Origin of the sequence: Rhizobium sp. AG855 (assembly GCF_003610655.1) — a bacterium.
In the GTDB taxonomy this organism is placed as follows: Bacteria; Pseudomonadota; Alphaproteobacteria; order Rhizobiales; family Rhizobiaceae; genus Allorhizobium; species Allorhizobium wuzhouense.
On sequence record NZ_RAQG01000003.1, the window covers coordinates 3142599 to 3255437 of the forward strand.

Annotated in this window: 107 protein-coding genes, 3 tRNA genes, 1 riboswitch and 1 other annotated feature (2 of these 112 running past the window's edge); of the genes, 53 read left to right on the forward strand and 57 right to left on the reverse strand. The window is 62.7% G+C overall.

The features are described 5' to 3' along the window. The 5 genes in view from DFO46_RS15460 to DFO46_RS15480 are tightly spaced (at most 48 nt apart) and all read right to left on the reverse strand, a layout consistent with a single transcriptional unit that may run on beyond the window. Positions 1–362, reverse strand: the 5' end (the start) of a protein-coding gene (locus tag DFO46_RS15460) for an FAD-dependent oxidoreductase (protein ID WP_120277892.1). Its footprint begins 1852 nt before the window's first position; 362 of the gene's 2214 nt are visible here — the first part of the coding sequence; the start codon lies at positions 360–362; its stop codon lies beyond the left edge, outside the window. A 16-nt stretch (positions 363–378) separates the two neighbouring features. After that, complete coding sequence (locus DFO46_RS15465) at positions 379–762, reverse strand: cupin domain-containing protein (protein WP_120277893.1); 384 nt, start codon at positions 760–762, stop codon at positions 379–381. A gap of 2 nt (positions 763–764) precedes the next feature. Beyond that, positions 765–1973, reverse strand: coding sequence for an acetyl-CoA C-acetyltransferase (locus DFO46_RS15470; RefSeq protein ID WP_113377099.1), 1209 nt, complete (start codon positions 1971–1973; stop codon positions 765–767). A 38-nt stretch (positions 1974–2011) separates the two neighbouring features. Then, a complete protein-coding gene (locus DFO46_RS15475) occupies positions 2012–2251 on the reverse strand; it encodes a hypothetical protein (RefSeq protein ID WP_120277894.1) in 240 nt (79 codons plus the stop codon). 48 nt (positions 2252–2299) lie between these two features. Beyond that, positions 2300–4093 carry an acyl-CoA dehydrogenase C-terminal domain-containing protein gene (locus DFO46_RS15480; RefSeq protein WP_120277895.1) on the reverse strand — a complete coding sequence of 598 codons (1794 nt, stop codon included), beginning with the start codon at positions 4091–4093 and terminating at the stop codon, positions 2300–2302. A 394-nt stretch (positions 4094–4487) separates the two neighbouring features. Between DFO46_RS15480 and DFO46_RS15485 the strand changes: the two genes are divergently transcribed. The 3 genes from DFO46_RS15485 (at position 4488) to DFO46_RS15495 (ending at position 10275) form a co-directional block, all read left to right on the forward strand. Further along, positions 4488–8342: a peptidoglycan-binding protein gene (locus DFO46_RS15485; RefSeq protein WP_120277896.1), complete on the forward strand. Its 3855-nt coding sequence runs from the start codon at positions 4488–4490 to the stop codon at positions 8340–8342. Between the two features lie 204 nt (positions 8343–8546). Beyond that, positions 8547–9464, forward strand: coding sequence for a sulfite exporter TauE/SafE family protein (locus DFO46_RS15490; protein ID WP_110790053.1), 918 nt, complete (start codon positions 8547–8549; stop codon positions 9462–9464). 7 nt (positions 9465–9471) lie between these two features. Continuing rightward, complete coding sequence (locus tag DFO46_RS15495; protein WP_120278280.1) at positions 9472–10275, forward strand: TIGR02186 family protein; 804 nt, start codon at positions 9472–9474, stop codon at positions 10273–10275. On the opposite strand, the gene DFO46_RS15500 is transcribed toward DFO46_RS15495, so the two are convergent. Then, positions 10235–10783: a helix-turn-helix domain-containing protein gene (locus DFO46_RS15500; protein ID WP_120277897.1), complete on the reverse strand. Its 549-nt coding sequence runs from the start codon at positions 10781–10783 to the stop codon at positions 10235–10237. The genes DFO46_RS15495 and DFO46_RS15500 overlap by 41 nt on opposite strands. Positions 10784–10872: 89 nt before the next feature. Between DFO46_RS15500 and DFO46_RS15505 the strand changes: the two genes are divergently transcribed. After that, the gene (locus DFO46_RS15505) at positions 10873–11427 is read left to right on the forward strand and encodes a dihydrofolate reductase family protein (RefSeq protein ID WP_120277898.1); all 555 of its coding nucleotides are present in this window, start codon (positions 10873–10875) and stop codon (positions 11425–11427) included. A gap of 10 nt (positions 11428–11437) precedes the next feature. Here the strand turns inward: DFO46_RS15505 and pdeM are convergent, their stop codons facing one another. The 5 genes from pdeM to DFO46_RS15530 form a co-directional block, all read right to left on the reverse strand. After that, entirely contained in the window at positions 11438–12124 is a 687-nt protein-coding gene (gene pdeM, locus DFO46_RS15510; RefSeq protein ID WP_245422619.1) for a ligase-associated DNA damage response endonuclease PdeM, read from the reverse strand. 89 nt (positions 12125–12213) lie between these two features. Further along, positions 12214–14721 (reverse strand): ligase-associated DNA damage response DEXH box helicase, encoded by a 2508-nt coding sequence (locus DFO46_RS15515; RefSeq protein WP_120278281.1) that lies wholly within the window; start codon positions 14719–14721, stop codon positions 12214–12216. Positions 14722–14779: 58 nt separating this feature from the next. Next, the gene (locus DFO46_RS15520; RefSeq protein ID WP_120277900.1) at positions 14780–15256 is read right to left on the reverse strand and encodes a hypothetical protein; all 477 of its coding nucleotides are present in this window, start codon (positions 15254–15256) and stop codon (positions 14780–14782) included. A 69-nt stretch (positions 15257–15325) separates the two neighbouring features. Further along, the gene (locus DFO46_RS15525; protein ID WP_110790059.1) at positions 15326–15964 is read right to left on the reverse strand and encodes a YitT family protein; all 639 of its coding nucleotides are present in this window, start codon (positions 15962–15964) and stop codon (positions 15326–15328) included. Positions 15965–16082: 118 nt separating this feature from the next. Beyond that, positions 16083–17021, reverse strand: coding sequence for a methyltransferase domain-containing protein (locus DFO46_RS15530; protein WP_120277901.1), 939 nt, complete (start codon positions 17019–17021; stop codon positions 16083–16085). Positions 17022–17177: 156 nt separating this feature from the next. Here DFO46_RS15530 and DFO46_RS15535 point away from each other — a divergent pair, with 156 nt between their 5' ends. The 3 genes from DFO46_RS15535 to DFO46_RS15545 are packed head-to-tail and all read left to right on the forward strand — an operon-like array spanning position 17178 to position 19327. Further along, complete coding sequence (locus DFO46_RS15535; protein WP_120277902.1) at positions 17178–17444, forward strand: DUF6460 domain-containing protein; 267 nt, start codon at positions 17178–17180, stop codon at positions 17442–17444. Positions 17445–17450: 6 nt separating this feature from the next. Then, positions 17451–17948, forward strand: a complete 498-nt coding sequence (locus DFO46_RS15540) for a CAP domain-containing protein (RefSeq protein ID WP_120277903.1) — start codon at positions 17451–17453, stop codon at positions 17946–17948. A 35-nt stretch (positions 17949–17983) separates the two neighbouring features. Then, positions 17984–19327: an MATE family efflux transporter gene (locus tag DFO46_RS15545; RefSeq protein ID WP_120277904.1), complete on the forward strand. Its 1344-nt coding sequence runs from the start codon at positions 17984–17986 to the stop codon at positions 19325–19327. On the opposite strand, the gene DFO46_RS15550 is transcribed toward DFO46_RS15545, so the two are convergent. Both DFO46_RS15550 and DFO46_RS15555 read right to left on the reverse strand, forming a co-directional pair. After that, the gene (locus DFO46_RS15550) at positions 19303–20391 is read right to left on the reverse strand and encodes a quinone-dependent dihydroorotate dehydrogenase (RefSeq protein ID WP_120277905.1); all 1089 of its coding nucleotides are present in this window, start codon (positions 20389–20391) and stop codon (positions 19303–19305) included. The two genes, DFO46_RS15545 and DFO46_RS15550, sit on opposite strands and share 25 nt — an antisense overlap. Continuing rightward, a complete protein-coding gene (locus DFO46_RS15555) occupies positions 20391–20747 on the reverse strand; it encodes a DUF952 domain-containing protein (protein WP_110790065.1) in 357 nt (118 codons plus the stop codon). The genes DFO46_RS15550 and DFO46_RS15555 overlap by 1 nt, the downstream gene beginning before the upstream one ends. Positions 20748–20847: 100 nt before the next feature. Between DFO46_RS15555 and DFO46_RS15560 the strand changes: the two genes are divergently transcribed. The 5 genes from DFO46_RS15560 to DFO46_RS15580 all read left to right on the forward strand — a co-directional run bounded on the left by DFO46_RS15560 (position 20848) and on the right by DFO46_RS15580 (position 24115). Then, positions 20848–21282, forward strand: coding sequence for a hypothetical protein (locus tag DFO46_RS15560; RefSeq protein WP_120278282.1), 435 nt, complete (start codon positions 20848–20850; stop codon positions 21280–21282). Between the two features lie 121 nt (positions 21283–21403). Further along, entirely contained in the window at positions 21404–22051 is a 648-nt protein-coding gene (locus tag DFO46_RS15565; RefSeq protein ID WP_110790067.1) for a response regulator transcription factor, read from the forward strand. A gap of 122 nt (positions 22052–22173) precedes the next feature. Next, a complete protein-coding gene (locus tag DFO46_RS15570) occupies positions 22174–22842 on the forward strand; it encodes a helix-turn-helix transcriptional regulator (RefSeq protein ID WP_110790068.1) in 669 nt (222 codons plus the stop codon). 12 nt (positions 22843–22854) lie between these two features. Beyond that, positions 22855–23577, forward strand: coding sequence for a hypothetical protein (locus tag DFO46_RS15575; RefSeq protein ID WP_120277906.1), 723 nt, complete (start codon positions 22855–22857; stop codon positions 23575–23577). A gap of 124 nt (positions 23578–23701) precedes the next feature. After that, the gene (locus tag DFO46_RS15580; protein ID WP_110790070.1) at positions 23702–24115 is read left to right on the forward strand and encodes a tellurite resistance TerB family protein; all 414 of its coding nucleotides are present in this window, start codon (positions 23702–23704) and stop codon (positions 24113–24115) included. Positions 24116–24139: 24 nt separating this feature from the next. Here the strand turns inward: DFO46_RS15580 and DFO46_RS15585 are convergent, their stop codons facing one another. Then, positions 24140–25033, reverse strand: a complete 894-nt coding sequence (locus DFO46_RS15585) for a transporter substrate-binding domain-containing protein (protein WP_120277907.1) — start codon at positions 25031–25033, stop codon at positions 24140–24142. Between the two features lie 99 nt (positions 25034–25132). Here DFO46_RS15585 and DFO46_RS15590 point away from each other — a divergent pair, with 99 nt between their 5' ends. Then, on the forward strand, positions 25133–27076 hold the full coding sequence (locus tag DFO46_RS15590; protein ID WP_120277908.1) for a glycosyltransferase family 2 protein: 1944 nt from the start codon (positions 25133–25135) through the stop codon (positions 27074–27076). Here the strand turns inward: DFO46_RS15590 and DFO46_RS15595 are convergent. Beyond that, positions 27025–28572: a VOC family protein gene (locus DFO46_RS15595; protein ID WP_120277909.1), complete on the reverse strand. Its 1548-nt coding sequence runs from the start codon at positions 28570–28572 to the stop codon at positions 27025–27027. The two genes, DFO46_RS15590 and DFO46_RS15595, sit on opposite strands and share 52 nt — an antisense overlap. A gap of 53 nt (positions 28573–28625) precedes the next feature. On the opposite strand from DFO46_RS15595, the gene DFO46_RS15600 reads away from it, so the two are divergent. Next, on the forward strand, positions 28626–29174 hold the full coding sequence (locus DFO46_RS15600) for an NADPH-dependent FMN reductase (RefSeq protein ID WP_120277910.1): 549 nt from the start codon (positions 28626–28628) through the stop codon (positions 29172–29174). Positions 29175–29406: 232 nt separating this feature from the next. Next, positions 29407–29676, forward strand: coding sequence for a hypothetical protein (locus DFO46_RS15605; RefSeq protein ID WP_120277911.1), 270 nt, complete (start codon positions 29407–29409; stop codon positions 29674–29676). 36 nt (positions 29677–29712) lie between these two features. Here DFO46_RS15605 and DFO46_RS15610 read toward each other — a convergent pair. Both DFO46_RS15610 and DFO46_RS15615 read right to left on the reverse strand, forming a co-directional pair. Continuing rightward, a tRNA-Gly gene (locus DFO46_RS15610) sits at positions 29713–29786 on the reverse strand. A gap of 71 nt (positions 29787–29857) precedes the next feature. Next, the gene (locus DFO46_RS15615) at positions 29858–30958 is read right to left on the reverse strand and encodes a 2'-deoxycytidine 5'-triphosphate deaminase (RefSeq protein ID WP_120277912.1); all 1101 of its coding nucleotides are present in this window, start codon (positions 30956–30958) and stop codon (positions 29858–29860) included. Between the two features lie 73 nt (positions 30959–31031). Then, a riboswitch (SAM riboswitch) is annotated at positions 31032–31110 on the forward strand. Between the two features lie 49 nt (positions 31111–31159). Between DFO46_RS15615 and DFO46_RS15620 the strand changes: the two genes are divergently transcribed. The 3 genes from DFO46_RS15620 (at position 31160) to DFO46_RS15630 (ending at position 33941) form a co-directional block, all read left to right on the forward strand. Next, positions 31160–32338, forward strand: coding sequence for an O-succinylhomoserine sulfhydrylase (locus tag DFO46_RS15620; protein WP_120277913.1), 1179 nt, complete (start codon positions 31160–31162; stop codon positions 32336–32338). Between the two features lie 190 nt (positions 32339–32528). Next, entirely contained in the window at positions 32529–32921 is a 393-nt protein-coding gene (gene apaG / locus DFO46_RS15625; protein WP_110790078.1) for a Co2+/Mg2+ efflux protein ApaG, read from the forward strand. A gap of 75 nt (positions 32922–32996) precedes the next feature. After that, positions 32997–33941 (forward strand): MYG1 family protein, encoded by a 945-nt coding sequence (locus DFO46_RS15630; RefSeq protein WP_120277914.1) that lies wholly within the window; start codon positions 32997–32999, stop codon positions 33939–33941. 83 nt (positions 33942–34024) lie between these two features. Here DFO46_RS15630 and DFO46_RS15635 read toward each other — a convergent pair whose 3' ends face one another. From DFO46_RS15635 to DFO46_RS15655, 5 genes are all read right to left on the reverse strand, one after another. Continuing rightward, positions 34025–35494, reverse strand: coding sequence for a SulP family inorganic anion transporter (locus DFO46_RS15635; RefSeq protein ID WP_120277915.1), 1470 nt, complete (start codon positions 35492–35494; stop codon positions 34025–34027). A 63-nt stretch (positions 35495–35557) separates the two neighbouring features. After that, positions 35558–35613: a sequence feature (sul1 is cis-regulatory element that is thought to sense ions involved in sulfur or methionine metabolism; They are found in Alphaproteobacteria), on the reverse strand. A gap of 58 nt (positions 35614–35671) precedes the next feature. Continuing rightward, entirely contained in the window at positions 35672–37603 is a 1932-nt protein-coding gene (locus tag DFO46_RS15640) for an EAL domain-containing protein (protein WP_245422578.1), read from the reverse strand. A gap of 187 nt (positions 37604–37790) precedes the next feature. Beyond that, positions 37791–38783 (reverse strand): Hsp33 family molecular chaperone, encoded by a 993-nt coding sequence (locus tag DFO46_RS15645; RefSeq protein WP_120277916.1) that lies wholly within the window; start codon positions 38781–38783, stop codon positions 37791–37793. Between the two features lie 120 nt (positions 38784–38903). Continuing rightward, positions 38904–39821 carry an ornithine carbamoyltransferase gene (argF, locus tag DFO46_RS15650; RefSeq protein WP_120277917.1) on the reverse strand — a complete coding sequence of 306 codons (918 nt, stop codon included), beginning with the start codon at positions 39819–39821 and terminating at the stop codon, positions 38904–38906. A gap of 20 nt (positions 39822–39841) precedes the next feature. Next, positions 39842–41038: an aspartate aminotransferase family protein gene (locus DFO46_RS15655; RefSeq protein ID WP_120277918.1), complete on the reverse strand. Its 1197-nt coding sequence runs from the start codon at positions 41036–41038 to the stop codon at positions 39842–39844. A 437-nt stretch (positions 41039–41475) separates the two neighbouring features. Between DFO46_RS15655 and DFO46_RS15660 the strand changes: the two genes are divergently transcribed. After that, complete coding sequence (locus DFO46_RS15660; RefSeq protein ID WP_110790084.1) at positions 41476–42009, forward strand: GcrA family cell cycle regulator; 534 nt, start codon at positions 41476–41478, stop codon at positions 42007–42009. Between the two features lie 158 nt (positions 42010–42167). Here the strand turns inward: DFO46_RS15660 and DFO46_RS15665 are convergent, their stop codons facing one another. Next, positions 42168–43343, reverse strand: coding sequence for a DJ-1/PfpI family protein (locus DFO46_RS15665; RefSeq protein WP_245422579.1), 1176 nt, complete (start codon positions 43341–43343; stop codon positions 42168–42170). Between DFO46_RS15665 and DFO46_RS15670 the strand changes: the two genes are divergently transcribed. Then, positions 43316–44338, forward strand: a complete 1023-nt coding sequence (locus DFO46_RS15670) for a helix-turn-helix domain-containing protein (RefSeq protein ID WP_245422580.1) — start codon at positions 43316–43318, stop codon at positions 44336–44338. The genes DFO46_RS15665 and DFO46_RS15670 overlap by 28 nt on opposite strands. 77 nt (positions 44339–44415) lie before the next feature. On the opposite strand, the gene phoB is transcribed toward DFO46_RS15670, so the two are convergent. The 7 genes from phoB to phoR all read right to left on the reverse strand — a co-directional run bounded on the left by phoB (position 44416) and on the right by phoR (position 52026). Then, a complete protein-coding gene (phoB, locus tag DFO46_RS15675; protein ID WP_062276616.1) occupies positions 44416–45099 on the reverse strand; it encodes a phosphate regulon transcriptional regulator PhoB in 684 nt (227 codons plus the stop codon). Between the two features lie 28 nt (positions 45100–45127). Then, positions 45128–45841 carry a phosphate signaling complex protein PhoU gene (phoU, locus tag DFO46_RS15680; protein ID WP_110790087.1) on the reverse strand — a complete coding sequence of 238 codons (714 nt, stop codon included), beginning with the start codon at positions 45839–45841 and terminating at the stop codon, positions 45128–45130. A 46-nt stretch (positions 45842–45887) separates the two neighbouring features. Further along, positions 45888–46649, reverse strand: a complete 762-nt coding sequence (gene pstB / locus DFO46_RS15685) for a phosphate ABC transporter ATP-binding protein PstB (protein ID WP_245408819.1) — start codon at positions 46647–46649, stop codon at positions 45888–45890. Positions 46650–46708: 59 nt separating this feature from the next. Then, complete coding sequence (gene pstA, locus DFO46_RS15690) at positions 46709–48064, reverse strand: phosphate ABC transporter permease PstA (RefSeq protein WP_110790089.1); 1356 nt, start codon at positions 48062–48064, stop codon at positions 46709–46711. Further along, positions 48061–49521: a phosphate ABC transporter permease subunit PstC gene (gene pstC, locus DFO46_RS15695; protein ID WP_120277921.1), complete on the reverse strand. Its 1461-nt coding sequence runs from the start codon at positions 49519–49521 to the stop codon at positions 48061–48063. Before pstC ends, pstA begins: the two co-directional genes overlap by 4 nt. Before the next feature lie 68 nt (positions 49522–49589). After that, a complete protein-coding gene (locus DFO46_RS15700; RefSeq protein WP_110790091.1) occupies positions 49590–50630 on the reverse strand; it encodes a substrate-binding domain-containing protein in 1041 nt (346 codons plus the stop codon). A 187-nt stretch (positions 50631–50817) separates the two neighbouring features. Next, the gene (gene phoR, locus DFO46_RS15705; RefSeq protein WP_120278284.1) at positions 50818–52026 is read right to left on the reverse strand and encodes a phosphate regulon sensor histidine kinase PhoR; all 1209 of its coding nucleotides are present in this window, start codon (positions 52024–52026) and stop codon (positions 50818–50820) included. A gap of 246 nt (positions 52027–52272) precedes the next feature. Here phoR and ppk2 point away from each other — a divergent pair, with 246 nt between their 5' ends. Beyond that, entirely contained in the window at positions 52273–53148 is an 876-nt protein-coding gene (gene ppk2, locus DFO46_RS15710) for a polyphosphate kinase 2 (protein ID WP_120277922.1), read from the forward strand. A gap of 49 nt (positions 53149–53197) precedes the next feature. On the opposite strand, the gene DFO46_RS15715 is transcribed toward ppk2, so the two are convergent. After that, on the reverse strand, positions 53198–54373 hold the full coding sequence (locus DFO46_RS15715) for a hypothetical protein (RefSeq protein ID WP_120277923.1): 1176 nt from the start codon (positions 54371–54373) through the stop codon (positions 53198–53200). Positions 54374–54622: 249 nt separating this feature from the next. Here DFO46_RS15715 and DFO46_RS15720 point away from each other — a divergent pair, with 249 nt between their 5' ends. The 4 genes from DFO46_RS15720 (at position 54623) to DFO46_RS15735 (ending at position 57583) form a co-directional block, all read left to right on the forward strand. Next, a complete protein-coding gene (locus tag DFO46_RS15720; protein WP_120277924.1) occupies positions 54623–55582 on the forward strand; it encodes a nitronate monooxygenase family protein in 960 nt (319 codons plus the stop codon). A 47-nt stretch (positions 55583–55629) separates the two neighbouring features. Next, the gene (locus tag DFO46_RS15725) at positions 55630–56691 is read left to right on the forward strand and encodes a DUF1176 domain-containing protein (protein WP_120277925.1); all 1062 of its coding nucleotides are present in this window, start codon (positions 55630–55632) and stop codon (positions 56689–56691) included. A gap of 147 nt (positions 56692–56838) precedes the next feature. Further along, positions 56839–56914, forward strand: a tRNA-Thr gene (locus tag DFO46_RS15730). 261 nt (positions 56915–57175) lie between these two features. Next, positions 57176–57583 (forward strand): type II toxin-antitoxin system PemK/MazF family toxin, encoded by a 408-nt coding sequence (locus DFO46_RS15735; RefSeq protein ID WP_120277926.1) that lies wholly within the window; start codon positions 57176–57178, stop codon positions 57581–57583. A 233-nt stretch (positions 57584–57816) separates the two neighbouring features. Here DFO46_RS15735 and DFO46_RS15740 read toward each other — a convergent pair whose 3' ends face one another. Next, complete coding sequence (locus DFO46_RS15740) at positions 57817–58809, reverse strand: GlxA family transcriptional regulator (protein ID WP_120277927.1); 993 nt, start codon at positions 58807–58809, stop codon at positions 57817–57819. A gap of 110 nt (positions 58810–58919) precedes the next feature. Between DFO46_RS15740 and DFO46_RS15745 the strand changes: the two genes are divergently transcribed. The 11 genes from DFO46_RS15745 (at position 58920) to DFO46_RS15795 (ending at position 73065) form a co-directional block, all read left to right on the forward strand. Next, entirely contained in the window at positions 58920–59822 is a 903-nt protein-coding gene (locus DFO46_RS15745) for a 3-keto-5-aminohexanoate cleavage protein (protein ID WP_120277928.1), read from the forward strand. A 68-nt stretch (positions 59823–59890) separates the two neighbouring features. Further along, the gene (locus DFO46_RS15750) at positions 59891–61378 is read left to right on the forward strand and encodes a carnitine 3-dehydrogenase (RefSeq protein WP_120277929.1); all 1488 of its coding nucleotides are present in this window, start codon (positions 59891–59893) and stop codon (positions 61376–61378) included. Between the two features lie 32 nt (positions 61379–61410). Then, entirely contained in the window at positions 61411–62571 is a 1161-nt protein-coding gene (locus DFO46_RS15755) for an acyl-CoA dehydrogenase family protein (RefSeq protein WP_120277930.1), read from the forward strand. Between the two features lie 2 nt (positions 62572–62573). Then, entirely contained in the window at positions 62574–62783 is a 210-nt protein-coding gene (locus DFO46_RS24045) for a hypothetical protein (RefSeq protein ID WP_120277931.1), read from the forward strand. Further along, positions 62780–64846, forward strand: a complete 2067-nt coding sequence (locus tag DFO46_RS15765) for an acetate--CoA ligase family protein (protein ID WP_120277932.1) — start codon at positions 62780–62782, stop codon at positions 64844–64846. Before DFO46_RS24045 ends, DFO46_RS15765 begins: the two co-directional genes overlap by 4 nt. Positions 64847–64850: 4 nt before the next feature. Further along, positions 64851–65633, forward strand: coding sequence for a carnitinyl-CoA dehydratase (locus DFO46_RS15770; protein ID WP_120277933.1), 783 nt, complete (start codon positions 64851–64853; stop codon positions 65631–65633). Between the two features lie 115 nt (positions 65634–65748). Beyond that, the gene (locus tag DFO46_RS15775) at positions 65749–67332 is read left to right on the forward strand and encodes an ABC transporter substrate-binding protein (protein ID WP_110790116.1); all 1584 of its coding nucleotides are present in this window, start codon (positions 65749–65751) and stop codon (positions 67330–67332) included. Positions 67333–67435: 103 nt separating this feature from the next. Next, entirely contained in the window at positions 67436–68443 is a 1008-nt protein-coding gene (locus DFO46_RS15780; protein ID WP_120277934.1) for an ABC transporter permease, read from the forward strand. Then, the gene (locus DFO46_RS15785; RefSeq protein WP_120277935.1) at positions 68440–69267 is read left to right on the forward strand and encodes an ABC transporter permease; all 828 of its coding nucleotides are present in this window, start codon (positions 68440–68442) and stop codon (positions 69265–69267) included. Before DFO46_RS15780 ends, DFO46_RS15785 begins: the two co-directional genes overlap by 4 nt. Beyond that, on the forward strand, positions 69260–70891 hold the full coding sequence (locus DFO46_RS15790; RefSeq protein WP_120277936.1) for an ABC transporter ATP-binding protein: 1632 nt from the start codon (positions 69260–69262) through the stop codon (positions 70889–70891). Before DFO46_RS15785 ends, DFO46_RS15790 begins: the two co-directional genes overlap by 8 nt. A 170-nt stretch (positions 70892–71061) precedes the next feature. After that, positions 71062–73065 carry a CocE/NonD family hydrolase gene (locus tag DFO46_RS15795; protein ID WP_120277937.1) on the forward strand — a complete coding sequence of 668 codons (2004 nt, stop codon included), beginning with the start codon at positions 71062–71064 and terminating at the stop codon, positions 73063–73065. Positions 73066–73075: 10 nt separating this feature from the next. Here the strand turns inward: DFO46_RS15795 and DFO46_RS15800 are convergent, their stop codons facing one another. Further along, a complete protein-coding gene (locus DFO46_RS15800) occupies positions 73076–73993 on the reverse strand; it encodes an alpha/beta hydrolase (protein WP_120277938.1) in 918 nt (305 codons plus the stop codon). Positions 73994–74336: 343 nt separating this feature from the next. Then, positions 74337–74729, reverse strand: coding sequence for a PRC-barrel domain-containing protein (locus DFO46_RS15805; RefSeq protein ID WP_110790122.1), 393 nt, complete (start codon positions 74727–74729; stop codon positions 74337–74339). A 282-nt stretch (positions 74730–75011) separates the two neighbouring features. On the opposite strand from DFO46_RS15805, the gene DFO46_RS15810 reads away from it, so the two are divergent. Next, complete coding sequence (locus DFO46_RS15810; RefSeq protein ID WP_120277939.1) at positions 75012–76718, forward strand: long-chain fatty acid--CoA ligase; 1707 nt, start codon at positions 75012–75014, stop codon at positions 76716–76718. Positions 76719–76817: 99 nt separating this feature from the next. After that, a complete protein-coding gene (gene pgi / locus DFO46_RS15815; RefSeq protein ID WP_120277940.1) occupies positions 76818–78446 on the forward strand; it encodes a glucose-6-phosphate isomerase in 1629 nt (542 codons plus the stop codon). 66 nt (positions 78447–78512) lie between these two features. On the opposite strand, the gene DFO46_RS24150 is transcribed toward pgi, so the two are convergent. After that, positions 78513–78737 (reverse strand): hypothetical protein, encoded by a 225-nt coding sequence (locus DFO46_RS24150; protein WP_245422627.1) that lies wholly within the window; start codon positions 78735–78737, stop codon positions 78513–78515. Here DFO46_RS24150 and DFO46_RS15820 point away from each other — a divergent pair. The 6 genes from DFO46_RS15820 (at position 78636) to DFO46_RS15845 (ending at position 83225) form a co-directional block, all read left to right on the forward strand. Next, positions 78636–79397: a phosphotransferase gene (locus tag DFO46_RS15820; protein ID WP_245422620.1), complete on the forward strand. Its 762-nt coding sequence runs from the start codon at positions 78636–78638 to the stop codon at positions 79395–79397. The genes DFO46_RS24150 and DFO46_RS15820 overlap by 102 nt on opposite strands. A gap of 175 nt (positions 79398–79572) precedes the next feature. Further along, complete coding sequence (locus tag DFO46_RS15825) at positions 79573–79803, forward strand: AbrB/MazE/SpoVT family DNA-binding domain-containing protein (protein ID WP_120277942.1); 231 nt, start codon at positions 79573–79575, stop codon at positions 79801–79803. Beyond that, the gene (locus tag DFO46_RS15830) at positions 79793–80197 is read left to right on the forward strand and encodes a PIN domain-containing protein (protein ID WP_120277943.1); all 405 of its coding nucleotides are present in this window, start codon (positions 79793–79795) and stop codon (positions 80195–80197) included. Before DFO46_RS15825 ends, DFO46_RS15830 begins: the two co-directional genes overlap by 11 nt. A 419-nt stretch (positions 80198–80616) precedes the next feature. Continuing rightward, a complete protein-coding gene (locus tag DFO46_RS15835) occupies positions 80617–82011 on the forward strand; it encodes an MATE family efflux transporter (RefSeq protein ID WP_120277944.1) in 1395 nt (464 codons plus the stop codon). Beyond that, the gene (locus DFO46_RS15840) at positions 82008–82430 is read left to right on the forward strand and encodes a glyoxalase superfamily protein (RefSeq protein ID WP_120277945.1); all 423 of its coding nucleotides are present in this window, start codon (positions 82008–82010) and stop codon (positions 82428–82430) included. The genes DFO46_RS15835 and DFO46_RS15840 overlap by 4 nt, the downstream gene beginning before the upstream one ends. A gap of 234 nt (positions 82431–82664) precedes the next feature. Further along, positions 82665–83225: a hypothetical protein gene (locus DFO46_RS15845; RefSeq protein ID WP_120277946.1), complete on the forward strand. Its 561-nt coding sequence runs from the start codon at positions 82665–82667 to the stop codon at positions 83223–83225. 71 nt (positions 83226–83296) lie between these two features. Here DFO46_RS15845 and DFO46_RS23930 read toward each other — a convergent pair whose 3' ends face one another. The 4 genes from DFO46_RS23930 to DFO46_RS15865 all read right to left on the reverse strand — a co-directional run bounded on the left by DFO46_RS23930 (position 83297) and on the right by DFO46_RS15865 (position 86412). Further along, positions 83297–83722 (reverse strand): hypothetical protein, encoded by a 426-nt coding sequence (locus tag DFO46_RS23930; RefSeq protein WP_183041910.1) that lies wholly within the window; start codon positions 83720–83722, stop codon positions 83297–83299. Between the two features lie 150 nt (positions 83723–83872). Then, positions 83873–84667 (reverse strand): glycosyltransferase family 25 protein, encoded by a 795-nt coding sequence (locus tag DFO46_RS15855; RefSeq protein ID WP_120277947.1) that lies wholly within the window; start codon positions 84665–84667, stop codon positions 83873–83875. Positions 84668–84715: 48 nt separating this feature from the next. Further along, on the reverse strand, positions 84716–85642 hold the full coding sequence (locus DFO46_RS15860) for a carbohydrate kinase (RefSeq protein WP_120277948.1): 927 nt from the start codon (positions 85640–85642) through the stop codon (positions 84716–84718). 77 nt (positions 85643–85719) lie between these two features. Continuing rightward, complete coding sequence (locus DFO46_RS15865; RefSeq protein WP_120277949.1) at positions 85720–86412, reverse strand: orotate phosphoribosyltransferase; 693 nt, start codon at positions 86410–86412, stop codon at positions 85720–85722. Positions 86413–86542: 130 nt separating this feature from the next. On the opposite strand from DFO46_RS15865, the gene DFO46_RS15870 reads away from it, so the two are divergent. Then, the gene (locus DFO46_RS15870) at positions 86543–86698 is read left to right on the forward strand and encodes a DUF3096 domain-containing protein (protein WP_110790384.1); all 156 of its coding nucleotides are present in this window, start codon (positions 86543–86545) and stop codon (positions 86696–86698) included. Positions 86699–86760: 62 nt separating this feature from the next. Here the strand turns inward: DFO46_RS15870 and pyrC are convergent, their stop codons facing one another. The 9 genes from pyrC to DFO46_RS15915 all read right to left on the reverse strand — a co-directional run bounded on the left by pyrC (position 86761) and on the right by DFO46_RS15915 (position 95981). Beyond that, entirely contained in the window at positions 86761–87798 is a 1038-nt protein-coding gene (pyrC, locus tag DFO46_RS15875) for a dihydroorotase (protein ID WP_120277950.1), read from the reverse strand. A 70-nt stretch (positions 87799–87868) separates the two neighbouring features. Continuing rightward, entirely contained in the window at positions 87869–88969 is a 1101-nt protein-coding gene (locus DFO46_RS15880; protein WP_120277951.1) for an HD domain-containing phosphohydrolase, read from the reverse strand. 16 nt (positions 88970–88985) lie between these two features. Then, positions 88986–91259, reverse strand: coding sequence for an ATP-binding protein (locus DFO46_RS15885; RefSeq protein ID WP_120277952.1), 2274 nt, complete (start codon positions 91257–91259; stop codon positions 88986–88988). After that, positions 91256–91750 carry a molybdopterin-dependent oxidoreductase gene (locus DFO46_RS15890; RefSeq protein WP_120277953.1) on the reverse strand — a complete coding sequence of 165 codons (495 nt, stop codon included), beginning with the start codon at positions 91748–91750 and terminating at the stop codon, positions 91256–91258. Before DFO46_RS15890 ends, DFO46_RS15885 begins: the two co-directional genes overlap by 4 nt. Positions 91751–91773: 23 nt before the next feature. Next, positions 91774–92172: a response regulator gene (locus tag DFO46_RS15895; RefSeq protein ID WP_110790137.1), complete on the reverse strand. Its 399-nt coding sequence runs from the start codon at positions 92170–92172 to the stop codon at positions 91774–91776. A 211-nt stretch (positions 92173–92383) separates the two neighbouring features. After that, entirely contained in the window at positions 92384–93007 is a 624-nt protein-coding gene (locus DFO46_RS15900) for a nucleoside triphosphate hydrolase (RefSeq protein ID WP_120277954.1), read from the reverse strand. Then, positions 93004–93786, reverse strand: a complete 783-nt coding sequence (locus DFO46_RS15905) for an ATP-binding cassette domain-containing protein (protein ID WP_110790139.1) — start codon at positions 93784–93786, stop codon at positions 93004–93006. Before DFO46_RS15905 ends, DFO46_RS15900 begins: the two co-directional genes overlap by 4 nt. Then, a complete protein-coding gene (locus DFO46_RS15910) occupies positions 93786–94844 on the reverse strand; it encodes an ABC transporter permease (protein WP_120277955.1) in 1059 nt (352 codons plus the stop codon). The genes DFO46_RS15905 and DFO46_RS15910 overlap by 1 nt, the downstream gene beginning before the upstream one ends. A 111-nt stretch (positions 94845–94955) precedes the next feature. Next, positions 94956–95981: a sugar ABC transporter substrate-binding protein gene (locus tag DFO46_RS15915; protein ID WP_120277956.1), complete on the reverse strand. Its 1026-nt coding sequence runs from the start codon at positions 95979–95981 to the stop codon at positions 94956–94958. Positions 95982–96228: 247 nt separating this feature from the next. Between DFO46_RS15915 and DFO46_RS15920 the strand changes: the two genes are divergently transcribed. Both DFO46_RS15920 and DFO46_RS15925 read left to right on the forward strand, forming a co-directional pair. Further along, positions 96229–97455, forward strand: coding sequence for an ROK family transcriptional regulator (locus tag DFO46_RS15920; RefSeq protein WP_120278285.1), 1227 nt, complete (start codon positions 96229–96231; stop codon positions 97453–97455). Continuing rightward, positions 97439–97867 (forward strand): RbsD/FucU family protein, encoded by a 429-nt coding sequence (locus DFO46_RS15925; RefSeq protein WP_120278286.1) that lies wholly within the window; start codon positions 97439–97441, stop codon positions 97865–97867. The genes DFO46_RS15920 and DFO46_RS15925 overlap by 17 nt, the downstream gene beginning before the upstream one ends. Before the next feature lie 18 nt (positions 97868–97885). Here the strand turns inward: DFO46_RS15925 and DFO46_RS15930 are convergent, their stop codons facing one another. The 5 genes from DFO46_RS15930 to DFO46_RS15950 form a co-directional block, all read right to left on the reverse strand. Continuing rightward, positions 97886–98593: a Crp/Fnr family transcriptional regulator gene (locus DFO46_RS15930; protein ID WP_245408820.1), complete on the reverse strand. Its 708-nt coding sequence runs from the start codon at positions 98591–98593 to the stop codon at positions 97886–97888. Between the two features lie 202 nt (positions 98594–98795). Further along, positions 98796–99836, reverse strand: coding sequence for a 4-hydroxyproline epimerase (locus tag DFO46_RS15935; protein WP_120277957.1), 1041 nt, complete (start codon positions 99834–99836; stop codon positions 98796–98798). 344 nt (positions 99837–100180) lie between these two features. Next, positions 100181–100257: transfer RNA gene (locus tag DFO46_RS15940), tRNA-Arg, on the reverse strand. 126 nt (positions 100258–100383) lie between these two features. Continuing rightward, positions 100384–101847 carry a HAMP domain-containing sensor histidine kinase gene (locus tag DFO46_RS15945; protein WP_245422621.1) on the reverse strand — a complete coding sequence of 488 codons (1464 nt, stop codon included), beginning with the start codon at positions 101845–101847 and terminating at the stop codon, positions 100384–100386. Between the two features lie 205 nt (positions 101848–102052). Next, positions 102053–104074: a HAMP domain-containing methyl-accepting chemotaxis protein gene (locus DFO46_RS15950; RefSeq protein ID WP_120278287.1), complete on the reverse strand. Its 2022-nt coding sequence runs from the start codon at positions 104072–104074 to the stop codon at positions 102053–102055. A gap of 327 nt (positions 104075–104401) precedes the next feature. Here DFO46_RS15950 and rpmH point away from each other — a divergent pair, with 327 nt between their 5' ends. Genes rpmH through yihA form a run of 5 tightly spaced genes read left to right on the forward strand, consistent with a single transcriptional unit; the run spans position 104402 to position 108452 of the window. Then, the gene (gene rpmH / locus DFO46_RS15955) at positions 104402–104539 is read left to right on the forward strand and encodes a 50S ribosomal protein L34 (RefSeq protein WP_062611277.1); all 138 of its coding nucleotides are present in this window, start codon (positions 104402–104404) and stop codon (positions 104537–104539) included. Positions 104540–104559: 20 nt separating this feature from the next. Then, the gene (gene rnpA / locus DFO46_RS15960; protein WP_165826160.1) at positions 104560–104961 is read left to right on the forward strand and encodes a ribonuclease P protein component; all 402 of its coding nucleotides are present in this window, start codon (positions 104560–104562) and stop codon (positions 104959–104961) included. Then, a complete protein-coding gene (yidC, locus tag DFO46_RS15965) occupies positions 104961–106772 on the forward strand; it encodes a membrane protein insertase YidC (protein WP_110790147.1) in 1812 nt (603 codons plus the stop codon). Before rnpA ends, yidC begins: the two co-directional genes overlap by 1 nt. A 58-nt stretch (positions 106773–106830) precedes the next feature. After that, positions 106831–107769: a DMT family transporter gene (locus tag DFO46_RS15970; protein WP_120277959.1), complete on the forward strand. Its 939-nt coding sequence runs from the start codon at positions 106831–106833 to the stop codon at positions 107767–107769. A gap of 23 nt (positions 107770–107792) precedes the next feature. Continuing rightward, positions 107793–108452 carry a ribosome biogenesis GTP-binding protein YihA/YsxC gene (gene yihA, locus DFO46_RS15975; RefSeq protein WP_120277960.1) on the forward strand — a complete coding sequence of 220 codons (660 nt, stop codon included), beginning with the start codon at positions 107793–107795 and terminating at the stop codon, positions 108450–108452. 54 nt (positions 108453–108506) lie between these two features. Here the strand turns inward: yihA and DFO46_RS15980 are convergent, their stop codons facing one another. From DFO46_RS15980 to DFO46_RS15990, 3 genes are all read right to left on the reverse strand, one after another. Beyond that, positions 108507–109064 carry a fasciclin domain-containing protein gene (locus DFO46_RS15980; RefSeq protein ID WP_120277961.1) on the reverse strand — a complete coding sequence of 186 codons (558 nt, stop codon included), beginning with the start codon at positions 109062–109064 and terminating at the stop codon, positions 108507–108509. Positions 109065–109251: 187 nt separating this feature from the next. Then, positions 109252–109968, reverse strand: a complete 717-nt coding sequence (locus tag DFO46_RS15985; RefSeq protein WP_120277962.1) for an anti-sigma factor — start codon at positions 109966–109968, stop codon at positions 109252–109254. Then, positions 109940–110500, reverse strand: a complete 561-nt coding sequence (locus tag DFO46_RS15990) for a sigma-70 family RNA polymerase sigma factor (RefSeq protein ID WP_110790152.1) — start codon at positions 110498–110500, stop codon at positions 109940–109942. Before DFO46_RS15990 ends, DFO46_RS15985 begins: the two co-directional genes overlap by 29 nt. A gap of 160 nt (positions 110501–110660) precedes the next feature. On the opposite strand from DFO46_RS15990, the gene argB reads away from it, so the two are divergent. Next, positions 110661–111548 carry an acetylglutamate kinase gene (argB, locus tag DFO46_RS15995; RefSeq protein ID WP_120277963.1) on the forward strand — a complete coding sequence of 296 codons (888 nt, stop codon included), beginning with the start codon at positions 110661–110663 and terminating at the stop codon, positions 111546–111548. Between the two features lie 21 nt (positions 111549–111569). On the opposite strand, the gene DFO46_RS16000 is transcribed toward argB, so the two are convergent. Next, positions 111570–112839, reverse strand: partial view of a DHA2 family efflux MFS transporter permease subunit gene (locus DFO46_RS16000; protein WP_120277964.1) — the 3' portion only. Its footprint extends 215 nt past the window's final position; the window shows 1270 of its 1485 coding nt (coding positions 216–1485); its start codon lies off the right edge, out of view; the stop codon is at positions 111570–111572.

Below are 112839 nucleotides of genomic sequence, written 5' to 3' on the forward strand. Positions count from 1 at the left end.
CCGTTGATCGCGGACACCCAAGGCTTGCCGTTGGTCTCGATCTTGCGCCACAGCCAGGTCATGCGACCGGCGGCGTCAAAGAGCTTCTGGACGGCGCCTGCCGGGTTTTTCGCCTTTTCCTCTTCGAGCATGGAGAACATGCCCTTGATCATGGTGAGATCGGCGCCGCCGGAGAAGGACGACTTGCCTGATGTGAAGACCACGCCCTTGATGCCGTCATCGGCAACGGTCTGCTCAAGGATCTTCTCGATCTCGTCCATGACTTCGACGGTGAAGACGTTCATCGACTTGTCGGGCATGTCCCAGGTGACGAGGGCAATACCGTCTGCATCGGTCTCGATGGTGAAATTCTTGTAGGTCATTGGGTTTCCTCCCCGATCAGGCCGACAGGTGGCTGCGCTGCGCATCCAGCGTCTTGGTCTTTTCAACCACGACATCGCCGGTATGCTTGGTCTCGGATGGCTCGAACAGCATGATCCAGCATTCCTCTGCGGCGACTGGATTGTGCTCGACACCTCGCGGCACAACATGAAAATCGCCGGCTTTCAGATGAACCGACGGACGGTCGCGATATTCGATGGTCAGTTCGCCCTTCCAGATGAGGAACAGCTCGTCCTCGTCCCTGTGCGAATGCCAGGTCAAGTGGTCCTTGACCTTGGCGACCTTGACACTCTGGCCGTTGAGATCTGCGATCACCCTGGGAGACCAGTGGTCAGTGACGTGCGCGTACTCGTCTTCGAGCGTGCCGGTGTTGAAACTCATCTTCAAACCCTTTCGATCACCGTCGCCGTGCCCATGCCGGCGCCGATGCAGAGCGTGACCAGCGCGGTATTGAGATCGCGGCGTTCCAGCTCGTCGAGCACGGTGCCGAGGATCATCGCACCGGTGGCACCGAGCGGATGGCCCATGGCGATTGCGCCGCCGGCGACGTTCATCTTCGAATGGTCGACGTTGAAATGCTGCATGAAGCGCAGGACGACCGCGGCGAAGGCCTCGTTCAGTTCGAACAGGTCGAAGTCGGAGATCTTCATGCCGGTGCGCTTCAGGAGCTTTTCCGTCACATCGACCGGGCCGGTCAGCATGAGGGCCGGATCCGAGCCGATATTGGTGAAGGCGCGGATACGGGCGCGGGGCTTCAGGCCCATGGCCTCACCGCCAGCCTTGGAGCCGACGAGAACGGCGGCAGCGCCATCGACGATGCCGGACGAATTGCCAGCATGGTGGATGTAGTTGATGCGCTCGATTTCCGGATGCGCCTGGATGGCGACAGCTTCAAAGCCGCCCATTTCGCCGGGCATCTGGAAGGAGGGGTTGAGGCTTGCCAGCGACTGCATGTCGGTGCCGGGGCGCATGTGTTCGTCGCGGTCGAGAATGACGAGGCCGTTGCCATCCTTCACCGGGATGACGGACTTGGCAAAATTGCCGGCAGCCCAGGAGGCGGCGGAGCGCTTCTGGCTCTCGACGGCATAGGCATCGACGTCGTCACGGGTGAAGCCATACTTGGTGGCGATCAGGTCGGCGGACACGCCCTGCGGCATGAAATAGCCTGGGAAGTTGACCGAGGGGTCCATGTACCAGGCGCCGCCCGACATGCCCATGCCGACGCGGGACATCGATTCTACACCGCCGGCGATGACGATGTCGTCCGAGCCAGCCACGACCTTGCCGGCTGCGAGGTTGATCGCGTCGAGGCCGGAGGCGCAGAAGCGCGAGATCTGGATGCCGGGAGCGGCGAAGTCATAACCGGCCTCGAAGGCGGCGGCCTTCGGGATCACGGCGCCGGCTTCCATGACCGGATCGACGCAGCCGAAAATGATGTCGTCAACGGTGGATGTGTCGAGGCCATTGCGGTCGCGCAGCGCTTCCAGCGTCTTGGCGGCCAGACGGGGGGTCGGCACTTCGTGCAGCGATCCGTCCTTCTTGCCGCGCCCGCGGGGCGTGCGCACGTGGTCGTAAATGAAGACTTCAGTCATCGTCTCTCTCCCTTGGAGTAATCTAGCCCCGCTAGGTATTATTTTAGTGTCCACTTACCGCGACGATCATCATCCGCCGCCACAAGGAGGCCCCTCTTTCGCAACTCACTAGCAGCCCATCGCATGTCGTACTGCCACGAATAGAAAAGATCTGAGCCTTCAAGATCTTTCTGATGATGCTCCCAGATGTAGCGGGCGACATACAGGATTGAACCTTCTCCGTTGTTGCTGCGGAGCGCATCAACTACCCAATCCGTCAAATCAGACTTCGTCGCCATTTCCCCTCCCCAACCCTCCCCACAAGGGGGAGGGAGCAGGTCGCACAATCAAAACGCTTCGGCTGCCATTTCCATCAGGCTGTCGGCGCCGGTTTCGATGCGGGCCTTGCGCAGGGCCGTCTCCGGCATGACCTTCTCCATGTAGAAGCGGCCGGTCAACAGCTTGTTCTTGTAGTATTCCGCATCGCCCGAACCTGCGGCCAGGTTATCGTTCGCCGCCTTGGCCATCTTCGCCCACATGTAGCCGAGCACGACGAGACCGAAGAGGTGCATGTAATCGGTCGAACCGGCACCGGCATTGTCAGGCTTGGCCATGGCGTTCTGCATGAACCACATGGTCGAAGCCTGCAGGTCGTTCAAGCCCTTCTTCAGGCTCTTGGTATAGGGGGAGAGGTTCTCGTCCGAACGGTTCTCCTCGCAGAAATCACCGATTTCCTTGAACAGCGCCATCACGGCGCGGCCGCCATTGAGGCCGAGCTTGCGGCCGACGAGGTCGAGCGCCTGGATGCCGTTGGCACCTTCGTAGATCATCGCGATGCGGGCATCGCGGACATACTGCGACATGCCCCATTCTTCGATGTAGCCATGACCGCCATAGACCTGCTGGGCCATGACAGCATGGTCGAAGCCCTTGTCGGTCAGCACGCCCTTGAGGATCGGCGTCATCAGGCCCAGCACATCGTCTGCGAGTTGCTTGTCGGCAGCGTCGCCCGAGCGATGTGCGATGTCGGACTTCAGTGCCGTCCAGAGCGTAAAGGCGCGGCCGGCTTCGTTGAAGGCCTTGATGGTGAGCAAGACACGACGAATGTCCGGGTGCACGATAATCGGGTCAGCCTTCTTTTCCGGCGCCTTGACGCCCGACAATGACCGGCCCTGGATGCGCTCGCGGGCATAGTTGGCGGCGTTCTGATAGGCGATTTCGGAGATCGAGAGGCCCTGCAGACCGACGCCGAGGCGGGCCTCGTTCATCATGACGAACATGGCAGCTAAGCCCTTGTTCTCGGCACCGATCAGATAGCCGGTTGCCTCGTCATAGTTCATCACGCAGGTCGCGTTGCCGTGGATGCCCATCTTGTGCTCGATGGCGCCGCAGGTGACCGTGTTGCGGGCACCGACGGAGCCGTCATCACCGACCATGAACTTCGGCACAATGAAGAGCGAGATGCCCTTGGTGCCCTCAGGTGCGCCTTCGATGCGGGCCAGCACCAGGTGGATGATGTTGTCCGACATGTCGTGTTCGCCGGCGGAGATGAAAATCTTCTGGCCGGAGATCTTGTAGGAACCGTCACCGTTCGGAACAGCCTTGGTGCGCAGCAAACCGAGGTCCGTGCCGCAATGGGGCTCGGTGAGGTTCATCGTGCCGGTCCAGACACCCTCGACCATCTTCGGCAGATATTTCTGCTTCTGCTCGTCGGAGCCGTGTTCCAGGATCGCGGCGATCGCACCCTGGGTCAGGCCCGGATACATCATCAGCGCCATGTTGGCGGACGACATGTATTCGCCAACCGCGGAATGCAGCGTATAGGGCAGGCCCTGACCACCATATTCCGCCGGCACAGCGAGACCAAGCCAGCCGCCCTGACAATAGGCGTCATAAGCCTGCTTGAAGCCCTTCGGCGTCTTGACCGAACCGTCATCCGAGCGAACGCAGCCTTCCTGGTCGCCGGAGAGGTTGAGCGGGAAAAGCTGCTCTTCCGCGAGCTTGGCCGCCTCGCCCACGATCGCCTCGATCATATCGGGGGTCGCGTCTTCAAAGCCCGGCAGGTTGTTGTACCGCTCGAGACCAAGGACGTCGTTGAGAATGAAAAGCGTGTCGTTTACGGGGGCCTTGTAGACAGGCATCGGTCATCTTCCTCCAAAGACTTCGGTTCCGACGGGATCGGACTGTTCCGGCTTATACAAATAATTGACGTGCGCGTAAACGTCAAAATTTACGGGTCGCTTGTTTTTCGGTTCTCGTCCCGCAGCCCTCCTCCGCCACAACAGACTGCCTGAACCGGCTTGCGCCGGGCATATCGAACGGAACCCAACGCACCGTTTTCCAATTTTTAAGCATGACTTAACGGCTTGTTTACCATGTTTCATGAAAGGTTGCGTTTGAAAGCCGATGATCCGGCCGCGATTCCCACCAAGCCCGGCAAAGCCGGGCGCTCCGGCGGGAGACGGAGGACGAATTCAGCGGCACCGGACGCATCGGGGGGCGCATCCCTCCCCGCATCATGAAGCGAGCAGAACCATGAACGGATCTCGATCCTCCTCTCCGCGCCCCGGCAGCCCATCCTCGCTGGATGCGTTGAGCCGTACCATCGAAGGGCTCGAGGCACGGATCGAGGGCCTGATGAACCAGTCGGGCGCCCGGGCCGCAGTCCCGGAAGCTCAGCCCCGCCCGCTGCCTCGCACTCGCGTGGAGGAACCCGCGCGCCGCGTCGATCCGCTCGCCGAAATCCGCCAGCGTCAGAAGGCGCTGGAGGAAAGCCGTGCGCTCAGCGCCGATCGCGGCAGCCTGTACAATCGCGGCGACGAACAGCCGCCCCGCATGGCCGTGCGCACGCCGCCGCTCTCTGAGCCGCGCCCCGGGTTCAGCACCCGCAGCGATGGTCGTGCCACCGCCCCGATCGCGCCCAGCCCGGCGCCCCTTCACGATGTCAACGATGCCATCGCGACCCTTCGCAAGGAATTGCGCCAGGACGTGACAGAAACCCTCACACGCGAGATCGCAGGTTTGCGCAACGAGATGCGCGCCATCCGGGCGATTGCCGAAGAACACCGGCCGCAGGACGACATGCGTGCCGACATCGCACGGCTGGCGGACAGCATCCAGCAGCTCGACACCTCCCGGATGCCGGGCACGGATGGGCTGAAGCAGGACTTCAACGCGTTGCGCTCCCTGATGGACGGGCTTGCCCGTGAGGAGAGCGTTCAGCGCATGGAGCAGCGCTGGAGCGATGTCGAAGTGCGCTTCGACGAAGACACCGGCGCCATGCGCCACGAGATCATCCGGCTGGCCGACCGCCTCGATGAGATCAAGACCCAGATCGGCACCATGGGTGACAGCCGAACCATCCGGGCGCTCGAAGACAAGCTGATGACCGTGGCCAGCGCGCTGGAACACATCGGCGCACATATCGACCCGAACGAACGCATGGTGATGGAACAGTTCGCCGGCCTCGATCTGCGCCTCGACGAGATCACCCGCGCGATCGCCGCCAATAGCCGCACGAGCGGCACGGCCAACGACCCGGCCACATTCCACCGGCTCGAAGAGCGACTGGTCGGGCTTGCCCGCCAGATTGAATCCCTCTCTGAGCGACGCATGCCCGAGGCGGATTCCTCGCAGGAACTGGCCGAGCGGCTGGAAATCCTGACGATGCGGATCGAACAGCTCTCGGCCGAACAAGGCGCCGTGCGTCTGGAGGAACGGCTGGACCAGCTGTCCTACATGCTGGAACGCGGCCAGGCACCGGCTGCGGCGCCGGAATTGACCGGCTACCTCGCCGACATCTCGCGCAAGATCGATGCGCTGGACAGCGGCGCCGGGAATGACCGTCTGGCAGATCGGCTGGAGATCCTTGCACGCCGGATCGAAGATCTCGATGCGCCGCATGCGTCTGCCGTCATCGATGACAGCGCCCTGCGCAATCTTGAGGACCGGCTGAATGCCGTCGTCGACCGGCTGGAGGAAACCAGCGCCACGGTGCCGGGTAGCGAAAGCGCCAGCCTGCGCGGCCTTGAAGAACAGATCGCACATCTTTCCGCTTTGATCAGCCAGCCTTCGGCCGATCCGGAAGTGGCTGGCCGGATCTCCGCGCTGGAAGACTACGTCGCGACCAGCGACGAATACATCATCGAGGCCGCGCGCCAGGCCGCCGAAACGGTGATGGCGAATTTCACCCAGCGCAACATTCTGAACGGCGCGGCACAGCCCGCCGATCTCTCGGCACTGACGGCGCTCTCGGATCACCTGAAGCAGCTTGAGGACTATTCCCGCAATTCCGAGGAGCGGACTCACCGTACCTTCGAAGCGCTGCACGACACGCTGGTACAGATCGCCGGACGCCTCGACGAATTGCACGAATCCTCGCAGCGGCAGGATTCGGCTGTCATGTTCGCCCAGGCACCGATTGCAACCGCGCAGCCGGCACGCCGCACCGATGCACAGGCCCCGGCTGCCAGCGTCAAGCCGCCGGAAATGCCGGAGCCTGCCGCTGCTCCTGCCCATCCGATCGACCAGGAGCTACTGGCCGCTGCCGACGATTTCGCTCAGACGATGACGGCAATGCCCGTCATCGATGCCGCGCGCGAGAAAAAGGCTTCCAAGCCAAGCCTGCTGGCCGGGCTCGGCAAGAAGCTGATGCCGGGGAAGAAGGCAAAGGCGGCTCCGGTTGCGAAGGCAGAAACCCGCCAGGTCGTCGATCCGGCGCCCTCGCTCGATGCCGCCGACGTGCTGCCACCCGACGAGGCGAACGAACTGCTGGAACCCGGTTCGGGCGCACCCGATGTGCGCAAGATCCTGGAGCGCGTACGCGCCAGCCAACAGGCTTCGAAATCCTCCGGTTCCGAGCCGGAAAGCGGCGACCGTACCGACTACATTGCCGCCGCACGCCGTGCCGCCCAGGCCGCCGCGATGGAAATGAACAAGACGCAGAAGGCCAGCCCCTCGGCCAAGGCGTCTGCAAAATCCGCCGGCCAGGCCAACGGCAAGGTCAAAGCAGCGACCGAACACGGTCAGTCATCGCTGTTTGCCCGCTATCGCCGGCCGATCCTGATGGCCGTCGGCGCGATCCTGCTGGCGGCCATGGCGATGCCGCTGGTCAACACGCTGACCAGAAGCGATGCACCCGCCACTGTCGAAGACGTCGCGCCGGACGAAAATGCCCTGGTGACGCCGCCTGCCGAGCCGACCGCATCCGACAATGCCAGCGAGATGGCACCGGCAGCCGATGCGACCGAACCGAATGCCCGCGAGGCCACGGCCGCTGAAGCCACGGAACCGCCAGCCGAGGCAACAGAGCCGTCTGGCACCGCCGTCGCTTCGCCGTCCACCGCCCCGGTCACGATCACCGCTGCCGCGCCGACCAACCCACCGGTCAACGCGTTGATGGCTCCCGCCGCGACCGCGCCTGCCCAGACACTGGACAATGCGTCCGCGCCGGCAATGGCATCGACCGCACCCTCGGCACTTCCGCAACCGGACGCCGTCTCCGTCTCCGTCGCCGCTGCCGCGCCGGCAGCGGAAATTGTCGTGCCGGCCGAGATCACCCCGCCGTCCCTTTCGATCGCGGCCAAGAATGGCGATCCGCAGGCGCTGTTTGAAATCGGCGCCCGCTATACGGAGGGACGCGGCGTCGCCAGCAATTTTGCCGAGGCCGCCAAATGGTACAAACTCTCGGCTGACAAGGGCTTTGCGCTGGCACAATATCGCCTGGCCAACTTCCTGGAGAAAGGAACCGGCCTCGCGCCTGACATCAAGGAAGCCAAGCGCTATTACGAACTGGCGGCAGCCGCCGGCAATGCCAGCGCTATGCACAATCTCGCGGTCATCTACGCCTCCGGCAAGGATGGCGCGCAGGACTATGCCAAGGCGGTCGAATGGTTCGGCAAGGCTGCCGAGCGCGGCGTTTCCGACAGCCAGTTCAACCTTGCGATCCTTTATGCGCGCGGCAATGGCGCGGCGCCGGACCTCGTCCAGTCCTACAAATGGTTCGCAATCGCGGCAAAGGGAGGCGACAAGGACGCCGCCCAGAAGCGAGACGAAGTGGCCAATGCCATGAAGCCGGACCAGCTGGAGCGTGCCCGCGCCGAGGTCGATCTGTGGAAGGCGACGCCCCTCGACCCGGATGCGAATTCCGCGAATATCCCGGATGAATGGGCCGGCAAGGGCCTGAAGACCGCCAGCATCGATATGAAGAAGGCGATCCGCAACATCCAGGCGATCCTGAACAAGAACGGTTTCGACGCCGGCAATCCTGATGGCGTGATGGGTGCCAAGACCGTGACGGCAATCAAGGCCTTCCAGAGCTCGATCGGCGCGGAGCCGACAGGCCAGGTCAGCGACAAGCTGGTCAAGGAATTGCTGGCCCGCAACAAGTGATCGCGCCGTCACAAAAGACGTAAAATCCTTGCCTATGCAGGGATGCTGAATTGACTCGCGGGATATGCGGGCGCAAGAAGGAAATGCCGAGGGATCAAGTGCGATCAAGGACTTGATCCCTTCGAACTGATCCAAAAACGGGGCCGCTCAGGTCCGAACGAGATCCGCGCCGAAAGCGCGGATAATCGCATTTGAGGTCCGAAGGTGACGATCTATCTGCCGATCGCCGAGTTGTCGGTCAATATCTTCATCATCCTCGGCATGGGCGCGGCTGTCGGCTTCCTCTCGGGCATGTTCGGCGTCGGCGGCGGCTTCCTGATCACGCCGCTCCTGATCTTCTACAACATCCCGCCCGTCGTCGCGGTCGCCACCGGTGCAAATCAGGTCGTCGCTTCGTCGGTGTCTGGGGCCATCACCCATTTCCGTCGCGGTTCGCTCGACATGAAGCTCGGGACCGTGCTGCTGATCGGCGGTCTTGCAGGGGCGAGTATCGGTGTGGGAATCTTCTCCTGGCTCAGACGCCTTGGCCAGCTGGATCTGATCATCTCGCTGCTCTATGTCGTCTTTCTCGGCACGGTCGGCGGGCTGATGCTGGCGGAAAGCCTGCGGGCATTGCGCCGCGCGGCGCGCAACGAGACGGCACCGCTGAAGCGACCCGGCCAGCACAACTGGGTGCACCGTCTGCCCTTCAAGATGCGGTTCAAGAAGTCGAAGATCTATCTGAGTGTCATTCCGATCCTGGCGCTGGGTTTTGCGATCGGCATCCTCACCTCGATCATGGGTGTCGGCGGCGGCTTCATCATGGTGCCGGCGATGATCTACCTCCTGCGCATCCCGACCAACGTCGTCGTCGGGACGTCGCTGTTCCAGATCATCTTCACCACGGCCTATACGACCATCGTGCAGGCGGCGACGAACTATTCGGTCGACATCGTGCTTGCCTTCATCCTGATGGTGGCGGGCGTGATCGGGGCGCAATACGGCGTGCGTGTCGGGCAAAAACTGCGTGGCGAACAGCTGCGGGCGCTGCTCGGCCTGCTGGTTCTCGCAGTCGGCGTGCGTCTTGCGATCGAACTCGTCGTGCCGCCGGAAGACATCTACTCGATTGCGATCGGGGGCTGAGCAGATGATGCGCCTCCCCATCCTTGCTTCCGCGTTTCTGCTGTCGCTGCTCTTCGCCCTTCCGGCCTCAGCGCAAGACCCGCTGGCGCTCGATTTCACCGGCAAGGAAAGCCTCGACATCGGCACCTCGACCAGTGAAATCGCGATCACGTCGGATTTCTCCGGCGCCGATCTCACCATTTTCGGGGCTCTTGCCAATACCGACCAGTTGTTGCTCGCCATCGGCCAATACGACGTGGTGGTGACCCTCGAAGGCCCCAGCGACTGGACGACGGTGCGGCGCAAGGAGCGACTGTTCGGGATCTGGGTCAACCGCAGTTCGATGACCTTCGAGCAGATGCCGATCTCGTATTCACTGGCCAGCACGCGGCCAGTCGAGCAAATTTCTGCGGCACGCGAGCTGACTTCGCGCAACATCGGCATCGATCATCTGGCATTGACGCCGACCGGCTACATCACCACCGCCGCCAATCTCGCGGAATTCCGCGACGCATTCCGGCGACTGAAACAGAGCCAGGGTCTTTACCAGCGCGACACGAATGGCGTGCGCTTCGTCTCGTCGAGCCTGTTCAAGGCAACGCTGCGCCTGCCCGCGAACATTCCGGACGGTGTGCACATGGTGCATGCCTATCTGTTCAAATCTGGCGAATTCATTGCGGAGAAGGAATTGCCGCTGCGCGTGATCAAGACCGGTCTCGAAGAGGCGATCACGGAAGCCGCCCATGAACAGCCACTCCTCTACGGCCTGTTCGCCGTTCTGACAGCGCTGATCACGGGTTGGCTGGCGAGCTTGGTGTTCCGGAAGGATTGAGGATCGCGGCGTCCTCCGCCATGCGCGCCTTCACAGCCAGATAGGCGGCCGTCAGGTCGGCAAGAACATCTCGGGCATTCGGCTCTCGCGCGGCCCCGAGATGGATGACCCGAAGCTCGGCCATGAAGTCTTCCCAGAGCGGCGGGCCACCCTTTTCCAGCAGTTCCGCGCGGATGGACAGATCCTCGCTGACAGGCCGGTGGCGCCGCCCCCATGCGCCCATCATCGCCAACAGGGGAACCAGCTGGATCGACGCTTCCGTCAGCGAATAGACGCCCTTCTGCTTGTGCGTCGGATCGTCCCTGCGTGACAGAAGATCACAAGCGACCAGACGCTTCAGACGATCGGCGAGGATGTTGGAAGCAATGCCTTCCTCCGACTGCTGCAACAATTCGCGGAAATGCCTGCGATTGCCGAACATCACGTCCCGGATGACGATCAAGCTCCAACGATCGCCGATCACCTCCAGGGTGAGAGTGATGGGACAGCCCGAGCGCTGCATCGTCATTGAGTGGCCTCCGAAACCGATTGCGTAATGCCACCAGTTGGGGTAGCAATCAACCAGTTGCAATACGCAACCGGAGCGAGGGGAAAATCATGCGGAAACTGGTGGGCTGGAACCTGATGTCGCTGGACGGGTATTTCGAGGGCGACACCCCTTGGGACCTGGCATTTCATCTTCTCGCCTGGGGCGCGGATCTGCGGAATTATGCCCTGTCTCTCGGCGAGGAGACTGACTTCATCGTCTTCGGCCACAAGACCTATGAGGGCATGGCAGCTCACTGGCCGGACGCGACGGACGAGCTTGAGATCAAGGCCTATATGAATGCCAAGCCCAAGGGCGTCGCCACACGGACCTTGAGCGACGCATCGTGGAACAACACGCGCATCATCAAGGATGCCGTGACGGACCTGAGGCAGATGAAGGCCGAGCCAGGCAAGACCATCTTCGTGTTCGGAAGTGCCGCGCTGCAACACGATCTCCTGGAGGCGGGGCTGGTCGACGAATTGCGGGTCTGCGTGGTGCCCGTCCTGCTCGGCAAGGGGACGCCCCTGCTCAAGCCCGGTCAGGAACGGCGGCTGGCGCTGATCGCGGCAAACCCCGTCGACACCGGCGCGGTGATCCTGCGTTATTCCGTCGGTGCAGGCTGAACCCGCTGTTTCAGCCGAGCAGATTGCCGAAACGTACGGAGTAGATCCGGTCGCGGCCGAGCAGGTGGGCGATCAGGTCGGTGCGGGCGAACAGGCCGGTAAAGGCCTTGTGGCGCAGATCGAGGCCGCCTGTCGTCACGCCGAAGGACGGCATGATCAGGCGATTGCCATCGGTCGCAAAACACGGGCGGCGCACGGATTTTTCGCGCCGACGCACGGTGGCCGAGGGATGCAGATGTCCGGCAACTTCGCCCTTGCCATGGGCCAGTGACGGTTCGTGCCGGAAGGTGAGGCCGGAAAGCGCAATCTCATCGGCGCAGATACCGGGCAGGCCCGTCGTTCCGTCAGGATCGTGGTTGCCGTTGATCCAGATGAGATCGCGGCCGCGGGCGATCGCCAGAATCATCTCGCGGAAGGGCAAGGGCATCAGAGCCGAACCGACCCGATCATGGAAATTGTCCCCCAGACTGATCACCGTCTTCGGATGGTAACGCGTCACGACAGCGTCGAGGAGCCTCAGTGTTGCCTGCGTGTCGTAAGGCGGCAGAAGCTGGCCGCGGCGGGCAAAGGCGGCGCCTTTCTCGAGGTGCAGGTCCGAGACGACAAGCGTGTCCAAGTCCGGCAGATAAAGCGCGCCGGTCAGATCGCAGACCGCTGCAACGCCGCAGAGTGCGATCTCGGTTGCCATTTCGGCCATGTCAGGCGGCGCCAGGCGCCGTGCGGTCAAGCTCGTCATACGTCGGTCCTGCCGTTCCCGGCGTTTCGTCATGCCGGTCGCTTCCGGCGTCAGGCCATGGCCTCGGCGATCAGGTCGTCGGCCGCCATGGAGAGCACATGCTCCTGGGCATCGCCGGCCACCGGCTCCTTGCCGATTTCCAGCATCACCGGCACGGCGAGCGGCGAGATATGGTCCAGCCTCTTGTGCAGGATATGGCCCTTGATTCGCTCCAGCATATCGGCAAGTCGGGCGATGTCCAAAAGTCCTGCGGCGGCATCCTGTCGCGTCGCCTGCATCAGGATGTGGTCAGGCTCGTGGCTGCGCAGCACGTCATAGATCAGATCGGCCGAGACCGTCACCTGGCGGCCGGACTTTTCCTTGCCCGGATGACGTTTTTCGATCAGGCCGGCGATGACGGCGCAGGTGCGGAAGGTGCGTTTCAGCATCCAGCTCTCGTCGAGCCAGGCTTCGAGGTCGTCGCCCAACATGTCCTGATCGAAGAGGTCGGACAGGCTGAGCGCGCCCCTTGCGATCCGCGACCCCATATCCTCCAGGCCCCAGACGGCGAGTGCATAGTCCGTGGCGACAAAGCCGAGGGGCTTTGCGCCCATCCTCTCCAGGCGGCGAGTCAGCAACATGCCCAGCGTCTGGTGGGCGAGCCTGCCTTCGAAGGCATAGACGACCATGTAGAAACGCTCGCCGCGCGGAAAGGTCTCGATCAACAGGTCGCCGCGCTTCGGCAGCACCGATTTTTCCGCCTGCAGTGACAGCCAGTCGCGTACCTGATCGGGCAGGCTGGTGCGGCGGGCGGAATCATCGAGCATGGCGCGGACCTGGTCGGCGAGATAGGTCGAGAGCGGGAACTTGCCGCCGGCATAGGCGGGGATTTTTGGATCCTGGGAGAAGGCGTTGGACACCAGGCATTCATTGTCGCGGATGCCTTCAAAGCGAAGCACCTTGCCGGCGAAAAGGAATGTGTCGCCCTGGGTCAGTTGCTCGAAGAAATATTCCTCGACCTTGCCCAGCGTCATGCCGCCCCGGCCGATCGAGCCCAGATGGTTGCGCTTCACCAGCCGGACATTCAGCATCGGCATCTCGACGATGGTGCCGAGGTTCAGGCGATACTGCTGGGCGACCTGCGGGTTCGACACACGCCAGAGGCCCTCCTTGGTCTTGCGGATACGGGCATAACGCTCATAAGTCCGAAGGGCATAACCGCCGGTCGCGACAAAATCGACGATGCGGGCAAAGGTTTCGCGCGGAAGTGCGGCATAGGGCAGTGCACTCACCACTTCGCCGTAGAGATCCTCCTCATCGAAGGGGGCCGCGCAGGCCATGCCGAGCACATGCTGGGCGAGCACATCGAGCGAGCCCTCCCCCACCGGCGGCGTGTCCTGGGCACCAAGATAGTTGGCATCAAGCGCCGCCTGACACTCCATGACCTCGAAGCGGTTGGCCGGCACCAGAATGGCGCGCGACGGCTCATCCATCCGGTGGTTGGCGCGGCCGATACGCTGGGCCAACCGCGAGGCGCCCTTCGGCGCACCGACATGGACGACCAGATCGACATCGCCCCAGTCGATGCCGAGATCCAGCGTCGACGTCGCAACCACGGCGCGCAGCCGGTTTTCGGCCATGGCCGCCTCGACCTTGCGGCGCTGCGAGACATCGAGCGAGCCGTGATGGAGCGCGATCGGCAGGTTGTCGTCGTTCACGGTCCAGAGTTCCTGGAAGAGCATTTCAGCCTGGGAACGGGTGTTGACGAAAAGCAGCGTCGTCTGGAAGTCCTTCAGCACCTTGTAGACGTCAGGGATGGCATAACGCGCGGAATGGCCCGACCAGGGAATGCGCTCTTCGGTTTCCAGGATGGTGATGTTCGGTCGCGCCCCACCGTCCACGGTAATAAGGCCGGCGGCGGCCTCTGCGTCCGTCCGCTGGCCAACCAGCCAGCGCCGCAGATCGATCGGCTGGGCGACGGTGGCGGAGAGGCCGATGGTCTTGAGGTCCGGTGCCAGGCGACGCAAGCGTGCCAATCCCAGTGACAGAAGGTGGCCGCGTTTGGACGTGACCAGCGAATGCAGTTCGTCGAAGATGACATAGCGCAGATCCTTGAAGAACCTGACGGCATCGGAATGGGAGATGAGCAGCGCCAGCTGCTCCGGGGTCGTCAGCAGGATATCTGGCGGATTGGTCTTCTGGCGCTGACGCTTGGAGGCTGGGGTGTCGCCGGTGCGGTTCTCGATGGTGATCGAAAGCCCCATTTCGGTGACCGGCTTCATCAGGTTGCGCTCAATGTCGACGGCGAGCGCCTTCAAGGGCGAAATGTAGAGCGTATGGATGCCGGTAAAGGCTTCTCCCGGCTTCTTAGGCCCGCGCTCGGTGAGTTCGGTCAGCGATGGCAGGAACCCAGCCAAGGTCTTGCCGGCGCCGGTGGGCGCGATCAGAAGCAGGCTTTCGCCGCCTTTGGCGCGGGACAGAAGTTCCAGCTGGTGCGCACGCGGCCGCCAACCCTTTTCGCCGAACCAGCGAAGGAAGGGGGCAGGCAATTGCGAGAGATCGGAATCAGAGGTGCTCACGGCCCCAAGGTAGTGGACGCAGGCGGAAAGAGAAGGGGATAAGGGCGCGACGGTATCGTCAGACGCCGAAACGCCGTTCCAGGGCTTCAAGCCGTTCGTTCAGATCCTCGATCGCGCGACGGTTTTGCAGATTGCCCTGCAAGGCGTTCAGGATCTCGTTGTATTGACTGCGCGCCTCGATTGCGAGCTCCCGGAGCTGTGTGACGCAGCCTTCCACGATGCCCTCAAGTTCTCCGACCCGTTGGAAAAGTGCGTCCAGGCGTGAGTTGACCTCGGTTCGGAACTTCACCATCTCATTTCTGAACGCCGCCATCTCGGAGCGGACGTCGCGAATATCCCCGCGCGCTTCAGAATGAAACTCGATCATCTGGTCGCGCAGCTGCATGTTTTGACGTGAGAGCTTGATGAACTCCGCATCGAAACGATGCGTCGTCTGAAGGTTGTTCGCGACGCTCTGATTGAGCATCTTCATCCCGTCAATCAAAGACGAGAGATGATTGACGAGGCTATTCTGAAACTCTCTGTCCTCTGCCATGGGCGACCTTTCGCAACCTGAAGACGAGACAAATATACGAATATTCCCGTCTCTTCGCAATCCGGGTCTTTACCTCAGCGCGATATAGCGGTCCGAACGATGGTTGATGGCGAGGAACAGGTTCAGCACCACGGCGCCGATGACCGAATAGAGCACCACGCCTGGGCTGACGACGGCAAAAGCGAGGGCCATGACGCAGAGGTCGAAGGCGAGCTGCACCAGGCCGGCGCGGATGCCGAAGCGATCCTGGATGTAGACAGCGAGGATGCCGAGACCGCCGAGGCTGGCGCGGTGGCGATAGAGCGCCAAGAGACCAAAGCCGAGCAGCAGTCCGCCGAGGACTGCGGCCCAAAGCGGCGCGATACTTTCGATCAAAAGGAAACGGCTTTCGATTTCGACGAGGAAAGAGGTCAGACCGACGGCGATGAAGGTCTTGATGGTAAAATCGAGCCCGACGCGGCGCAAGGACAGGATGTAGAAGGGCAGATTCAGCAGGAAGAAGAGCAGACCGAAGCTCCAGCCGCTCCAGTAGTGCAAAACGAAGGCAAGTCCGGCCATGCCGCCCGTCAGAAGGCCAACCTTGGCAAGGAAATAGAGGCCAAGGGCGGCAATCAGGCTGCCAGCCACAAGGCCCTGCAGATCCTCCGCCGGGGTGTGGCGGGTGGGATTGGAATTCCAGATGCCCAGCATGCTCGTCATTTGTGCCATCACATCTCTCCGGAAAAGGTGGCCTCCCAAGCCGAAATGCTACGCGAGAATCACCGGATCGCAAGAGCGATGGGTCAGGAAAGCTGACCTATCGGAGAAATCGCAAGAAAGCTGCTTTTCAAGGCCTTCTCGACGCAAGAAACAGGATGCCCAAGACCGGTTTGCCGCCATCCATGCGAATGGTCGTGCGGCGCAGGGTGATCAGTTCGAAGTCGTTTTCGGTGAGGCGCGCACGAACATGGGCTTCGCTATGGGCATAACGCAGACTGGGCGCGAGCTGGAACCCGTCGCCCTCGCCGGCATCCTCCACCGAAAAGGCAAAAAGCGCGCCCGGTGCGGCAAGCGCCGAGGCTAGCGAAAAGGCGTTGCCGAGATCCCCCAAATACATCAACACGTCCGCCGCGGAGACGAGATCGGCGCGCGCCTGGGGCAAGTCATCGGCAAAGAGGCCGGACGCCGTGCTATCGAGCGACAAGTCCGCCTTGGCCAGAAGATCATAGAGCTGTTTTTCCTCCGCCTTGGTCAGCATGTTGACCGAGAGGTCGAAGCCTTCGAGACGGGCGGTCCGCTCACGGATTTCCGCGCCGAAGAGACCCGTGCCACAGCCGAGATCGACTGTCGTGTGAAACCGCTCGGGATGATGCTCGGCGACCAGCGCGGCGAGCTTGCCTGGCACGGTATAGTCGAGCCGCTCGACCAGCGCCTTGTCGAAGCGATCGGCGTAATCATCGAACAGCGCCTCGACATAGGCGCTCGGCGGCGCGTCCGGCACCTCCTCGGCGCCGAGCAAGGCGAGCTTGAGGCGGGCGCCGAAGAGATCCTCGGCATCGCGTTCCAGCACCTTGCGCAATGCGGCCACGGCCTTGTCCGGAACACCCGCCTTCTCGGCATAATCGGCGAGGCGCACGAGACCCGCCGGCCAGTCGGGCGCCAGTTCCAGCGCCTGCTCCATCAGTTCGACGGCGGCCTCATGTTCGCCATTGTCGGCGAGCATGCGGGCATAATCGGCGCGACGATCGGCGATCACGTCGCCGGACGAGAATTGCGTGGGGTGCATCGGCCCGTTCCTCAAGACCTTTTCCAACGCGGGCAAGGCGCGCGGTCTTGACCGATCGGCAGAAAAAACTCAAGTCCTATCGGCAGGACCTGCCCCTATCCGCTTGCATGGACTGGACGGGTCGCCCATATCTCTGGCCAACAACAGGAGACAGGCATGGCTGACGGCATCAATCGGTTTCTCGGCGACACACCCGGCAGGACGCTGGTCAAGCTGGTCGTCGTCTCGCTGATCGTCGGCTTCGTCATGGCCGTCTTCGGGCTCGAGCCGATGGACCTCATCAACGGCGTCCGTTACTTCATCATCGATCTCTGGCATACCGGCTTCGATGCGCTGGGCAGAGTGGGCCAGTATTTCCTCATCGGCGCAACTGTGGTGATCCCGGCCTTCATCATTTTGCGCCTCTTCGCATCCCGGAACTGATCGCTGATGGCCATGCCCTCCCTGCCGCGCCGGCAGCTTCTTCTCCTGTCGGCCGGCGGCTTCGCCGCTGCGATGGCCGGCTGCCGCACGACCGATGTCTTGTCTCCCTCCGACGGACAGTCGCGCGTGGAGACGACGGCGGCACTCACCATGGTCAATACGCTGCGACAGTCGCGCGGTCTCTCCGCCCTCAGCCGCAATGCGCAAGCCGAGATCGCGGCGGTCGCGCAGGCGAAACGCATGGCGCGCGCCGGCAAGATGTCCCATCTGATCGGCTTCAACGACAGTTTTGCGGCGCGCATGAAGGGCCATGGCGTACCCCTGCCGGCCGCCGAGAACATCGCCGCCGGCCAGGATACGGTGCAGCGCGCCGTGCAGGCCTGGATCGATTCGAAGCGCCATCTCGACAACATGCTCGGCAACTTCAACGGCCTCGGGGTCGCCGTCGCCTGGGATTCCTCTTCCGGTAACCGCCCCTATTGGGCCATGGTACTCTCGGCCTGAGCGATTCTCCGCTCCGGTCCCTGCCGGAGCATGCGATGACCAGTCCGTCCACGCCCTTTCGAGATATCGAGGTCTCCCACCGCACCGTGCTTGCGATCGCGGTGCCGATGACACTCGGCTTCGTCACGACGCCGCTGCTCGGGCTGACCGATACGGCCGTGGTCGGACGCTCGGGATCGGCCGAAGCCCTGGCAGGTCTCGCGATCGCAGCAGCCCTCTTCGACCTGCTCTTTGCCAGCCTCAATTTTCTGCGCGCCTCGACGACAGCGCTGGTGGCGCAGGCGCAGGGGCGCGGTGAAGCAGATGAACTCTTTGCCGTCTTCTGGCGGTCGATCGTGCTTTCGGTCGGCTTCGGCCTGCTGATACTGCTCGTGGCGCCGATCATCATCACCGGCGGCCCGGCGCTGATGGGGGCTGCCGGGGACGTGCAGATGGCAGCGGCCACCTATATCGGCATCCGCATCCTCGCCGCCCCGATCACGCTTGCCAATTTCACCCTGCTTGGCTTCGTGCTCGGGCGGGGACTTGGCAAGGTCGGGCTCGCCCTCCAGATCGTGCTCAACGGCGTCAACATCGCCATGTCGATCCTGCTCGGGCTCACCTTCGGCTATGGCATTGCCGGGGTCGCCTGGGGCACGGTGCTCGGGGAAACGGTGGCGATGCTGGCCGGTTTCGGCTTCGTCTTCTGGCGTTACGGTACGGCGGCCATGCCCCGGATGTCGATGCTGACCGATGGTGCCAAACTCATGGCGCTCTTCCGGCTCAACCGCGACATCCTCATCCGTACCTTCTCGCTGATCACAGCCTTTACCGTGATGACCCGCATCGGTTCCGGTTTCGGTGCCGTGACGCTCGCCGCCAATGCCGTCCTGATGAATTTCTTCATGATCGCAAGCTTCTATCTCGACGGCATGGCGACAGCCGCCGAACAGATCGTCGGCGAAGCGGTCGGCGCCCGCCACCGCCCGGCCTTCGTCAAGGCGGTGCAACTGACCGGTCTCTGGTCCTTCGGTCTTGCGATCGCCAGCCTCGGCTTCTTCCTTGCCCTCGGCGACGCCATTGTCGGCTTCATCACCACCGCCGGCGATGTGCGGGCGGTGGCGCAAACCTATCTGCTCTATGCCGCTCTGACGGCGCTCACCGGGGCGCTGGCCTTCCAGATGGATGGCGTCTTCATCGGCGCGACCTGGTCGTCCGAGATGCGCAACATGATGATCCTGGCGCTTCTTGGCTATCTCGCAAGCGTGGCCGTGCTCGTGCCGCTCCTTGGCAATCACGGGTTATGGATCGCGCTCAACATGTTCCTGGCGCTGCGCGGCCTGCTGCTTCTGTCGCGCCTGAAGGCGAAGACCGATCAGACCTTTGCCGACAACCAGTGATCGAGCCGCGTGTCGCGCAGGTCGCGGATGTTTGACACACCCTCGCGGTCCAGGAGGGCAGAAAGGCCCTTGACGATGCGGCCGGGCAAAGCCGGGCCCTCATAGACCATGCAGGAATAGAGCTGCACCAGGTCTGCACCGGCGCGGATCTTTTCGAGCGCCGTCTCAGCTGACGACACGCCACCGACGCCGATGATCGGCAGGGTCGCACCGACCCGCTTGCGCATGCGTGCCAGCACCGCCGTCGACTTGTCGAAGAGCGGCACGCCGGACAGGCCCCCCGCCTCGTCGGCATGGGTGCGGTCGGACAGGCCATCACGCGACAGCGTGGTGTTGGAGACGATCAGGCCGTCGAGATCATGGGCGAGCGCCACTTCCGCGATATCGTCCAAACCTTCCTCTGTGAGATCAGGCGCGATCTTCAGGAAGACCTGCAGGCGTTTGCCGGCCCGGATCGCCTCCTCCTTGCGGGCGGCCAGCACGGCGGAGAGGAGCGCATCCAGGCTTTCCTTCGCCTGCAGGTCACGCAGGCCCGGCGTGTTGGGCGAGGAGATGTTTGCGGTGAAATAGCTCGCCACGGAATAGAAGCGGCGGATGCCGGCGACATAATCCGCAATCCTGTCCGGCGCATCCTTGTTGGCACCGATATTGACGCCGACGACGCCGGGGCGGTTACCACGGGCCAACAGGCGGTTGAGCGCCGCCTCATGGCCCTCATTGTTGAAGCCGAGGCGGTTGATCACCGCGCGGTCGCGTTCCAGCCGGAAGATGCGCGGCTTCGGATTGCCCGACTGCGCCTTCGGGGTCAGCGTTCCCACTTCGGCAAAACCGAAGCCGAGCCCGAGCAGCGCATCCGGCACCTCGGCATTCTTGTCGTAACCGGCGGCCATGCCGAGCGGGTTTTCAAACCGGAGACCTGCCACGGTCTGGGCAAGGCGTGGATCGGCGGGGGCTCTGCAGGCGGGCACGAGGCCCGTCTTGAGGGCCGCGACCGAAAGTCCGTGCGCGGTTTCGGCATCAAAGAGGAACAGGCCCCGTCGGCCGAGCGAAAACAGATCGAGCATCAGGGCACCTCATCAAAATCAGCAGGGAACACATGGGTGCCATCCGGCCCCAGCGGCAGCGGCTTTTCCCAGATCACGGCATCGAGCGGCAGGTCGGCAAAGAGATGCGGGAAGAGATCGCCGCCGCGCGACGGCTCCCATTTCAAGGCCTCGCCGAAGACAGCCGCATCCACTGCCACCAACAGGAGATCCGTCTCGCCGGAAAAGTGCAGCCGCGCGGTCTCAACGGCCTGGGCGGCGGTGGAAAAATGGATATAGCCATCCTTGCGGTCGATCGGCGCCCCCTGGAAAACACCCTGCTTGCGGGCCTCCTGCCATAATTCTTGCGGCACGATCTTGTATATGGTCTTCACCACGGTCCGGCTCCTCGCAGATGATCAGGCGTCGGGCTGCGGTTTGCCGCAAACCGCGCCAAATGTCCACGCCACAGGACTGTCGGATCAAGAGGAGGTGACGATGTGTGACTTGAAACCAGCGGGACTGCTGATCGCGCTCGCATGCCTCATTGCCCCGGCATTGCCGCGGATCGCCGCCGCGCAAGACGGCGCGAACGATCGCTACACACTGGAAAAATCGGAAAGCGGCTTCGTCCGGCTCGACCGTCAGACCGGCGCCGTGACACTCTGCACCGAGGCTGAGGGCACCTTGACCTGCCGCATGGGCGCCGACGAGCGCGCGGCCTATGACGCGGATCTCGCCCGGCTTGAAAAACGCGTTGAGACCCTGGAACGGCAGCTGGCTTCCGGGCGTCCGGCGGCGGCAGCCCCGCTTCCGAGCGATGCCGAGATCGACCGCTCCATCGGCATCATGGAGCGTTTCATGCGCGCCTTTTTCAACCTCGTGCAGGAATTCCGCGATGACGAGGCCAAACCCACACCCGACCGGACATGAAACTTCTGCGCGTCCAAAGGGGCAATCTGTGCACAACCATTGTCTAGTGGGCCTGCAAGCGCTAAAAGATGAAGACGCGATCACGCGCACTTTGACATCGCTCTTGGGAGGGGGCTTTGACATGGCTGCATCGACCTTCATCATCGCCGACGATCATCCGCTCTTTCGTGGCGCTCTGCGTCAGGCCGTGACCGGCATCGACGGACCCCAGACCATTATCGAGGCCGGCGATTTCGAAGCCGCGCGCAAGGCAGCGGCCAGCCATCCGGATGCCGACCTGATGTTGCTCGACCTCGCCATGCCGGGTGTCTCCGGCTTTTCCGGTCTGATGTCGCTCAGGGCCGAATTCGCAAGCCTGCCGCTGGTCATCGTGTCCGCCACCGACGATCCGGTCACCATTCGCCGGGCGCTCGAACTCGGGGCCTCCGGCTTCATCTCGAAGTCGGCCGGCATCGAGGATATCCGCGCCGGCATCCAGTCGGTCCTGGAAGGCGATATCGCCACACCCGCCAGCTATACCGGTGGCCAGGAAACAGACCCAGATGTCGCCGACCTGATCAACCGATTGCGCACGCTCACTCCGCAGCAGAGCCGCGTTCTCGGCATGCTGGGTGAAGGCCTGCTGAACAAGCAGATCGCCTATGAACTCGGCGTCTCGGAAGCGACGATCAAGGCGCATGTCTCGGCCATCCTGCTGAAGCTCAAGGTGGACAGCCGCACCCAGGCGGTGATCCAGCTCGGCAAGATCAATATGGCGATGGTCGCCTGAGCGGAGACAGGATTAGAGGATTTTATTCCTTTTCGCTTTACTCGACGGGCGTGCTCCATTATGGTTCTGCCGACTGCCGGACGGGATCATCCGATCCTCTCGGCGCCGGGTGGGGCGCGAAAATGCTTTCGCATGACAGCATATGGGCCGCGATTGACAGGCTGGCGGAGCAGCACGCGCTGACGCCTTCCGGTCTCGCACGCCGTGCCGGCCTCGATCCCACCTCCTTCAACAAGTCCAAGCGCGTCGGCGCGGATGGCCGCATGCGCTGGCCGTCAACCGAATCCATCTCCAAAGTGCTGGAGGCGACCGGCGCCAGCCTCGACCAGTTCATGCGCTATGTGTCGCCGGATGGCCTGCGCGGAAACCAGTTGCCGGAGGGGTCCTTCCCGCCGCAGGCAAGCTCGATCCCGCTGCTCGGCATGGCGCAAGCGGGCGCAGGCGGCTTTTTCGACGATGGCGGCTTTCCGGCCGGTCAGGGCTGGGATCTCGTCGAGTTTCCGGCAGCACCCGGCCGCAACAACGGGGTCTACGCGCTCGAAGTCCAGGGCGAGAGCATGAAACCGCTCTACCGGGACGGCGACATCCTGATCGTCGAGCCGGGCGCGCAGGTCAGGCGTGGTGACCGCGTCGTGGTGAAGACCCGCGAAGGCGAGGTCATGGCCAAGATCCTCGCCCGCCAGAGCGCCAAGACCATCGAGTTGCAATCCCTCAATCCGGAACACCCGCCGCGCAGCCTCGAGATGAGCGATGTGGAATGGGTGGCGCGGATCATCTGGGCGAGCCAGTAGGAATTCGAACCTATGCGACGGACCGTCACCTTCATCGCGGGCGTGATCGGGCTCCTTGTCTGGGGCTTTCTCGTCGTGACTGCCGGCCAGAGTTTCCGCGAAGATCCCGTTGATTACGACATGCAGGATCTCGACGTGCCGGACCCTGCCGAACTCGACCTGCCGGATGTGAGCGCGGCGCCTGAGGCTGTTACGGACCCTGCCGCCACGGCTGCAGCGCTCCAGACCCCGCGTCGGGTGCGCGCCATAGAGCCACAGCAATTCGCGTCGCCGGCCTATTCCGACACCGGCGACCTCCAGCGGGTTGCGGCCCGGGCGCCGCTGGCCGATCCGCCGAAGCGGGCGAAGGCCAAGGTGGTTCTGCTGCACCGTCCGACGAGCCTGCAGGCCGGCGTCATCGGCTTCGGCCAGACACAGACCGTGCGGCTGGTCGACATCTCGGCAACCGAGCTGGAGCGAACCTGCCCGGATGCCAGCGATGGCCGCTGGGCCTGCGGGGTGATGGCCCGAACGCAGCAGCGCCTCTTCATCCGCAACCGCTCTCTTGCCTGCGAGACGGCCAGCGCCGCCTGGCAGGGCGAAATCCGCACACGCTGCTGGATCGGCCTGCAGGACGTCTCCGCCTGGCTCGCCAAGCAGGGCTGGGCCGAAGCCGAGCCGAAATCCTCGCTCTTTCCACTGACGGAACTTGCGCGCGCGGAAAGACGCGGGCTCTTTGGTGATGCCGTGCGCTAGACGTGAGTGTATGATTGCCGCGTCACCTCGCCACCCACCCGGATCGCCATGAAAGAACCGTCCTTCGCTTGAAACGCGGGACCGCACTTCCTACTCTTTCGCGAGCAACAGGAACAAGACACCCATGACCAACCACGTTTCGCCGCAGGAAGCCCTGATCTTCGTCATGGTGATGGCCTCTGCGGTCGACAATGCCATGGCCGAAACCGAACTCGTGCGGATCGGCCAGTTGATCGACATCCTGCCGGTTTTCGACGACTTCGAGAAAGAGGACCTGCTCGAAGTCTCGCAACGCTGTGCGAAGATCCTGGCTGGCCCTGAAGGCCTGGACATTGCGCTGGAAACGATCCGCGACGCGCTGCCGGAATGGCTGCACGAGACGGCCTACGCGCTGGCCGTTGAAATCGTTGCGGTCGACCTTTCGGTCAAGCGGGAGGAACTTCGCCTGCTGCAGCTGCTGCGCGATCGCTTCGGCCTCGACAAGCTGACCTGTGCGGCACTGGAGCGCAGTGCATCGGCCCGTTACCGTCGGTCCTGATCCGCTTATCCGCGTCCGGCGCTCTCAGTAGAGCCCGGCCGGGAAATAGCGCAGATAGATTTCTTCCAGGCGCCCGTTCTTCGAGAGCATGGCCAGCGCACTTTCCAGCGCTGCGGCCAGGCTTTGATCCTTGCCGGCGACCATCACGGTCATGCCTTCGCCAAGATGGGTTTCCGAAAGATAGGCGCCACCGAGAAAGGCGCAGCAATTGCCGGCAGCCGGGCTCTGCATCCAGAAGGACGACTGCAGCGCGTCGGCAAAGACGGCATCGATGCGTTTGTCTCTCAGCGCCTGCATCAGGCTGTCGCGGTCCTTGAACGGCACCGCGCGGATATCGGGAAAGAAGGCCTTCAGCATTGCGGCATGGGCCGTATTCTCCACCACGCCGACCGGCCGTCCGAACAGGCTCTCGGCGTCGGGCCGGGCAAGTCTCCTGTCGCGCGCGACGAGAAAACGGGCCGGCAACAGCAGGTAGGGCCTCGTGAACCGGAAGCGCTTGCGCAGTTCCGGCGTTACCGCGACGCCGGCCAGCACGGCCTCGCCCTGCCCCGCATCCAGCGCATCTGCCAGCTGTTCATACGGCAAGGCCTGGATCTGGCAGCGTGCCTGCATGGAGAGTTCCTCGCAGATCGCCCGCGCGAGATCGACATGGAAACCGGAGAGGCGGTCGGCCTGGTCGGTGAAGTTGAAGGGCGGAAAATCCGTCGTCGTCAGAAACCGCAGACGCAGCATGCCGCTGATATCCGGCCGCACCAGCCGTTCGCGCGCATCGAAGAGCACGGGCAGGTCTGCGGGCTGGCCCGCAGTCTCCGCCTGGGCTCCAGCCGGAACCGGTGCCAGCAGGGGCAGGACGAGAGCAAAGGCCGCGATCCGCCGGCACAACCCCGCAAAATCTAGGGATGTAACTTTAACGCGCATCTCTATCATCTTCTACCGGGCAAGTGGGGGCGTCGTCGTGATCCGGTGACGTGTATCAGGTTGGTGTGGACGAGGGAATACGGCCCGAGGCTTGTTGCCATGCGCCGTCCGTCAGCATTGCGTAACGACAGGCCAGGAGAGCGCGGACCTCTCGGACCTGACACCACGGCGTCACTGCGGGAAGAAGCCCGTCTGCTGCATACGCTCGGCATCTCGAAACCGCTCCTGGCGCGCATGGCGCGCACCGCCATGCAACGCGGAACGACGATCGAGCAGGAACTGCTGTCGAGCGGCGAGATCGAAGAGGACGCCTATTTTGCCGGGCTCGCACGCATGTACGGCCTCCCCTTCCTGGCCGAAATCCCAGCAGAACTCGTCGACGACCACCGCGCCATCGACAGCCAGCTGACAGAGCCGCGCATGCTGCGGCTGCACTACCCCAATCGTCCCCCGGTGATGGCGCTTGTGCCGACCATCACCCAGATCGAGAGCATGCGTGTCCGGCTGAAACGCAGCGGCAACCTGGCCGATGCCTGCGTGACCACCACGCCTTCTGCGATCCGGCGCGCGGTGTGGCAGGTCGGCGAAGAACGGCGGGCGCATCAAGCCGTACACCAACTTTTCGAGAAGGCGCGGCCGCTGTCGGCACGCCTCGTCGTCACCGGCGATCAGGGCTTCCTCGCGGGCCTCTTTCTCAGCGTGGTGACGCTTGCGGCAACCATCGCGCCCTATCTCAGCCTGAGCCTTGTCCATTTCCTGGTCTCGGCCTTTCATCTCGGCGGCCTTTTCCTGCGCCTTTTCGTGGTTGCCTATGGTCAAAACCAACCCTTACAAAAGCTGGCATTCGAGGGAGATGCCGGGGCTGTGCCGATCTATACCGTCATGGTTGCGATCTATCGCGAGGCTGCCGTCGTGCCCCAATTGCTGGCGGCGCTCGATGCCCTCGACTGGCCTAAAAGTCGGCTCGACATCAAGCTGGTTTGCGAAGCGGATGATGCGGAGACGCTGGCCGCCATCCGCGCGGCAGGGCCCGGCCCCCATATCGAGGTGATCGCGGTGCCCTCCATGGCACCCCGGACCAAACCGAAGGCGCTGACCTATGCGCTTGCAGGCGCGCGCGGCAGCTTCGTCACCATCTACGACGCAGAAGATCGGCCGCATCCGCAACAGCTGCGCGAAGCCTATCACAGTTTTTGCATGGGACCGCCGGATCTGGTGTGCCTGCAGGCCCCACTCGTCATTGCCAATGCCGGCGAAAGCTGGGTCAGCGCCATCTTCGCGCTGGAATATACCGCCCTGTTCCGACGCCTTTTGCCCGCGCTCGGCTTTCACCGCATGCCGCTGCCGCTCGGCGGGACATCCAACCATTTCCGCGCCCAGGCACTGATCGAAAGCGGCGGCTGGGATCCGTACAATGTCACCGAGGATGCCGATCTCGGCATGCGGCTCTACCGCATGGGCTACCGCGCCGCGACCCTGACGCTGCCGACCTTCGAGGATGCGCCGGTGAATTTCCGGGTCTGGCTTGGGCAGAGGACGCGCTGGTACAAGGGCTGGCTGCAGACCTGGCTGGTGATGATGCGTCAACCGATCCGGACCTGCCGGGAGATGGGCTGGCTCTCCTTCCTGGTTTCGCAGCTGCTCGTCGGCGGCATGCTGGTGGCGGCACTCAGCCATCCCGGCATGCTGATCTTCGTCACGCTGTCGATCCTGTCCCTGATGCAGATCCCGGCGCCCCAGCCTGGCGTCTTCACCTCGATGATGCTGGGCATCGACATCTTCAACATCATCGGCAGCTATGCCGTCTTCTTCGCGCTTGGCGCGACCCCGATGACCGACCGGGAGAAACACGGCATGGGTTGGAAATGGGCGATGATCCCCGTCTACTGGATGGGCGTGTCGCTCGCCGCCTGGAAAGCCGTGATCGAGCTTCGGTTGCGCCCCTTCTACTGGAACAAGACCCCGCACAGCCCGAGCCGGGTGGTCATCGATCAGCGGAGAAATTCTCTCGCCACGGCCACGTCCTCGTCCGAAAGCGCGTGACCGGTTGCCACGCGCTTGTAGCTGACATCGGCGCCTGCCCGCATCAGGCGCTCGGCGAGCTGCTCGGAATGCCCAAGATAGGGGTCTTCATCACCGGCAACGATCAGCACATCGGCTCCCGCCAGATTGCTTGCGGGCTCCGGCTCGAGCACCGCCATCGGTCGGAGGAGGACTGCGCGGTGAACCAGACCCGGATGAAGCTCCATGGCCGCCGCCAGCAGGTTCGCGCCGTTCGAATAGCCGAGAAAGGCTGTCTTCCCTGACGCCAGACCGTAAGCGTGCCCGGCCTGTTCGAGGAAGCCGGCAAAGGCTTCCGCTTCGGCACGGATGTCCGCCTGATCGAACTGCATCGGCCCGAGGCGCCGGAAGAAACGCGCGACGCCTTCTTCGGTCGCGCGGCCGCGCAGTCCGATCAGCGTCGCTGCGGGCAGGATCTTGCGGCCGAGCGTCAGGAGGCTCGCCTCATTGCCGCCCGTTCCGTGCAGCAGGACCAGCGTCGATCCATCCGGAACCTCCGCTTCGTGGATGCGGTGCACGAAGGGCAGATCGCGGTAGAGGATGCGCGGTTCGCCGGGCAGGCCGAACTGCGGCAGCATGGGTACGATGCCCTCACGGCGCAGGCTAAAATGCTCGGGAATGAAGAGAGTGGTTCCCAGCGTTTCCAGCGGTTCGTCCACGGCAAAACCCGGACCGTCATCGGTCGCCAGTTCGATCAGGCCTCCGGCCGGCTCGCGCACATAGAGCGAATAGAAATATTTGCGGTCATGCACATTGACCGCATCGATCCCCTCGGCCGCCAGCGCCTTGACCTCACCATTGACGGCGGCGACGTCGGGCAGGCGGAGCGCCACATGATCGATGGCACCGGTGCCGGGGGCCGCCGGCCAGAAGCCTGTCGCATCCCTGACGTCGAGGATCTGGCCGCTCTGCGATGTCATGCGGGTGATGCTGCCGGCCGTTTCAGCGGCCGTGAACCCGCCATGGCGGGTCAGAAAACCGGCGGTCTCCGCCGGATGCTCGGAGAGAAGCGTCGCGCCGCGCAAGGCGAGGATCGCGTCCTCAACCTCGATGCCGCGTACGCCCCAAGGCGCGCCGCCCCTGACCGTTTCAGTCCCAACCAGCTTGATGATGATGCCGTCGGGATCCTTCAGCCGCAATACCGGCTCGCCGAACTCCATGGCCGGCCCTTCCGTTCCGATTCCCGATTGCAACGCCCGGGTCAGCCAGAAACCGATCGCCTGCGGGCGGATGGCAAAGGCGATCTCGCTTGCAGCGCCATGACCGACGCGGCCAGGAGAACCGTCTTCCCAGGCAAGGAAGGAGACAAGCGAACCGGGGCTCGCCACCGCATCGCCGTAGAACAGATGCAGCTGGGCCGCATCCTCGAAGCCGCCGGTGCGCTTGACGAGGCGCAGGCCCAGGAACCCGCAATAGAAATCGACATTGGCCTGGATCTTTCGGGTGATCGCCGTGATGTGGTGCAGGCCGCTGGTCATGTTCGTCTCCCTGTTCTACCCTCCCTTACAACAAATCGAGACGAGGAAAAGACATGGCAAAACTGCTCGGCATTTCGGGAAGCCTGCGCAAGGGCTCGCTCAACACCGCGCTCATGAAGGCCGCAACAGAGATCAAGGGCGAGGGTTACACGCTTGAGGCCGCCACCATCCACGGCATTCCGCTCTATGACGGTGATCTTGAAGAGGCCGAGGGCATTCCGGCCACCGTCACTGACCTGAAAGAGAAGATCATCGCCGCCGACGGCGTGATCCTGTTCACGCCCGAATACAACAATGGCATTCCCGGCGCCTTCAAGAACGCCATCGACTGGCTGTCCCGCCCCTCCTCGGACATGGCCAAAGTCTTCGGCGGCAAAGCCTTCGCGCTGACCGGCGCCTCGCCCGGCAATTTCGGCACCCTGCTCAGCCAGAATGCCTGGCTCAGCGTCCTGCACACGCTCGGCTGCCGGGTGTTTTCGGAAAAGCGGCTGATGGTGTCACGGGCGCATACGCTGTTCGACGCAGACGGCAAGCTCACGGATGAGGCGACGGCCAAGCGGTTGGGGGAGTTGCTGGCGGCGTTTGGGCGGTTTGCAGGCTAGCTTCGTAAAGAGGTGCGCTCAACCCTGGCATTCCATTGCACAGCACGCCACCACTTTTGGTGAGAGATGCACTCTCACCAAAAGTGGGTCCGGATCGCGTCACGATCTTTGCGCAGGATTCATACATTGAGGACACCGTCACTGACTGAGGGACAATCGTCTCTCACATCAGATGCCGCGCATGCTCCGGATCAAACCGGGCTGACCGCATCTCCTCTGTCAGGGAACCCTCATGTCCAGCCACCGCAAACGCCTGATCATCGCTACCGCTGCCCTCTTCGTCGCAACCGTCGCGCAGACGGCGGAAACCAAACTCGGGCAAGGCGCAATCAATGCCAGCATCTACAAAGACGGGAAGCTACTGGCCGCCACACCGCAGCTCCCTCAGGATCCTCCCACGCAGAGCGACACGGGCGCGGGAACAGAAGCACCAGCCCCACTGCCGATCGCACCACCAGGTGAGCTGCGCGACTCAATCGACAGCGGTTATGAGGGCGGTTGAACCCAATCAGGGCAAAGACATCGCCGGCGAGAAAATTGGAGCGGGTGAAGGGAATCGAACCCTCGTATTCAGCTTGGGAAGCTGCTGCTCTACCATTGAGCTACACCCGCGACGGGGATGAGAAATCCACCAGTTCGCCGCCGGTGTCAAGCGCCGGCGGCTGGCTTTGCCGGTGCCTTCACTACTCCGGCAGGCGGAAATGCTTCGACAGCTTCAGGCCCTGGGCCTGGTAGTTGGAGCCGAGGCCCGTGCCGTAAAGGCCTTCCGGGCGTTCCTGCATGTGCTCGTAGACAAGGCGGCCGATGACCTGGCCGTGTTCGAGGATGAAGGGCACTTCGTGGCTTCGGACTTCCAGCACGGCGCGGCTGCCGGAGCCGCCGGCCGGGGCATGGCCAAAGCCGGGGTCGAAGAAGCCGGCGTAATGCACGCGGAATTCGCCGACCAGGGGATCATAGGGCGTCATTTCGGCGGCATAAAGCGGCGGCACATGCACCGCCTCGTTCGACACGAGGATGTAGAATTCATCGGGGTCGAGGATCAGTTCGTCGCGGCCGCGGCTGTAGAGCGGCTCCCAGAAATCCAGCACTTCGTGGGCGCCCTTGCGGTCCACATCGATGACCGAGGTGTGGTGCTTGCCGCGATAGCCGATCAGGCCTTGCGGGCCTGATCCCTTCAGGTCGATGGACAGCGCAATGCCGCCGCCCGAGACGTTCGGCATGTCGCTTGCGACCAGGGTCTCTGTCTTGTGCAGATCGACCAGTTCCGTTTCACCCAGCAGTGCATGGCCAACCCGGAAGCGGATCTGCGACAGGCGCGAACCTCGGCGCACGATGATCGGGAAGGTGCGCGGGGAGATTTCGAGATAGAGCTGGCCCTTGTAACCGGCCGGCACCTTGTCGAATTCCTGGGCGTAATCGACCATCACGCGGGTGAAGATGTCGAGGCGGCCGGTCGAGCTTTTGGGGTTCGCAGAGGCGGAGATCTCGGCCGGCAGGTCGAGGCTTTCCATCAGCGGCACGATATAGACGCAGCCGGTCTCAAGCACCGCCCCGTTTTCGAGATCGATCTCGTGCAGGGTCAGCCGTTCCAGCTTCTCGGCCACCGTGTGGCCCCGGCCTGGCATGAAGCTCGCGCGCACGCGGATTGCCTTGCCGCCCAACCGCAGGTCCAGGCTCGCCGGCTGGATCTGGTCGTGGTCGAGCATGGCTTCGCTGATGAGCTGGCCCTCACCGAACAAGGCGCCGATGGCACGGTCCGCCAGAATGCCGGGTTTACTGGTCATTTTCTCTATCCTGTTTGGGCTCGACAAAACCAAAGCCCGCCAATTGACGCAAGGGCCGCGAAGGCGTAAGGCAGCCTTATCCCGTGGTGATTTGGCCGGTCGGCTTGCAGCCACGTTAAACAAGTGGCTAAATAGACCGGGTTACTTGTAAACCGGTCCGTTTTTCGCGACCGGTTTTTTTGTGTTCGAAAAGGCAACGGCATGAGCAAGAACTGGCGCCCGGCAACCCAACTCGTGCATGGCGGCACGTTGCGGTCTCCCTTCGGCGAAACCTCCGAAGCAATCTTCCTGACCCAGGGTTTCGTTTATGAAAACTCGGAAGCGGCAGAAGCCCGCTTCAAGGGCGAGAACGACGGCTATATCTACGCCCGTTACGGCAGCCCGACCAACGACATGTTCGAAAAGCGCATGTGCCTGCTGGAAGGTGCCGAGGATGCCCGCGCCATGGCGTCGGGCATGGCCGCCGTTGCCGCAGCTGTTCTCTGCCGGGTGAAGGCCGGCGATCATATCGTTGCCGCCCGCGCCCTGTTCGGCTCCTGTCGCTATGTCGTCGAGACGCTCGCGCCGCGCTACGGCGTCGAATGCACGCTGGTTGATGGCCGCGACCTTACCAACTGGGAAGCCGCCATCCGGCCGAACACCAAGGTCATGTTCCTCGAAAGCCCGACGAACCCGACGCTTGAGGTGGTCGACATCGCCGGTGTCGCCAAGCTCGCCAACCAGGTCGGCGCCAAGCTGATCGTCGACAACGTGTTTGCGACCCCGCTCTTCCAGAAGCCGCTGGAACTCGGCGCCCATGTCGTCGTCTATTCCGCGACCAAACATATCGACGGCCAGGGCCGCTGCCTCGGCGGCGTCGTTCTGTCGTCCAAGGAATGGATCGACGAGAACCTGCACGATTATTTCCGCCACACCGGCCCGGCCATGTCGCCGTTCAATGCCTGGACGCTTCTGAAGGGCATCGAAACGCTGCCGCTGCGCGTCAAGCAGCAGACGGCGAATGCCGCCGCGATCGCCGATATGCTCGCCGAGCAGACGGCCGTTGCCAAGGTGATCTATCCCGGTCGCAAGGACCATCCGCAGGCCGATATCATCGCCAAGCAGATGACCGGCGGCTCGACGCTGGTCTGCTTCGAGCTGAAGGGCGGCAAGGATGCGGCCTTCAAGCTGCAGAACGCGCTCGAAGTGATCAAGATCTCCAACAATCTCGGCGACGCGAAGAGCCTGATCACCCATCCGGCAACGACGACGCACAAGAACCTCACCGACGAGGCGCGTGCGGAACTCGGGATCTCCGGTGGGACCGTGCGCCTGTCCTGCGGCATCGAAGACACTGACGACCTGCTGGAAGATTTTGCCAAGGCCCTGAAAGGGCTCTGATTTTACCGCAGAAATGCATCAAATCCAAAAATATTCAGCCGCAGCCCATGCTGCGGCTGGTCAATCGGCCTTGACGCACACAGTTGCGTCGTTATCCCATGCCATGGTCACAAACATCTTGCCGGTGCGTCTTGCCGGCGTCGATGTTTCATGTCGTCATGAACGCAGGCAGATATCGCAAGGTCCAGGCATGTATCGCGCACTGACACGGGACATCGAGGTTCAGGTCGAACCTTACTATCTCGAGGAACAGTCCGACCCGGATGACAGCCGCTATGTCTGGGGCTACCGGATCGTGATCTCCAACCATTCGGCTTCCACCGTGCGCCTGACCCATCGCTATTGGCATATCACCGACCAGAACGGCCAGGTTGACGAGGTCAGCGGTCCGGGCGTGGTGGGAGAGCAACCCCGGCTCGACCCCGGCGACAGTTATGAATATTCCTCAGGCTGTCCGCTCGATACGCCCTCGGGCATGATGTACGGCACCTACCGGATGGAAACCGACGACGGCGAAGCGTTTGACGTCGATATCCCGGCCTTTTCGCTTGATAGCCCTGGCATGCAGCGCACGCTGAACTAGATCGGGTTGAGTTCGATCGCGGCTGACGCTATCAGACTGAACACTCGCCCTGTTTAGCAAAAGGTAAATCCCGGCATGAGACCAGATTATCTCGTCACCCACAGCGGTGGCTTCCATGCCGACGAACTCCTGTCCAGTGTCATCCTCACGCGGCTTTTCCCGCAGGCACGCATTGTGCGCAGCCGGGCGCCGGAATGGATCACCCCCGGAGCCGACCGCATCATCTACGACGTCGGCGGGCTCTATGATGCGGAAGCGCAAATCTTCGATCACCACCAGCGCGGCGCGCCCTTGCGTGACGATGGCCAGCCCTACAGCTCCTTCGGCCTGGTGTGGAAACATCATGGCCGCGCCTATCTCGCGGCTCTCGGGATTCCCGAGCGGGATATCGATGTGATCCATCAGGGTTTCGACCAGAAGTTCGTGCTGCCGGTCGACCTGATGGACAATGGCGCGCTCAACCCGGCGAGTGCCGGCCCGCTTGCAGGCCTCACACTTCCGAGCCTCCTCGAAACGCTGAAGCCGGTCTTCGATGACCGGGATGACGGTGCCGAGGATCGCAGCTTCCATGCAGCGCTCGCCATTGCACGGAGCCTGGTCGAAGCGGGTATTGCCCAGCGTGCTGCCAAATGCCGCGCGGAAGCGCTGGTGACTGCGGCGATCGCCGAGACCGGCGACCGGCGCGTCCTGGAACTGCCCTTCGGCATGCCGTTCCGCCCGGCGATCGTCAAGTCAGGGGCCGACCACCTGCTCTTTGTGGTTCACCCGAGAGACAAAGACTGGTGCATCACGGGCATCCGTCGCACGGACGAGGGTTTTGAACTCCGGGCCAATCTTCCCGCGGCCTGGGCCGGTCTGATCAATGGCGATCTGGAAGCCGTCTGCGGCGTCAAGGGCGCCACCTTCTGCCACAATGGCCGCTTCATCGCTGCCGCCACGTCCCGCGAGGCCATCCTCGTCATGGCGGATCTGGCCGTCGAGGCAGCCCTTGCGGATGCGTCTGCCGCCGCACCGGCCTGACAGTCCATCTCTCATCCCTCAACGATCAAAGCCGCCGCGCTCCACCGGAATGCGGCGGCTTGCGTTTCGTGGTGAGAGCAAACTCAGGCCGTTCGGGCTTCGCCGGCCGCGCCAAGGCTGTCGATCAGAGTCGAACTCGCCTGATTGAGGCCCAAAACCTCAACCGGAATACCATGTGTCTCGAAACGCTGCGTGACACGCTCAAGAGCGGCAACGGCCGTAATGTCCCAGAGATGCGCCTGGGTAAGGTCGATGACCACCCGCAGCCCTTCGCCATCCCGGATATCGAAGGCATCGACGAAGAGGTCGGCCGAGGCGAAAAAGACCTGACCCGTGACGCGGTAGGTCAGCACGCCCGCTGCATCATCGGTTGTCGTCTCGACCTGCAGCAGCCTCGCCACCTTGAAGGTGAAGAACACCCCGCTCAGGAGAACACCGACGGCGACGCCGAGTGCCAGGTTGGCCGTCAAGACGGTGACGATCACGGTCGCGACCATCACGACGCTGGACATCTTCGGATGCACGACGAGGCTGCGCAGCGACGACCAGTCGAAGGTGTCGGCAGACACCATGATCATGATCGCGACAAGTGCCGCGACCGGCACCTGCGATACCCAGGGCTTGAGAAGAACCATCAGGACCAGCAGAAGGGCACCGGCAAACAGCGTGGAAAGCCGGCCGCGGCCGCCATATTTCACATTGCTGACCGTCTGGCCGATCATGCCGCAACCGGCGATGCCACCGAACAGGCTGGCGGCAACATTGGCAATGCCGAGGCCGGTTGATTCCCGGTTCTTCGAGCTCGGCGTATCCGTCAGGTCATCGACCACGCTTGCCGTCATCATCGATTCCAGCAAGCCGACCATGGCGATCGCCAGCGCAGGCCCCGCGATGATCTTGAGCGTCTCCAGCGTGAGCGGCACTGTCAGCCAGGAAAAGACGGGAAGCGATTCCGGCAGGTGACCGAGATCCGCAATCGTCAAGACCGGCAGGTTCATGACCGACGCACCGATCGTCAGAACCAGAATGCAGATCAACGGCGAGGGTATTGCCGTGGTCAGGCGCGGCACGAGATAGATCACCGCGAGCCCTGCCGCGATCATCGCATAGTTCAGCCAACCACCATGCAGGATATGCGGCAGCTGCGCCGCGAAGATCAGGATCGCGAGCGCGTTGACGAAGCCTGTGCGAACCGACTTCGACACGAAACGCATGAGGACACCGAGCCGCAGCAGGCCGAAGACGATCTGGATCAGGCCGGCCAACAGGCCTGCAGCCAGCAAATAGGGAAGACCATGCGCTGCAACAAGCGGCGCGACGACGAGCGCGACGGAGCCGGCTGCAGCCGAAATCATCGCGGGACGTCCGCCGGTGAAGGCAATGACGATGCCGATCACGAAAGAGGCGAAGAGGCCGACCTGCGGATCGACACCCGCGACGAAGGAAAAGGCGATGACCTCTGGGATCAGGGCGAAGGTGGCGACAGCGCCGGCGAGCATTTCACGCAGAGGGTTGGCGGACCACTCGCGTCGGTAGGTTATGAAAGATGTCATGGAAAACCACAGAATAGGACAACGAGCCGGGGAGAACCCGACGGGGGAAGGTTGCGTTGCTGAGGTTGTCTGGCGGATCGGCGGCCAGAAGAGCCACCCGGATTTGCACCGGGTCCTTGTGGATGCAGACTTCCTAACGCTTGGGAGCCGCAATGGCAAGCCGAACGAGGCGGCCGGTCAGGCGGCTGTCATGCCGTCCTTCACCTGTTCGGCCGCGAGCAGCAGGCCGAGCACGTCACGTTGCGACATCGGCTTGCCGAACAGATAGCCCTGGATCAACTTCGGTGAGAGCGGGTTCAGCGTGCGCATCTCGTCTTCGGTTTCAACGCCTTCAAGAACGCATTTCAGATCAAGATTGCTGCACAGCTTGATGATCCCGGCGACAATCTCCCGAGAGGTGGCGCTTTGAGCCACCTTGCGCACGAAACTCTTGTCGATCTTCACCTTGTCGAGGGGCAACTGGTCCAGATATTCGAAGCTCGAATAACCGGAACCGAAATCATCGAGCGCGATCTTGAAGCCGAGCGACGAGAGGTTTTCGAGCAGCACGCGGGCAGCGTCGATATCCTTCATCACGGCGGTTTCGGTGATCTCGAATTCCAGGCGCCCCGGCGCAATGTCCCGCGCCGTGACCTGGGCGACCAAAGAGAAGATGAAGGCGCGGTCCGCCAGGTCCTGGGCGGACAGATTGAAGGAAATGGTGATCTCGTCCGGCCAGAGGTAAAGGGCGTCGAGCGCCTTGCCGAACAGAACACGCGTGACATTCTGGATAAGGCCGGCGCGTTCAGCCGCCCGGATGAACCGGTCCGGGCGCACGAGGCCGAGCGTCGGGCTCTGCCAGCGGGCAAGGGCTTCGAAGCTCACGACCTTTTCCCGGGTGAGGTCGAATTGCGGCTGGAACAGAAGATAGAGTTCCTGTTCGAGATTGGCTTCGCGCAGTGCCCGCTCCAGCGCGAGCGCCTCCCGCATCTCGGCATCCTGATCATCCGTGAAGATCACAGTGTGGCCCCGGGCGAACTGTTTGCCGCGGTAGAGGGCAAAATCGGCTTTCTCGTAAATCTCGCGGGCGGTCGTGCCCATGGAGGGAAAACGGGCAAAGCCGACGGTGCCGCCGATGGACAGTTGCAGAGGACGCATGTCGTAGGGACGGCTGATGTCCGCGATCAGGGCGTTGCCGATCGCCTCGACGTCTGCCGCCTCGTGCTCACCGATGACGAGAACCGCGAACTCGTCGCCGCCGATGCGGCCGAACTGGACGCCGGCAGCGCTTTGAAAACCAAGCCGGTCGACAACCTCACAGAGCACCCGGTCGCCGATGGCGTGGCCATAGATGTCATTGATGGATTTGAAGCCGTCCAGATCGAGAATGCCGAGCCAGAACGGGGTCTTTGCCTCGACCAGCGTGTCGATCCGGGCAAAGATCGAGCGGCGATTGGCGATTCCGGTCAGGCTATCGAGGGCGGCGAGCTGGTCGGCGAAGAGACGGGCATCGATCTGGCGCAGGATCGCCTTGCGCAACAGCGTCGCCATGCCAAGCGAGGCAAAGGACGTGGCAACACCGATGAAGGCGAACTGGTGCGCGATCTCCGGCGACGCCTTCTGGGCGAACCAGAACATGCTGGCGATGGAGACGATGACACTCGCAAGCGTGGCCCGAAGCGTCACGCCGGTTGTCGAGAAGACGACCGCCATCAGAACGAAGTAGATCAGTTTCTGCTCTTCGAAATGCAGCGTCATGTAAGCCACGACGTTGCCATACATCAGGGCATTGGTGGCCAGTCCGATCGCTTCGAGGCGCGCCAGAGGGGTACGGCCGGCCGGGAGAAGAACCCAGCGGAACAGGGCATAGGAGATTGCGGTGGCGAGACTGAGACCGGCGAGGATCAGGAGATTGGGACCCGTCTCGTCGCCCCAGTGCCCCCAGGTCACGAACAGATAATAGGCGCAGCCCGGCAGCAGGAAGCCACGGACGATGGGCCGATAGGCATCCGCCATGGCTCGACGTCGAGTGGCGCTGGTCCAGGCATGGTACTGGCTTTTGAGGCTGCGGAACAAGGTGACGGCCGACCAGGGTCCTGCGCCCTCGGTCAAACCATCCGGCGCCGTCAAGGCGCCTTCTGTCGGAGATTTTCGAGCATGCTGCCGCATCGCAGTCCTCAAACCAAGTCTGACGACAGCGTAATTCAGGGGGATTTAGAATAGATGAATGATCGGGTATTCTGGTCTTTGCTTCGGCAAGGGACCCAGAGGCGGCAGGAAGCCGGCCGGGTCAGCCCCCCGGCCGTCGCTCACTTCTTCAAGCCGGAGCAAGCTCGTCCGGCTGATAGTGATAGCTGGTGGAGCAGAACTCGCAGGTGACCGTCACCTGGCCATCCTCGGTGCTCGCCTCGATCTCCTCGGCGGAAAAGCCTTGCAGAACACCCTTGATCTTGTCGCGCGAGCAGTTGCAACGATCCTGCACCGCCTGAGGAGGGAAGGCTCGGACGCCACGCTCGTGGAACAGACGGAACAGCAGCCGCTCGACGCCGACCTGGGGATCGGTCAGTTCGTCAGCATCGATCGTATCAACCAGCATGCGGGCTTCGTCCCAGGCCTCGTCTCCATGGAGATTGACCTCGTCACGGTCGTCGCCGTCCCCGCCGTGCAGGTCAGGATGGCGCATACGCTCGGGCGCCTCCGGCAGGAACTGCGCGATCAGGCCCCCCGCCCGCCAGGTGCGGCGCGGCTTGCCGTTCTCGTCGCGGTCGAAGAGTTCGGCGGCACCCAGGCGCACCCGCGTCGGGATCTGCTCCGACTGGCGGAAGTAGACGCCGGCAATGTCCTCGAGCGATGTCCCGTCCAGCGGCACGATGCCCTGGTACGGCTGCATGAACGAACCCTGGTCGATGGTGAAGGCGAGCACGCCCGTTCCCAGCAGTTGCTCCGGCGACGCACGCCCCGCGGCAACGGCTTCGGCGAGAGCCTCCTCGTTGAAGCGGGCATAGGCGCGGACACTTTCGGGCGACGTGAAGTCGGCGACCAGAAGGTCGACCGGGCCGTCGCCCTTGGTCTGCACGGTGAACTTCCCTTCGAATTTCAAGGAGGTGCCGATGAGCACCGTCAGCACGATCGCTTCCGCCAGAAGGCGGGCGACAGGTGCCGGGTAGGCGTGGCGATCGAGAATGGTGTTGACCAGCGGCCCCAGCTGCACCGCACGACCGCGGACATCAAGTCCCTCGACCTGAAAGGGCACCACGCTATCGTCACCGGCGAAACCAAATTCGCCGAGTTCTGCTTGTCTGTTCGACATGAATTTACTCCTGGCGCCGGAACGCCCAATCGCAGGGCTTGAGCAGCCCGATCAGAAAGCGCACAGATGGGATCACCTGTGCCAAAGGTCAAGTCAGCGCCCGGCCGCCGGTCTCACGCCTCAGATGGCGCCGAGGCACCAGGCCAGAATGGACTTCTGCGCATGAAGGCGGTTTTCCGCCTCGTCGAAGACCACGGACTGGGCGCCATCGATCACCTCGTCCGTCACTTCCTCGCCGCGATGCGCCGGCAGGCAGTGGAGGAAGAGCGCCTCTTCCTTGGCCTTCTTCATCAGGTCGGCATTTACCTGGAAGGGCTGGAAGACGTTATGGCCACGCGCCTTGTGCTCCTGGTTCATCGACACCCAGGTGTCGGTGATCACGGCGTCAGCGCCAGCGACAGCCCGGTCGGCATCATGGCAGAGCATGATCTCGCCGCCGTTGTTGCGCGCCCAGTTGAGGATCTTGTCATCCGGCTCGGATCCCAGGGGCACCGCCATATTCATCTTGTAGCCGAAGCGGGCCGAGCCTTCGACCAGCGAATGCAGAACATTGTTGCCGTCGCCTGTCCAGGCGAGCGTCTTGCCGGCGATCGGGCCGCGATGCTCCTCGACGGTGAGGATGTCCGCCATGATCTGGCAGGGATGCGTCAGATCGGTCAGCGCGTTGATGACAGGTACGGTTGCATGTTCGGCCAGTTCCAGCAGGCGCGCATGATCGGTCGTGCGGATCATGATGGCGTCGACGTAGCGCGACAGAACCTTGGCGGTATCGCCAATGGTTTCCGCGCGGCCGAGCTGCATTTCGGTGCCGGAGAGGAACAGCGTCTCGCCGCCCAGCTGGCGCATGCCGACATCGAAGGAGACGCGGGTACGGGTCGAGGGTTTCTCGAAGATCATCGCGAGCATCTTGCCCGCCAGCGGCTTGTCGGCGTTGCCGGCCTTGGTGGCCTGTTTGCGCGTGCGCGCATCGTCCAGCATGTGACGCAGGTCCTGGGCGGATACGGCAGAGAGATCGAGGAAATGCTTCGGGGATGCCATTGATGATACCTGTCTTGCACTTACGCGGTTGCGGCGGCCTTGGCCCTGATGTGTTCGGCGGCGCGCTCGATGCGGGCGATGCCCTCACGGGCTTCGGCAGCGGTGACGGTCAGCGGCGGCAGCAGGCGGATCACGTTGTCGCCGGCGGGTACGCCGAGCAGATGCTCGTCGCGCATGGCCATCAGGAGTTCGGTGTTTGGCACCTTGGCCTTCATGCCAAGCATCAGGCCCTCGCCGCGCACCTCCTCGATGACATCGGGATAACGATCACCGAGTGACGCCAGGCCTTGGCGGAAGACGAGGGCGACGTCGCGAACGTGGTCGAGGAAGCCTTCGGCCATCACGACGTCCAGAACGGCATTGCCGACTGCCATGGCAAGCGGATTGCCGCCATAGGTCGAACCATGGGTTCCGGGTTTCATGCCATAGGCCGCGTCTTCCGTTGCCAGGCAGGCGCCAAGCGGGAAGCCGCCGCCGATACCCTTGGCCACGGCCATGAGATCGGGCGTGATGCCGGCCCATTCATGGGCAAAGAGCTTGCCGGTACGGCCGACGCCGCACTGGACTTCGTCGAGGATCAGGAGCAGTCCGTGCTCATCGCAAATGGACCGCAGGGCCTTCAGCATCTCGACGGGGATCGGCCGGATACCGCCCTCACCCTGCACCGGCTCGACAAGGATGCCGGCCGTCGCTTCCGTGATGGCAGCCTTGACGGCATCGAGATCACCGAAGGGCACCTGGTCGAAGCCCGGCGCCTTCGGCCCGAACCCTTCCAGATATTTTTCCTGTCCGCCGGCTGCGATCGTTGCGATGGTGCGGCCGTGGAAGGCGCCTTCCATCGTGATGATATGGAACTTCTCCGGGTGCCCCTTGGCAAAATGGTAGCGGCGCGCGGTCTTGATGGCGCATTCCAGCGCCTCCGCACCGGAATTCGTGAAGAAGACGCGATCGGCGAACGTTGCTTCCGTCAGGCGGCGGGCAAGCGTCTCCTGCCCCGGAACCTCGTAGAGGTTCGACAGATGCCAGACCTTGTCCGCCTGATCCTTCAGAGCGCCCACCACATGCGGGTGACCGTGGCCGACGGAGGTCACGGCAACGCCGGCTGCGAAATCGAGGTAACGCTCGCCGCTCTCGGTCTCCAGCCACACGCCCTCGCCTCGCTCGAAACGCAGTGGCGCCCGATTGTAGGTCTGGTAGAGGGGCGTTGCTTCGGCCATGGCGTTCGTCATCCTTCTGGAGCCCCGCTGCTGCTGCGGGAATTCAGCCTCGATGGGCTTTCGACAATTAAAAATGCCGCCTTGCGGCGGCGTGGGCACTATCTGCATTTAACCCTGCAATGTCAACGAAACTTGCGGAAAACTCCGTTTTGGCCGTGCGACCCAGCCGGCGACGCCACGCGAGTCCCATGGCAGATTCCACCTGTTGCATACTTGACTCACTCGGGAAGCAAGTTGGGGAAAACCACGAAATCGATTCCAGATGATTCCTGCGACTCTTGTCACAGAGTCGGCCTGCCACTAGGTTAAATTTCATTAAGAGATTGCATGCGGCGGAAGTGATCACCGACAGTTACGAGGCGGTTTTGTTTCGAATTCGTTCGAAGCAACGGTGACGGATTCTGCCATGACACACGCGAGCGGCGGAGAAGTATGGCATGAATTGGACTGATGAGCGGGTTGAAAAACTCAAGCGTCTCTGGGCCGAAGGCCTGAGCGCGAGCCAGATTGCAGCACAACTGGGCGGCGTGAGCCGAAATGCCGTCATCGGCAAGGTGCACCGACTGAACCTGCCTGGTCGTGCGAAAGCCGGCGGCAGCTCCTCTTCTGCCCGTCCTGCCAAGCGCACTGCGACGACCCAGCGCCCGGCGAATTTTCAGGCGCGCCCGGCAGCTGCAACCACCCGCACCGTGACCCGTGCTGCCGGCGCCACCATGCTCAAGGAAGAAGTCGAAGTCGACGCCTTCCAGGAGATCGAAGTCAGCCGTCCGCTCAACGTTGTCGTGCCGATCTCGCGCCGCCTGGCGCTGACGGAACTGACGGAACGCACCTGCAAGTGGCCGATCGGCGATCCGATGAAGGACGACTTCCATTTCTGCGGCTGCGAAATCAGCGACGCTTCGCCCTATTGCACCTATCACGCGAAGCTCGCCTACCAGCCGGTCAGCGAACGCCGCAAGGCCGCACGCTGATAGCAGACGCATCGAATACCGGACGGGCCCTTCGGGGCCCGTTTTCGTTTCGCCTTTGAGACATGAAGAAATCTGCCCAAGCTCATTCTCTGCTCAACGGACATGGTCTAAAGGCCTTTTGCCTTTGCAGAGAAGACGAACTTCGTTGGGTCGAGCCTTCATTTTTCGTATTCGAGTTGAAGTGCCACGACGTCCTTTGTTCGTTTTCCATAACGCTTCTCGATGTCGTCAAGCGCCTGGTCAAACTGCCCCAAAGCCGGTTCATCTAATATGGTAATGGCTGCCTCACCGGCGGGAGTTCGGTCCGAAATGAGATGAAGGCCGTAATGCGTACGAACCGAAGCGGCAGAGGAGGTCGCGACGACCTTCGAACGATAGGTTCTCGACCAGGCGTCGGATACAAGCGCAAGTGCGACCTCGTTGACACCGGGAAAGACTGCAACGTCCAGGGTTTGATGTCGCCAGAAGGCCAGATAGTTCCACATGATCAAGCCAATCCTGCCGCTTGTCACGTGGAAAGAGGCGCTATCGTGTTCGGGGCTCCATGCCAGCGGTCCGAGAGCCGTTACCCCGAAATGCGCAGCCGTCGCACTTGCGGTACGCTCATCGGCGATGCCTTCGACAAGTGCGAGGCTGGCCGGGAGGGAGGCCGTGACGCCGGTCGTCGTCATGACGTTCTGATCGACCACATATCGCTTGTTTTGCACCCAGACCGCTTTGGGATATCGAGCTGCGATTTTGTCCATCGCATACCAGTGCGTGGTGGCCTGTCGCCCATCGAGAATACCGGCCTTGGCAGCGACCCAGGCGCCTTCACATATCGACATGATGAAGGCCCGGCTTCTGTATTGCCGCGAAACCCATTCGACGATCGCTTCATTTTCGCTGTCATGCAGGGCGGGGATGACGACGATGTCGGCTCCTTGCCGGTAACGCCTGTCGAATTCCGCGATCGTCATGTCTGCCTCAATGGTGAGCGCCGGCATCAACGTCACAGGACCAGGTTTGCTGGAAACGATGATGACGTCGGCCACGTCAGCTTCCTTCAAGACACCATAGGGGACGATGAGGTCCGTCGTCTCCGTCCCGGCATTATCAGCCACGATTGCAACAAGAGGGCGCAGCCGCCCGGCTTTGGGTTGAGGCACTTCCACGCCAGAAACTTCTGGAGCGGATTGTGACGACAATGTCGCTCCCGCCAAGATGCAACTCAATGCGAGCGTCGCAAGGATAAGGCCTGGTCTGATCACAGTCATCTCCGGATTGCTTTCCAGACGCAGATTACCGGTGTGGAGGGCTGGCCAAAATGTCAAACATATCGCAATTTGAGCCAATGATGATGGGCGTCTCTTCACACCGGAAGATTGCGTTTATTGGCTATGATGGTGTCCAGGCACTGGATGTCGTCGGGCCGATGGAAGCGTTTGCGATTGCCAACCAGCATCTGACGGATGCCGGGCAATCCTACGAAATCATCCTCGCATCTCCCTTGGGCGGGCCGGTATCCTGCAGTGGCCTGACTGGCCTGAGTCTGGGGGGAGCGATCGCCTTGCGGGATCTCCCCTCCGACCTGGACACGATCATCGTTCCCGGAGGCAGCGAAGACGCGCTTCGCGATCTGATTTTCAACTCGGACCTGCTGCCTTGGCTGTCCACTCGGATCTCGGCAACCCGTCGTCTGGCCAGCGTCTGTACCGGAGCCTTTGTATTGGCCGCCGGCGGCTATCTTAATGGCAAGAGGGCGACCACTCATTGGGCTTCGGTCGCACTGCTCGAAAAACTCTGCCCACAGGCTGTCGTCGAACCAGATGCAATCTTCGTCGCGGATCCGCCCGTTTTCACATCAGCAGGCATCACCGCAGGCATCGACCTTTCGCTGTCGATGATCGAAGCCGATTTCGGCCACAAAGTTGCTCTGGCTGTGGCCCGTCAGATGGTTCTTTTCATGCGGCGCCCAGGAGGGCAGTCGCAGTTCAGCAGCAGCCTTGCCATCCAAAGCGACGTGGCGCCTCGCTTGCGATCGCTCCTCCACGATATCATCGGGAATCCGGTTGGCGACTTCTCGGGCCCGGCCCTCGCGGCGCGATGCGGAATGAGCGAACGCAGCTTTTCGCGCGCCTTCCGCAAGCAGACCGGAACGACGCCTGCGCAGTTCGTCGAAACCATCCGGATCGATCGAGCGAAGCTACTGCTGGAAAGCTCGGATTGGCCGCTTGCACGAATTGCAGAACGATCCGGTTTCGGCAGCTTGGATACGCTTCACAGGGTTTTCCAGAAGCGGTTGAGTATCACGCCCTCTTTTTACCGCGAACGTTTCGCAACGCGCTGATCAAACAGCACTTTATTCGCAAAGCCCTGATGTCTCAGCCGGTGGGAGCCCTCCGAACACATATCCTTCCGGGCAAATCATGCTTCCATGGAGTAGCCCGCGCCGCGAACGGTGCGGATGACATCCTGCATGTTGGAGAAGTTCAGAGCCTTGCGCAGACGCCCGACATGCACGTCGACGGTGCGTTCATCGACATAGATATCGTGGCCCCAGACGCCATCCAGCAGCTGCGAGCGAGAGAAGACGCGACCGGGCGATGTCATGAGGAACTCGAGAAGGCGGAACTCGGTCGGGCCGAGGCGAACTTCGCGGCTCTTGCGATGAACGCGATGGGTTTCGCGATCAAGCTCGATGTCGCCGCAACGCAGGACGCTCGACAGCACTTCGGGCTTTGCCCGTCGCAGCATCGCCTTGACACGGGCCATCAGTTCCGGCGTCGAGAACGGCTTGACGACATAGTCGTCCGCACCCGTCGCCAGACCGCGTACCCGCTCGCTTTCCTCGCCACGCGCCGTCAGCATGATGATCGGCAGGCGCTCGGTCTCCGGACGAACGCGCAGGCGCCGGCAGAGCTCGATGCCGGAAACGCCCGGGAGCATCCAGTCGAGGATCAGCAGGTCCGGCACCCGTTCCTGCAGACGGATCTCGGCCTCGTCGCCGCGCAAGATCGTCTCGACCTCGTATCCTTCCGACTCCAGATTGTAACGCAGGAGCACGCTCAGCGCCTCCTCGTCTTCGACGACGGCAATTTTCGGCTGCATCAAACCATTACCTCGCTGCGGCCACGGCTCATTCGTTGATCGCGCCGACGGAAGACGTCAGGTCTTCCTTCGGGCGTTCGCCTTCGGGAACCGCACCGGTGGTCATGTAATAGATCGTCTCGGCGATGTTCGTTGCGTGGTCGCCGATGCGCTCGATGTTCTTGGCGCAGAACAGAAGATGCGTGCAGCTGGTGATGTTGCGCGGATCTTCCATCATGTAGGTCAACAGTTCGCGGAACAGCGAGGTGTAGATCGCATCGATCTCCTCGTCGCGGTCACGGATCGACTTCGCCTTCTCGGCAGAGCGAGTCGTGTAGACGTCGAGCACTTCCTTGAGCTGGGCGAGTGCCAGGTCGGAGAGATGTTCGAGGCCACGGGCGAGCTTGCGCGGCACGCCCGTTGCCTGGATGGCAACGACACGCTTCGAATTGCTCTTGCCGAGATCGCCGACGCGCTCAAGGTCGGCGGCGATGCGAAGGGCACCGATGATTTCACGAAGATCCGATGCGACCGGCTGGCGCTTGGCGATGGTGACAACGGCCTTTTCGCCGATTTCCTTTTCCATCGCGTCCATGACGACGTCGTCGGAGATGACCTTCTGGGCGAGTGCTGCGTCGGAATTGACCAACGAACGTACGCTTTCAGCGACCATCTGCTCCGCAAGACCGCCCATCTCGGAGATGCGGCGCATCAGAAATTTCAGTTCCTCGTCGAAGGCCGAATAGATGTGTGAGGAAGCCATAGCCTAATCCTTGATGTTGAAGAGAGCCTGATGTGACCGAGAAAACTCAGCCGAAGCGGCCCATGATGTAGTCCTGCGTGCGCTGGTCGTCCGGGTTGGTGAACATCTTGTCGGTGTCGTTTTCTTCGACGAGCTCGCCCAGGTGGAACATGGCCGTGCGCTGGGAGACGCGGGCAGCCTGCTGCATCGAGTGCGTGACGATGACGATCGTGTAGTTCTCGCGCAGTTCGTGGATCAGTTCCTCGACCTTGGCGGTCGCGATCGGGTCGAGCGCCGAACAGGGCTCGTCCATCAGGATGACTTCCGGGCTGACGGCAACCGCACGTGCGATGCACAGGCGCTGCTGCTGACCACCGGACAGACCGGTGCCGGCGGCATCCAGGCGATCCTTGACTTCGTTCCAGAGGCCGGCCTTCTGCAGCGCGGTCGAGACGATCTCGTCGAGATCGGCCTTGTTCTTGGCCAGACCGTGGATACGCGGGCCGTAGGCGACGTTTTCGTAGATCGACTTCGGGAACGGGTTCGGCTTCTGGAAGACCATGCCGACCTTGGCGCGGAGCTGCACCGGGTCGACCTTGGTGTCGTAGATGTTCTCCGCATCGATCAGGATGTTGCCCTCGACGCGGCAGCTCGCGATCGTGTCGTTCATCCGGTTGATGCAGCGCAGGAAGGTCGACTTGCCACAGCCCGACGGGCCGATGAAGGCGGTCACAGAGCGCGGACGGATCTCGATGTTCACATCCCGCAGGGCCTGCTTCTCACCGTAGTAAACCTGCACGTCGCGTGCGGTGATCTTGGATTCAGTCATGATTGGCGCTTTCGTCGTCGTCATCTTTGTCGAGAGATTGTTCATCATCATACACCCCCTTACCAACGACGCTCAAAGCGGCGACGAAGAATGATTGCTACCAGGTTCATCAGGATCAGGAAGACCAGGAGGACGATGATGGCGCCGGAGGCGCGCTCCACGAAAGCCGGGTCACCGCGCTGGGTCCAGTTGTAGACCTGCACCGGCAGAGCCGAAGCGGGCTGGAAGAACCCGTCCGGCGGACCGGAGGGGAATTCCTTGACGAAGGCGACCATGCCGATCAGGAGCAGCGGTGCGGTTTCGCCGAGCGCACGGGCCAGGCCGATGATCGCGCCGGTCAGGATGCCCGGCATGGCGAGCGGCAGCACGTGGTGGAAGATCGACTGCATCTTCGAGGCCCCGACGCCGAGCGCGGCATCGCGGATCGAGGGCGGGACCGCCTTCAGCGCCGAACGGGTGGCGATGATGATCGTCGGCAGCGTCATCAGGGTCAGCACCAGGCCACCCACCACCGGTGCCGATTGCGGCAGGCCGATGAAGTTGATCAGCACGGCAAGACCCAGGATACCGAAGACGATGGAGGGAACGGCCGCCAGGTTGGCGATGTTCACTTCGATGAGGTCGGTAAACCAGTTCTGCGGCGCAAATTCCTCAAGATAGATCGAGGTGGCGACACCGATCGGCAGCGACAGGACCAGCACGATCAGCATCATATAGGCCGAGCCGATGACGGCGATGCCGAGGCCGGCCGCTTCCGGACGGGTGTCCGATGCATCGGGGGCGGTGAAGAAGGCCCAGTTGAACTTGGTCACCAGGATGCCGGCCTGCTTCAGCGTGTCGGCGAGCACGAGCTGCTCGGGCGAAACGTTGCGGTCGAGCTTGGCGCTCTCCATCGTCACGCGGCCCTTGTAGTAGCCGTCGATGCGGCCGGCGGCGAGCAGGTCGAAGGAGACCGTCTTGCCGATGACCGACGGATCGGCCAGCACGTAGTTGCGCAGGTTGGCCGGGCCATCCTTGGAGATCAGTTCACCAACCGTCTTGGGCGTCAGGCCTTCTGAGGCCAGCCCCTTGGCGGCGATTGCGTCACCTAGCGCCTTTTCGATCAGCGGTGTGTAGCCGAAGGTCGAGACCTTGGCGATGGCAGCGCGATCACCGGTGCCGGACGGATCGAGCTTGGCCGGATCGAGATAGACATCGATCGTGATATAGGTCTGCTGGAAGGACGACAGACCGTTCGACAAGATCGAGGCGAGCAGACCGACGAGCGCGATGATGCCGAATGCAACGGCAGCCTTGCCGATGAGGCGGAAGCGAGCTTCCGCCGCGTTGCGCTTGCGGGTGCGTTCGTCGAGGTTCAGGAGAGACTTGGGCTGCCCCTTTGCTGCGGGGGCTCCGAATGCGGTGAGGTCGGTCATTCGTACTGCTCCCGGTACTTACGGACAATGTAGAGGGCGATCACGTTCAGAAGGAGCGTGATGACGAAAAGGGTGAGGCCGAGCGCGAAGGCGACCAGGGTCTCTGGGCTTGCGAATTCGGTGTCGCCCGTCAGCTGGCTGACGATCTTGACGGTCACCGTCGTCATGGCCTCGAAGGGATTGAGATCGAGCTTGGCCGAGGCACCGGCCCCGAGCACGACGATCATGGTTTCCCCGATCGCGCGGCTGGCCGCCAGAAGCACGGCACCGACGATGCCCGGAAGGGCGGCCGGCAGAACGACCTGCTTGATCGTCTCCGACTGGGTGGAACCGAGCGCATAGGAACCGTCACGCAGCGCCTGGGGCACGGCATTGATGATGTCGTCCGACAGCGACGAGACGAAGGGGATGATCATCACGCCCATGACGAGACCGGCGGTCAGGACGGACGAAGACGAGCTTCCGAGGCCGAGCGGCTGGGCGAGCCAGTCGCGCAGGAAGGGACCGACCGTGACGAGCGCGAAAAGGCCGTAGACGATGGTCGGAATGCCGGCCAGCATTTCGATCGCCGGCTTGACGATGCTGCGGGTCTTCGGGCCTGCATATTCCGACAGGAAGACTGCGATCATCAGGCCGATCGGAACCGCGATAACCAGCGAGATCAGCGAGACGTAGAAGGTACCCCAGAGCAGCGGCAGGATGCCGAGGTCGGAGCCACCGCGGAACTGCGGGTTCCAGACCGTCGAGAAGAAGAAGTCCTGCGCCGGATAGATGGTGAAGAAGACATAGGTTTCGACAACCAGCGAGCCGACGATGCCGACCGTGGTCATGATCGCCACCAGCGAGGAGATCATCAGGATCGCCTTGACGAAGCTCTCGCTGATGTTGCGCGCCCGGAGCTCGGGGTCGATGCGGATGTAGGCAAGCGGCAGGGCACCGATGGCGAGCGCAAACACGGCGATGGTCATCAGAAGTTGGCTGAAGTCGATATCAGCACGATAAGCCTTGGCGGCCTCGAAGACTTCGGCTGGGACATCCGCGCCGAGCGCGATGCCGACACCGGCCAGGCGGCTGCGGATATTGTCGGCGTCCAGTGCCTTGATATCGACGTCGCTGCCAGCCTTCGCCTCGGTTTCACGCAGAACGGCAAGCCCGTCGCCGATGCGGCGGACATCCGCCATGACAAGGCTGTGGGCGCCACCTTCGGGAACCGACGCGTCCGTGATCATGCCGCTGATCCGGCCATCGATGATCGGATGCTGCACGGTCAGCCAGAGCATCAGCAGGATCAGCGCCGGCACGGCGGTGATCAGTGCGACCGTCTGGCCGTAGAAACCAGGAAGAGAATGCAGCTTCATGCCACGCTCTGCCGAGAGGGCCATTGCCCGCCGCCTGCCGAGGCCGTAGCCGATTGCCGCAAGGGCCAATACGCCCAGGATGATGATACTCACTTCCATTTTGCCCCGCCATGTCTCCTGGAAACGGAAACCGGCGGCACTTTGGTGCCGCCGGTCAAACTCGAGACTTAGTTCAGCGGCGCCATCGGCGTGCGAGCCTTGACGGCTGCCTGCGTCTTGGCCAGCTCCGGATCCGAAACCAGACCGTAAGCTGCGAGCGGGCCGTTCGGGCCGGCGATTTCGTCAGAAACGAAGAACTCTACGTATTCCTGGAGACCCGGGATGACGTCGAGGTGAGCGTTCTTGACGTAGAAGTAGAGCGGACGCGAAACCGGGTATTCGCCCTTGGCGATGGTTTCAACCGACGGAACGACGCCTTCCATGGTGGCAACACGCAGCTTGTCGGTGTTGTTCTGGTAGAAGGACAGGCCGAAGACGCCGATGGCGTTCTTGTTGGCGGCGATGCGTGCCAGGGTTTCCGGATAGTCGCCGTCGATGTCAACAGAGACGCCGTCGGTGCGCAGCGCGGTGCAAGCCTTCTTGGCAGCATCCTTGTCGCCGTTGTTGGAAGCGAGGATGGCTTCGAGCGTGCCGTCCTTTTCGCAGCCAGCTTCGATGACCTTCACGTCGAAGACTTCGCGGGTGCCGTGCTTGGTGCCCGGGATGAAGGCGAGGATCGGCTGAGCCGGCAGGTCGGCGCGGATCTCGTTCCAGGTCTTGTACGGATTGTCGACCAGCTTGCCGTCCTTGACGACCTTGGCAGCCAGAGCGCTGTGCCAGTCAGCGGTGGTGAAGGCATATTCCGGGCCGCTGATTTCAGAGGCGAAGACGATGCCGTCGTAACCGATGCGGACTTCCTGGATGTCGGTCACGCCGTTGGTCTTGCAGAGCTCGATGTCCGACTTGCTGATACGCGAGGAGGAGTTTGCGATGTCGATGGTGTTTTCACCCACGCCTTCGCAGAGCTTCTTGCGGCCGGCGCCAGAGCCGCCACCTTCAACAACCGGGGTGCCGAAGTCGAAGTTTTCGCCGAAGGCTTCGGCAACGATCGATGCATAGGGAAGAACGGTGGAGGAGCCAGCGATCTGGATCTGGTCGCGGGCGACGGCTGCGCCGGCGAAGGCCACGGTGGCCGCCAAGGCAGCGAGGGAAAGTTTCAGAGCGGTCATAGTCATCTCCCGGAATGGGCTTGTGTGTCTTTGCGGCCGTGCGGCGTCTGCCAAGCATCGGCAGCTGCGTTCATAACGGCTCTCAGCTCACGCTTTTATGTCAGTTGGATGAAACATTTGTGACATATCAAGCCTCTGAAAATGCATCGAAATTTACGACGCCTTCAGGCTGGATGGAGGTTTTATGTCAAAAACGGACGGTAAACTCGCTGCCAACGCCCAGTTCCGACTTCACGAGCAGGCGTGCGCGGTGACGGGTGAGGATGTGCTTGACGATGGCAAGGCCGAGACCCGTGCCCTTTTTCGAGCGACTGTCCTCGACATTGACCCGGTAGAAACGCTCGGTCAGGCGCGGAACATGTTCAGCCGGAATGCCCGGGCCGCGGTCACGCACGCGCACCTCGGTGCCGACGCCCGGCTCTCGACGCACCACGACATCCACCACCTTGCCGTCCTGGCCGTATTTGCAGGCATTCTCGATCAGGTTCTCGAAAACCTCGACGAGTTCGTCCCGCTCCCCCATCACCTCGATCTTCTCTTCGGGCAGGTCGAGGCGGATCTCGACGCCGAGATCCGCCGCCAGAGGAGCAAGGCTGTCGCGCACATGACCCAGCACCGGCTTCAGATCAACCATCTGGTCGGGCGGCAGATGTGCTTTCAATTCAAGCCGCGACAGCGACAGGAGATCGTCGACGAGGCGGCTCATGCGGTTCGCCTGATCGAGCATGATGGCGAGGAAGCGTTCCTTGGCCTTGGCATCGTCCTTGGCAGGCCCCTGCATGGTCTCGATGAAACCACGCAGTGAGGCGAGCGGCGTGCGCAGTTCGTGGCTGGCATTGGCGACGAAATCGCTGCGCATGCGGTCCAGCCGGCGCAGCTCGGAGATGTCGCGGAAGGAGAGAAGAAAGAGCGGACGCCCCTCCGTCTCCACGGGCGCGACACGCACGATATAGACGCGCTCCGACGGCAGACGCTCCGAATGTTCGATCTGATTGGGCGTTCCCGTCTCGATCGTCTCGCGGATCATGTCGAGAATGCCTGGAGAGCGCCAACGGGCCGAGACGTGCTGCCCTTCGCCGAGATCACCGAAGGCGCGTTCGGCCGCCGCGTTCTGGGCAAGCAGGTCGGCGCCAGCCCCCATCACCAAGACAGGCATGTCGAGCGCCTCGATCGAGGCACGGATCGACGGCAGCGGATCAGCCGGCATGGCCGGCTGCGGGTTGACGATCGTCGGCCCCCTCTCGTTCGCGCCGGGTGGATCGACCACCATCACGAGCCCGACCAGCAGGACGAAAAGCACGAGCGCGTAACCGGGAGCCGCACCGGAATACGATGCCGCCAAAGCCATCAGCGCCGAAGCGACAATTGCCAGCCAGCGCGACAGAAGGTGCTTCATGGGGCGGCGCCAGCCGCTGCTCTGCCCGTCGTTGTCTGCCACCTGCGACGCACCTCGCGCTTTATCCATGCCAAGCCTGATAGCGGTGATTCATGACAGAAGTTCCGGTGGCCTGCCATGGCCAGGTCAGCTTTATCCCCCATGCGCGCCCCGCATGCCCGGATGTTGGACACAAGCCTTGCGCTCTATCTTCGCTTGCGCTCAATTACTGAAGGCAAACAAGGCCGATGGAGCCGGAGGAAGACCATGGATGCACAGACGCAAAGCCGCGCCGTAACCCTGAAGATCCGCGGCAAGGAGCGGATCTTCGACATCGACCTGCCGGACCTGCCGGATTGGATCGAGGAGGAGGCGCTGAAGTCCGGCGGTTTTCCCTATGACAAGAAGCTCTCGGAAAAGGACTATGTCGCCGAACTTACCGAACTCCAGATCGAACTGGTCAAGGTGCAGTTCTGGATGCAGAAGACCGGACAGCGCGTCATGGCGCTGTTCGAAGGGCGGGATGCTGCCGGGAAGGGCGGCGCGATCAGCGCGACGCTTGCTTACATGAACCCCCGCTCGGCCCGCGTCGTGGCGCTGACCAAGCCGACCGAGACCGAGGCGGGGCAATGGTATTTCCAGCGCTACATCTCGCACTTCCCGTCCGCCGGCGAATTCGTGCTGTTCGACCGCTCCTGGTACAACCGCGCGGGCGTCGAGCCGGTCATGAACTTCTGCAAGCCCGAGCAATACGAGGCTTTCCTCAAGCAGGCGCCGCGCTTCGAGAAACTGATCGAGCAGGAGGGCATCCACTTCTTCAAGTTCTGGCTCGACACCGGACAGGAGATGCAGCTGAAGCGCTTCCACGACCGCCGGCATGATCCGCTGAAGTGCTGGAAACTGTCGCCGATGGATATCGCCGCCCTGCACAAGTGGGACGACTACACCCAGAAGCGCGACCGGATGCTGAAGGAAACCCATACGGAGCGTGCGCCCTGGACCGTCCTGCATGCCAATGACAAGCGGCGGGCACGGCTCAACCTGATCCGCCACATCCTTCTGTCGCTCGACTACGAGGGCAAGGACAAGATCGGCAAGCTCGACAAGAAAATCATCGGCAGCGGCCCCGGCTTCCTCGACTGAGGAAGCCTCCCACAGGTTCGGGTGAAACCTTCAGCAATGACCGGGGCGATCACTGCCCCGGCAGAACGCGGACGGCATAGAGGTTGACGCCCCGGCCCTTGCCCGAGAGATCGGCATTGACGATCAGGCGACCCGGTGTCGAGGGTGCCATGCCGCTGTCGAAGGTCACGCGGAACAGTGCGTCGAGCTTTTGCGGGTTGACGGTGAACCGATGGCGCGGGCAATCCCCCATGCGCGGGAAATCGCATTCCACCGACATCTGCACCGGATTGTCGTCCGGTGACTGGACGGTCAAGGCGATGGTCGAGGTGCGACCCGCCAGTTCCTGCAGGACATCTGCCGGAACCGTGATCTCGATCGCGCCCGCTGCGTCGCCGCTGCGCGAGACGATGCGCGCCGCAGTACCGTCGCTGGCCGTCACCATATCGACGGTCGCGTTGGCACGGGGATGCAAGGCGGACACCTGATCCGGCGTGAAGACGCTGATCCAGTCGTCGGTGAAGCCGCCACGGGTATCGATGGCCTGAGGGCCTTTGGGCGTCTCGACCGGCGCCTGGTTGCCGGTGAAGTCTTCTTCCTCGGCGCGCGGCGGCGGATTGGGAACACTGGTATCGCGCTCGGCTGCCGTCAAAAGCAGACCGGACGAGTAGACCCACCACGCGCCAATCCCGAGCGTGGCCAGGAAGATGGTGAAGATCATCAGACGTGCGACACCGCCGCGGCGACGCTTGCGCGGCTGGACAGCCCGTTCCGAGCGCATGTCCGGCATCGGCCCCTCGTCGGCCGCATGGGCCTCGCGCAGATCCGGTTTCGGTGTCTGCATGTCTTCGTCGAAGGCTGGCTCCCGGTCGGCGACAGGCTCCACATGTTCGACGGGGTCGGCGGCAAAGCCCGGTTCCACGCGACCCGGCCGATCGACGGTAACCTGCGGCGCGGGCGGAACCTCTGCTCTGGCGGCAGGCGCGGTGGGCGCGGCCGTCGCGGCGACAACCGGCGGTTCGACGCGCATGTCGAGACGCGCGCGCTCTTCCAGCTCGATCGCGTGGATCAGCGCCTCCAGGCGGCGACGCTGGTGGTTGATCGCCTCGGGATCCTCGATGTTCTGCTTGCGCAGCCCCGTTTCGAGCGCCTGCCGAGCCGACTGATAAACCCGTGCCCGTGATTCGGCATTGGCCCGGTCAGAGCGCTCCAGGGCGTTCCGGATGGCTGTTTCCAATCCGCTCATTGGTCGCCATACTCCTTCGGGGATCGCCCCTGCCACATCACATCCATAGTTTCGATTCGGTAAACGCTCGATTTTTCAAGGGCAAGCCCGGAAACCTCCTATGGCCACGAATAAACACAGGAATGAGACCATGCGCTTCGATCTTGCCACAGGTTGGCGACATTGCCGCCCTTCGGTGTCTCTTTCCTGTTTCCCCGGGATCTGTTATTTGACGTTTGCGTAAACGTAAACTTCATGGGAGGTGAAGTGATGGCCCTGCCGTCGATCCTGAAAGACAATATGAGGCTTCCCGTCGTCGCCTCGCCGCTCTTCATCATATCGCATCCGCAGCTGACGCTGGCGCAATGCAAGGCCGGCATCGTCGGTTCGTTCCCGGCGCTCAATGCCCGGCCAGAAGCGCAGCTCGACGAATGGCTGGCCGAAATCACCGAAGAGCTCGCCTCCCACAACGCGAAGAACCCGGATCGCCCGGCGGCGCCCTTCGCGGTCAACCAGATCGTGCACATGTCGAACAAGCGGCTCGAGCACGACCTGATGATGTGCGTCAAATACAAGGTGCCGATCGTCATCTCCTCGCTCGGCGCCGTGCCGGAGGTAAATGCCGCCGTGCATTCCTATGGCGGCATCGTTCTGCATGACGTGATCAACAACCGCCACGCCAATTCGGCGATCCGCAAGGGTGCAGACGGGCTGATCGCGGTTGCGACCGGCGCCGGCGGCCATGCGGGCACGCTCTCGCCGTTTGCCCTTGTCCAGGAAATCCGCGAATGGTTCGACGGGCCGCTGCTGCTTGCCGGCGCGATCGCCAATGGCGGCGCGGTGCTGGCCGCACAGGCCATGGGCGCCGACATGGCCTATATCGGTTCGCCCTTCATCGCCACCACCGAAGCCCGCGCGTCGGATGCCTACAAGCAGGCGGTGGTCGACGCCCATGCCAACGACATCGTCTATTCCAACTATTTCACCGGCATCCACGGCAATTACCTGAAGCCGTCGATCGTTGCCGCCGGCATGGATCCCGATCATCTGCCGGAAGCCGATCCGTCGAAGATGGACTTCGACAAGGCGACATCAGGGGCCAAGGCCTGGAAGGATATCTGGGGCTGCGGCCAGGGGATCGGCGCGGTCAAGGCCATCGAGCCGGTGGCCGCAGTCGTCGATCGGCTGGAGCGCGAATATATAGACGCAAAAAAGGCGATTTGCGGCTGAGGCAGGCCCTGCTAGCGTCCCCGCAGATCTAATTTGCGGGGACCCCCATGCGCCACCTGACACTCACCCTCACGCTCGCCACCCTGCTGGGCAGCACCCTTTCCAGCCAGGCCGAGGATGTCTCCTACAAGGAGTTCAAGGCCTGGCAGGTTTCCTGCAGTCAGACCCGTGCCTGCACCATGCGGCAATTCCTCTCCGACAATCCGCTGTCCGGCTTCGAACTGCAGCGCAGCGGCAAGCCGGAGGCGCCGGTCGTGCTGGTGGTTTCGCCGCGCGACAACGCCGTCACCGAAGCCGCAGGCGCGCCGGAGGTGAGCATCGCGGTTGACGGGGCCGAGCCGCTGGTGCTGAAGGGCCCCTCGGTCACGACGGATGCCGGCACCTATGCGTTTACCCTCAACGGCGACTTCATCGGCAATGGACTCATCGACAGCCTGAAGAACGGCACGACCGCAACGATCACCATGACACGCGGCGACCAGACCGCCAGGAGCGACCTGCCGCTATCAGGTGCGGCCGCCAGCCTCCTGTTCATCGACGAATATCAGGATCGCATCGACCACGTGGACGCGTTGAGCGCCAGGGGCGACAAGGCGCCAAACCCGCCGCTTCCGATCAGCGACATCGCGACGATCGCCGAGCTGCCGGAGGCGATCCGCCCCCATTTCGCCGAAGGCGGCGACTGCGCCGACACGGACCCCACCATGTTCAACGGCAATGCGCTATCGCATCAACTCGACGAAAACACGACGATCTACATCACGCCTTGCGGCTCGAGCGGCGCCTACAACGTGCCCTATGCCGCCTATGTCGATAGCTTCGGCATGATCGCCCCGCTTGCTTTCCCGACCATGGTCGACGGCGCCCCGAGCGCCACATCCCAGGCCTTCAACCTCGACTATGACTGGAAAAAGAAGAGCTTGTCCTCCTTCTTCAAGGGCCGCGGGATCGGCGATTGCGGCACCTACAGCCAGTGGCGCCTCGCCGAAGGGGCCATGGGTCCGCAACTGGTGCTGGTCGAGGAGACGTTTCGCGACTGCCCGGAACAGTTCAGCGAAACCGACGAGATCGATCCCGGCAGTTGGCCGAAGACCTGGCCGGTGAAATAAGCCGCACGGCCTTGACCCAGAGATCAAGGGCCACCTGTGACCACGCCGGGGAAATTTTCCCCGGCCCCCGAAAACCGGCTTGAAATCGCCCGGCAATCCCTGTATCAGCCCCTCACCATAAGCAACGGGCCGAGCCTGTTCGCAAATGCCGCTTTAGCTCAGGTGGTAGAGCACATCATTCGTAATGATGGGGTCGCAGGTTCGAGTCCTGCAAGCGGCACCAGTTTCTTTCAAAATCAAAGACATGCTTCCGGTTTCCACAGGTGGAACATTCCGGTGAGGCCTTTCTTGTTCGTCTCCACGTAGATTTTGGCCCTGAGTAAAGCGCCGTCCGATAAGGAGAACCTAAAGCGGTACCGGATCTCCGAGGCGGCCACAATGGTGGTCGATTACGAGCAAAGCGACAACGTGAGAGATCTGGGCTAGCCTAACGCCGCGAGAAAAACCTGCTGAGTGACGCGACATCTTTCAGTAGAATTCGAATATGCCGATTCGATATTCCGTCGCTCCCGGAACACTTCTTCTCTGCAACTATGCGCTCGGTGGTTTCATGCCACCTGAGATGGTCAAGCGGCGCCCCGCGATCGTGATCTCTCCGAGGCTTCCTCATCGAGATGGATTGTGTGCCGTCGTGCCACTTTCCACGTCCCCGCCCGAAAGGAACTTCAACTATGTGGTGGAGATCACTTTGGATCCAGCATTGCCAGCGCCATTTGATTCGCCCGTGATGTGGGCAAAGTGCGACATGATCGCAACCGTAGGCTTTGAGCGCCTTGATCTCTTCCGAGCCGGCCGCGATACCAACGGGAACCGCAAGTATCTGACAAGGCGTGTCGACGCGAAGACATTCGAAATGATCAAAGCTGGCATTCGATATGGGCTTGGAATTTAACTTGACCTTAACGAGCAAACACCCATATTTAACGTGATCGCTGGCGGTGAAAACCGTTCAGCCTCAAGACCTCCATGGAGGCAGACCCCGCCAAGGCGATAACAAGCGTGGCGGGGTTTCTTGTTCCAAAAGGTTCTTTGGCGTCAATGCTTGGCGGGCCGGAAAATCCGTTGTCCTTGCCCCTATGACGACCATCCGGCCCTCCGAGTCGTCACACTCTGTCCAAACACACCTCATCCCCCCGCCCCATAACCCTTCAACCGCCTTCTTGTATCCGACGGGCTTTCGCGAAAATGCGCCCTGTAACTTCGGGAAAAGGCAGACGCCGAGTTAAATCCGGTCGCAGCGGCGATGTCGGCGAAGGGGGTGCGGGTTTCGATCACCTTGCGGCGGGCGGCATTGAGGCGCAGCGCCAGGTAATGGATGTGCGGCGGCGCGCCGATCGCCTCGATGAACAGGGTCTGCAGCCGTCTTTCGCTGATGCCGATGCGGCGCGCGAGCCGCACCAGCGGCAGCGGCTGTTCCAGATGCTCCTCCATCACCCGCATCGCCTGGCTCACACGGGGGTCGGCGAGCCTTATGCTGCCGGTCGAGGGCATGGCCGCAGCATCGCTGCTGACGCCCCCCTGCTCGTAGATGAACTGGCGCGACACTTCGAGCGCCAGCGAATAGCCATGCCTGCGGCGGATCAGTTCCAGCATCAGATCGAGCGTCGGCAGTGAGCCGCCCGTGGTGATGCGCTTGCCGTCGATGACGAAGCGCTCGCGCACGGTTCTCACCTGCGGATAGGCGGCGGAAAAATCGTCATAGTCTTCCCAGTGCAAAGTTGCCGAAAAATTGTCGAGAAGGGCCGTGTCGGCGAGCAACCAGGCGCCGGATTCGATCCCGGCGACGAGACTGCGATGCCGCGCGGACTTCGCCAGAAGCCGCTTCAGATCCGAAGTGGCGTGGCGTTTCCAGTTGTGGCTGGAGAGCACGAAGAGCGGGTCTTCCTCATTTCCCGGCCGAAAGGCACCATCCACCGGGATCGGGATGTGGCTCTTGGTCTCGATCGGCTGGCCGTCCGGGCTGAGGATACGCCAGCGATAGAGCTCCAGCCCACTCACCCGGTTCGCCAGGCGCAATGGCTCGATCACCGATGCGACCAGGATCAGGTTTGTCTCCGGCACGACCAGGAGGTCGAGCACGGTCGTTGGGACGGTGAGCGTTGCGGGACGGTCGGACATCGGCAGGAACTCTCAAGATTTCCGATAATGTATAGAAGCTATCCGATCCTGCAAAGCATGCTGCGGCATTCTGTCTCGTAATAGGCCTAACGAACGAGGGAGAATAATCCGTGCCTTTAGCCATGAACCGGGATGTCTTCATCACCTGCGCCGTCACCGGTGCCGGAGACACCACCTCGAAATCGCCGCATGTTCCGATCACCCCCAAGCAGATCGCCGAGTCCGCCATCGATGCCGCCAAGGCAGGGGCCGCCGTCGTACATTGCCATGTCCGCGACCCCGAAACGGGTGCCGCCAGCCGCCGCAACGATCTCTACAAGGAAGTGACGGACCGCATTCGTGCGGCCGATGTCGACGTGGTCTTGAACCTGACGGCCGGCATGGGCGGCGACATGATCTTCGGCAATGTCGAGCAGCCGCTGCCGCTCAACCCCAAGGGTACCGACATGGTCGGTGCCACCGAGCGCGTGTCTCATGTGGCCGAGTGCCTGCCGGAAATCTGCACGCTCGATTGCGGCACGATGAATTTCTCGCTCGGCGATTATGTCATGACCAACACGCCGTCGATGCTGCGCGCCATGGCGAAGCTGATGACGGATCTTGGCGTGCGCGCCGAGATCGAGGCCTTCGATACCGGGCACCTCTGGTTTGCCAAGCAGCTGGTCGAGGAAGGCCTGATCGAGGATCCGGTGCTCATCCAGCTCTGCATGGGCATTCCCTGGGGGGCGCCCGATGACCTCAACACCTTCATGGCCATGGTTAACAATGTGCCGGCGCATTGGACCTTCTCGGCTTTCTCCATCGGCCGCAATGCCATGGCCTATCCGGCCGCAGCGGTCCTTGCCGGCGGCAATGTGCGTGTGGGGCTCGAAGACAATCTCTATGCCGGCAAGGGCCTGCTCGCCACCAATGCCCAGCTTGTCGAAAAGGCCGTGACCGTGATCGAGGGCATGGGCGCCCGGATCATCGGGCCGGACGAGGTGCGCAAGAAGCTCAAGCTTACCAAGCGGTGATGCTCCGCCCGTTTCCGGACACTGTCTGGGGCAGGTCAAAAGACAAACCACATGCGGACGAGAACGTGATGAGCAGAATTCAGAAGGCGGCCTGTATTGGCGGCGGTGTGATCGGCGGGGCCTGGGCGGCACGTTTCGTGCTGGCCGGCATCGATACGACGATCTTCGATCCGCATCCGGAAGCCGAGCGCATCATCGGCGAAGTGCTCGCCAATGCCGAGCGCGCCTATGAGATGCTGACCATGGCGCCGCTGCCGCCCAAGGGGAAGCTCAGCTATGCCGCCTCGCTTGCGGAGGCGGTCGCGGGTGCCGACTGGATCCAGGAAAGCGTGCCGGAACGCGTCGATCTCAAGCGCGGCGTGATCACCCAGATCGATGCGGCAGCCGACCCCAAGGCGCTGATTGGCTCCTCGACCTCGGGCATCCTGCCGACGGACCTGCAGCGCGACATGAAACATCCCGAACGGATGTTCGTCGCGCATCCCTATAATCCGGTTTATCTCCTGCCGCTCGCCGAGCTCGTCGGCGGTGAAAAGACCAGCCGCGCGGTGCTGGAAGACGCCAAGGCGAAACTCGCGCCGATCGGCATGAAGGGCGTGATCCTCAACAAAGAGATCGAAGGCTTTGTCGGCGACCGGCTGCTGGAAGCGCTGTGGCGCGAGGCGCTCTGGCTGATCAAGGACGATATCTGCGACACCGAGACCCTCGATGACGTGATCCGCTATTCCTTCGGCATGCGCTGGGCGCAAATGGGTCTGTTCGAAACCTATCGCATCGCCGGCGGCGAAGCGGGCATGCGGCATTTCCTCGCTCAGTTCGGCCCCTGCCTTTCCTGGCCCTGGACCAAGCTCACCGATGTGGTCGATCTCAACGACGAACTCGTCGACAAGATCGCCGACCAGTCCGACGCGCAATCCGGTGCACGTGGCATCCGCGATCTCGAGCGCATTCGCGACCAGAACCTCGTCGGCATCATGCAGGCCCTGAAGGCCGGCGATGCCGGGCAAGGTTGGGGTTCCGGCAAGCTGCTGGCCGATTTCGAGGCGCATCTCTGGTCGTCCGCACCGGCTCCTGATGCCGCAGACCTCACCAAGCCGATCAAGCTTGCGGACTTCCGCGTGCACCCCTCCTGGGTCGACTACAACGGCCACATGACCGAATACCGCTACAGCCAGTGTTTTGCCGACAGCTCCGATGCGCTGCTGCGCCTCATCGGTGTCGACATGGATTATGTCTCAGCCGGCCACAGCTATTACACGGTCGAAAACCATCTGCGGCTGCTCGACGAGTGCAAGCTCGGTGATGCTCTTTACGTCGAAGTCCAATTGCTGCCCTCGGATGGCAAGAAGCTGCACAGCTTCTTCTGGCTGCGCCGCGCGTCGGACAATGCGGTGGTCGCGACCTGCGAGCACCTGATGCTGCACGTCTCCTCGGCGGAAGGCAAAACCGTGCCTCCGCTGCCCGCGATCCTGTCAGAACTGGAACCGTTGCTCGCCGCGCATGCCGGCCTGCCTTTGCCCGAAGGCGCCGGCCGTCATGTGGGGCAGAAGAGGTAGCCGCATGTTGTTGAAGGCCGGAGGATAGCCGCATGGATTTCGCCCTAAGCGCAGAGCAGCAGATGATCGTCGAGACGGTCCGCGGCTTCGTGGAGAGCGAACTCTTTCCGCTTGAGGATCAGGTCGAGAGATCGGGCCACGTGCCGCCCGAAATGGGCTGGGAGATCGCGGCCAAGGTCAAGCAGCTCGGTTTCTTTGCCTGCAACATGCCGGAAGAGGTGGGTGGCGGCGGGCTCGACCACCAGACCTTCACGCTGGTCGAACGCGAACTCGGCCGCGCCTCCATGGCGCTCACCGTGTTTTTCGGCCGGCCCTCCGGCATCCTGATGGGCTGCAACGACGACCAGCGCGAACGCTATTTGCTGCCGGCCACGCGCGGCGACAAGTTCGATGCGCTCGCCATGACCGAACCCGGTGCCGGCTCGGACCTGCGCGGCATGAGTTGTACGGCGCGTAAGGACGGCGATGACTGGGTGCTCAACGGCACCAAACATTTCATCAGCCATGCCAATATCGCCGATTTCGTCATCGTCTTCGTCGCCACCGGCGAGGAGGAAACGCCGAAGGGCGTGAAGAAGCTGATCACCTGTTTCCTCGTTGATCGCGGCACGCCGGGTTTCACCATCCGCAACGGTTACTCCTCGGTCTCGCATCGCGGCTACAAGAACTGCATCCTCGATTTCGATGATTGCCGCCTGCCCTCGGCCCAGATCCTCGGCGAGGTCCACAAGGGCTTCGAGCTTGCCAATGCCTGGCTCTATGGTACCCGGCTGACAGTGGCTGCGAGTTGCGTCGGCCGGGCGCGGCGGGTCTTCGACCTCGCGGTCCCCTACGCCGCCGAGCGACACCAGTTCGGCAAGCCGATCGGCGCGAACCAGGGCGTGTCGTTCAAACTTGCCGACATGATCACCGAGATCGATGCGGCGGACTATCTGACGCTCGCCGCCGCCTGGCGCCTCGATCAGGGCCTGCCGGCCAATCGCGAGATCGCATCCGCCAAGCTCTATGCCTCGGAAATGCTGGCGCGGGTCACCGACGAGGCGATCCAGATCCATGGCGGCATGGGGCTGATGGACGACCTGCCGCTGGCGCGCTTCTGGCGCGATGCGCGGGTCGAGCGGATCTGGGACGGCACCTCGGAAATCCAGCGCCACATCATCAGCCGCGACCTGTTGCGACCGTTCGGAGCGTGATGATGCCACAAAGCTCCTCCCCCGCGATCACCGCTCTCCGCCACTCCTCCCCCGGATCGTCAGAGGCCCCGTATCAGGGTTTGTTGCTGAGCTGCGACCCCGATATCTCGGTATCCGAACTGCCGGAAGGCACGGAGCCGTTGGCGCTGTTCCAGGCGATCCGGCTCGGTTGCTTCCTGGCAGACCGATGGCTCGGCAGGGGGCTTGGATGACGACAGACGCCCGCGCACCGCTCTCCCGCCTGATCCGCCCTGAAACCATCGCCGTCTTCGGCGGCAAGGAGGCGGCGCGGGTGGTGGAACAGTGCGTCAAGGCGGGCTATCGTGGCCAGATCTGGCCGGTTCATCCGACGCGGGATACGGTTCATGGCCATCCTTGCTACCGGTCGGTTGCCGACCTTCCCGGCGCACCCGACGCCGCCTTTGTCGGGGTCAACCGCGCCCTCACGGTCGAGATCCTGCGTGACCTCCGCCAGCGGGGTGCCGGCGGCGCGATCTGTTACGCCTCCGGTTTTGCCGAAGCCGTGCAGGAACTGCCGGATGGCCCTGCCCTGCAGGCCGAACTCGTGGCTGCCGCCGGTACCATGGCCATGCTCGGCCCCAATTGCTACGGCTTCATCAACATGTTGGACGACGCCCTGCTCTGGCCAGACCAGCACGGCATGAAGCATGTCGACCGGGGCGTGGCGATCCTCACCCAGTCCTCGAACATCGCGCTCAACATCACGATGCAGGCCAGAGGATTGCCGATCGCCTATCTGATGACGGCCGGCAATCAGGCCCAGACCGGCTTGTCGGCCCTTGCGGCCGCAGCGATCGAGGACGAGCGGGTCACGGCCGTCGGCCTTCATATCGAGAGCTTCGATGATCTCGAAGACCTGCAACATCTCGCGGCCCGCTCCCGCGCGCTCGGCAAACCGGTGGTGGCGCTGAAAGTCGGCAAGTCTGCCGCCGCACAGCGCGCGACGCTGTCGCACACCGCCTCCCTGGCCGGCAACGACCGGGTGTCCTCCGCGCTCCTGAAGCGTCTCGGCATCGGCCGCGTGCATTCCTTGCCGCAGATGCTGGAAACGCTGAAGCTCCTGCATGTCTGCGGTCCGCTCTCCGCCAATACCGTCTCGGCCATGAGCTGTTCGGGCGGCGAGGCCTCGCTGATGGCGGATGCGGGTGTCGACAAGGCCGTTGAGTTCCGGGATCTCAAACCCGAACAATTCCCGGCACTGCGCGACACGCTCGGTGCCATGGTGACACTCTCCAATCCGCTCGACTACCACACCTTCGTCTGGGGCCATCGCGCACGGCAGGCGGACGCCTTCTCGACCGTGATGGGCGGCGACTATGGGATCAATCTCGTCGTTCTCGATTTTCCGCGCGGCGATCGCTGCGATGCAGGTGACTGGATGACGACCGTCGACGCGGTGCTCGACGCAAAGCGGCGAACGGGTGCAGCCACTGGCATCGTCGCAAGCCTTGGCGAAACCATGCCGGAGGCGGTCGCCACGCGCCTCATCGGCGAAGGCGTCGTGCCTTTCTGCGGCATCGACGAGGCGCTCGCCGCCATCGAAATTGCCCATGGCGTCCATGCCGCCTGGGCGCGACCGGCTCCCGCACCGCTGCTCACCGCCCGCGCCGTGGCAACCGAGATCCAGTCTCTCTACGAAGACCGCGCCAAGCCGATGCTCGCCGCCTTTGGCGTCAGTGTCCCCTATGGCCTGATCGCCCGCAATGCCGATCAGGCGGTCTCGGTGGCCGATCGGCTCGGCTATCCTGTGGCCGTCAAGGGCATTGGCATTGCTCACAAAAGCGATGTCGGCGCCGTGCGGCTCAACATCAGAAGCGCGTCGGAGGTCTTCGCGGCGGCCACGGCCATGTCTTCGATTGCTGACCGCTTTCTTGTGGAAAAAATGGCACCGAAGCCCGTGGCAGAGCTGATCGTCGGCGCGCTGCGCGATCCCGTGGTCGGCCCGGTTCTAACCCTTGGTGCCGGAGGGGTTCTCGTCGATCTCATCGATGACAGCACGATCCTCCTGCTTCCCACAAACCCTGCTGAAATCGGCAAGGCAATCGACGGCTTGAGGGTTTCGAAGCTGATCGCGGGGTATCGCGGCGGGCCGCCGGGCGATAAGAATGCATTGGTGCAACTCGTCGCCTGTGTCGCAGATTATGTCGCAGACAACGCAACGAGACTGGAAGAACTGGATCTTAATCCGGTTCTGGTGCTGCCGGAAGGTGAGGGCGTGATCGCCGTCGATGCCTTCATCCGGACAAGGAGCTGAACGCGTGACCGAGCCGATCCGCACCCGCCGTGAGAACGCCGTGCTCGAGGTGACGATCGATCGCCCCAAGGCCAATGCCGTGGATCTCGCCACCAGCCGGATCATGGGCGAGATCTTCGCAAACTTCCGTGATGACGACACACTGAGGGTTGCCATCATCACGGGTGCGGGCCAAAAATTCTTCTGTCCCGGCTGGGACCTGAAGGCGGCCGCGGACGGCGATGCGGTCGATGGCGACTATGGGGTCGGCGGCTTCGGCGGCCTGCAGGAACTGCGCGATCTCAACAAGCCGGTCATTGCGGCGATCAATGGCATCTGTTGCGGCGGCGGCCTCGAAATCGCGCTGTCCGCCGATCTCATTCTCGCCGCCGAGCACGCCACCTTCGCGCTGCCGGAGATCCGCTCGGGCACGGTGGCCGATGCCGCCTCGATCAAGCTGCCGAAGCGCATCCCCTATCACATCGCCATGGACATGCTTCTGACCGGTCGCTGGCTCGATGCCGAGGAGGCGCATCGCTGGGGTTTCGTCAACGAGATCTTGGCCCCCGACGCCCTGATGGAGCGGGCCTGGGCACTGGCGCGGCTCCTCGAAAGCGGACCGCCGCTCGTCTATGCCGCGATCAAGGAGATCGTCCGCGACGCAGAAGGCCGCGATTTTCAGTCGACCATGAACAAGATCACCAAGCGGCAATACCGCACGGTGGACGTGCTTTACGGAAGCGAAGACCAGATCGAAGGCGCGCGCGCCTTTGCCGAGAAACGCGATCCCGTGTGGAAAGGAAGATAGATTTCCAGCAGCCGCGTGAGGGCCTGGCGATCGGCCCGAGTGCGACATTCAACGATCGCCGCCGTCACGGATAAAAATGCCGGACGCATAACCAACCAAAACAAGGGAACAGACGATGAGCAACGACAAATTCTTCTCCAGCCTCACCTCGGCGGCCTTGAGCCGTCGTGAATTCATGGGCCGCGCCATGGCCGCCGGCCTGACGCTGACGGCCGCCAGCTCGCTTTACGCCACCAGCGCGTCCGCCCAGGAGCCCAAGCGCGGCGGCAATCTGAAGCTCGGCCTCGAAGGCGGCTCGGCCACCGACAGCAAGGACCCGGCCAAATTCCTGTCGCAGTTCATGTTCTGCATCGGCCGCTGCTGGGGCGACATGCTGGTCGAAAGCGATCCCTTAACCGGCGCTGCCGTACCGGCACTCGCCGAAAGCTGGGAGCCTTCGGCCGATGCCGCGACCTGGACCTTCACCATCCGCAAGGGCGTGCAGTTCCATGACGGCAAGGAACTGACCATCGACGACGTCGTCGCCACCTTGAAGCGCCACACCGACGAGAAGTCGGAATCCGGCGCGCTCGGCGTGATGAAGTCGATCAAGGAGATCAAGAAGGACGGCGACAAGCTGGTCCTGGTGCTCACCGAAGGCAATGCCGACCTGCCGCTGCTGCTTACCGACTACCACCTCGTCATCCAGCCGAATGGCGGTTACGACGACCCGCTCGCCTCGATCGGCACCGGCCCTTACAAGCTCACCAGCTTCGAAGCCGGCGTGCGCGCCACGCTGGAGCGCAACACCGCCGACTGGCGCTCCGACCGCGGTTATGTCGATACGATCGAAATCATCGGCATGAACGATGCGACCGCCCGCATCGCGGCTCTCGCCTCCGGCCAGGTGCATTTCATCAACCGCGTCGATCCAAAGACGGTGGACATGCTGAAGCGCGCGCCGACGGTCGAGATCCTCTCAACGTCAGGTCGCGGCCACTATGTCTTCATCATGCATTGCAATACCGCGCCGTTCGACAACAACGACCTGCGGCTGGCGCTGAAATATGCCATGGACCGCGAAGCCATGGTCGAGACCGTGCTCGGCGGTTATGGCAAGGTCGGCAACGACTTCCCGATCAACAGCACCTATGCCCTTTTCCCCGAGGGCATCGAGCAGCGCACTTACGATCCTGATAAGGCCGCCTTCCACTACAAGAAATCAGGTCATTCCGGCCCGGTCCTCCTGCGTACGTCGGAAGTCGCCTTCCCCGGTGCCGTCGATGCCGCCGTGCTCTACCAGGGCAGTGCCCAGAAGGCCGGCATCGAGATCGAGGTGAAGCGCGAGCCCGGCGACGGCTACTGGTCTAATGTCTGGAACGTCCAGCCCTTCTCGACCTCCTATTGGGGCGGCCGTCCGACCCAGGACCAGATGTATTCCACGGCTTACCTTTCGACCGCCGACTGGAACGACACCCGTTTCCTGCGTCCGGACTTCGACAAGATCCTGCTCCAGGCGCGCGCCGAACTCGACGAGGGCAAGCGCAAGGACATGTATCGCGAGATGGCGATGATGGTGCGGGACGAGGGTGGCCTGATCCTGCCGATGTTCAACGATTTCGTGAACGCCGCGCAAAAGAGCGTGAAGGGCTATGTCCACGACATCGGCAACGACATGTCGAACGGCTATGTCGCAACCCGCGTCTGGCTGGACGCCTGATTGTCGGAAACGACAGGCGCCGGACGCACTGCTCCGGTCAATCGGCCCGCGCACATGAGGTACGCGGGCCATACCCGTTTTTCTGGATAGCGGCTGGAATCCCATGACCCAATCAACCGATGCCGGCGGTCCGCCGGGTCTGACTTTATACCAGCGGTATCCGCTGATCGTCCTGGTGGTGCAGCGCCTGGCGCTCAGCATGCTGCTGCTGCTGGCCGTCTCCATGCTGATCTATGGCGGTGTCGAAGCCCTACCCGGCGATTTCGCCACCACCTATCTCGGCCAGTCGGCCACGCCCCAGGCGGTCGCCAATATCCGTGCCGATCTCGGCCTCGACCGACCAATCGTCACCCGCTATTTCGAATGGCTCGGCGGCGCCCTGCAGGGCGATTTCGGCACGTCGTGGGCGAGCCGCAACTCGGTCACAGAGCAGATCGGCAAGCGGCTCGGCAATTCGCTGTATCTGGCGGCTCTCGCCGCCGCCATCTCGGTCCCGCTCGCCGTCGGCCTCGGCATGCTCGCGGTCCACTTCCGCAACCGCACGCCGGATCGCATCATCAACGTGATCTCGCTTGCCGCCATCTCGCTGCCGGAATTCTTCATCGGCTATCTCTTGATCCTCGTCTTTGCCATCAACCTCAACATCGCGACCTTCCCGTCGACGGTGCATGACGGCATGGCGCTTGCCGACCGGCTGAAAGCCATGGCGCTGCCGACGGCGACGCTCGTCCTCGTGGTGCTCGCCCACATGATGCGCATGACCCGTGCCGCCATCCTCTCGGTCATGTCGTCGGCCTATATGGAAACCGCCGAACTCAAGGGTCTCTCAGCGCTCCGCGCCATCGTCAAGCACGCCGCCCCGAACGCGATTGCCCCGATCGTCAACGTCGTCGCGCTCAACCTCGCCTATCTCGTCGTCGGTGTCGTCGTGGTCGAAGTAGTCTTCGTCTATCCCGGCATGGGCCAGTACATGGTCGATGCAGTCACCGTGCGCGACATGCCCGTCGTCCAAGCCTGCGGCCTGATCTTCGCGGCCGTCTACATCTTCCTCAACATGCTGGCCGACATCATCGCCATTGTCGCCAATCCGAGACTGAGGCATCCGCGATGAGATTGAAACAGATCCCCATCAGCGCCTGGGTCGGCATCTTCGGCATCGCGCTTGCCGTCTTCTGTGCGCTCTTCGCCCCCTTCATCGCGCCCTATGGCGAGCGTGACATCGTCGGTGCCGTCTGGGAGCCGATGGGTGGCACCTTTCTGCTCGGCACCGACAATCTCGGCCGCGACCTGCTCTCGCGCATGATCTACGGCACGCGCACGACACTGACAGTGGCGCTCGCCGCCACCGTCATATCCTTCTCGCTCGGCATCTTCCTCTCCTTCACCGCCGCCGTTTCGCGCGGCGTGATCGACCAGACGCTGTCGCGCTTCAACGATCTGATGATGTCGATCCCGACGCTGATCTTCGCGCTCGTCGTGCTCGCCGTCCTGCCGCAGAACCTCTTCGTGCTGATCCTGGTCATGGCGATCCTCGATTCCACCCGCGTCTACCGCCTCGGCCGCGCCGTGGCACTCGATGTCGCGGTCATGGAATTCGTCGAAGCGGCCAGGCTGCGCGGCGAAGGCACGCTGTGGATCATCTTCCGCGAAATCCTGCCCAATACGCTCTCTCCTCTGCTCGCCGAATTCGGCCTGCGCTTCGCCTTCTCGATCCTCTTCCTCTCCACCCTCTCCTTCCTCGGCCTCGGCATCCAGCCGCCGGCGGCCGATTGGGGCGGCATGGTGAAAGACAACAAGGACGGGATCATCTTCGGCATTTCGGCAGCGCTCGTGCCCGGCTCGGCCATTGCCGCACTTGCCGTCTGCGTCAACCTGGTGGTCGACTGGCTGCTCGGGCGCACATCCAGCCTGAAGGGAGGCCGTGGCGATGTCTGAACTCCTTACCGTCCGCGATCTCAAGATCGAAGCCACATCCTATCCGCCGGGCGAGCCGCCCAAGGACATCACCATCGTCGAAGGCGTCTCCTTCAGCCTGCCAAAGGGCCGGGTGCTCGGCCTGATCGGCGAGTCCGGCGCCGGCAAATCGACCATCGGACTGTCGGCGCTTGCTTACGGTCGCGGCAGCGTGCGCATCACCGGCGGCGAAGTGCTGCTGAATGGCGAGGACATCCTGAAGCTCGGAAAATCCGGCATTCGCAAGCTGCGCGGCGACCGCGTCTGCTACGTCGCGCAATCGGCCGCCGCCGCCTTCAACCCGGCCCATCGGCTGGGCGACCAGGTGATCGAAGCGACGGTCTCCCACAAACTGATGACGATCGAAGAGGCCCGCGCCCGCGCCGCCTACCTCTTCGGTGTGCTCGGACTGCCCAATCCGAAGACTTTCGGCGATCGTTATCCGCACCAGGTCTCCGGCGGCCAGTTGCAACGCGCCATGACCGCCATGGCGCTCTGCTCCAATCCGGAATTGATCGTCTTCGACGAGCCGACGACCGCGCTCGACGTCACCACCCAGATCGACGTTCTGGCCGCGATCAAGCACGCAATCGAGGAGACGCATACGGCAGCCCTCTACATCACCCATGACTTGGCCGTGGTTGCACAGATCTCGGATGACATCATGGTGCTTCGCCAGGGCAAGACGGTCGAATACGGCACGACCCAGCAGATCATCGAGCAGCCGGCCCAGGACTATACCCGCGCGCTCGTCAATGTCCGCCAGGCCCGCAAGGAGGAAGCCACCGACCAGAGCGATCGACAGCTCAAGATCGAGAATGTGACGGCCGGCTATTCCAACGGCTTCAAGGTGCTGCATGATGTCAGTCTGCACCTGCCGAAGGGCCAGACACTCGCCGTCGTCGGCGAATCCGGCTCAGGCAAGTCTACGCTCGCCCGCGTCATCACCGGCCTCCTGCCGCCCGTCTCCGGCACCGTCACCTTCGACGGCAAGGCGCTGACGCCGGCCTTGAAGCAACGCAGCCGCGATGATCTCAGGCGTATCCAGCTGATCTACCAGATGGCCGATACCGCCATGAACCCGCGCCAGACTGTGCGCGACATTATCGGGCGGCCGCTCACTTTCTATCACGGCCTGCATGGCTCGGCGAAAACCGCCCGCGTCAAGGAGCTGCTGGAGCAGATCGAGATGGGCTCCGGCTTCGTCGATCGCTATCCGGCGGAGCTGTCGGGCGGGCAGAAGCAGCGCGTGGCGATTGCCCGCGCGCTCGCCGCCAAACCCGAACTCATCCTCTGCGACGAACCGACCTCGGCGCTCGATCCGCTGGTGGCGGAAGGCATCCTGTCGCTCCTGATGCGGCTGCAGGCGGAAACGCAGGTGTCCTACATGTTCATCACCCATGACATCGCCATCGTGCGCGCCATCGCCGACAGCGTCGCGGTCATGCATCGCGGCCGTCTCGTGCGCTTCGGTCCGAAGTCGCAGGTGCTATCGCCGCCCTTCGACGACTATACCGACCTCTTGCTCAAGTCCGTGCCCGAAATGGAATTGGGCTGGTTGGAGAAGGCACTCGCCACCCGCCGCATGGAAAGTGCGGGGCACTGATCGGCCCGCACTAAGACCCCCTCTGGCCTCCTGAGCTTGTCGAAGGGCGGCCATCTCCCCCACAAGCTCGGCTCCGCCACTAAGGGCAGCGGCTGGGTTAAGCCCTCCCCCTTGTGGGGAGGGTTTGGGAGGGGAAAACCACAAACCCGAATTCCACCTGAAGGCACAGCATGACATCTCGTCCGTTCACCACCATCGAAAACCAGTGGATCACCCTTGCCGACGGCACACGGCTTGCCGCCCGCATCTGGATGCCGGATGGCTCTGAGAGCGATCCCGTACCGGCCGTCTTCGAATTCCTGCCCTATCGCAAGCGCGACGGAACAAGCCCGCGCGACGAATCCACCTATCCGGTCTTCGCCGCCGCCGGCATTGCCGGCGTGCGCGTCGACATCAGAGGCTCGGGCGAATCCGACGGTGTCATCGATGGTGAATATACCCAGCTGGAACTCGCCAATGCCTGCGAGCTGATCGCCTGGATCGCAGCGCAACCCTGGTCGAACGGCTCGGTCGGCATGATGGGCATCTCCTGGGGCGGCTTCAATTGCCTGCAGGTCGCGGCCCTTCGGCCGCCTGCCCTTAAGGCCGTCATCTCGATCGCCTCCACCACCGACCGCTACAACGACGATATCCATTACAAGAACGGCTGCCATCTCTCGGCCCAGCTCTCCTGGGCCGCCACCATGCTCGCCTATCAGTCGCGCTCGCCGGACCCCGAGATCGTCGGCGACCGCTGGCGCGAGATGTGGATGGAGCGGCTGGAAAACGAGCCCTTCTTCCTGGAGGAATGGCTGGAGCACCAGCGCCGTGACGCCTTCTGGAAACACGGCTCGATCGGCGAGGATTTCTCCGCCGTTGCCATCCCGTCGCTCGTCATCGCCGGCTGGGCCGATGGCTATCGCAACACGCCGCTTCTCGCGGTCGAAGGCATGCCCGATCGATCCAAGGCCCTGATCGGCCCGTGGATCCACAAATACCCGCATTTCGCCTGGCCGAAACCGCGTGCCGATTTCCATGGTGAGGCCATTGCCTTCTGGAACCGCTGGCTGCGCGGCGAGGCAAACGGCACGGAAGCCGTGCCCCAGGTGCGCGCCTATATCCTCGACGCCGTAAAGCCTGCGCCGCGCCGCGAGGTCGATCCGGGTTTCTGGATCTCCAAAGACACCTGGCAGACGCCGGAGATGCAGACTTTCTATATCGAGGCCTTCGGCTCTCTAACGGAAGGTCATCCCGTCCCGCATGCGCCAGCCCATCCCGTCACGCTGAAGTCCCCCCTCGACACCGGCACCGCCGCTGGCGAGTGGTTCACGCTGAAACCGGATGCAGAGCTTGCCGGCGACCAGCGCCACGACGATGCGGGATCACTCACCGTCCAGACGGCGCCACTCACGCAGACACTTGACATCTTCGGCCGACCGGAACTCTCCGTGATGCTGTCGAGCGACGCCCCCGTCGCCAATCTCATTGCCCGGATCGTCGATGTGCATCCCGATGGCTCGGCCACCCGCGTCGCCTTCGGCGTGCTGAACCTCACCCATCGCAACGGCAATGGAGATCCTCAGCCGATGAAACCCGGCGAGCCGACGCCGATCCGCCTGACGCTTGATGCCTGCGGCTATCGTTTCCGCCCCGGCCACCGCATCCGCCTGTCGCTCTCTTCCGCCTATTGGCCGATGGTGTTGCCCGCCCCAACCGATGCCGAACTGACGCTCGACACCGCCACGCTCGGCCTTGCCCTGCCGAAGCTCGGCGCGCACGAGACCTTCGAGATGAAGCAGCCGGACAATCCCAATCCGCTGCCGACCTATATCGAACATGCCCCGTCCGAGACCCGCCGCCAGGTGCTGCGCGACCTCCAGGCCAACCGCACCTCCTACACGATCTACGAGGATACCGGCCTGTTCGAACATCCCGGCACCGGTCTCTCGACACGGCAGGTCCGCGACGAGATCTGGTCGATCTCGCCGGGCGATCCCCAGTCGATGACGGGCACCTCAGTCTGGACCTGCGACATGCAGCGGTCCGGCTGGTTCGTGCGCACGGTGTCGACCTCGCGCATCGCCTGCACCGAGACCCACTGGCTGATCAGTGCGTCTGTCATCGCTTACGAAGGCGAGACGCAGGTGTTCGAGAAGACCTTCCCGCAAAAGGCGATCCCACGCGATCTGATGTGACGCGCCGACTTTACCCCTGCGCGGCGAAACGGGTGACCGCCGCGCAAAGCGCGTCGAACCCGATGCGCGCGCCGTCACTCATGTGCCGGGCGCGCAGCCAGGCATGCACCATCTGCGGCTCCTCGCGAAACCAGACCTCGACGCCGGCTTCGGCGAGACGGCTCGCATAGGCCCTGCCGTCATCGCGCAGCGGATCGAAATGGGCAACCGTGATGAAGGTCGGCGGCAGCCCGGCCAGCGATCGGCTGCGAAGCGGATGGGCGACCGGGCTGTCATCCGGTGCCTGCAGCACGGCCCGGTAATAGGCGACGTCTGATGTCGTCAGTCCTGGCGCATGGGCCATCTCGGCATAGGAACCGGACACGAGGTCACCGCCGAGCGCCGGATAGATCAGCGCCTGGCCGACAATGCCCGTCAGCCCCTCGTCGCGTGCGCGAAGCGTCAGCCCTGCCGCAAGATTGCCGCCGGCGCTGTCGCCGATCAGCACCAGCTTGCGCCCGCTCTCAAGCAGGGATCCGAGCACCGCAAAAGCATCGTCATGGGCAGCCGGCCAGACATGTTCCGGCGCCAGCCGGTAATCGACCGACACCAGCTCAGCGCCAGCCTGCTCCGCCAGCTCAGCGCAGATCGCATGATGGCTGTCGAGCGAGCCGACAACAAAGCCACCGCCGTGGATGTAGTAGAGTACGGTCTCGGTCCGGATATCCTTCGGCCGATACCAGCGCACCGGAATGCGGCCGTCCACCCTGTCGTCCTGCGTCACCATGCCTTCCGGCAGCGGCCGATCGAAATGAGCACACAACGTGTCGTACCATTGACGCTGCTGGTCGATCGGAGCCTCCACGGCATCATCGGGGTAGAATGCCGCGCAGGTGGCGAGAAAATCGAGAATGGCCGGCTCGGTCGGAGCCATCGGGGTGTCGGTCATGTGCAGTCCGATCGATGCGCAGGTTGCCTTTGGCGTCAGGTCGAGCCTAATCGCGCATCGCCGGGCAATCCACTCCATTTGCGCCAGCCACCGGCCAAATCCGCACGCCGCGCCTGTCCTGTATCCGGCCACCCGCAGAAACGGGCTTTTCCCGGGAGGCTTTTCATGTCAGGAGAGCCCCGGGCGCGAGTGCCGTAAACTTTAGTACGGGCTCGGGCGGGTTGATTGACGTCTCTCCTGCTGCAGCGCGATTACGCTGCCGTCCACCGAACCCCCTTTCTTCGCGCAAACGAAAAGGGCCCCGCAAGCGAGGCCCTTCCGTCAGTGTTTCCGAACGGATCCCTTAGATCCAGTAGGGCGGGACACCGTAGTAGTCGTAGACCGAGCGGCCGTTGTTGCGATACCAGTCTTCGCTGTCGTCGCGATATTTCGGCGCGCCTTCGACCTGTTCCTTGGTCAGGCCGATGCGGTATCCGTCCAACTGCTCGTCATAGGTCAGGGTTTCCCAAGGCAGCGGGTAATAGTCGTCGCCGATGCCCCAGAAACCGCCGAAGCTCAGGACGGCATAGGCCACGCGGCCGCCGCGCTTTTCCAGAATGATGCGCTGGATGGAGCCGATCCGGTCGCCATCGACGCCATAAACTGCCGTGCCTTCGACCTTGTCACTGGCGATCAGGGTCGGGGTGTCCTTCACATAGGGGTCCTTGCCGTCCACGGCGCGGTTAACCTGGTCCATGGTATCCTCCTGTCGTTGTTGGTTGTGGTGAATCAACGACCCTGGCCCCAGATGGTTCCCCAAAAGCTGCCGGAATTGGCGGCCTTGGAGCGGTTGCTTTCCGGCTTTTCCGCCCCCCCCGCTCGTCTCGACCCGTCACGGTTCCGGCGTGCGTATTGACGTTTACGTCAAGGTTATATAATTTTTCGAGACTTGCACGACCTTTGCGCTAGCATGAGGTTCCAGGATAAGGGGAGGAGCCCGCCTGGTGAGCAGACGAGAAGAATGGTTCGGGAGGATAACATGACGGAAACTATGAGCCGCCTCAGCGGCCGCGCCGCCGAAAAGATCTGGGTTCAATCCTATCCCGCCTCGGTGCCGGCTGAGATCGCCCCGCATTCTCACCCGTCGCTCGGCGCCCTGTTCGAAGCGAGCTGCGCGAAGTTTGCCGAGCGGCAGGCCTTCACCAGCATGGGCCGTTCCATGACCTTCCGCGAACTGGAAGACCAGTCCCGCAAGGTCGGTGCCTGGCTGCAGTCGAAGGGTCTCGTCAAGGGCGACCGCGTCGCGGTGATGACGCCGAACATCCTGCAGAACCCGGTCACCGTTTACGGCATCCTGCGCGCCGGCTTGACCGTGGTGAACGTCAACCCGCTCTATACGCCGCGCGAGCTCGAACACCAGCTGAAGGATTCCGGCGCGAAGGCGATCGTCGTGCTGGAGAATTTCGCCCATACCGTCCAGCAGGTCGTCGACCGCACGGATGTGAAGCACGTCATCGTCTGCACCATGGGCGACATGCTGGGCCTCAAGGGTCACATCGTCAATTTTGTCGTGCGCAAGGTGAAAAAGCTCGTGCCGGCCTGGACCATTCCCGGGCATGTCGGCTTCAAGGCCATGCTGGCAGAGGGCAGCAAGCTCACGCTGAAGCCCGTCGCGGTCGCGCCCGGCGACATCGCCTTCCTGCAATATACCGGTGGCACAACCGGCGTCTCCAAGGGGGCGGCGCTCACTCATGCCAATCTTCTGGCCAACAAGCAGCAGATCGCACTCTGGCTGGAAGCGGCGCTGGCCGGTGGCAAACGCCCGGATGTGCTGAACTTCGTCTGCGCCCTGCCGCTCTACCACATCTTCGCTTTGACCGTGAATTCGCTGATGGGCGTGGCCCTCGGCGGCCATAACCTGCTGATCGCCAATCCGCGCGATATTCCCGGCTTCATCAAGGAGCTGCAGGGGTTCAAGGCGCATGTCTTCCCCGGCCTCAACACGCTGTTCAACGCGATGATGAACAATCCGGAGTTCAAGAAGCTCGACTTCTCCTCGCTGCTCCTCGTGCTCGGCGGTGGCATGGCCATCCAGCGGCCCGTCGCCGAACGCTGGCTGGACATGACCGGCCGCCCGATCACCGAAGGCTACGGCCTGTCCGAAACATCGCCGGTCGCCACCGTCAACCGGCTCGACGCACGCGAATTCTCCGGCATGATCGGCCTGCCGCTGCCCTCCACCGATATCGAGATCCGCGACGAGGACGGCAACACACTGCCGATCGGCGAGGTCGGCGAGATCTGCATCCGCGGGCCGCAGGTCATGGCCGGCTACTGGCAGCGCCCGGAAGAAACGGCCAAGGTGATGAGCGCCGATGGCTTCTTCCGCTCGGGCGACATGGGCCTGATGGACGAGCGCGGCTATGTGAAGATCGTTGACCGCAAGAAGGACATGATCCTCGTCTCGGGCTTCAACGTCTATCCGAACGAGATCGAGGAAGTCGCCGTGATGCATCCGGGCGTGCTTGAATGCGCCGCCGTTGGCGTGCCGGACGGGCATTCGGGCGAAGCAGTCAAGCTCTTCGTCGTCAAGAAGGACCAGGCGCTGACGATCGATGAACTCAAGGCGCACTGCGCCGCGAACCTCACCAACTACAAGCGTCCGCGTTACATCGAGTTCCGCACCGAACTGCCGAAGACCAATGTCGGCAAGATCCTGCGCCGCGAATTGCGCGACGAGAAATAAATCGATTGAAATTGGGGGAGCTGTCAGGCTCCCCCTGTCTTGATAGCGCCTTGTGCTGCGACTAATGTCCCGGGCAACCATGTTAACAGGGACATTCCGATGCAAGCCATCATCGACAAGCTGACGAGCGCCGTTGCCGCCACCCATGCCGAAGACCTGCGCGCCGCCTTTGCCGCCGATCCGCAGCGCTTCTCGCGTTTCAGCGTCACGCTCGGCGACCTGTTGATGGATTATTCCAAATGCGCCGTGAACGGCGAAATCCTCGATCTGCTCGAGGAACTGGTGACGACCGCCGGCGTCGCCGACAAGCGCGACCAGATGTTCTCAGGTGCACCGATCAACTTCACCGAAGGCCGCGCCGTTCTTCACACGGCGCTGCGCAACCGCTCGAACCGCCCCGTGATGGTCGATGGCCACGACGTCATGCCTGATGTCAACGGCGTGCTCGAGGCCATGGGCACCTTCGCCGAGGGCATTCGCTCGGGCGAGACCAAAGGTGCGACCGGCAAGGCGATCACGGATGTCGTCAATATCGGCATCGGCGGCTCGGATCTCGGCCCGGTCATGGCGACACTGGCGCTCTCGCCCTTCCATGACGGCCCGCGCCTGCATTTCGTCTCCAATATCGACGGCGCCCATATCGCCGACACGCTGAAGACGCTTGAAGCCGAAACCACCCTCTTCATCGTCGCGTCGAAAACCTTCACGACCATCGAGACGATGACCAATGCCCAGACGGCCCGCGCCTTTGTCGCGGACGCGCTCGGGGAAGCGGCCGTCGGCCATCATTTTTGCGCCGTCTCGACCGCGCTCGACAAGGTCGCCGCCTTCGGCATCGACCAGTCCCGCGTCTTCGGCTTCTGGGACTGGGTCGGCGGGCGCTATTCGATCTGGTCGGCCATCGGCCTGCCGCTGATGATCGCGATCGGCCCTGATCATTTCGGCCAGTTCCTTGATGGCGCCCACGCGATGGACGAGCATTTCCGCACCGCCCCCTTCCGCGACAACCTGCCAATGCTGCTCGGCGCGCTTGGCGTCTATCACCGCAAGGTGCTGAACTACCCAACCCGCGCCATCCTGCCCTATGACCAGCGCCTGTCGCGTTTCCCGGCCTATCTGCAGCAGCTCGACATGGAATCGAACGGCAAGAGCGTCACGATCGACGGCAAGCCCGTCCAGGGTGCCTCCGGTCCCGTCGTCTGGGGCGAGCCCGGCACCAATGGCCAGCACGCCTTCTACCAGCTCATCCACCAGGGCACGAGCGTCATCCCGGCCGAATTCATGATCGCTGCCAACGGCTTCGAGCCGGAGCTCCGCCACCAGCACGACCTCCTGATCGCCAATTGCCTCGCCCAATCGGAAGCCCTGATGAAGGGCCGCACACTCGCCGAAGCCAAGGGCCAGCTCACCGCCAAGGGCGTGACCGACGAGGACGCCGATTTCCTCGCCCCCCACCGCGTCTTCTCCGGCAACCGCCCCTCGATCACCTTTGTCTACGACCAGCTCACCCCCTATACACTCGGCCGCCTGATCGCGCTTTACGAACACCGAGTCTTCGTCGAAGGCGTGATCTTCCGCATCAACTCGTTTGACCAATGGGGTGTGGAACTCGGCAAGGAACTGGCGACGGGGCTTTTACCGGTGGTGCAGGGCAAGCTGGCTGCCACCGGGCATGACAGCTCGACGGTCGGACTGGTCTCGGCGCTTTCGGAGCGGAAGACGGGGTGAAGTGGCCGCTCTGCCCTTCGGTTAGGACACCGCAATCCAGACTTCCGAGGTAAGCAGCGCGTGCATTCAGACCAACTGACCATCACCGTTGAGCAAGTCCGTCACCTGATAGCGGATCAGTTTCCGCAGTTTCGAGGCCAGGACATCCGGGAACTTGAGACCGCAGGCACAGTGAATGCGATCTTTCGGATTGGCGAGAGACATGCAGCCCGCTTTCCGCTCCGGACGATGGATCCCGCCGTTTCTCTGCGAACCCTGGAACAGGAAATCGAAGCCAGCCGCGAGTTCCATGAGTCCTGTAGATTTCCCAGCCCGGCACCGGTTGGCATCGGACAGTGGGGCGCAGGGTTTCCGATGCCATGGCTGGTGCAGACCTGGATCGACGGCGATGTCGCTACTCCTCACGGTCTCAGCACTTCACTCGATTTCGCGCGCGATCTTGCTCAATTGATCAACACGTTGCGCAAGGTCGACCTGAAGGGGCGGACCTTTTCCGGTCCCGGTCGAGGCGGAAAGCTGACCGATCACGACGCCTGGATGGAGGTCTGCTTCGAAAAGAGCGAAAGCCTCCTGGATGTCGTGCACCTTCGCCGCATGTGGAAACGCCTTCGTGTGCTCCCCCCTTCGCGGACCGAGGCAATGTGCCACAAGGATCTCATTCCGACGAACCTGTTGGTGAAGGGAGAGCGTCTGATCGGCGTGCTTGACACAGGTGGGTTCGCTCCGGCCGATCCGGCCCTCGATCTCGTTGCCGCATGGCATCTCCTCAACCACGAGACCCGAACCACTTTCCGGGAAACACTTGGCGTCGATGACCTCGAATGGCAACGAGGAGCCGCCTCGGCGTTCCAGCAAGCCATGGGCCTGGTCTGGTACTACAAGGACACCAACCCCGTGATGGCCGAATTGGGCAGAAGCACACTGTCTCGACTGGCCGAGGCCGAGCTTTGATCGGGAGGCACCGACGCTTCGTCTGCACCTGAAGACGACCCCTGCCGGTCCGCAATCCTTGACGCTTCGGCAATGCAGTTCTTTGACGTGGTCTTAGAGGTCAACAAGGCCGCATGCTTGATCGAGTAACCACGTTGATATACATTAAGCCGCACGTATATCATCGGAGTTGATCATGCAGATTGCCAAATGGGGCAACAGTCTCGCGGTGCGTCTTCCCGCCAGCGTGGTCGAAGCGCTGAAGCTGAAGGAAGGCGATGATATCGAAATTCGCGCGACAGACTGGCGCACACTCGATGTCGCCCGTAAGCCGACACCTGAAGATCTGCTTCAGCGCCTGCGAGCCTTCCGGGGACGGCTGCCGGCCGACTTCACGTTCGACCGGGATGAGGCGAATGGCCGGTAGGTTCGTCGACACGAACGTAATTCTTTATCTCGCCTCGAGCGATGCCGAGAAAGCCGATCGAGCGGAGGCCGAAATTGCCAAGGGCGGCACGATCAGCGTTCAGGTCCTCAACGAAACCGCCAATGTCCTGCGCCGCAAGCTGCGGATGTCCTGGCCGGACACTCATTTGTTTTTGGACATGATCAGGGCGCTGCTGAATGTCGAACCGCTCACGGTTGCAACCCACGAGACTGGGCTTGTCATTTCAGAGCGTTACGGGCTTTCCACCTATGATGCGATGATCGTTGCCACCGCACTCGTGGCCGGTTGCGACACATTGCTGTCCGAAGACATGCAGGACGGCATGAACATCAATGGCAGCCTGCGCATCGTCAATCCGTTCGCCCAATCCTAAAGGCGACCTGGGGGGCGCGGCAGGCAGTCGAGCACCCTCAGCGAGGTCAAGAGACCGGCGTCGAAGGCATGACCTTCGATATCAGCTCCTTCAGCTACCGGGGCATGACAGCTCGCCGTTCCGGCCGGAGTTGACCCTTTTGTCCGGAAGATGGAGGACGTTGAAAATGGCTCCCCCCGCGCTCTCATAGACGGCCCTGTCCGCATGTCATCCTCTCCCCGGCGATCCAGCACGGGCGGTCCGTCATTGACAATCTCCCATTTCAATGGTTCTTGGCGCCCAGGTTCCGAGCACCTGCCGCCTGCAGACGCAAGTCACGGTAAAGCCGGTTCGCAGTTTCTTCTCACCCTCGAAGCATTTCGTCGGTGGGCAATGCAGGCCCCCATCACCATCGAAATGCCTCTTTGGAGGAGTGAGTGATGTCGCTGCGACAATCGCCCGAAAACCGTTTTCTGACTGCCTCTCCCGGTAGGCTCTTCGCCGTCACCGCATTGCCGATGATCGCGATCATGGGCATGAATGGCATACTTGGCATCGTCGATGCCTTCTTTCTCGGCCAATACGTGGGTGCCGATGCCATGGCGGCGGTCGGCATGACCTTCCCGATTTTGATGATCACCATCGCGCTGTCGACCCTTGTCGGCGGGGGCATGTCGAGCCTGCTCGCCCGCCAACTCGGCGCCGGAAACCGCGAGGAAGCCTCGGCAACGCTTGCCGGCGCCCACGGACTTGCCCTGTCCATCGCTTTGGTACTCATCGTGCTTTTCTGCGCCGGCGGCAGACTTTTCTCGATCCACCTTGCCGGCTCCGACGGGTCGATTGCGGACATGGTCTGGGTCTTCCTGGCAATTTCCGTGGCCGGAACACCGATCCAGTTTCTCCTCGCTGTGCACGCCGATGCCTGCCGGAACGAAGGCCATGCCGGCACCATGGCCCTGATGTCGCTTGGGGTTACCCTTGCCAACATAGTGCTGAACTCCGTTCTTGTGGCGCGCATGGAGCTTGGCGTGGCCGGATCGGCCCTCGGCACCGTGCTGGCGCAGGCGCTCGGCTTGACCCTGCTCCTCGTCTTGCGCCGGCTCAAAGCCGATATGCTGCCGCTCGCCAGCCTCTGGCGAAATCGCTGGACCAGTCGTTGGCAAGCAATCGCGATCCTTGGCGCGCCTCTCAGCCTGGGCTTTGCCGGAATGGCACTTTCCGCCGCCAGTGTCGTTGTGGCCATGCGCTTTTCGGCAAGCGCCGACTATGCCAAAACCATCGCAGCCTACGGCATCGCGACACGGATTTTCGGCTTTGCCTTTTTGCCCAGCATGGCCGTCGGCATGGCGATGCAGAGCATCGTCGGCAACAATGTGGGCGCGGGTCTTTATGCGCGCTCCGATGCCACCCTTCGGATCGCGGCGACGACAACACTGCTTTATTGCGCTGCCGTTGAGGGTCTGCTGTTGAGCCAGGGCAGTGCCTTGGGGGCAATGTTTGTCGCAGACGCGGCTGTGATCGATGACGTCGGCCGGATCCTCCGGATCATGGCAGCCCTCTATCTGTTTTCGGGGCCTGTCCTCGTGCTTGGCCTTTATTTCCAGGCTCTTGGCCAGCCGGCCCGCGCAGCGCTTCTCACGCTCGTCAAACCCGTCCTGCTCGTGCCCTTGATGATCGGGGCTGCCGCAATCTTGTTGGGCGGCAATGCATTGTGGTTCGCCTATCCCGCCGCCGATGCTCTCGCGGTGGTGATTACCGTCCTTGTGCTATGGACCGCCATCAAGGAGCGGGGCCGTGCCGGTATCGGGATCGCTGCGACGGAGGTTCGGCCGTGACAGTCAAAAGCATCGCGGAAGCAAAGGCGCAGGCAAAGGCGCTGCGGATCACGCTCGCGGCGGAAGGCACTGTTGTCGGCCACGCCAAGGCCCTGGAGCTGATCGCACACCGGAACGGCGCGCGCGACTGGAACACATTGTCTGCTCAACTGGCAAAACTTGCGCCACCCATCTTTTATCTGCACCAAAGGGTCAGGGGCCATTATCTCGGGCAGGCATTCAAGGGCGAAATCACCGCGATCACGTCTTCGGAAAGCGGCCACGCCCTGTCCGTCCGTTTCGACGCGCCGGTGGACACCGTTACCTTTGAGGGTTTCTCCAACATGCGTCGCGTGGCAAGAGGCGTCGTCGATGATAGAGGTCATTCCGCAGAAAAGACGTCAAACGGGATGCCACATCTGATCATCAGTCCGCTGTAAGGCATGCAGGGCGGCCTGTCATTGACGGCCGCCTGCGCATCCCCGTTTGGCCAATCCTGAACACGGTCGAGGCACGCCACAAGCGTTCCGTTTCAGTGAAAGGCCGCCACTGGATTCATTAACCTTTCCCTGATAGGTTGCAGGCAAATCACCTGTCTGGCTGATGCATGATGCTTTGGTTCTGTCGCCCGGATTGCCCATGATGGCGTCCATCCGAGGATAAGAGATCCTGCGATGACCACCGTCACCTCCTCCAATTCTGCAGCACTTCTGATCCTTCAGCAGACACGCTCCGCTGGCGCGGTCGAACAGGACGGGGCCGGGGCTGACGCGCTTGTCGCAACCGCGAACGGTCTTGATGGCAAGATCGGCAGTGCCGCGCAGCCCACGCAGGCACAATCGAAAATCTCGGAATCCTTCTTCAGCGTGAACCACGTGAACATCAACAAGCTGAAGATCGACCTGATCGAGCGCGCCGGCAAAGCGCTGGGCGTCGACGCGTCGGATTACGGGTCGAGAGAGGAGTTTTCCAGTGCCATGCAGAAGGCGCTCGGCAAGCTGAAGGCGGAGGGCGGCGATATGGCCGTCAAGAGCCTCGAGAAGGAACTCGGCCTCGACAAGCTCGGCGTGTCCATTCAGGACGTGATCGACAGCGCCAAGGACCCGGATGCGAACGACAAGCTGACAAAGGCTTTGGAAAAGCAGGAAGGTGAGGAGCAGGGAGACGACAACAGGTCTGAGCCGCTGTCGATCGTATCTGACGACAACGGGACCTACCGACCGGCGGGATCGTAAGGGACCTGAAGGCGTTGCCGTCCAGCTGGAAACAGCCATCCAGCCGGCTGTTTCCGCCGCTGAACGTGATCTTACCCGTCCAGCATTTTCTCCAAAGCCGCCTGTAGCGCATCCGCCGATGCCTGGTCGAAATGCAACTGATAGAACTCGATGCCTTGCCGCGCTTTCTCGGTAAAGTCTATCCGCGAGTTGTCTGTCGCCATATCCACCGGTTCGCCGGTCTCCGCCGAGATCTTCAAGGTCATGCCCAGAAAGGGCGCGCTTTCATCGAAGGACATTTTTCCGCTGCGGAGCTGTTCATTCATCCAGTCGAACAATTCCTGGCGGGTCATGCGGGTGAAATCGAGCGCCTCTTGCCCATCGCTGCCGCTGGTCGTTTCTTGCGTATCCTGCACCCGTGCAGACACCATCGCACCAAATGCCTGTGTTTCAGCGCGCATCGCCGCAGTGGTGCGCGCGCCCGAGACCATATAGCTGGCGGCTGTGTCGACTTTCATGATTGCTCTCCCTTATGTTGCACGGAAAGTAGCAATCCAATCTTGCATAGCGCTGTCGCGACTGCCGCGCTCATCAGACCCTGATCGATTAGAGCACAACGCGACCGGCTTCGCTGGCAAGGCTCATCGAACGTCCGCCGCAAAGCGCGTTCACCCCAACGCCCCCTGCCCCGAAAACCGCTGCCAGTCGATCTCCGGTTCGCGGCGCTTCGACTTACCTGCAGCCTGCAGCAGCGAGACGCCACGCCGCAGTTCGATTTCCATCTTCAGGGCAAAGTTGCGCACCTTGCTTGAGGCGCGAAAGACGCGAGGTTCGGCGGACCGGACAAAGGTCGGCGTCTCCGGCGCATCCGGCAGGAAGCGCATTTGCACCACCTGGGCCGGCTCGATCATCTGGCCCAGCAGCCAGGGCCGCTGCCAGAGATAGGAATCGATCAGGCGGTAGCTTCGCGTCTCCGACAGCATGCGCGCTGCCGCCTCCGGGCCTATGACATAGCCTGCCAGACCGACTCGGTTGCGGTAGATGCGGCTCGCGCTCAATCCGCCGCGTGTATCCTGCCATGTCGGGCGCTCGGCGATGATGTGCGGCTCGGGCGTAAATTCCAGGTCGTAGACGTGACGCCAGTCCCGGTGCCTTTCCTCGATCACCACTAGAGCGGAGACGATCGTATCGGCGAGAACGGCGTCGTCCTCCAGCACCAGCCCCAGAGCCTTGTCCTCGACGATCTGGCTCCATACCTTCCGATGCGAATGAAAACAGGCGATATCCTGCGGCAGCGTCGCTCCCGGCCAGGTCTGCGCGGCTTCCAGGCATAACGTGTCGGTCAGATCCGTCGCTTCGACGGCGTCGACGAAGGAGAACGGCAAGCCGAGACGCTGCATCTGGGCGGCCTGAAAGGCGCGCCGGCTTTCGGCGCCAATCCTGCTGATGATCCTGATCTTCACGCGTTCTGGCTTTCGACACTGTAGAGGTTGGAACCGCGGATCAGGATTTCAGAACCCGATCTCGGCCGCCGTCGGCGGGTTGGCCCCTGCCCGCGACACAGTCACGGCCGCCGCCTTCGCGCCGACCGTCAGCGCCTGCCGCACCGCCTCTTCCGAGAGCGCTGCGACCTTTTCCTTGGTCAGCAATCCCTGACGCTTCAGCGACGCCAGAATGCCAGCGTCAAACGTGTCGCCGGCGCCGACAGTGTCGACCACCTCGACCTTGTTCGAGGGCACAGAGACTTTGAAGTTCGCGGTATAGGCGGTCGCGCCTTCCGCGCCCCTGGTCAGCACCACGAGCTTGGCGCCGCGCTTCAGCCAGTAAGTGGCGCGTTCGTCCTGACTGCCCGGCAGATCGAACCAGTCGAGGTCTTCGTCGGAGAATTTCAGGATGTCGGACATGTCGGCCATGCGGGCGATGCGCGCCTTGTGGGCTTCCTTGTCCTTGATGAAGCCGGGGCGGATGTTCGGGTCGAGCGAGATCACGCGGGTCTTGTGCTCGCGCGTCATCAGCGCCTCATAGGTCGAGCCGCAGGGTTCCGGGATCAGGCTGATCGCGCCGAAATGCAGGGCCTCGCAGTTGTCATCCAGCGTGGGCAGATCGGCTTCCGTGATCATCCGGCCGGCGGTGTTCTCGTCATAGAAGGCGTAGGAAGCCTGGCCGTTGGTCAGCTTGACCAGAGCGATCGTGCAGGGGCGCGAGAGCGTGGCGCAATAGCTGTAGTCGACGCCGGAGGATTTCAGCGTGTCGCGCAGGATGTCGCCCAGCATGTCGTCGGAAAGACCGGTGAAGAAGCCGGTGTCGATGCCGAGCCGCCCGAGCGCAATCGCCGTGTTGAAGATCGCGCCGCCGGCATAGGGCGAGAAGGCCCGCTCACCGAGCGTGGTTTCGCGTGGCAACATGTCGATCAGCGCTTCGCCGCAACACAGGATCATCTCGACCTCCCAGTCTTCCGTTTCAATCGATTTAAACCAAGTCGCTCCCGATTTCCAGTGCGACCATGAGCAATTGCTCAGGCGAGCGACGAAACCCCACCATTCCGACCGGACCATTCCAGCGGCGCATCAAGGAAGGCCTCGACCTCCGACAGCGTCTTGTCGTCGAACAGCTTCTGTTCACGCGCGACGGCGAGCACATTGCGCCATGTGGCGATGTAATGCAGCTTCACCTTGCCGTCGTCGAAGCGCTGCAGCGCCTCCGGGAAGATGCCGTAGAAGAACAGCGCGATGCCGTGATCGACCACGCCGCCTGCTGCGCGGACCGCATCGATGAACTTGAACATGCTGCCACCGGCGGTCGTCAGATCCTCGATGACGAGCACGCGCGATCCCTCCGGCATGTGGCCTTCGATCTGGGCATTGCGGCCATGGCCCTTCGGCGCCTTGCGCACATAGATCATCGGCAGTCCAAGGCGATCGGCGAGCAGGGCTGCGAAGGGAATGCCCGCCGTCTCGCCGCCGGCGATGCAGTCGAACTGCTCGAAGCCGGCATTGCGCATCAGGGTCGCGGCCGCGAAATCCATCACGGCCGAGCGCACGCGCGGATAAGAGAGAAGCTTGCGGCAGTCGATATAGACGGGGCTCTTCATGCCCGAGGAGAGCTTGTAGGGCTCGGCCGCATTGAAATGCACCGCCTTGATCTCCCAGAGCATCTTCGCCACGAGGTCTGCCATGACGGCGGGGGCGGTGAAGGGGGTCTGGATCATGGCGTTCTCCTCATCGGTCTCGTTTCAAGGCCAATAGCAGCAAGCGGCAGGGCTGACCAGAGTGGCGCGATGGAACAAATTGGCGGTATTTGCCTTTACCGCTGGCCTCCAACCGCAGGACTTTCATCCGATGGAAAACATCCTCGTCATCCAGCCCCTCGTCGCTCTCATCGCCGGCATTCTCATCCTCGTGATGCCGCGGCTGCTCAACTATGTTGTTGCGATCTACCTGATCGTCATCGGCGTGCTCGGCCTCTGGCCGCAGCTCGGCTCACTCGGTGGCTGAGACCGGTATCGCCGACAACCGCCCAAAACAATGCCTCGCGTCAACCGCGAGGCATTGTCGTTTCAGGCGACATCCCAGTGCAGCGGGAATTTCGGGTTGAAGACCGTGACCGGCCCGGCGCCGGTCACGATCTTTCCCGGAAACTCGACAGGCGTGTCGCGCTTCACCAGGGTGATCGTCTCCTCGTTCACAGGCAGGCCATACCAGGCAGGGCCATTCAGCGACGTGAAGGCTTCGAGCTTGCCGAGCGCATTCTCCTGTTCAAAGACATGGGCAAGGCAGCTCATGGTGTTGATCGAGGTGTAGATGCCCGCACAGCCGCAACCGCACTCCTTCAACGGATCGACATGCGGCGCACTGTCGGTGCCGAGGAAGAACCTTGCATCGCCGGAGACGGCCGCCTTGCGCAGCGCCTGGCGATGGTTCTCGCGCTTGGCGACAGGAAGGCAGTAGTAATGCGGCTGGATACCGCCGACCAGAATGTCGTTGCGGTTGATGATCAGGTGATGCGTGGTGATCGAGCCGGCGAGGTTCTTCCCGGCCGACTGGATATAGCCGACGCCGTCTTCCGTCGTCACATGCTCCATGGTGACCTTCAGCTCCGGCAGACGCTTGCGCAGCGGATCGAGAACCGTGTCGATGAAGACCTTTTCGCGGTCGAAGATGTCGACCTCGGGCGTCGTCACTTCGCCATGCACGCACAGCGGCAGGCCGATCTTCGCCATGCGCTCCAGCACCGGCATGGCCTTGTCCATGTCGCGCACGCCGCCATGGGAATTGGTCGTGGCGCCGGCCGGATAGAGCTTCACCGCCGTGATCAGGCCGGAGCGCCTGCCCTCTTCCACGTCGTCGGGATTGGTGTGCTCTGTCAGGTAGAGCGTCATCAGCGGCTCGAAACGATCGCCTGCCGGAATGGCGTTGACGATGCGCTCGCGATAGGCCTTTGCATCCGCCGTGGTGACCACTGGCGGCACAAGGTTCGGCATGATGATGGCACGGGCGAAATGGCGGCTGGTGTCGCCGATCACGCCTTCCAGCATGGCGCCGTCGCGCAGATGCAGATGCCAGTCATCGGGGCGACGGATCGTCAGGGATACCATAATGCGACATGCCTCCGGCTTGCAGAAATCTGCCCGCCCTTAGCATGTTCGGCGCCGTGATCAAAGGATCTCAGGCGACCCGTTCACCCGGAATACGATCCGGCGATGCCGCCATGGCGCGTTCTGCCTCTTCGGCCTGCTCGCGACGATCCTGCTCCATGATCGCCTGAATGCGCGGCAGCGCCCGCTCGAAGGCCGCGACGCAATCCGGATCGAACTGCGTCCCGGCGCGGCCGAGGATATGCTCGACGGTGCGGGCGAAACTCCAGGCCGGCTTGTAGGGCCGCTCGGTGGTCAATGCGTCGAAATTGTCCGCGATGCAGACGATGCGGCCGGAAATCGGGATGGCCGTGCCGGACAGGCGGTTGGGATAACCCTGCCCGTCCCAGCGTTCGTGGTGACTGGCGGCAATCTCGGAGGCGAGCTGCAGCAGCGAAGAATGCGAACGGCCGAGGATGTCGCTGCCGATCTCGGCATGGGCCTGCATCTGGCGGTATTCCGCCTCGGTCAGACGGCCCTGCTTCAAGAGCACCGTATCGGGCATCGCTACCTTGCCGATATCATGCATCGGGGCGGCCAGGCGGATGTCGTGGCAAAGCTGCGGCGACAGGCCGAGTTCGATGGCGATCGCCTCGGAATAGGACGCGACGCGCAGTGTGTGGCGCGCCGTCTCCGGATCCTTGTAGCCGGCCGCCAGTGTCAGGCGATGGATGATCTCCTGCTCGCGCTCGCGCAGTTCGCCGACAGCCCGCTCCACCTCGCGGCGCAGCCATTCGGCCTGGTCGGCCAGCTGACGGCGGGCGCGGGCAAGGCTGACGATGTTCTGCACACGGGCCTGGAACTCGACCGGGTTGACCGGCTTGGTGAGAAAATCGATGGCGCCGGCATTCAGCGCCGCCATGCGCGTCGTCATGTCCTTGTCGGCGGTGACAAAGATGACCGGCACCTCGGCATATTTCTCGAAGCGGACAATCTCCGTATAGAGCTCGACACCGTTATAGACCGGCATCTGGTAATCGATGATCGCGATGTCGAAATCGAGCTCCGGGAGAGCCGACAGCACGGCATCGGGACTGGCGAAGGGCACCGCCTCGCAACTGTCGAGCTTGCCGACCAGCTTGGTCAGAAGCTTCAGATTGGTGCTGTTATCGTCAACCAACAAGATACGCATGGTCACCTCCGTGCTTCTATGCAACGAGTTTGAATTTGAGGGCCTGGATTTCGTCGCCCAGCATTTCGATGTCGGCCGGCTCCGGCGCCTGATGGCGCAAGGCATTGGCCTTCACCGCGAGATCGTTCAGTCCAACATTCGAGGCCGCCCCCTTGATCGTGTGCAGCACGCGGTCCCGCTTCTCGGCATCCGCCTTGCGCAAGGCCTCGTCCAGTTCGACCAGCAGTTCTTCCGCATCGTTGAAGAAGGACTCGACCAGCTCCTGGAAAACGTCTTCGCCCAGGGCATCGACCAATTCGGCGTGACGGGCTTCGTCCAGCCCCTCGATCCCGAGGCCCGGCAGGGCACGCATCGGCATGCCGCTCATATCCGGTTCCGGCAGCTCGAAGCGTTCCACAGCGACCTTGCCCCCTTCTGACTGATCCTGGGACGGCGCCACAGCGCGGTCCGGCGTGGTGGCATAGGCGATCATCTGCTTCAGTCTCTCCAGGGTCACGGGCTTGGATTCGAAGCCCTGCATGCCGGCATCCATGCAGCGGCGACGGTCGTCATCCGAGGCATTGGCGGTCATGGCGATAATCGGGGTGGCCGCACACGGTCCGCCTTCGGCGATGATCCGGCGCGTCGCCTCGATGCCGTCCATCACCGGCATCTGCATGTCCATGAGGATGAGGTCGAAGATCTGGCCACGGGTGATGGCGACCGCTTCGGCACCGTCATTGGCAATCTCGACCTCCTGCCCAAGGCGCGCGAGGAAGCGCGACGCAACGATCTGGTTGACCTTGTTGTCCTCGACGAGAAGGATGCGATAGCGCGGCAGGGTTTCGTCTGCGACGATCTTGGCGGCGACGCTGTCTGCCTCTTCGCGGCTGACCGGGACCACGGCCAGCTCGAACCAGAAGATCGAACCGACGCCGACCGTGCTGCTCATGCCGAGTTCGCCACCCAGCTTCTCGACGATCTGCTTGCAGATGGTGAGGCCGAGGCCTGTGCCGCCGTAACGACGGCTGATCGAAGCGTCGACCTGCGAGAACGGCTTGAAGAGCTTGTCGAGGCCGGCCTCGTCGATGCCGATGCCGGTGTCCTCGACCTCGAAGCGGATCATCAGCTTGCCTTCGCGGTAGAATTCGCGCAGGCGCAGCGTGACGGTTCCCTGGCTGGTGAATTTGACCGCATTGGACAGCAGGTTCAATAGGACCTGGCGCAGACGGGTCGGGTCGGTCTTGACGAAGAGCGCCTGCAGCGATTCCGGCAGATCGAGAATGATCGTATTGCCGTGGTCGTCCGCGCGGCCGCGGATGATGCTGACGGTGCTTTCGGCCAGACCGCAGATGTCGAAGGCGCGCTCCTCGAGTTCCAGCTTGCCGTGTTCGATCTTGGAGAAATCGAGGATCTCGTTGATGATCTCGAGCAGAGCTTCGCCGGAAGAGCGGATCGTCTTGACGCTCGACAGGGCATCGTCGGGCAATTCCGAGAGTTCCAGCAGTTCCGACATGCCAAGGATGGCATTGAGCGGTGTGCGGATTTCATGCCCCATGGTGGCCATGAACTGCGACTTCGCCCGGTTGCCGGCATCGGCCGCCTCATAGGCCTCCGTCAGTTCGGAGGCCATGTCCTGCAGTTCGCGGCTGGTTTCGCGGACGGATTTCAGCTGCCGGTTCAGGGTCACGACGAGGAAGACCACGGAGATCATCAGCAGGACGAGCATGATGCCCGAAGTCCGTTCCAGGCCAAGGATGATCTGGCGGCTTTCGGCGCGCTCGGAACTGACACGCGTATTGGTATAGAGCAGGAACTGCTCGGTGATGCGCCCCATGCCCGAAATGATCGTTTCGAGCTGGTCCAGCTGCTCACGCGTGGGATAGGTGCCGGCGGTGATCCCATCGAAAATCGGCTGGATGTCGGAGATGGTTCTGGTGATATCGCCGATATGAGCCTGGATCTTCATGTCCTTGGCAAAATAGCTGCCGAACTTCGACTGATCGAGGATTGCTATGCGCGAATAGAGAATGTCGTAGCGCAGAGCGAGTTCCTGATAGGCCTTGTCCGTCGCCTCGCCGCGGCGCAGGACCGACAGACTGTAGTCGAGCTGGCGGGTCTCGCGGTCGAGCTGATAGACCGACCACATGGAATTTTCGCGCACGCCGTCTTCCATGATCCGATATTGGCGGGCGATGTCGACGAAGAGGATCAGGAGCACGGAGAGAAGGACAGCCGAAATCAGCTGCAGGATGAAGGCAACACTGCCCCCTCCTGCCGCCTTCCGGAGTGTCTCTTCCCTGTTTTTCACTTGCCGACCTCGATTTCCTTGATCTGCCAGACAGACCGCGAGAAGTATTTCTCATTGTAGAGACTGGGATCCTGGTCGAAGGGATAGACGACCATCAGCGGTCCCTTGTCGCGAACCGACATCAGCTTGCCATCCATGCGGGTCGCCAGGATCGTCGCCAGCTTGGCGTCGTCGGCGGGCACTTCGGCCGCATAGTCGTTCAGGGCTTTGACCGAGAGGGTCGACCCCGTGGAACCGACAGCCTTCAGCAGTGCGCTCAGCAGTGGCCCTTCAAAGGTGACCATGCCCTGCGTCCAGGGTGTTTCCATCGTGGCCTTGCGGCCGGCGAGCGCCTCCAACATGGCCAGATCGAACTCCGCCGTGTCGCCGACATTGGTGTTGGTGATCGCACCTTTGACGGTCAGAACGACGGGACCCTTCGGTGCATCCAGGGCCAGCGCAGACGTTGAGCAAACAGCCCCGATCAGGAGCGCAAGCAGCATGCCTTTCATGGGACTTCTCCAGATGGTGTTGATCAAGCGGATTTCGGCAGGTCTGAGACGATCGCGGCGGAGCCGAGGTGGTCGGCGACCAGCTTGCGGAAGGCCACGGCTTCGACCGGCTTGTGCAGGAAATCGGTGACGCCGGCGGCGCGGGCTTCCTCGCGCAGACGCGGATCCGTCTCTGCCGTCACCATCACCGCCGGCACGTCGCGATAGCGGTCCATCAGGCGCACGGCCTTGATGAACTGCAGCCCGGACATGCCCGGCAGCAGATGGTCGACGATCAGCATGGAAAAATTTTCGGCATGACAGAAGGTCAGCGCAGCATTGCCATCGGACGCGACGACCATCTCTTCGTTGGTCACCTTCTTGGCCAGATGCTTGATGATCATCGCATTGGTCGGGTTATCTTCAACGATCAATATAGTCATGCCACCACTCCTCTCCGACGCTGGTCCCTGGGACTGTTTCCGTCCGCCCGCACTCTCGGGAAGACGTTGCACGCGTTAATCTTTCATGGAGGAGTTGTATCAGGGGGAGGCTGAGATTGGCTGAAGCAAACCGATACAATTTTATCGATCGTCCATTTAATTAGAACTTAAGAATTAAAGAAGGATCGAACTGCCCAGCCACACCAGCAGTTTAGCCGAAATTGAGCGTGATATCCGCCGGATGGCTGGCACTCAGCACCAACTGGCCGTTGGGCAGGTCGTTGCCATGCACCTTGGCATGGATCTCGTCCTGGGACAGTCCATAATGAACCCAGCGGGCGATCAGACGGCGCTTGAGTTCGTCCTGCGGCGGCGCCACCATGACCGTGAGGTCAAACAGCGAGGCGATCGGACGCCACGGCTCGCGGTCGAGAAGGACATAGTTGCCTTCGACCAGGATGATGCGATCGTCCGGCGCGATACAGCGGGCCGCACAGATCGCCAGTTCGCGATCGCGGTCGAAGACCGGGACGAGAACCTCACCACCGGCGCGCACGGCCTGAAGAATGTCCCGCAGACCACGCACGTCGAAGGTGTCAGGTGCCCCTTTCCGGGGCAGGAGGCCGCGCTCGATCAGCAAACGGTTGTCGAGATGAAAGCCGTCCATGGGCAGGACGGCCGGTGCCTCGCCCGCCTGTTTCAGGCGTTCGGACAAAGCGTCGGCGAGCGTCGACTTGCCGCCGCCCGGCGGTCCGGCAATGCCGACGAGAAAGCGGGCTCTGCCGTGAGCCCGCCTGATGATCTCGTCCGCCAGTCCCTGGACGTCAAGGCTCATGCGGCAATGCCGGTATCCGGCGCCGGCCGCGCGCCGGTCATGAAGGCAACGGCGTCGGACATCGTGTAGTCCTTCGGGTTGATGACGCAGAGCCGCTTGCCCAGGCGATGGACATGGATGCGGTCGGCCACTTCGAAGACATGCGGCATGTTGTGGGAAATGAGCACGATCGGCATGCCGCGCGAGCGCACGTCGAGGATCAGTTCGAGCACCTTGCGGCTTTCCTTGACGCCGAGCGCTGCCGTCGGCTCGTCGAGGATGATCACCTTCGAACCGAAGGCTGCAGCACGGGCGACCGCCACACCCTGGCGCTGGCCGCCCGACAGCGTCTCGACCGCCTGGTTGATGTTCTGGATGGTCATCAGGCCGAGTTCGGTCAGCTTGTCGCGGGCGAACTTTTCCATCGCCGGACGGTCGAGCTTACGGAAGACCGAGCCCATGATGCCGGGTTTGCGGATCTCGCGGCCGAGGAACATGTTGTCGGCGATCGAGAGTGCCGGCGACAGTGCCAGGTTCTGGTAGACGGTCTCGATGCCGGCCTTGCGCGCCTCGATCGGCGAGCGGAAGTTGATCGTCCGGCCTTCCAGCTTGATCTCGCCCTCATCCGGGGTGACGGCGCCCGAAATCGCCTTGATCAGCGAAGACTTGCCGGCGCCGTTGTCGCCGATGACGGCAAGGATTTCTCCCGGATAAAGGTCGAAATCGGCCTGATCGAGAGCGGTCACACGGCCGTAACGCTTGACCAGGCCACGGGCGGTGAGAATGGGTTCCTGGGTCATCAGCCTGCTACCTTTCTGATCCACTGGTCGATTGCAACGGCGGCGATGATGAGCACGCCCGTCAGGAGCACCTTCCATTGCGGATCGGCGCCGAGCATGTTGAGGCCCATGGAGACCACACCGACGATGAGGGCACCAAAGAGCGTGCCGAGGATCGAGCCGCGCCCGCCGAAGAGCGAGATGCCGCCGACCACGGCCGCGGTGATCGCCTGAAGATTATAGTCGGTGACCGCAGCCGAGGGCGAAATCGAACCATTGCGGCCGATCGAAACCCAGGCGGCCAGCCCAGCGATCACGCCCGCAAGCGTATAGGTGCCGAGCAAGACGCGGTCGGTGCGGATACCGGCCAACTGTGCGGCCTCCGGGTCGTCACCCACCGCATAGAGATGCCGTCCCCAGGCCGTATGATTGAGCGCGTACCAAAGCCCGAAAACCAGAACCAGCATGAAGACGACGCCGAGCGTGAACACCGCCTTGCCGACCTTGAAGCTTTCGCCAAAGACCTGGAGGAACGGCGCGATCGCCTCGACATCGGCATCGCGCAAGGTCTCGTTGGCCGAATAGATGAAATTGGTGGCCATCACGATGTACCAGGTGCCCAGCGTGACGATGAAGGGCGGAAGCTTGACCTTGGCGACGAGGACACCGTTCAGAAGACCGCACAGTCCGCCGACCACGAGACCAATGATCACCGAAATGCCGGAGGGAATGCCATAGTGGATGGCGCAGTTGCCCATCACGACGGCTGAAATGACCATGACCACGCCGATCGACAGATCGATGCCGGCGGTCAGGATGACAAGCGTCTGGGCAGCACCCAGAATACCGACGACGGCAATCTGCTGGAGGATGAGGGTCAGCGTATAGCTGGAGAAGAATTTGCCGCCGATCGTCAGGCCGAAAATGATGATCGACATCACGAGAACGATCAGAGGCACAGCCGCCGGCGTTGAGTGTAGGAAGTGCTGTATCTTGCGCAGAGTGGAGCGGTCCTCGAAGGTCGCCACGCTCGTTTCACTCTGGGTCAGCACCTTCTCGAATTCCTGGGCTCCCGCCATAGAACTTACCTCCCGATGTGGTTCTTCTGCCGGGCTCCGGGCCCGGTATTCAACACGGGGCGGCCATGGGCCGCCCCGATCTTTTCATGGTCCGCCATCAAGCTTTGGGGATCAACCCCAGCACTTGTCCGTGCCGTCCTTGACGCTGATCGATTCAACGCCGGCTGCCGGCTTGTCGGTGACAAGAGCAACGCCGGTGTCGAAGAAGTCCTTGCCTTCGGTCGGCTTCGGCTTTTCGCCGGTTTCGGCGAACTTCTTGATCGCTTCCACGCCGAGCGATGCCATCAGCAGCGGATACTGCTGCGAGGTGGCGCCGATCTGACCATCCGCAACGGCCTTGACGCCTGGGCAACCGCCGTCGACCGAAACGATCAGAACGTCGTTTTCCTTGCCCACGGCCTTGAGAGCCTGGTAGGCGCCAACAGCAGCCGGCTCGTTGATGGTGTGGATGACGTTGATGTCAGGATCCTTCTGGAGAAGGTTTTCCATGGCCTTGCGGCCGCCTTCCTCGTTGCCGTTGGTCACGTCGTGGCCGACGATGCGTGCATCATCTTCGTCGCCGATCTTGTTCGGATCCTTCGGGTCGATGCCGAAGCCGATCATGAAGCCCTGGTCGCGCAGAACGTCGACGGTCGGCTGCGACGGCACGAGGTCGAGGAAGCCGATCTTGGCATCCTTGGCCTTGTCGCCGAGGGTGGCTGCAGCCCACTGGCCGATCAGCTTGCCGGCGAGCAGGTTGTCCGTTGCAAAGGTGGCGTCGGCTGCCGTTGCCGGATCGAGCGGGGTGTCGAGCGCGATCACGAGAAGGCCGGCTTCCTGGGCCTTCTTGACCTGGTCGACGATGGCCTTGGTGTCGGAGGCCGCAATCAGAATGCCCTTGGCGCCATCGGCAATGCAGGATTCGATGGCGGCAACCTGGCTGTCATGGTCGCCGTCGACCTTGCCGGCGTAGGACTTCAGGGTCACGCCGAGTTCGGCAGCCTTGGCGGTCGCGCCTTCCTTCATCTTGACGAAGAAGGGGTTGGTGTCGGTCTTGGTGATGAGGCAGGCCGAAACGTCGGCAGCCTGGACCGGAGCGGCGAAAACCACGCCCAGTGCGAGCGTCGACAGGGCAGCAGTAATCAGAGACTTTTTCATTTGGTATCCTCCCGAAAGTTGGTGGGCCAGCTCCTCCGGCCGCAACGTGTCGGCTCGGATTGCGCCTCCGCAATCCGATCGGGGGTCTCTCGGCCCCACTCCTCCACGACCCCATTAAAAACATCAGAAGTTTTGGGCTGTCAATAAATAAATCCAGTTGAATTATTAAATCGCTGTGACATTCTCGCGGAGCTGCCGTAAAAGGGAGCGGTCGGGAGGAGCGGCCTTGGTGTCACACGATGTCTACATGCAGGGGGCCGAACAGGGCCTGAGATCGAGCGCTGGCGGCGGCTCGAACCAGGTCCGTGTGCGCGCCTATAACGAACGCCTCGTGTTGTCGCTGGTGCGGCAGCATCCAGGCTGTTCGAAGGCCGACATCGCGCGCCTGACCGGGCTTTCGCCGCAAACCGTCTCCGTCATCATGCGCTCTCTGGAAAGCGACGAACTGCTGATGCGCGGCGAGCCCATTCGCGGTCGCGTCGGGCAGCCTTCCGTGCCGATGTTCATCAATCCCGAGGCGGTCTTTTCCTTCGGCGTGAAGATCGGCCGGCGCAGTGCCGACCTCGTGCTGATGGATTTCGCCGGTGCCATCCGCCAGCAGAAGCACCAGACCTATCGCTACCCGCATCCCGACAACCTGTTGCCCTTCATCTGCGACGGCATCGCCGAACTTGAAGCGGGCATGGAAGTGGCGCAGAGCAGCCGCATCGCCGGCATCGGCATTGCCGCTCCCTTCGAGCTGTGGAACTGGGCCGAAGAGGTGGGTGCACCGCCCGGTGCCATGGACATCTGGCGCGAAGTGGATCTGCAGGCCGCCGTCCAGGCGCGCATGGGCCATCCGGTCTATCTGCGCAACGACGCGACCAGCGCCTGCGGTGCGGAACTCGTCTTCGGCGCCGGACAGCGCTATCCCGACTTCGTGTATTTCTACATCGGCTCCTTCATCGGCGGCGGCATCGTCGTCAATGCCGCCCTCTTCGTCGGGCGCACCGGAACCGCCGGCGCGATCGGCCCGCTTCCCGTGCGCGACAAACACGGCGAGACGCGACAGCTCTTGGACATCGCCTCGATCTTCGTGCTCGAAAACCTCCTGCGCGAACGCGGCATCGACCCGCAGCCGCTCTGGTATGCGGCCGACCAGTGGATCGATTTCGGCGAACCGCTGGAAATCTGGATCCAGGACACGGCGGCCGCCCTTGCCCAGGCCGTCGTCGCCGCCTCATCGATCATCGACTTTGCCGCGGCCATCATCGATGGCGGCTTCCCGGACTGGGTGCGCAAACGCCTCGTCCAGGCCACGATCGAAGCCATGAACCGCCTCGACCTCCAGGGCGTCATGGTGCCCGACATCATCGAAGGCGAAGTGGGCGCCCAGGCCCGCGCCATCGGCGGGGCGAGCCTGCCGATCTTCGACCGCTACCTCATCGACCAAACAGTCTTGTTCAAGGAAACACACCATGCTGAAGGGAATTGATCCCCTCCTGAGCCCCGAGCTTCTCGCGACCCTGCGCGCCATGGGGCACGGCGACGAGATCGCCATCGTCGACGGCAATTATCCGGCGCTCGAACACGCCCGCCGTCTGGTGCGGCTCGATGGCCATGCGCTTGTTCCCGTTCTGAATGCGATCCTGAGCGTCATGCCGGTCGACGATTTCGTTCCCGAGGCGATCTTCCGCTCGGTGGTCGGCGGCAAGCCGGATCAGGTCGATCCGGTGCATAAGGAGATCATCGACTGCTGTGCCCGCCACGAGCCGAAGGTGCCTGTCACTAAGCTGATCGGTGCGGATTTCTACAATCGGGTGAAGGCCGCGCACACCGTCGTGCAGACCGGCGAACCGCGACTTTATGCCAATGTCATCCTGCGCAAGGGCGTCATCTATCCCTGACCGGCGGCCGAGGCCCGCTCAGCCTTCCAGCGCGCGCGAGATGCGGCGGGACAGTTCCACCGGGTTCTTCAACACGATGGCCCGGCTGGTGCGTTCCACGAGTTCCTCGCGCGCCAGCCGCGACATTTCCCGCGACACGGTTTCACGGCTCGCGCCGATATGCTCGGCCAGTTCCGCATGAACGAGCGGCGGCGAGATGATGCGCTCGCGGCCGCCATCATTGCGCACCCGCGACAGGCGCAGCAGCGTGTTGTAGAGCCGGTGCTTGGTATCGAGGAACGACAGTTCCGAAAGCCGGTCGTTCATCGCGCGGATGCGCCGTGACAGCAGTTGAAGCAGGGCAAGCGCCACATCGGCGCGCTGCTTCAGGATGTCGTGGAACACGGTATAGGGAATGACCGTCACCGTCGCGTCGCTCACCGCCATCAGGCTTGCCGAGCGGGCGAGATCGTCGATTGCCGCCTGCTCCCCCAGGATGTCGCCGCGCTTGAAACTGCCGAGGATCGCTTCCTTGCCGACGGTGAAGCGCAGAACCGCGCGGATCTCGCCGGTCTGGACGATAAAGACATCCTTGGACATATCTTCGAAATCGACCAGACTTTCGCCAGCCGACAGCGTCCGCGAATGGCAACGCGACAGCCATTCACGATCTTCTTCCAGGCTCAGGCCAGAGAATACCGAGCAGCCTTTGAGTGTCATCGGCACGCCTGCAAGAGTTTGAACCATGGAACCTGTCGTTGTATGTGGCTTCATCTACTGCAGTACTTGTTGATCTTTTCGCTGACGATATCGAGAATGCACTTATCTCGGTCGATCCACCAGATAGCAAGATGGCTGCGACCAAGACCCTTACAATTCACCTAGGAAGACCGCTCGGAATTGCATCAAATGCCCGGCATCCACCGCAGGTCATCCAAAACCTCCAGCCCTAGCCGATCGAGCCCGAGGAGGGTCCCCAGACGTCGGTCAGGGCAAAGCCCCGCTGGAAGGGATCGAAGGGATCCAGCGCCACCTGATGCAGGCCGAAGGTGAAGCCGCGGCCGCTAATGGTCGGGATCACGGCCGGCCGGCCGGCAACCTCGGACAGGGCGGACAGGCCGACCTCGAATTCCGAGCCGATGATCGAGCGCGACAGCATGACGTCACCCACTTTCGCCTTGCCGCGCGCGTGCAGCGTCGCGAGGTTTGCGGAATTGCCGGTGCCGCAGGGCGAACGATCGACCCGGCCTGGCCACATGGTGGTGCAGGTGCGGATCGCGCCATCCGGATCGACGTCACGGAACATGACATAGGCGACGCCCGAAATGGCGGGGATTTCCGGATGAACGACCGGGATCTTGCGGTTGATCTCTTCCTTCAGGATCATGCCGGCCTCGACCAGCGCGCGGGCGTTGGCCTTGTCGATGGTCAGCCCGACCTGGGCAACATCGACCAGCGCATAGAAGATACCGCCATAACTGACGTCGAAGGTGATCGTGCCCCAGTGCTCCGTCTCCAGCCGCACATCCAGTTCGTGCACGAAGGACGGCACCATGGTCAGCTTCACCCGCTCGCAGCGGCCGTCGCGGCAGGTCGCCGTCGCCTTGACCAGCCCCGCCGCCGTTTCCAGCATCACGATGGTTTCCGGCTCCTGCATCTCCACCATGCCGGTTTCGAGCAAGGCGGTCGTCGCGCAGATGGAATTCGATCCGGAGCTGGCATGGGCCTGATCCGGCTGCAGGATGACGAAAGCCGCATCGGCGTCCGGATGCTTGGGCGGCAACAGCAGATTGACCGAGCCGATCGGCGCACCGCGCGGTTCAAGCACCAGCATGCGCCGCAATTCCTGGCCCTTCGGATCCGTGTTCAGCCAGGCCAGCTGGTCGGCCACCGTGTCACCGGGGATCTTCGGCACACCGCCGATCGCAACCCGACCGATCTCGCCCTCGGCATGGACGTCGAGAAGCTGAATCGTGCGTTTCCATCTCATCTGAATATCTCACATTGGCGGCATCGGCCCGGCCTGTTGCCTTTCCCCTGCCGATGACGCGCGACCCCGCTGCCGCATCGAAGGAAGGCCGAATCCGGACCTGAAACGATAATGTTGACAGTTAGAACACGCTTTCGTGTTCACCAAGCCCTATTGTCCGAGGAAGCGGCAAAACAAAGACGGGCGACGCATTTCTGCATCGCCCGTCGTGCAATACCATTCGCGCGGCATCCGGCGACCAGAGCGAACATTGACGGCGTCGAGCTCGTCGACATGTTCCATCAAGCGCGACGGCAACAGACTGAGAGTCTGATGTGCACAGTGATTTCAAGGGGAAGAAAGAATGGCGCACCCGAAGAGATTCGAACTCCTGACCCCCAGATTCGTAGTCTGGTGCTCTATCCAGCTGAGCTACGGGTGCGTGCCAGCCGACTGTTCGTCGGCGTTGGCGATCCTCTAAAGCGTGACGCTTTGGAATGCAAGCGCCCTTTTTCAAAAAAGAGTCATTTTGCCGTCACGTCCCCTCAGGCAACTGTCAAAGAGGCGCTCAGGCGCGGGCGCGCCAGTCGTCGAGAGCCACTGGTCTGTCGGGGATTTCGACGCGGAACAGGGTGCCGGGGCCAGGTTTTTCCACAAGCGCGATCGTGCCGCCATGGGCAAGCACCAGCTCGCGGGCAATCGCCAGCCCCAGCCCCGTTCCGCCCGAGCGGGCCGAGCCGCGGAAGGCGGCGAAGAGGTTTTCGCGCGCCTTGGCCGGCATGCCGGGGCCTGTGTCGTCGATGGTGATCGCCACGACCGAGCCGGTACGCTGGGCCGAGATCGTGATCCGGCGCGGATGATCGGGATCCTCAGGCGTGAAGCTCGCCAGAGCCTGCACGGCATTGCGGCAGATGTTGTGGATGACGCGGAAGAGCTGCTCGCTGTCGCCGTCCACCTCGATGTCGGCGGCAATCAGATCGACGAATTCGATGCCCGTCTCGTGGCTCAGCTGCAGGAGGTCACGGACCTCCTGGCAGAGTTCGGCGAGACGGAAGCGCCGCCGCTGCGGTTCGGCTTCCGAGGTCTGACCGTAGGACAGGACCTCGCTCGTATAGCCGACCGCCCGGTCGATCGCGCGCAGCAGTTTCGGCGCGAAACTCTTGACCAGGGGATCATCGACATCGACCAGCCGGTCGGACATCAGCTGGGCGGAGGCAAGGATGTTGCGCATGTCGTGGTTGATCTTCGAGACCGCTAACCCAAGATCGACCAGCGTCTTCTGCTGGCGCAGCGTTTTCTGCAGCTGGTCCTGCATGCGGGTCAGGTGACGCCCGGCCACCGCAATCTCGTCCTTGCCGTCGGTGGCCGCCAGAATGCGCTCCGGATCCTCCGGGTTCTCGGCAAAGGCCTGCATGCTGCGGGCAAGCCGGCGCACCGGCATGATCATCACCCGGTTGATGGCAAGGAACATCAAAAGGGCGGTAATCACAGAAATGATCAGCGAGACGATGAGAATGTTGTGCGCATAGCCCAGCATGGCGCGGCGAAGCGGCCGCTCCTCCATGACGATCTCGATCGTCGTGTCGGGCGAATCGGCAATCGGCCCATAGACGCGCAGCAGCCGGTCGCCGCCGAAGACCAGCGTGTAGAAGGCGTCGCGAATCGATTCCATCTCGGAATAGTCGGCGAGATCATAGGCCGCATCGACTTCCGTCGGCATTTCGGTCACCGCGAGCAGCCGGGAGGTCCCGTCCTTGCGCAACACGATCGCCTTGGTGCCGGTGGTCGCCAGCGTATCTTCCTGGACGCCGCGCGGCAGTTCGAGCGGCTGCAGGCCGTCGATGACGACGCCGGCGGCCGCCGCCGTGTTCAGCCGGTCCTGCAGCCAGCGCTGCCGCATGGTCGCCACGGACGGAGCGAAGATCAGGATTTCCGCCAGCATCACGAAGGCGATGGTCAGCCACAAGAGCTTGCCGGACAGCCCTCTGATCCGGCTCGGCATGCGGTAGCCGCCCGAGAGGTCGGACTGCATATCGCTGTCCTGCCGGTCAAACATCACGTCGAATTCCTGTCATCCCAAAGGTCGATTTCGGATCGGGGCGCGTCGCTATCTTAGTGCAGTGCGATAGACAAGGCCAAGTGGAAGATCGCCGCACACGTTAATCTTTGGTCATGAATACGAAACGGCCGCAGCATCGGATGCTGCGGCCGTCGACATCAGAACTGCCCCTTGGGGATCAGAACTCTTCCCAACTGTCGCCCTTGGGGGCCGCAGCCGCCGCACGCGCGCGACCGGAACCGCTGAAGGCGCGCGCCACGTTGCCGGCGAGCTGCCGCGCCGGCGAGGCGACCGGACGATGCTGCTGGGCCGCCACCGGGGCAGCGCGCATGCCGCGCACATCGCCGCCGAGTTTGAACTGCGCGACGATCTGGGCAAGGCCCGCCGCTTCGCCCGAGAGCTTGTGCGTGGAGGCCGAGGTCTCCTCGACCATGGCCGCATTCTGCTGGGTCACCTGGTCCATCTGGTTGATGGCGGTGTTGACCTCGGCCAGACCCGTCGACTGCTCCTTGGCCGCGGCTGCGATCGAATGGATGTGGTCGTTGATCTTCAGGACGCGGCTTTCGATTTCCGAGAGCGCTACGCCGGTGCGCTGCACCAGCTTCACGCCACCGGCGACTTCCTCGCCGGATTTGGTGATCAGGGTCTTGATGTCCTTGGCCGCATTGGCGGAGCGCTGCGCCAGTTCCCGGACCTCCTGGGCGACGACGGCAAACCCCTTGCCGGCCTCGCCCGCACGGGCGGCTTCCACGCCGGCATTCAGCGCCAGGAGATTGGTCTGGAAGGCAATCTCGTCGATCACGTTGATGATCTGCGAGATTTCCCGCGAGGCCTGCTCGATGCGGCCCATGGCGTTGACCGCCTCGCCAACGACGGAGGCCGACTGGGCCGCGCTGTGTTTGGCCTCGGTGACCATGTTGCTGGCTTCCTGGGCCCGCTCGCTCGACTGGCGAACGACCACGGTGATCTCGTCGAGGGCCGCCGACGTTTCTTCCAGGGCTGCGGCCTGCTGCTCGGTGCGTTTCGACAGGTCGTTGGCCGCCGAGGTCAGTTGCACCGTATTGTCGTTGATGGACTCGGTCCGGCCCCGGATGTCCGACATCGACTGCCGGAGACTCTGGAACGACTTGTTGACGTTGGCCTGGAGCTCGGCGAAGACGCCGCGGAAATTGCCATTCATCTCCTGCGACAGGTCGTTGGCGGCCAGGCTGCCGATGACGCGGTTGGTTTCCGAAACGCCCGTTTCCACGGATGCGAGAAGCTCGTTGATATTGGCGCCGAAGCGGTTGAGGTTGGCGTCTTCATAGTCCTTCTCGATGCGACGGGAGAAATCGCCGGCTGCCGCAGAGGCGACGACGGCCGCCATGCTGCTCTGCAGGTCGTCGCTCTTGGCGCGCATCGCGCTTTCCTGGGCATTGAGGCGCTGGACGGAAAGACCATTCTCCTTGAACACCTCGACGGCAGCGGCCATTTCGCCGATTTCGTCGGGACGGCCGCTATAGGGGATTTCGGTGCCGTAATTGCCGCCGGCAATGCCGTTCATCGCTGCGGTCACGCGGCGGATCGGACGGCTCAGATGGTTGACGCCGATATGCATGCCGAGGCCGGCGCCGACGGCGACCGCCAGCAGCGTGACGCTGGAGATCAGCAGCATCATGGTGCTGCGGAACGATGCCAGGCTGTTGGTCAAGGCCGTCAATTCGGCGAGGTCGGCATCGACGACAGCGTCGATATCGGCCTGGAATGCCTTGCGGTTGGCGCGGTTCGCATCCGTATTGCCCTGTGCATTGGCGTCCTTCGGACCGACGTCCACGCCGAGACGCGCCGTTTCCGCGCGGAAGGTGCGGAACTCCGCCGATTTCGCCGTCATGCCGTCGAAGGTCGCCTTCTGCGCCTCGGGCACCAGCGGCTTCCATTGGGCGAGCGTGGCATCCATCTTGTCCAGGCTCTTCATGATCCCTTCGGCGAAGGGTTTGGCCTTTTCGCTGTTGGGTGCCGCGTAAATGCCGCGGGCGTCCATGACGACAGCGGTCACCATGCGGTTCAGGCGCTCGCCGAGATAGGCACGCTGCGAGATCTGCAGCAAGGCTGCCGATTTGGCGCCGTATTGCACCGTCACGAACAGGCCCATGGCACCGATGACGATCGCCGCCACTCCCAAGATGCCGACCAATGAATAAACCTTGCCGCTGACCTTCACGACCCGCACTCCACTCCACGCGACACGCCTTGGCGCATCTCTCCCAATTTGCGGGAACCTTAGGAGGGAGTGTTTAAAGCTCCGTTCCACACCAGATTTGGGGTGGCGCGGCCGGCCGAAGGGTCATTCACGAGCACGATTGCGCCGCAGTCACGGCCCCGCTCAAATCCGGCTTCGCGCGATTGACTCTTCGCACCCCCGCCCGTATAAGCCGCGCACGTTCGGAAAAGGCGCCCCGGCGGCGCTTACCCGTGCGACAAAACCAAACGCTGATGCAATCTCTTGATTGCACATCCAAGAAGGGCCGCACACCGCGGTATTAAATAAATGTCGAAGCGTACTTTCCAACCTTCCAAGCTTGTTCGCAAGCGTCGCCACGGTTTCCGTGCACGCATGGCAACCAAGGGCGGCCGTCAGGTCCTCAACGCTCGCCGCTCGCGCGGTCGTGCGAAGCTTTCGGCCTAAGGCCTGAAGTGCCCGACGAGATTGACGGGCCCATGACGTCCACGGACACAAAGACTTCTGTCGGCCGGCTGAAAAGCCGGCCCCAGTTTCTCGCCGTCAGAAAAGGCGAAGCGCGCAAGGGTCGACTGTTCCTCCTCGAGGTCCTCGACCGCAAGGATGACGCGCAGGCCCGGGTGGGCTACACGGTCACCAAGAAACATGGCAATGCAGTGGAACGCAACCGCATGCGGCGCAGGCTGAAAGAAGCCGTGCGGCTGAATGCGGCGTTTGCAATGAAGCCGGGACACGACTATGTCATTGTCGGCCGGCGCGAGGTGCTCGGTGCACCCTTCAGTCAGCTGTCGCAACAGCTGATCCATCGTATTGAAAACCGCCAGACGAACAACACGCGGTCGCACAAGACCGGTCCCAGGAAAGAATGATGAAGAACAACCGCAATTATTTCGTCGCGATTGCCTTATCGGTGCTGATCGTACTTGCCTGGCAGTTCTTCTACATGAACCCGCGCATCGAAGCCCAGCGCAAGGCTCAGGAAGCCCAGATCGCGCAGCAGGAGGCCGCCAAGGCCGCGGATCCCGCCGCCGCAACGACGACGCCGGCTGCTGGAACCGCCGTGAACGGCGCGCTGCCCGCCGGTGCTGCCACCGCAGGCTCGGCCGAAAGCCGTGAAGCTGCCGTCGCCAAGACCGCCCGCGTCGCGATCGACACGCAGGACCTTCAGGGCTCCATCAACCTCACCGGCGCGCGCTTCGACGACCTGAAGCTCAAGCAGTACCGGGAGACGGTGGACAAGACGAGCCCGATCGTCACGCTGTTCAATCCGGCCGAGACCAAGGATGCCTATTTCACCGAACTCGGCTTCATCGCCGGCGAAAACGCCGGTCAGGTGCCCGGCCCGAACACGGTCTGGACCGCGCCCGCAGGCGCGACGCTGACCGAAGCGACCCCGGTCACGCTCACCTATACCAATGATGCCGGCCTCACCTTCACCCGCAAGATCTCCGTCGACGAACATTACATGTTCACTGTCGAGGACACGATCGCCAATGGTGGCACGACGTCCGCCAGCATCGCGCCTTACGGCCGCATCACCCGCTACAACAAGCCGGCAACGCCTTCGATCTTCGTTCTGCATGAAGGTTTCCTCGGTGTGCTCGGCACGGAAGGCAGCCTGGTTCAGGACAAGTATTCCGCCATCGAGAAGGAAGCCGTCGTCAATCCGAAGGCAACCGGCGGCTGGCTCGGCATCACCGACAAATACTGGGCCTCGTCGATCATTCCGGCCCAGACGCTGCCGTTCGAATCGCGCTTCTCGCACTTCACCGACGGCCAGCCGCGCTTCCAGGCCGACTTCAAGGCCGACGCCGTCAGCATTCCGGCCGGCCAGAACACCTCGCTGAAGACGCTGGTCTTCGCCGGTGCCAAGCAGGTTCCGGTCATCGATGCCTATGAAGCCAACCTGAACATCCCGAAGTTCGATCTGATGATCGACTGGGGCTGGTTCTATTTCTTCACCAAGCCGATGTTCAAAATGATGGACTATTTCTATCATCTCGTGGGCAATTTCGGCGTCGCGATCCTGCTCACCACCATCGTCGTCAAGCTCCTGTTCTTCCCGCTGGCCAGCAAGCAGTATGCCTCCATGGCCAACATGAAGCGCGTGCAGCCGAAGCTCGAAGAGCTGAAAGCCAAGTATGCCGACGACCGCATGGGCCTGCAGCAGGCGATGATGGCGCTCTACAAGGAAGAGAAGATCAACCCGGTCGCCGGCTGCTGGCCGGTGCTCCTGCAGATCCCGGTCTTCTTTGCGCTCTACAAGGTCATCTACGTCACCATCGAAATGCGCCACGCGCCGTTCTTCGGCTGGATCCAGGACCTGTCGGCGCCCGATCCGACGAGCTTCGTCAACCTGTTCGGCCTGCTTCCCTTCGAAGCCCCGACCTTCCTGCATCTCGGCGTCTGGCCGATCATCATGGGTGTCACCATGTGGGTCCAGATGCGCATGAACCCGACGCCTCCGGATCCGACCCAGGCGATGCTGTTCAACTGGATGCCTGTGATCTTCACCTTCATGCTCGGCACCTTCCCGGCCGGTCTCGTCATCTACTGGGCCTGGAACAACACGCTCTCGGTTCTGCAGCAGTCGATCATCATGAAGCGCCACGGCGTCGACATCGAACTGTTCAAGAACATCGGCAAGGTCTTCCGGCGAAAACCCGCCGAAACCAAATGATCCTTGAAAGCCCCGGTCCTGCCGGGGCTTTCTCGTTGCCGCAGAGTTCAGAGACGTCATGACGCAGTCTGCCTCCCTTCCCCCCGCCCGTTCGCTCGCCGGTATCGCCCTGGTGCTGGGATCCGCGATTGCCTGGAGTTATGGCGGCGCGATCCAGCGCTTCATCGGCGTGGCCGACGGCTGGACGATCGTCTTCTGGCGCTGCCTCTTCGCCGGCCTCTTCCTTGCCGTCTTCATGCTGCTGCGCGACGGGCCAAAGGGCACCATTCGTCTGTTTCGCGCGCTCGGCTGGCCCGGCCTCTCCATCGCCGTCGGCTTCGCCCTGGTCTCGACCTTCTTCGTGCTGGCGGTATCCATGACGCCCGTCGCAAACGTCGTGCTGTTCATGGCGTCGATCCCACTCTTTGCGGCCCTTCTCGCCCGCATCGTTCTCGGCGAGCCGATTACACCGGTCACCTGGGGCGCCATCTTCGCCGTCATCCTCGGCGTCGGCATCATGGTCTCGGCCTCGATCGGCGAAGGCGGCTCTATCCTCGGGCTGACGCTGGCCGCCAGCATCCCGGCGATCTTCGCCTGCATGACGGTCATCACGCGTCGCTATCCCGGCATCCGCATGACGCCGGCTGCCTGTGGCGGCTCCTTCATCGCGTCCGCGATCGCCGCCACCCAGGCCAGCGCCCTTGTCGTCGGCGGCCAGGATCTCGCTCTGCTCTTCTGCTTCGGCGCCCTCAATCTCGGTCTCGGCATGGCGCTCTACGTCACCGGCGCGCGCATGATCCCGTCCGCACTCGCCGCCCTGCTCGGCACGGCCGAAATGATCCTCGCGCCCGTCTGGATGGTCCTCCTGCACAACGAGATCCCCTCGGGCCGGACGATCCTGGGCGGTGCAATCGTGATGGCCGCGCTCTTCACCTATCTCGTCAGCCACACGCGCCCCCCCGAGAGACCGCGCAAACAGCGCGCCGGCTTGACTTTGCCGCGCAAAACCCTGAATTGACCGGTTCACGAGAGGCCTCAGCGATGCGCGACCCCAATCAGAGAAGTGACTATCCCCTGTTCGTCCGCCCGTGGATCTTCATCCGCGGCGTGCCGTCGATGGAGTTCCTGCCGCCGGAAGGTCCGCTCGAAGTCGCCTTTGCCGGTCGCTCGAATGTCGGCAAGTCGTCGCTGATCAATGCGCTGGTCGGCCAGGCCGGGCTTGCCCGCACGTCGAACACGCCGGGCCGCACGCAGGAACTCAACTATTTCGTGCCCGACGGCTTTTCCGGCCAGGAAGGCGACCTGCCGCCGATGGCGCTCGTCGACATGCCCGGCTATGGCTATGCCAAGGCGCCGAAGGAACAGGTCGATGCCTGGACCAAGCTGGTCTTCGATTACTTGAGGGGTCGCGCGACGCTGAAGCGCGTCTATGTGCTGATCGACAGCCGCCACGGCATCAAGAAGAACGATGACGAAGTGTTGACGCTGCTCGACAAGGCCGCCGTCTCCTACCAGATCGTGCTCACCAAGACCGACAAGATCAAGGAAGCCGGTGTGCCCAGGCTGATCGCCGAGACGCTGGAGAAGATCAAGAAACACCCGGCCGCCTTCCCGGAAGTGCTCGCGACCTCGTCTGAAAAAGCAGACGGCCTCGAGCAATTGCGGGGTGCAATCACCGAGGCCGTCAAACAGGGCCTTTGACGCTCAGGCACCTGTTTTGGAACAGGGGGCTGAACAGCCCCCCATCCCCCGATCTTACATCTTCGGCAGGATCACCGCGTCGACGACGTGGATGACGCCGTTCGACTGCTTGACGTCGGCGATGGTGACGGTCGAGACGCCGCCGTTCTCGTCGGTCAGCGTCACCTTGCCGTCAGCAGCCTTTGCCTTCAGCACGCAACCGCCGACGGTCTTGACGTCGTGCTCGCCGCCGTCATCGGCGATCATCTTAACCAGGGCTTCGGCCATCACGGCCTTGCCGACCACGTGGCAGGTCAGAACCTTGGTGAGCTGGTCCTTGTTCTCAGGCTTCAGCAGATTGTCGACGGTGCCGGCCGGCAGCTTGGCGAAGGCTTCATTGGTCGGAGCAAACACAGTGAACGGGCCGGCGCCCTGGAGGGTCTCGACCAGGCCGGCAGCCTTGACGGCGGCGACGAGCGTCGTGTGATCCTTCGAGTTCATGGCATTTTCGACGATGTTCTTGCTGTCGAGCATTTCAGCGCCACCGACCATCGGATTGGCGGCAAAGGCGGTTGCGGTGCCGGCAAGAAGGGCGGCGGTGAGTGCGAGCGGGCGAAGGGCGATCTTGAACATTACGGTTTCCTCTGTCCTTGGTGTTCTTGAACGCGTCCTGACGGTTCGGGCCATCGGACGCCTGAGTGGGATCCCTCTATCGGGGACATCACAAAGGACGGACCGCTTCGAACAGAAGTTTCAAAAACGGCAAGAAATTTCTCGCCGCTCTTTCATCTATTTGATTTCATTGAAAACTTTCAGCCGATCAGGGATGAACAGGGCCAACCGCCAGCACCGGACCGGTCGCCTTGCCCGTCGGGGAACCACCGAACGGCTCGAGACTGACGGCGAGCACCACGCCTTCCGCCAGACGGCCCCGCAGCGCGTCCGGCACGGCGATCGCGCCCTGCCCCGTCTGCGGCAGCACGCCGAGCGAGACGGGCGGCTGTTCGCCTTCGACCAGCCACAGCTCCAGCGATTTCTGCTCGGCCCCACCGGCTGCCACCGGCGTCACCGCCAGCTGACCCGAACGGGCGTCATAGCTTGCGATCAGCGCAATATCGCTCTTCTCGCCCGACAGCTCCGCCGTGAGCCGGGTTGCCACCGGCTGCGACCGCAAGGCCGGCGCCCATTGGAGGCCGGCGACAAGCGCCAGGCCGCCGAGCGAGGCAAAACTCAGCCCGCGCCAGAGCCAGAGCGCATTCCACAGCCCGCGCGGCGCGGCATTGTCCATCATCGCCGGAAACAGCCGCTGCTCGATCTTGCCGAACAGCTGATCCGGAACCGGAACCTCGGCGTAATCCTCGTTGAAGTGGAGAAGATTGGCCTCCCAGCGGCGCACGACCTCGGCAAACTGGCGGTCATGGCGCAGACGCGCCTCGACCTCGGCGCGTTCAGGCACGCCGAGAACGCCGAGGACATATTCCCCGGCGAGGACCTCGTCCCGCGATCTGTCACCCTTGCTCTGGTCGGGCGTGCTCATCCATGCATTCTCTCAGTTTCAAAAGGCTGCGTCGCAGCCATGTGCGCATCGTGTTCAGCGGAACGGCATAGGTTTCAGCCAGCTCCTGGTAGGACAGTCCTTCGACATAAGCCTGCCTGACAGCGCGCGCCCGGTCAGGATCCAATGCCTCCATGCATGTGTCAATGCGTGCGCCTTCAGAGCGCAGCATCGCCGTCTGTTCGGGGTCTGGCCCAAGATCGGCCAGATCTTCCGCTGCGTCCAGATCCTCGCCTTGCGGACGCCGTGCCCGCAAGCGGTCGATGCAGCGGTAGCGCGTGATGGCACACAGCCATCCATAGGCATTGAGGCCATCGCCCGTATAGCTGCCGGCCTTGTCCCAGATCCGGACGAAAACGTCCTGCAATGCCTCTTCGGCATCGCCCCTGTCCTTCAACATACGAAGGCAGATGGCAAAAAGTTTCGGCGAAAGCTTCTGATAGATGCGCGAAAACGCCGCACGGTCGCGAAGGGCCACCCGGGCCAGCAGCTCGCCGATCTCGTCGCGTTCCATGATGCCCCCGTGCTCCAACCGCTGCTAATGTAGGGCAGCCGTTTCTTTCTGCAATGCGAGGGGATGAAGATGCATGTCATCTGCCGCTTATATTGCGAGGCGATTATTCCATCGCGGCGCCACTTGCGCTAAAAGGCCGCGATCCAATGCGAGGTTTTCCATGTCAGCTCCCGAAAGCGAAATCCAGGCCCGCCTTCTCGTCCAGGCGCTGCCCTTCATGCAGCGCTATGAGAACAAGACCATCGTGGTCAAATATGGCGGCCATGCCATGGGCAATCCCGAGCTCGGCAAGGCCTTTGCCGCCGATATCGCGCTTTTGAAGCAGTCCGGCGTCAACCCGATCGTCGTGCATGGCGGCGGCCCGCAGATCGGCGCGATGCTCGCCAAGATGGGTATCGAATCACGCTTCGAAAACGGGTTGCGCGTCACCGACCAGAAGACGGTCGAGATCGTCGAGATGGTCTTGGCCGGTTCGATCAACAAGGAAATCGTCGCCCTGATCAACCAGACCGGCGAATGGGCGATCGGTCTCTGCGGCAAGGACGGCAACATGGTCTTTGCCGAAAAGGCGCAGAAGAAGGTCCGCGATCCCGACAGCCATATCGAGCGCGTGCTCGATCTCGGCTTCGTCGGCGAAGTGGTCGAGGTCGATCGGACACTGCTCGACCTGCTCGCCCGCTCGGAAATGATCCCGGTCATCGCGCCTGTCGCCCCCGGCCGTGACGGCGCCACCTACAACATCAATGCCGATACCTTCGCCGGCGCCATTGCCGGCGCGCTCAATGCCTCGCGCCTGCTCTTCCTCACCGACGTGCCCGGCGTGCTCGACAAGAACGGCAATCTGATCAAGGAACTGTCGGTCGCGGAAGCGCATGCGCTGATCACGGACGGCACGATATCAGGCGGCATGATCCCGAAGGTCGAGACCTGCATCGAAGCGATCCAGGCCGGCGTCCAGGGCGTGGTCATCCTCAACGGCAAGACCGCCCATTCGGTCCTGCTCGAACTCTTCACCGAAACCGGTGCCGGCACGCTGCTCGTGCCCTGAGACACAAGATCCCCTCGCCGGTCACTCGACCGGCAGGGGCCTTTCCTGCACCGCCGGTCCGGCCTGCGCCCGCATCAGCAGCACGGCGACCAGCACCAGCGTATAGCCGGCAAAATTGTAGAACAGTCCCGTCGCCAGCGCATGGATATAGGCCGCATGATTGGCCATGCCGGCAGCGACATTCGTTGAAAGATCGGCAAAGAAGATCTGGCTGACGATGGCAATCCCCAGCGCGCTCCCCACCTGCTGGATCGCCTGCAGCGCGCCGGAGCCCGAACCCGCATCATGCGGCGGCACGCCTGCGAGCACCAGCTGGAACATCGGCGCAATCGCGATCCCCATGCCGAGCCCGCTGAGCAGCAGCCAGGGCAGCAGCGCCACCCGATCCGCCACATCGCCGAAGCCCAGGACCTGATAGCGCAGCGCCGCCATGCCGACGATGACCATCAACACGCCTGTGATCACGCGCAGGCGCGGCGTGATGTTGCCGAGCCGCCCCGAGATCAGCGAGGCGACGAAGATGCCGGACGAGAACGGCACCGTGGTGAGGCCCGATTGCAGCGGCGTGAAGCCAAATCCCTGCTGCAGGAACATCGCAAATGTCAGGAAGAAACCCGGCAGCGTCGAGAAGAAGGTCGCCGTCATCAGCGTGCCGATGACATAGTTCCGGTTGGTCATCAGATTGAGCGGCAGCAGTTCCGGCCCCTTTGTCCGATGCTGGCGGCGTTCCCAGAGCGCAAAGGCGATGGCGAACGGCACGGACAGCGCCAGCATGGCGAAACACCAGGCCGGCCAGCCGAAGCCGCGCCCCTCGATCAGCGGGAAGATGACGCAGAAGATCGCGAAGGCCGCGAGAACGATGCCGACCAGATCGTTCTTCAACCCAGGGCGTACGGGCAGCGCAGGGATGAGGCGCCAACCGAGCAGGATGGTGACCAGGCCGACCGGAATGTTGATGAGAAAGATCGGCCGCCAGCCGAGGCCGAAGAGATCCAGGCTGATCAGCCAGCCGCCGAGCAGCGGCCCGGACACCGAGGCGAGACCGGCACTGAGGCCAAACAGCGAAAAGGCAGCGGCCCGCTCCTTCGGCGGAAACATCATCTGGGCAATCGCCAGCACCTGCGGCGTCATGATCGCCGCACCCGCGCCCTGCAGCAGACGCGCTGCAATCAGGCTGTCGATGCCGGGCGCCAGGCCGCACAGCAACGAGGCGAAGGTGAAGGCCCCCACGCCGGCCAGAAACACGCGCTTCTTGCCGCGCACATCCCCCAGCCGGCCAAAGGGCAGAAGC

Excerpts from the sequence above, each read along its gene's own strand:
- DFO46_RS15465 (WP_120277893.1), bottom strand. The coding sequence starts at position 762 with ATGAGTTTCAACACCGGCACGCTCGAAGACGAGTACGCGCACGTCACT.
- DFO46_RS15470 (WP_113377099.1), bottom strand. The coding sequence starts at position 1,973 with ATGACTGAAGTCTTCATTTACGACCACGTGCGCACGCCCCGCGGGCGC.
- DFO46_RS15475 (WP_120277894.1), bottom strand. The coding sequence starts at position 2,251 with ATGGCGACGAAGTCTGATTTGACGGATTGGGTAGTTGATGCGCTCCGC.
- DFO46_RS15480 (WP_120277895.1), bottom strand. The coding sequence starts at position 4,093 with ATGCCTGTCTACAAGGCCCCCGTAAACGACACGCTTTTCATTCTCAAC.
- DFO46_RS15485 (WP_120277896.1), top strand. The coding sequence starts at position 4,488 with ATGAACGGATCTCGATCCTCCTCTCCGCGCCCCGGCAGCCCATCCTCG.
- DFO46_RS15495 (WP_120278280.1), top strand. The coding sequence starts at position 9,472 with ATGCGCCTCCCCATCCTTGCTTCCGCGTTTCTGCTGTCGCTGCTCTTC.
- DFO46_RS15500 (WP_120277897.1), bottom strand. The coding sequence starts at position 10,783 with ATGACGATGCAGCGCTCGGGCTGTCCCATCACTCTCACCCTGGAGGTG.
- DFO46_RS15505 (WP_120277898.1), top strand. The coding sequence starts at position 10,873 with ATGCGGAAACTGGTGGGCTGGAACCTGATGTCGCTGGACGGGTATTTC.
- pdeM (WP_245422619.1), bottom strand. The coding sequence starts at position 12,124 with ATGGCCGAAATGGCAACCGAGATCGCACTCTGCGGCGTTGCAGCGGTC.
- DFO46_RS15520 (WP_120277900.1), bottom strand. The coding sequence starts at position 15,256 with ATGGCAGAGGACAGAGAGTTTCAGAATAGCCTCGTCAATCATCTCTCG.
- DFO46_RS15525 (WP_110790059.1), bottom strand. The coding sequence starts at position 15,964 with ATGGCACAAATGACGAGCATGCTGGGCATCTGGAATTCCAATCCCACC.
- DFO46_RS15530 (WP_120277901.1), bottom strand. The coding sequence starts at position 17,021 with ATGCACCCCACGCAATTCTCGTCCGGCGACGTGATCGCCGATCGTCGC.
- DFO46_RS15535 (WP_120277902.1), top strand. The coding sequence starts at position 17,178 with ATGGCTGACGGCATCAATCGGTTTCTCGGCGACACACCCGGCAGGACG.
- DFO46_RS15540 (WP_120277903.1), top strand. The coding sequence starts at position 17,451 with ATGGCCATGCCCTCCCTGCCGCGCCGGCAGCTTCTTCTCCTGTCGGCC.
- DFO46_RS15545 (WP_120277904.1), top strand. The coding sequence starts at position 17,984 with ATGACCAGTCCGTCCACGCCCTTTCGAGATATCGAGGTCTCCCACCGC.
- DFO46_RS15550 (WP_120277905.1), bottom strand. The coding sequence starts at position 20,391 with ATGCTCGATCTGTTTTCGCTCGGCCGACGGGGCCTGTTCCTCTTTGAT.
- DFO46_RS15560 (WP_120278282.1), top strand. The coding sequence starts at position 20,848 with ATGTGTGACTTGAAACCAGCGGGACTGCTGATCGCGCTCGCATGCCTC.
- DFO46_RS15565 (WP_110790067.1), top strand. The coding sequence starts at position 21,404 with ATGGCTGCATCGACCTTCATCATCGCCGACGATCATCCGCTCTTTCGT.
- DFO46_RS15570 (WP_110790068.1), top strand. The coding sequence starts at position 22,174 with ATGCTTTCGCATGACAGCATATGGGCCGCGATTGACAGGCTGGCGGAG.
- DFO46_RS15575 (WP_120277906.1), top strand. The coding sequence starts at position 22,855 with ATGCGACGGACCGTCACCTTCATCGCGGGCGTGATCGGGCTCCTTGTC.
- DFO46_RS15580 (WP_110790070.1), top strand. The coding sequence starts at position 23,702 with ATGACCAACCACGTTTCGCCGCAGGAAGCCCTGATCTTCGTCATGGTG.
- DFO46_RS15585 (WP_120277907.1), bottom strand. The coding sequence starts at position 25,033 with ATGCGCGTTAAAGTTACATCCCTAGATTTTGCGGGGTTGTGCCGGCGG.
- DFO46_RS15590 (WP_120277908.1), top strand. The coding sequence starts at position 25,133 with ATGCGCCGTCCGTCAGCATTGCGTAACGACAGGCCAGGAGAGCGCGGA.
- DFO46_RS15595 (WP_120277909.1), bottom strand. The coding sequence starts at position 28,572 with ATGACCAGCGGCCTGCACCACATCACGGCGATCACCCGAAAGATCCAG.
- DFO46_RS15600 (WP_120277910.1), top strand. The coding sequence starts at position 28,626 with ATGGCAAAACTGCTCGGCATTTCGGGAAGCCTGCGCAAGGGCTCGCTC.
- DFO46_RS15605 (WP_120277911.1), top strand. The coding sequence starts at position 29,407 with ATGTCCAGCCACCGCAAACGCCTGATCATCGCTACCGCTGCCCTCTTC.
- DFO46_RS15615 (WP_120277912.1), bottom strand. The coding sequence starts at position 30,958 with ATGACCAGTAAACCCGGCATTCTGGCGGACCGTGCCATCGGCGCCTTG.
- DFO46_RS15620 (WP_120277913.1), top strand. The coding sequence starts at position 31,160 with ATGAGCAAGAACTGGCGCCCGGCAACCCAACTCGTGCATGGCGGCACG.
- apaG (WP_110790078.1), top strand. The coding sequence starts at position 32,529 with ATGTATCGCGCACTGACACGGGACATCGAGGTTCAGGTCGAACCTTAC.
- DFO46_RS15630 (WP_120277914.1), top strand. The coding sequence starts at position 32,997 with ATGAGACCAGATTATCTCGTCACCCACAGCGGTGGCTTCCATGCCGAC.
- DFO46_RS15635 (WP_120277915.1), bottom strand. The coding sequence starts at position 35,494 with ATGACATCTTTCATAACCTACCGACGCGAGTGGTCCGCCAACCCTCTG.
- DFO46_RS15645 (WP_120277916.1), bottom strand. The coding sequence starts at position 38,783 with ATGTCGAACAGACAAGCAGAACTCGGCGAATTTGGTTTCGCCGGTGAC.
- argF (WP_120277917.1), bottom strand. The coding sequence starts at position 39,821 with ATGGCATCCCCGAAGCATTTCCTCGATCTCTCTGCCGTATCCGCCCAG.
- DFO46_RS15655 (WP_120277918.1), bottom strand. The coding sequence starts at position 41,038 with ATGGCCGAAGCAACGCCCCTCTACCAGACCTACAATCGGGCGCCACTG.
- DFO46_RS15660 (WP_110790084.1), top strand. The coding sequence starts at position 41,476 with ATGAATTGGACTGATGAGCGGGTTGAAAAACTCAAGCGTCTCTGGGCC.
- DFO46_RS15670 (WP_245422580.1), top strand. The coding sequence starts at position 43,316 with ATGTCAAACATATCGCAATTTGAGCCAATGATGATGGGCGTCTCTTCA.
- phoB (WP_062276616.1), bottom strand. The coding sequence starts at position 45,099 with ATGCAGCCGAAAATTGCCGTCGTCGAAGACGAGGAGGCGCTGAGCGTG.
- phoU (WP_110790087.1), bottom strand. The coding sequence starts at position 45,841 with ATGGCTTCCTCACACATCTATTCGGCCTTCGACGAGGAACTGAAATTT.
- pstB (WP_245408819.1), bottom strand. The coding sequence starts at position 46,649 with ATGACTGAATCCAAGATCACCGCACGCGACGTGCAGGTTTACTACGGT.
- pstA (WP_110790089.1), bottom strand. The coding sequence starts at position 48,064 with ATGACCGACCTCACCGCATTCGGAGCCCCCGCAGCAAAGGGGCAGCCC.
- pstC (WP_120277921.1), bottom strand. The coding sequence starts at position 49,521 with ATGGAAGTGAGTATCATCATCCTGGGCGTATTGGCCCTTGCGGCAATC.
- DFO46_RS15700 (WP_110790091.1), bottom strand. The coding sequence starts at position 50,630 with ATGACCGCTCTGAAACTTTCCCTCGCTGCCTTGGCGGCCACCGTGGCC.
- phoR (WP_120278284.1), bottom strand. The coding sequence starts at position 52,026 with ATGAAGCACCTTCTGTCGCGCTGGCTGGCAATTGTCGCTTCGGCGCTG.
- ppk2 (WP_120277922.1), top strand. The coding sequence starts at position 52,273 with ATGGATGCACAGACGCAAAGCCGCGCCGTAACCCTGAAGATCCGCGGC.
- DFO46_RS15715 (WP_120277923.1), bottom strand. The coding sequence starts at position 54,373 with ATGAGCGGATTGGAAACAGCCATCCGGAACGCCCTGGAGCGCTCTGAC.
- DFO46_RS15720 (WP_120277924.1), top strand. The coding sequence starts at position 54,623 with ATGGCCCTGCCGTCGATCCTGAAAGACAATATGAGGCTTCCCGTCGTC.
- DFO46_RS15725 (WP_120277925.1), top strand. The coding sequence starts at position 55,630 with ATGCGCCACCTGACACTCACCCTCACGCTCGCCACCCTGCTGGGCAGC.
- DFO46_RS15735 (WP_120277926.1), top strand. The coding sequence starts at position 57,176 with ATGCCGATTCGATATTCCGTCGCTCCCGGAACACTTCTTCTCTGCAAC.
- DFO46_RS15740 (WP_120277927.1), bottom strand. The coding sequence starts at position 58,809 with ATGTCCGACCGTCCCGCAACGCTCACCGTCCCAACGACCGTGCTCGAC.
- DFO46_RS15750 (WP_120277929.1), top strand. The coding sequence starts at position 59,891 with ATGAGCAGAATTCAGAAGGCGGCCTGTATTGGCGGCGGTGTGATCGGC.
- DFO46_RS15755 (WP_120277930.1), top strand. The coding sequence starts at position 61,411 with ATGGATTTCGCCCTAAGCGCAGAGCAGCAGATGATCGTCGAGACGGTC.
- DFO46_RS24045 (WP_120277931.1), top strand. The coding sequence starts at position 62,574 with ATGCCACAAAGCTCCTCCCCCGCGATCACCGCTCTCCGCCACTCCTCC.
- DFO46_RS15765 (WP_120277932.1), top strand. The coding sequence starts at position 62,780 with ATGACGACAGACGCCCGCGCACCGCTCTCCCGCCTGATCCGCCCTGAA.
- DFO46_RS15775 (WP_110790116.1), top strand. The coding sequence starts at position 65,749 with ATGAGCAACGACAAATTCTTCTCCAGCCTCACCTCGGCGGCCTTGAGC.
- DFO46_RS15780 (WP_120277934.1), top strand. The coding sequence starts at position 67,436 with ATGACCCAATCAACCGATGCCGGCGGTCCGCCGGGTCTGACTTTATAC.
- DFO46_RS15785 (WP_120277935.1), top strand. The coding sequence starts at position 68,440 with ATGAGATTGAAACAGATCCCCATCAGCGCCTGGGTCGGCATCTTCGGC.
- DFO46_RS15790 (WP_120277936.1), top strand. The coding sequence starts at position 69,260 with ATGTCTGAACTCCTTACCGTCCGCGATCTCAAGATCGAAGCCACATCC.
- DFO46_RS15795 (WP_120277937.1), top strand. The coding sequence starts at position 71,062 with ATGACATCTCGTCCGTTCACCACCATCGAAAACCAGTGGATCACCCTT.
- DFO46_RS15800 (WP_120277938.1), bottom strand. The coding sequence starts at position 73,993 with ATGACCGACACCCCGATGGCTCCGACCGAGCCGGCCATTCTCGATTTT.
- DFO46_RS15805 (WP_110790122.1), bottom strand. The coding sequence starts at position 74,729 with ATGGACCAGGTTAACCGCGCCGTGGACGGCAAGGACCCCTATGTGAAG.
- DFO46_RS15810 (WP_120277939.1), top strand. The coding sequence starts at position 75,012 with ATGACGGAAACTATGAGCCGCCTCAGCGGCCGCGCCGCCGAAAAGATC.
- pgi (WP_120277940.1), top strand. The coding sequence starts at position 76,818 with ATGCAAGCCATCATCGACAAGCTGACGAGCGCCGTTGCCGCCACCCAT.
- DFO46_RS24150 (WP_245422627.1), bottom strand. The coding sequence starts at position 78,737 with ATGGAACTCGCGGCTGGCTTCGATTTCCTGTTCCAGGGTTCGCAGAGA.
- DFO46_RS15825 (WP_120277942.1), top strand. The coding sequence starts at position 79,573 with ATGCAGATTGCCAAATGGGGCAACAGTCTCGCGGTGCGTCTTCCCGCC.
- DFO46_RS15830 (WP_120277943.1), top strand. The coding sequence starts at position 79,793 with ATGGCCGGTAGGTTCGTCGACACGAACGTAATTCTTTATCTCGCCTCG.
- DFO46_RS15835 (WP_120277944.1), top strand. The coding sequence starts at position 80,617 with ATGTCGCTGCGACAATCGCCCGAAAACCGTTTTCTGACTGCCTCTCCC.
- DFO46_RS15845 (WP_120277946.1), top strand. The coding sequence starts at position 82,665 with ATGACCACCGTCACCTCCTCCAATTCTGCAGCACTTCTGATCCTTCAG.
- DFO46_RS23930 (WP_183041910.1), bottom strand. The coding sequence starts at position 83,722 with ATGAAAGTCGACACAGCCGCCAGCTATATGGTCTCGGGCGCGCGCACC.
- DFO46_RS15860 (WP_120277948.1), bottom strand. The coding sequence starts at position 85,642 with ATGATCCTGTGTTGCGGCGAAGCGCTGATCGACATGTTGCCACGCGAA.
- DFO46_RS15865 (WP_120277949.1), bottom strand. The coding sequence starts at position 86,412 with ATGATCCAGACCCCCTTCACCGCCCCCGCCGTCATGGCAGACCTCGTG.
- DFO46_RS15870 (WP_110790384.1), top strand. The coding sequence starts at position 86,543 with ATGGAAAACATCCTCGTCATCCAGCCCCTCGTCGCTCTCATCGCCGGC.
- pyrC (WP_120277950.1), bottom strand. The coding sequence starts at position 87,798 with ATGGTATCCCTGACGATCCGTCGCCCCGATGACTGGCATCTGCATCTG.
- DFO46_RS15880 (WP_120277951.1), bottom strand. The coding sequence starts at position 88,969 with ATGCGTATCTTGTTGGTTGACGATAACAGCACCAATCTGAAGCTTCTG.
- DFO46_RS15890 (WP_120277953.1), bottom strand. The coding sequence starts at position 91,750 with ATGAAAGGCATGCTGCTTGCGCTCCTGATCGGGGCTGTTTGCTCAACG.
- DFO46_RS15895 (WP_110790137.1), bottom strand. The coding sequence starts at position 92,172 with ATGACTATATTGATCGTTGAAGATAACCCGACCAATGCGATGATCATC.
- DFO46_RS15900 (WP_120277954.1), bottom strand. The coding sequence starts at position 93,007 with ATGAGCCTTGACGTCCAGGGACTGGCGGACGAGATCATCAGGCGGGCT.
- DFO46_RS15905 (WP_110790139.1), bottom strand. The coding sequence starts at position 93,786 with ATGACCCAGGAACCCATTCTCACCGCCCGTGGCCTGGTCAAGCGTTAC.
- DFO46_RS15910 (WP_120277955.1), bottom strand. The coding sequence starts at position 94,844 with ATGGCGGGAGCCCAGGAATTCGAGAAGGTGCTGACCCAGAGTGAAACG.
- DFO46_RS15915 (WP_120277956.1), bottom strand. The coding sequence starts at position 95,981 with ATGAAAAAGTCTCTGATTACTGCTGCCCTGTCGACGCTCGCACTGGGC.
- DFO46_RS15920 (WP_120278285.1), top strand. The coding sequence starts at position 96,229 with ATGCAGGGGGCCGAACAGGGCCTGAGATCGAGCGCTGGCGGCGGCTCG.
- DFO46_RS15925 (WP_120278286.1), top strand. The coding sequence starts at position 97,439 with ATGCTGAAGGGAATTGATCCCCTCCTGAGCCCCGAGCTTCTCGCGACC.
- DFO46_RS15930 (WP_245408820.1), bottom strand. The coding sequence starts at position 98,593 with ATGGTTCAAACTCTTGCAGGCGTGCCGATGACACTCAAAGGCTGCTCG.
- DFO46_RS15935 (WP_120277957.1), bottom strand. The coding sequence starts at position 99,836 with ATGAGATGGAAACGCACGATTCAGCTTCTCGACGTCCATGCCGAGGGC.
- DFO46_RS15945 (WP_245422621.1), bottom strand. The coding sequence starts at position 101,847 with ATGCAGTCCGACCTCTCGGGCGGCTACCGCATGCCGAGCCGGATCAGA.
- rpmH (WP_062611277.1), top strand. The coding sequence starts at position 104,402 with ATGTCGAAGCGTACTTTCCAACCTTCCAAGCTTGTTCGCAAGCGTCGC.
- yidC (WP_110790147.1), top strand. The coding sequence starts at position 104,961 with ATGAAGAACAACCGCAATTATTTCGTCGCGATTGCCTTATCGGTGCTG.
- DFO46_RS15970 (WP_120277959.1), top strand. The coding sequence starts at position 106,831 with ATGACGCAGTCTGCCTCCCTTCCCCCCGCCCGTTCGCTCGCCGGTATC.
- yihA (WP_120277960.1), top strand. The coding sequence starts at position 107,793 with ATGCGCGACCCCAATCAGAGAAGTGACTATCCCCTGTTCGTCCGCCCG.
- DFO46_RS15980 (WP_120277961.1), bottom strand. The coding sequence starts at position 109,064 with ATGTTCAAGATCGCCCTTCGCCCGCTCGCACTCACCGCCGCCCTTCTT.
- DFO46_RS15985 (WP_120277962.1), bottom strand. The coding sequence starts at position 109,968 with ATGAGCACGCCCGACCAGAGCAAGGGTGACAGATCGCGGGACGAGGTC.
- DFO46_RS15990 (WP_110790152.1), bottom strand. The coding sequence starts at position 110,500 with ATGGAACGCGACGAGATCGGCGAGCTGCTGGCCCGGGTGGCCCTTCGC.
- argB (WP_120277963.1), top strand. The coding sequence starts at position 110,661 with ATGTCAGCTCCCGAAAGCGAAATCCAGGCCCGCCTTCTCGTCCAGGCG.